At 67.3% G+C, this 111,985-nt stretch carries 101 protein-coding genes, 2 tRNA genes, 3 rRNA genes and 2 riboswitches (2 of these 108 cut by a window edge); of the genes, 38 read left to right on the plus strand and 68 right to left on the minus strand.

Going from position 1 to position 111,985, the window contains the following annotated elements; all coding sequences use genetic code 11:
* Both E5P3_RS26420 and ybeY read left to right on the plus strand, forming a co-directional pair.
* Positions 1 to 550: the 3' portion of a PhoH family protein gene (locus tag E5P3_RS26420; RefSeq protein ID WP_162588669.1), read on the plus strand. 398 nt of this gene lie to the left of the window's left edge; 550 of the gene's 948 nt are visible here — the last part of the coding sequence; the start codon falls outside the window, past its left edge; it ends in the stop codon at positions 548 to 550.
* Entirely contained in the window at positions 550 to 1,002 is a 453-nt protein-coding gene (ybeY, locus tag E5P3_RS26425) for an rRNA maturation RNase YbeY (RefSeq protein WP_162588670.1), read from the plus strand. Before E5P3_RS26420 ends, ybeY begins: the two co-directional genes overlap by 1 nt.
* On the opposite strand, the gene dtd is transcribed toward ybeY, so the two are convergent.
* Both dtd and E5P3_RS26435 read right to left on the minus strand, forming a co-directional pair.
* Positions 1,003 to 1,443, minus strand: a complete 441-nt coding sequence (gene dtd, locus E5P3_RS26430; protein WP_162588671.1) for a D-aminoacyl-tRNA deacylase — start codon at positions 1,441 to 1,443, stop codon at positions 1,003 to 1,005. It abuts the gene before it with no gap.
* Positions 1,440 to 2,348, minus strand: a complete 909-nt coding sequence (locus E5P3_RS26435) for a cation diffusion facilitator family transporter (protein WP_232073318.1) — start codon at positions 2,346 to 2,348, stop codon at positions 1,440 to 1,442. The genes dtd and E5P3_RS26435 overlap by 4 nt, the downstream gene beginning before the upstream one ends.
* Before the next feature lie 149 nt (positions 2,349 to 2,497).
* On the opposite strand from E5P3_RS26435, the gene E5P3_RS26440 reads away from it, so the two are divergent.
* Together E5P3_RS26440 and E5P3_RS26445 are read left to right on the plus strand one after the other, a co-directional pair.
* Positions 2,498 to 2,998 carry a FecR family protein gene (locus tag E5P3_RS26440; RefSeq protein ID WP_162588673.1) on the plus strand — a complete coding sequence of 167 codons (501 nt, stop codon included), beginning with the start codon at positions 2,498 to 2,500 and terminating at the stop codon, positions 2,996 to 2,998.
* On the plus strand, positions 2,998 to 3,606 hold the full coding sequence (locus E5P3_RS26445; protein ID WP_162588674.1) for an OmpA family protein: 609 nt from the start codon (positions 2,998 to 3,000) through the stop codon (positions 3,604 to 3,606). Before E5P3_RS26440 ends, E5P3_RS26445 begins: the two co-directional genes overlap by 1 nt.
* 12 nt (positions 3,607 to 3,618) lie before the next feature.
* Here the strand turns inward: E5P3_RS26445 and tyrS are convergent, their stop codons facing one another.
* Positions 3,619 to 4,851, minus strand: coding sequence for a tyrosine--tRNA ligase (gene tyrS, locus E5P3_RS26450; RefSeq protein WP_162588675.1), 1,233 nt, complete (start codon positions 4,849 to 4,851; stop codon positions 3,619 to 3,621).
* A gap of 158 nt (positions 4,852 to 5,009) precedes the next feature.
* Between tyrS and E5P3_RS26455 the strand changes: the two genes are divergently transcribed.
* Both E5P3_RS26455 and E5P3_RS26460 read left to right on the plus strand, forming a co-directional pair.
* Positions 5,010 to 6,359: a M23 family metallopeptidase gene (locus E5P3_RS26455; RefSeq protein WP_162588676.1), complete on the plus strand. Its 1,350-nt coding sequence runs from the start codon at positions 5,010 to 5,012 to the stop codon at positions 6,357 to 6,359.
* 19 nt (positions 6,360 to 6,378) lie between these two features.
* On the plus strand, positions 6,379 to 7,494 hold the full coding sequence (locus E5P3_RS26460) for an anhydro-N-acetylmuramic acid kinase (protein WP_162588677.1): 1,116 nt from the start codon (positions 6,379 to 6,381) through the stop codon (positions 7,492 to 7,494).
* A 72-nt stretch (positions 7,495 to 7,566) separates the two neighbouring features.
* Here the strand turns inward: E5P3_RS26460 and mdtD are convergent, their stop codons facing one another.
* From mdtD to rplM, 4 genes are all read right to left on the minus strand, one after another.
* A complete protein-coding gene (gene mdtD, locus E5P3_RS26465; RefSeq protein ID WP_162588678.1) occupies positions 7,567 to 8,985 on the minus strand; it encodes a multidrug transporter subunit MdtD in 1,419 nt (472 codons plus the stop codon).
* A gap of 62 nt (positions 8,986 to 9,047) precedes the next feature.
* Positions 9,048 to 9,413 (minus strand): iron-sulfur cluster insertion protein ErpA, encoded by a 366-nt coding sequence (gene erpA / locus E5P3_RS26470; protein ID WP_068683558.1) that lies wholly within the window; start codon positions 9,411 to 9,413, stop codon positions 9,048 to 9,050.
* Between the two features lie 131 nt (positions 9,414 to 9,544).
* Positions 9,545 to 9,937 (minus strand): 30S ribosomal protein S9, encoded by a 393-nt coding sequence (gene rpsI, locus E5P3_RS26475; protein ID WP_162588679.1) that lies wholly within the window; start codon positions 9,935 to 9,937, stop codon positions 9,545 to 9,547.
* Positions 9,938 to 9,949: 12 nt separating this feature from the next.
* Positions 9,950 to 10,381 (minus strand): 50S ribosomal protein L13, encoded by a 432-nt coding sequence (gene rplM, locus E5P3_RS26480; RefSeq protein ID WP_162588680.1) that lies wholly within the window; start codon positions 10,379 to 10,381, stop codon positions 9,950 to 9,952.
* A gap of 186 nt (positions 10,382 to 10,567) precedes the next feature.
* On the opposite strand from rplM, the gene E5P3_RS26485 reads away from it, so the two are divergent.
* Entirely contained in the window at positions 10,568 to 11,470 is a 903-nt protein-coding gene (locus E5P3_RS26485; protein WP_162588681.1) for a 23S rRNA (adenine(2030)-N(6))-methyltransferase RlmJ, read from the plus strand.
* A gap of 10 nt (positions 11,471 to 11,480) precedes the next feature.
* Here E5P3_RS26485 and E5P3_RS26490 read toward each other — a convergent pair whose 3' ends face one another.
* The 4 genes from E5P3_RS26490 to ahcY are packed head-to-tail and all read right to left on the minus strand — an operon-like array spanning position 11,481 to position 15,240.
* Positions 11,481 to 12,176, minus strand: a complete 696-nt coding sequence (locus tag E5P3_RS26490; RefSeq protein ID WP_162588682.1) for a septal ring lytic transglycosylase RlpA family protein — start codon at positions 12,174 to 12,176, stop codon at positions 11,481 to 11,483.
* Positions 12,173 to 13,006 carry a methylenetetrahydrofolate reductase [NAD(P)H] gene (metF, locus tag E5P3_RS26495; RefSeq protein WP_162588683.1) on the minus strand — a complete coding sequence of 278 codons (834 nt, stop codon included), beginning with the start codon at positions 13,004 to 13,006 and terminating at the stop codon, positions 12,173 to 12,175. The genes E5P3_RS26490 and metF overlap by 4 nt, the downstream gene beginning before the upstream one ends.
* Complete coding sequence (locus tag E5P3_RS26500; protein WP_162588684.1) at positions 12,984 to 13,781, minus strand: TlyA family RNA methyltransferase; 798 nt, start codon at positions 13,779 to 13,781, stop codon at positions 12,984 to 12,986. The genes metF and E5P3_RS26500 overlap by 23 nt, the downstream gene beginning before the upstream one ends.
* 19 nt (positions 13,782 to 13,800) lie before the next feature.
* A complete protein-coding gene (gene ahcY, locus E5P3_RS26505) occupies positions 13,801 to 15,240 on the minus strand; it encodes an adenosylhomocysteinase (protein ID WP_162588685.1) in 1,440 nt (479 codons plus the stop codon).
* A 65-nt stretch (positions 15,241 to 15,305) separates the two neighbouring features.
* Positions 15,306 to 15,374: riboswitch (S-adenosyl-L-homocysteine riboswitch) on the minus strand.
* Positions 15,375 to 15,474: 100 nt separating this feature from the next.
* On the opposite strand from ahcY, the gene E5P3_RS26510 reads away from it, so the two are divergent.
* Both E5P3_RS26510 and E5P3_RS26515 read left to right on the plus strand, forming a co-directional pair.
* On the plus strand, positions 15,475 to 17,103 hold the full coding sequence (locus E5P3_RS26510) for a peptide chain release factor 3 (protein ID WP_162588686.1): 1,629 nt from the start codon (positions 15,475 to 15,477) through the stop codon (positions 17,101 to 17,103).
* Between the two features lie 86 nt (positions 17,104 to 17,189).
* Positions 17,190 to 17,981 (plus strand): HAD-IIB family hydrolase, encoded by a 792-nt coding sequence (locus tag E5P3_RS26515; protein ID WP_162589880.1) that lies wholly within the window; start codon positions 17,190 to 17,192, stop codon positions 17,979 to 17,981.
* An 18-nt stretch (positions 17,982 to 17,999) separates the two neighbouring features.
* Here E5P3_RS26515 and E5P3_RS26520 read toward each other — a convergent pair whose 3' ends face one another.
* On the minus strand, positions 18,000 to 18,620 hold the full coding sequence (locus tag E5P3_RS26520; protein WP_232073319.1) for a DUF4399 domain-containing protein: 621 nt from the start codon (positions 18,618 to 18,620) through the stop codon (positions 18,000 to 18,002).
* Positions 18,621 to 18,704: 84 nt separating this feature from the next.
* Positions 18,705 to 19,142, minus strand: coding sequence for a thioredoxin TrxC (gene trxC / locus E5P3_RS26525; protein WP_174263102.1), 438 nt, complete (start codon positions 19,140 to 19,142; stop codon positions 18,705 to 18,707).
* A gap of 76 nt (positions 19,143 to 19,218) precedes the next feature.
* Between trxC and E5P3_RS26530 the strand changes: the two genes are divergently transcribed.
* Positions 19,219 to 20,064 (plus strand): GNAT family N-acetyltransferase, encoded by an 846-nt coding sequence (locus E5P3_RS26530; protein ID WP_162588687.1) that lies wholly within the window; start codon positions 19,219 to 19,221, stop codon positions 20,062 to 20,064.
* A 6-nt stretch (positions 20,065 to 20,070) separates the two neighbouring features.
* Here the strand turns inward: E5P3_RS26530 and E5P3_RS26535 are convergent, their stop codons facing one another.
* From E5P3_RS26535 to E5P3_RS26630, 20 genes are all read right to left on the minus strand, one after another.
* Positions 20,071 to 21,027, minus strand: coding sequence for a tripartite tricarboxylate transporter substrate binding protein (locus E5P3_RS26535; RefSeq protein WP_162588688.1), 957 nt, complete (start codon positions 21,025 to 21,027; stop codon positions 20,071 to 20,073).
* Between the two features lie 190 nt (positions 21,028 to 21,217).
* Positions 21,218 to 27,229: an excinuclease ABC subunit UvrA gene (gene uvrA / locus E5P3_RS26540; protein WP_162588689.1), complete on the minus strand. Its 6,012-nt coding sequence runs from the start codon at positions 27,227 to 27,229 to the stop codon at positions 21,218 to 21,220.
* A 392-nt stretch (positions 27,230 to 27,621) separates the two neighbouring features.
* Positions 27,622 to 27,768, minus strand: a complete 147-nt coding sequence (locus tag E5P3_RS26545; RefSeq protein WP_174263103.1) for a hypothetical protein — start codon at positions 27,766 to 27,768, stop codon at positions 27,622 to 27,624.
* Between the two features lie 116 nt (positions 27,769 to 27,884).
* Positions 27,885 to 29,579 carry an MFS transporter gene (locus E5P3_RS26550; RefSeq protein WP_162588690.1) on the minus strand — a complete coding sequence of 565 codons (1,695 nt, stop codon included), beginning with the start codon at positions 29,577 to 29,579 and terminating at the stop codon, positions 27,885 to 27,887.
* Positions 29,580 to 29,718: 139 nt separating this feature from the next.
* A complete protein-coding gene (locus E5P3_RS26555) occupies positions 29,719 to 30,363 on the minus strand; it encodes a 2-hydroxychromene-2-carboxylate isomerase (RefSeq protein ID WP_162588691.1) in 645 nt (214 codons plus the stop codon).
* A complete protein-coding gene (locus E5P3_RS26560) occupies positions 30,360 to 30,617 on the minus strand; it encodes a DUF1289 domain-containing protein (protein WP_162588692.1) in 258 nt (85 codons plus the stop codon). The genes E5P3_RS26555 and E5P3_RS26560 overlap by 4 nt, the downstream gene beginning before the upstream one ends.
* Positions 30,614 to 31,105 (minus strand): YbaK/EbsC family protein, encoded by a 492-nt coding sequence (locus tag E5P3_RS26565; protein ID WP_162589885.1) that lies wholly within the window; start codon positions 31,103 to 31,105, stop codon positions 30,614 to 30,616. Before E5P3_RS26565 ends, E5P3_RS26560 begins: the two co-directional genes overlap by 4 nt.
* A gap of 39 nt (positions 31,106 to 31,144) precedes the next feature.
* Positions 31,145 to 32,065, minus strand: a complete 921-nt coding sequence (locus tag E5P3_RS26570) for a hydroxymethylglutaryl-CoA lyase (protein WP_162588693.1) — start codon at positions 32,063 to 32,065, stop codon at positions 31,145 to 31,147.
* A gap of 23 nt (positions 32,066 to 32,088) precedes the next feature.
* Positions 32,089 to 33,018 (minus strand): 2-hydroxyacid dehydrogenase, encoded by a 930-nt coding sequence (locus E5P3_RS26575; protein ID WP_162588694.1) that lies wholly within the window; start codon positions 33,016 to 33,018, stop codon positions 32,089 to 32,091.
* A gap of 9 nt (positions 33,019 to 33,027) precedes the next feature.
* Entirely contained in the window at positions 33,028 to 35,028 is a 2,001-nt protein-coding gene (locus E5P3_RS26580) for an acetyl-CoA carboxylase biotin carboxylase subunit (RefSeq protein WP_162588695.1), read from the minus strand.
* A 33-nt stretch (positions 35,029 to 35,061) separates the two neighbouring features.
* Positions 35,062 to 36,063 (minus strand): biotin synthase BioB, encoded by a 1,002-nt coding sequence (bioB, locus tag E5P3_RS26585; RefSeq protein ID WP_162588696.1) that lies wholly within the window; start codon positions 36,061 to 36,063, stop codon positions 35,062 to 35,064.
* 24 nt (positions 36,064 to 36,087) lie between these two features.
* Entirely contained in the window at positions 36,088 to 36,780 is a 693-nt protein-coding gene (bioD, locus tag E5P3_RS26590; protein WP_162589886.1) for a dethiobiotin synthase, read from the minus strand.
* Positions 36,781 to 37,033: 253 nt separating this feature from the next.
* Positions 37,034 to 38,266 (minus strand): 8-amino-7-oxononanoate synthase, encoded by a 1,233-nt coding sequence (gene bioF / locus E5P3_RS26595; protein WP_162588697.1) that lies wholly within the window; start codon positions 38,264 to 38,266, stop codon positions 37,034 to 37,036.
* Positions 38,250 to 39,641: an adenosylmethionine--8-amino-7-oxononanoate transaminase gene (locus E5P3_RS26600; RefSeq protein ID WP_162588698.1), complete on the minus strand. Its 1,392-nt coding sequence runs from the start codon at positions 39,639 to 39,641 to the stop codon at positions 38,250 to 38,252. Before E5P3_RS26600 ends, bioF begins: the two co-directional genes overlap by 17 nt.
* Positions 39,642 to 39,828: 187 nt before the next feature.
* Positions 39,829 to 40,491, minus strand: coding sequence for a DUF4126 domain-containing protein (locus E5P3_RS26605; RefSeq protein WP_162588699.1), 663 nt, complete (start codon positions 40,489 to 40,491; stop codon positions 39,829 to 39,831).
* 13 nt (positions 40,492 to 40,504) lie between these two features.
* On the minus strand, positions 40,505 to 41,293 hold the full coding sequence (locus E5P3_RS26610; protein ID WP_162588700.1) for an enoyl-CoA hydratase/isomerase family protein: 789 nt from the start codon (positions 41,291 to 41,293) through the stop codon (positions 40,505 to 40,507).
* Positions 41,290 to 41,799, minus strand: a complete 510-nt coding sequence (locus tag E5P3_RS26615) for a DinB family protein (RefSeq protein ID WP_162588701.1) — start codon at positions 41,797 to 41,799, stop codon at positions 41,290 to 41,292. The genes E5P3_RS26610 and E5P3_RS26615 overlap by 4 nt, the downstream gene beginning before the upstream one ends.
* Positions 41,800 to 41,816: 17 nt before the next feature.
* Positions 41,817 to 43,430 carry a carboxyl transferase domain-containing protein gene (locus E5P3_RS26620; RefSeq protein WP_162588702.1) on the minus strand — a complete coding sequence of 538 codons (1,614 nt, stop codon included), beginning with the start codon at positions 43,428 to 43,430 and terminating at the stop codon, positions 41,817 to 41,819.
* A gap of 31 nt (positions 43,431 to 43,461) precedes the next feature.
* A complete protein-coding gene (locus E5P3_RS26625; protein WP_162588703.1) occupies positions 43,462 to 45,165 on the minus strand; it encodes an AMP-binding protein in 1,704 nt (567 codons plus the stop codon).
* 54 nt (positions 45,166 to 45,219) lie between these two features.
* Complete coding sequence (locus tag E5P3_RS26630; protein WP_162588704.1) at positions 45,220 to 46,392, minus strand: isovaleryl-CoA dehydrogenase; 1,173 nt, start codon at positions 46,390 to 46,392, stop codon at positions 45,220 to 45,222.
* Between the two features lie 176 nt (positions 46,393 to 46,568).
* Here E5P3_RS26630 and E5P3_RS26635 point away from each other — a divergent pair, with 176 nt between their 5' ends.
* Both E5P3_RS26635 and E5P3_RS26640 read left to right on the plus strand, forming a co-directional pair.
* Positions 46,569 to 47,591 (plus strand): AraC family transcriptional regulator, encoded by a 1,023-nt coding sequence (locus E5P3_RS26635; RefSeq protein ID WP_197894028.1) that lies wholly within the window; start codon positions 46,569 to 46,571, stop codon positions 47,589 to 47,591.
* A gap of 74 nt (positions 47,592 to 47,665) precedes the next feature.
* Entirely contained in the window at positions 47,666 to 47,863 is a 198-nt protein-coding gene (locus tag E5P3_RS26640) for a hypothetical protein (RefSeq protein WP_162588706.1), read from the plus strand.
* A gap of 33 nt (positions 47,864 to 47,896) precedes the next feature.
* Here the strand turns inward: E5P3_RS26640 and E5P3_RS26645 are convergent, their stop codons facing one another.
* The 5 genes from E5P3_RS26645 to E5P3_RS26665 form a co-directional block, all read right to left on the minus strand.
* The gene (locus E5P3_RS26645) at positions 47,897 to 48,589 is read right to left on the minus strand and encodes an HAD family hydrolase (RefSeq protein ID WP_162588707.1); all 693 of its coding nucleotides are present in this window, start codon (positions 48,587 to 48,589) and stop codon (positions 47,897 to 47,899) included.
* Between the two features lie 59 nt (positions 48,590 to 48,648).
* Positions 48,649 to 50,535 carry a phosphomethylpyrimidine synthase ThiC gene (gene thiC, locus E5P3_RS26650; protein ID WP_162588708.1) on the minus strand — a complete coding sequence of 629 codons (1,887 nt, stop codon included), beginning with the start codon at positions 50,533 to 50,535 and terminating at the stop codon, positions 48,649 to 48,651.
* A gap of 76 nt (positions 50,536 to 50,611) precedes the next feature.
* Positions 50,612 to 50,718, minus strand: a riboswitch (TPP riboswitch).
* A gap of 27 nt (positions 50,719 to 50,745) precedes the next feature.
* Positions 50,746 to 51,723, minus strand: coding sequence for a VTT domain-containing protein (locus E5P3_RS26655; protein WP_162588709.1), 978 nt, complete (start codon positions 51,721 to 51,723; stop codon positions 50,746 to 50,748).
* Positions 51,724 to 51,725: 2 nt separating this feature from the next.
* Positions 51,726 to 52,568, minus strand: coding sequence for a DUF3047 domain-containing protein (locus tag E5P3_RS26660; protein ID WP_162588710.1), 843 nt, complete (start codon positions 52,566 to 52,568; stop codon positions 51,726 to 51,728).
* Positions 52,569 to 52,772: 204 nt separating this feature from the next.
* Positions 52,773 to 53,225 (minus strand): YchJ family protein, encoded by a 453-nt coding sequence (locus E5P3_RS26665; protein WP_232073321.1) that lies wholly within the window; start codon positions 53,223 to 53,225, stop codon positions 52,773 to 52,775.
* A gap of 77 nt (positions 53,226 to 53,302) precedes the next feature.
* Between E5P3_RS26665 and E5P3_RS26670 the strand changes: the two genes are divergently transcribed.
* Positions 53,303 to 54,037 carry a helix-turn-helix transcriptional regulator gene (locus E5P3_RS26670; protein WP_162588712.1) on the plus strand — a complete coding sequence of 245 codons (735 nt, stop codon included), beginning with the start codon at positions 53,303 to 53,305 and terminating at the stop codon, positions 54,035 to 54,037.
* 685 nt (positions 54,038 to 54,722) lie between these two features.
* Here the strand turns inward: E5P3_RS26670 and iaaH are convergent.
* The 7 genes from iaaH to E5P3_RS26705 form a co-directional block, all read right to left on the minus strand.
* Positions 54,723 to 56,243, minus strand: a complete 1,521-nt coding sequence (iaaH, locus tag E5P3_RS26675; RefSeq protein ID WP_162588713.1) for an indoleacetamide hydrolase — start codon at positions 56,241 to 56,243, stop codon at positions 54,723 to 54,725.
* A gap of 88 nt (positions 56,244 to 56,331) precedes the next feature.
* Entirely contained in the window at positions 56,332 to 57,462 is a 1,131-nt protein-coding gene (locus E5P3_RS26680; protein ID WP_162588714.1) for an acyl-CoA dehydrogenase family protein, read from the minus strand.
* A 176-nt stretch (positions 57,463 to 57,638) separates the two neighbouring features.
* Entirely contained in the window at positions 57,639 to 58,157 is a 519-nt protein-coding gene (locus tag E5P3_RS26685) for a hypothetical protein (RefSeq protein WP_162588715.1), read from the minus strand.
* Between the two features lie 105 nt (positions 58,158 to 58,262).
* On the minus strand, positions 58,263 to 59,447 hold the full coding sequence (locus E5P3_RS26690) for an acetyl-CoA C-acyltransferase (RefSeq protein ID WP_162588716.1): 1,185 nt from the start codon (positions 59,445 to 59,447) through the stop codon (positions 58,263 to 58,265).
* Positions 59,448 to 59,504: 57 nt separating this feature from the next.
* Positions 59,505 to 61,316 carry a bifunctional isocitrate dehydrogenase kinase/phosphatase gene (gene aceK, locus E5P3_RS26695; RefSeq protein WP_162588717.1) on the minus strand — a complete coding sequence of 604 codons (1,812 nt, stop codon included), beginning with the start codon at positions 61,314 to 61,316 and terminating at the stop codon, positions 59,505 to 59,507.
* 4 nt (positions 61,317 to 61,320) lie between these two features.
* Positions 61,321 to 62,040, minus strand: coding sequence for a carbonate dehydratase (gene can / locus E5P3_RS26700; protein WP_162588718.1), 720 nt, complete (start codon positions 62,038 to 62,040; stop codon positions 61,321 to 61,323).
* A gap of 38 nt (positions 62,041 to 62,078) precedes the next feature.
* The gene (locus tag E5P3_RS26705) at positions 62,079 to 62,474 is read right to left on the minus strand and encodes a MerR family transcriptional regulator (protein ID WP_162588719.1); all 396 of its coding nucleotides are present in this window, start codon (positions 62,472 to 62,474) and stop codon (positions 62,079 to 62,081) included.
* A 102-nt stretch (positions 62,475 to 62,576) separates the two neighbouring features.
* On the opposite strand from E5P3_RS26705, the gene E5P3_RS26710 reads away from it, so the two are divergent.
* From E5P3_RS26710 to E5P3_RS26735, 6 genes are all read left to right on the plus strand, one after another.
* Positions 62,577 to 63,638, plus strand: coding sequence for an MBL fold metallo-hydrolase (locus E5P3_RS26710; RefSeq protein WP_162588720.1), 1,062 nt, complete (start codon positions 62,577 to 62,579; stop codon positions 63,636 to 63,638).
* A 58-nt stretch (positions 63,639 to 63,696) separates the two neighbouring features.
* On the plus strand, positions 63,697 to 65,079 hold the full coding sequence (locus E5P3_RS26715) for a leucine-rich repeat-containing protein kinase family protein (protein WP_162588721.1): 1,383 nt from the start codon (positions 63,697 to 63,699) through the stop codon (positions 65,077 to 65,079).
* 8 nt (positions 65,080 to 65,087) lie between these two features.
* A complete protein-coding gene (locus E5P3_RS26720; protein ID WP_162588722.1) occupies positions 65,088 to 65,981 on the plus strand; it encodes a pseudouridine synthase in 894 nt (297 codons plus the stop codon).
* Positions 65,982 to 66,067: 86 nt separating this feature from the next.
* Complete coding sequence (locus tag E5P3_RS26725) at positions 66,068 to 66,712, plus strand: response regulator (RefSeq protein WP_162588723.1); 645 nt, start codon at positions 66,068 to 66,070, stop codon at positions 66,710 to 66,712.
* Positions 66,705 to 68,525 carry an ATP-binding response regulator gene (locus E5P3_RS26730; RefSeq protein ID WP_162588724.1) on the plus strand — a complete coding sequence of 607 codons (1,821 nt, stop codon included), beginning with the start codon at positions 66,705 to 66,707 and terminating at the stop codon, positions 68,523 to 68,525. Before E5P3_RS26725 ends, E5P3_RS26730 begins: the two co-directional genes overlap by 8 nt.
* A gap of 56 nt (positions 68,526 to 68,581) precedes the next feature.
* Positions 68,582 to 69,352 (plus strand): SDR family oxidoreductase, encoded by a 771-nt coding sequence (locus E5P3_RS26735; RefSeq protein WP_162588725.1) that lies wholly within the window; start codon positions 68,582 to 68,584, stop codon positions 69,350 to 69,352.
* 9 nt (positions 69,353 to 69,361) lie between these two features.
* Here the strand turns inward: E5P3_RS26735 and E5P3_RS26740 are convergent, their stop codons facing one another.
* From E5P3_RS26740 to E5P3_RS26765, 6 genes are all read right to left on the minus strand, one after another.
* The gene (locus E5P3_RS26740) at positions 69,362 to 70,252 is read right to left on the minus strand and encodes a M48 family metallopeptidase (RefSeq protein ID WP_162588726.1); all 891 of its coding nucleotides are present in this window, start codon (positions 70,250 to 70,252) and stop codon (positions 69,362 to 69,364) included.
* An 11-nt stretch (positions 70,253 to 70,263) separates the two neighbouring features.
* Positions 70,264 to 71,019, minus strand: coding sequence for a lysophospholipid acyltransferase family protein (locus E5P3_RS26745; protein ID WP_162588727.1), 756 nt, complete (start codon positions 71,017 to 71,019; stop codon positions 70,264 to 70,266).
* Positions 71,019 to 71,594 (minus strand): D-glycero-beta-D-manno-heptose 1,7-bisphosphate 7-phosphatase, encoded by a 576-nt coding sequence (gene gmhB, locus E5P3_RS26750; protein WP_232073323.1) that lies wholly within the window; start codon positions 71,592 to 71,594, stop codon positions 71,019 to 71,021. Before gmhB ends, E5P3_RS26745 begins: the two co-directional genes overlap by 1 nt.
* Positions 71,595 to 71,605: 11 nt before the next feature.
* Entirely contained in the window at positions 71,606 to 73,759 is a 2,154-nt protein-coding gene (gene glyS, locus E5P3_RS26755; protein WP_162588728.1) for a glycine--tRNA ligase subunit beta, read from the minus strand.
* 3 nt (positions 73,760 to 73,762) lie between these two features.
* Entirely contained in the window at positions 73,763 to 74,668 is a 906-nt protein-coding gene (gene glyQ, locus E5P3_RS26760; RefSeq protein ID WP_162589888.1) for a glycine--tRNA ligase subunit alpha, read from the minus strand.
* Between the two features lie 126 nt (positions 74,669 to 74,794).
* Positions 74,795 to 75,865 carry a type II asparaginase gene (locus tag E5P3_RS26765; protein WP_162588729.1) on the minus strand — a complete coding sequence of 357 codons (1,071 nt, stop codon included), beginning with the start codon at positions 75,863 to 75,865 and terminating at the stop codon, positions 74,795 to 74,797.
* A 167-nt stretch (positions 75,866 to 76,032) separates the two neighbouring features.
* Here E5P3_RS26765 and E5P3_RS26770 point away from each other — a divergent pair, with 167 nt between their 5' ends.
* Positions 76,033 to 76,713, plus strand: a complete 681-nt coding sequence (locus E5P3_RS26770; RefSeq protein ID WP_332107394.1) for a TetR family transcriptional regulator C-terminal domain-containing protein — start codon at positions 76,033 to 76,035, stop codon at positions 76,711 to 76,713.
* 20 nt (positions 76,714 to 76,733) lie between these two features.
* Here E5P3_RS26770 and E5P3_RS26775 read toward each other — a convergent pair whose 3' ends face one another.
* The 6 genes from E5P3_RS26775 to E5P3_RS26800 are packed head-to-tail and all read right to left on the minus strand — an operon-like array spanning position 76,734 to position 81,105.
* Positions 76,734 to 77,927 (minus strand): MFS transporter, encoded by a 1,194-nt coding sequence (locus tag E5P3_RS26775; protein ID WP_162589890.1) that lies wholly within the window; start codon positions 77,925 to 77,927, stop codon positions 76,734 to 76,736.
* A gap of 38 nt (positions 77,928 to 77,965) precedes the next feature.
* Positions 77,966 to 78,679, minus strand: coding sequence for an arsenical resistance protein ArsH (gene arsH, locus E5P3_RS26780; RefSeq protein ID WP_162588730.1), 714 nt, complete (start codon positions 78,677 to 78,679; stop codon positions 77,966 to 77,968).
* Positions 78,669 to 79,727 carry an ACR3 family arsenite efflux transporter gene (gene arsB, locus E5P3_RS26785; RefSeq protein WP_162588731.1) on the minus strand — a complete coding sequence of 353 codons (1,059 nt, stop codon included), beginning with the start codon at positions 79,725 to 79,727 and terminating at the stop codon, positions 78,669 to 78,671. The genes arsH and arsB overlap by 11 nt, the downstream gene beginning before the upstream one ends.
* 8 nt (positions 79,728 to 79,735) lie before the next feature.
* Positions 79,736 to 80,230 carry an arsenate reductase ArsC gene (locus E5P3_RS26790; protein ID WP_162588732.1) on the minus strand — a complete coding sequence of 165 codons (495 nt, stop codon included), beginning with the start codon at positions 80,228 to 80,230 and terminating at the stop codon, positions 79,736 to 79,738.
* Between the two features lie 49 nt (positions 80,231 to 80,279).
* Complete coding sequence (locus E5P3_RS26795) at positions 80,280 to 80,765, minus strand: ArsI/CadI family heavy metal resistance metalloenzyme (RefSeq protein WP_162588733.1); 486 nt, start codon at positions 80,763 to 80,765, stop codon at positions 80,280 to 80,282.
* Between the two features lie 13 nt (positions 80,766 to 80,778).
* Positions 80,779 to 81,105 carry an ArsR/SmtB family transcription factor gene (locus E5P3_RS26800; protein WP_162588734.1) on the minus strand — a complete coding sequence of 109 codons (327 nt, stop codon included), beginning with the start codon at positions 81,103 to 81,105 and terminating at the stop codon, positions 80,779 to 80,781.
* A 138-nt stretch (positions 81,106 to 81,243) separates the two neighbouring features.
* On the opposite strand from E5P3_RS26800, the gene E5P3_RS26805 reads away from it, so the two are divergent.
* The 6 genes from E5P3_RS26805 to E5P3_RS26830 all read left to right on the plus strand — a co-directional run bounded on the left by E5P3_RS26805 (position 81,244) and on the right by E5P3_RS26830 (position 86,876).
* On the plus strand, positions 81,244 to 81,831 hold the full coding sequence (locus E5P3_RS26805; protein ID WP_162588735.1) for an NAD(P)H-dependent oxidoreductase: 588 nt from the start codon (positions 81,244 to 81,246) through the stop codon (positions 81,829 to 81,831).
* Positions 81,832 to 81,870: 39 nt separating this feature from the next.
* Positions 81,871 to 82,728, plus strand: a complete 858-nt coding sequence (locus tag E5P3_RS26810) for a creatininase family protein (RefSeq protein ID WP_162588736.1) — start codon at positions 81,871 to 81,873, stop codon at positions 82,726 to 82,728.
* 64 nt (positions 82,729 to 82,792) lie between these two features.
* On the plus strand, positions 82,793 to 83,788 hold the full coding sequence (locus E5P3_RS26815) for an ABC transporter substrate-binding protein (protein WP_162588737.1): 996 nt from the start codon (positions 82,793 to 82,795) through the stop codon (positions 83,786 to 83,788).
* 20 nt (positions 83,789 to 83,808) lie between these two features.
* Positions 83,809 to 84,642 (plus strand): ABC transporter ATP-binding protein, encoded by an 834-nt coding sequence (locus E5P3_RS26820; RefSeq protein WP_162588738.1) that lies wholly within the window; start codon positions 83,809 to 83,811, stop codon positions 84,640 to 84,642.
* A 58-nt stretch (positions 84,643 to 84,700) separates the two neighbouring features.
* Entirely contained in the window at positions 84,701 to 85,507 is an 807-nt protein-coding gene (locus E5P3_RS26825; RefSeq protein WP_162588739.1) for an ABC transporter permease, read from the plus strand.
* A gap of 10 nt (positions 85,508 to 85,517) precedes the next feature.
* The gene (locus tag E5P3_RS26830; protein WP_162588740.1) at positions 85,518 to 86,876 is read left to right on the plus strand and encodes an FAD-binding oxidoreductase; all 1,359 of its coding nucleotides are present in this window, start codon (positions 85,518 to 85,520) and stop codon (positions 86,874 to 86,876) included.
* On the opposite strand, the gene lnt is transcribed toward E5P3_RS26830, so the two are convergent.
* From lnt to E5P3_RS26850, 4 genes are all read right to left on the minus strand, one after another.
* Positions 86,836 to 88,410 carry an apolipoprotein N-acyltransferase gene (gene lnt, locus E5P3_RS26835; RefSeq protein ID WP_162588741.1) on the minus strand — a complete coding sequence of 525 codons (1,575 nt, stop codon included), beginning with the start codon at positions 88,408 to 88,410 and terminating at the stop codon, positions 86,836 to 86,838. The two genes, E5P3_RS26830 and lnt, sit on opposite strands and share 41 nt — an antisense overlap.
* Positions 88,407 to 89,285: an HlyC/CorC family transporter gene (locus E5P3_RS26840; RefSeq protein ID WP_162588742.1), complete on the minus strand. Its 879-nt coding sequence runs from the start codon at positions 89,283 to 89,285 to the stop codon at positions 88,407 to 88,409. Before E5P3_RS26840 ends, lnt begins: the two co-directional genes overlap by 4 nt.
* An 87-nt stretch (positions 89,286 to 89,372) precedes the next feature.
* Positions 89,373 to 90,098, minus strand: a complete 726-nt coding sequence (locus tag E5P3_RS26845) for a GNAT family N-acetyltransferase (RefSeq protein WP_162588743.1) — start codon at positions 90,096 to 90,098, stop codon at positions 89,373 to 89,375.
* Positions 90,099 to 90,206: 108 nt separating this feature from the next.
* Complete coding sequence (locus tag E5P3_RS26850; protein ID WP_068684561.1) at positions 90,207 to 90,680, minus strand: Lrp/AsnC family transcriptional regulator; 474 nt, start codon at positions 90,678 to 90,680, stop codon at positions 90,207 to 90,209.
* Positions 90,681 to 90,834: 154 nt separating this feature from the next.
* Between E5P3_RS26850 and hppD the strand changes: the two genes are divergently transcribed.
* From hppD to phhA, 3 genes are all read left to right on the plus strand, one after another.
* Entirely contained in the window at positions 90,835 to 91,962 is a 1,128-nt protein-coding gene (gene hppD, locus E5P3_RS26855; RefSeq protein ID WP_162588744.1) for a 4-hydroxyphenylpyruvate dioxygenase, read from the plus strand.
* Positions 91,963 to 92,058: 96 nt separating this feature from the next.
* Positions 92,059 to 92,793 (plus strand): transporter substrate-binding domain-containing protein, encoded by a 735-nt coding sequence (locus tag E5P3_RS26860; protein WP_232073327.1) that lies wholly within the window; start codon positions 92,059 to 92,061, stop codon positions 92,791 to 92,793.
* Positions 92,794 to 92,816: 23 nt separating this feature from the next.
* Positions 92,817 to 93,686: a phenylalanine 4-monooxygenase gene (phhA, locus tag E5P3_RS26865; protein ID WP_162588746.1), complete on the plus strand. Its 870-nt coding sequence runs from the start codon at positions 92,817 to 92,819 to the stop codon at positions 93,684 to 93,686.
* A gap of 13 nt (positions 93,687 to 93,699) precedes the next feature.
* Here phhA and E5P3_RS26870 read toward each other — a convergent pair whose 3' ends face one another.
* The gene (locus tag E5P3_RS26870) at positions 93,700 to 94,641 is read right to left on the minus strand and encodes an esterase/lipase family protein (RefSeq protein ID WP_332107395.1); all 942 of its coding nucleotides are present in this window, start codon (positions 94,639 to 94,641) and stop codon (positions 93,700 to 93,702) included.
* Positions 94,642 to 94,704: 63 nt separating this feature from the next.
* Here E5P3_RS26870 and E5P3_RS26875 point away from each other — a divergent pair, with 63 nt between their 5' ends.
* On the plus strand, positions 94,705 to 96,396 hold the full coding sequence (locus E5P3_RS26875) for an AMP-binding protein (protein WP_162588747.1): 1,692 nt from the start codon (positions 94,705 to 94,707) through the stop codon (positions 96,394 to 96,396).
* 160 nt (positions 96,397 to 96,556) lie between these two features.
* Here the strand turns inward: E5P3_RS26875 and rrf are convergent.
* The 5 genes from rrf to E5P3_RS26900 form a co-directional block, all read right to left on the minus strand.
* Positions 96,557 to 96,669, minus strand: a 5S ribosomal RNA gene (gene rrf, locus E5P3_RS26880).
* A 116-nt stretch (positions 96,670 to 96,785) separates the two neighbouring features.
* Positions 96,786 to 99,656 (minus strand): 23S ribosomal RNA (locus E5P3_RS26885).
* 312 nt (positions 99,657 to 99,968) lie between these two features.
* Positions 99,969 to 100,044 (minus strand) — tRNA-Ala (locus E5P3_RS26890).
* A gap of 28 nt (positions 100,045 to 100,072) precedes the next feature.
* A tRNA-Ile gene (locus tag E5P3_RS26895) sits at positions 100,073 to 100,149 on the minus strand.
* A gap of 73 nt (positions 100,150 to 100,222) precedes the next feature.
* Positions 100,223 to 101,757: ribosomal RNA gene (locus E5P3_RS26900) — 16S ribosomal RNA — on the minus strand.
* Together the 16S, 23S and 5S rRNA genes with 2 tRNA genes alongside form the textbook arrangement of a ribosomal RNA operon.
* 671 nt (positions 101,758 to 102,428) lie before the next feature.
* Between E5P3_RS26900 and E5P3_RS26905 the strand changes: the two genes are divergently transcribed.
* Positions 102,429 to 104,351, plus strand: coding sequence for an ATP-binding cassette domain-containing protein (locus tag E5P3_RS26905; RefSeq protein WP_162588748.1), 1,923 nt, complete (start codon positions 102,429 to 102,431; stop codon positions 104,349 to 104,351).
* A gap of 75 nt (positions 104,352 to 104,426) precedes the next feature.
* Positions 104,427 to 106,175 carry a phospholipase D family protein gene (locus tag E5P3_RS26910; protein WP_162588749.1) on the plus strand — a complete coding sequence of 583 codons (1,749 nt, stop codon included), beginning with the start codon at positions 104,427 to 104,429 and terminating at the stop codon, positions 106,173 to 106,175.
* A gap of 7 nt (positions 106,176 to 106,182) precedes the next feature.
* On the opposite strand, the gene E5P3_RS26915 is transcribed toward E5P3_RS26910, so the two are convergent.
* A complete protein-coding gene (locus E5P3_RS26915) occupies positions 106,183 to 107,610 on the minus strand; it encodes an aminotransferase-like domain-containing protein (RefSeq protein WP_162588750.1) in 1,428 nt (475 codons plus the stop codon).
* A 102-nt stretch (positions 107,611 to 107,712) separates the two neighbouring features.
* Between E5P3_RS26915 and E5P3_RS26920 the strand changes: the two genes are divergently transcribed.
* The 6 genes from E5P3_RS26920 to E5P3_RS26945 all read left to right on the plus strand — a co-directional run.
* Positions 107,713 to 108,312, plus strand: coding sequence for a LysE family translocator (locus E5P3_RS26920; RefSeq protein ID WP_162588751.1), 600 nt, complete (start codon positions 107,713 to 107,715; stop codon positions 108,310 to 108,312).
* Positions 108,309 to 109,250: a DMT family transporter gene (locus E5P3_RS26925; protein ID WP_162588752.1), complete on the plus strand. Its 942-nt coding sequence runs from the start codon at positions 108,309 to 108,311 to the stop codon at positions 109,248 to 109,250. Before E5P3_RS26920 ends, E5P3_RS26925 begins: the two co-directional genes overlap by 4 nt.
* Positions 109,247 to 110,461 carry an aminotransferase-like domain-containing protein gene (locus E5P3_RS26930; protein WP_162588753.1) on the plus strand — a complete coding sequence of 405 codons (1,215 nt, stop codon included), beginning with the start codon at positions 109,247 to 109,249 and terminating at the stop codon, positions 110,459 to 110,461. Before E5P3_RS26925 ends, E5P3_RS26930 begins: the two co-directional genes overlap by 4 nt.
* A 95-nt stretch (positions 110,462 to 110,556) precedes the next feature.
* The gene (locus E5P3_RS26935; protein WP_162588754.1) at positions 110,557 to 111,195 is read left to right on the plus strand and encodes a LysE family translocator; all 639 of its coding nucleotides are present in this window, start codon (positions 110,557 to 110,559) and stop codon (positions 111,193 to 111,195) included.
* Positions 111,196 to 111,197: 2 nt separating this feature from the next.
* Positions 111,198 to 111,839 (plus strand): glutathione S-transferase family protein, encoded by a 642-nt coding sequence (locus tag E5P3_RS26940; protein WP_162588755.1) that lies wholly within the window; start codon positions 111,198 to 111,200, stop codon positions 111,837 to 111,839.
* Between the two features lie 5 nt (positions 111,840 to 111,844).
* A protein-coding gene (locus E5P3_RS26945; protein WP_174263104.1) for a PhzF family phenazine biosynthesis protein crosses the window boundary here: on the plus strand, positions 111,845 to 111,985 show its 5' portion. 771 nt of this gene lie beyond the right edge of the window; only the first 141 of its 912 coding nucleotides appear in the window; the start codon lies at positions 111,845 to 111,847; its stop codon lies off the right edge, out of view.

A 111,985-nucleotide genomic window follows, 5' to 3' on the forward strand; every position in this document is an offset into this window, starting at 1 on the left:
GACCTACCTGGCCGTGGCCAGCGCGGTCGATGCGCTGGAACGCAGCGCAGTGCAGCGCATCGTGCTCACGCGCCCGGCCGTGGAGGCCGGCGAGCGGCTCGGCTTCCTGCCCGGCGACCTGACCCAGAAGGTCGACCCCTACCTGCGTCCGCTGTACGACGCGCTCTACGACCTGATGGGCTTCGATCGTGTGCAGAAGGCCTTCGAGCGCAACACGCTGGAGATCGCGCCGCTGGCCTTCATGCGCGGGCGCACGCTCAACAACGCCTTTGTGATCCTGGACGAGGCACAAAACACCACGCCCGAGCAAATGAAGATGTTTCTGACGCGTATCGGCTTCGGCGCCAAGGCGGTGGTCACCGGCGACGTGAGCCAGATCGACCTGCCGAAGGCGCAGCTGAGCGGGCTGATCGATGCCGAACGCGTGCTCAGGCGGGTCAACGGCATCGCCATCACGCATTTCACCAGTGCCGACGTGGTGCGGCATCCGCTGGTGGCCCGCATCATCGATGCCTACGACGGCGCGCGCAAACGCGCGGCCACGCGCTGATGGCGCTGGCCAGCTTGTCGCTGTCGCTGCAGTTCGCGCGCTTTCGCGAGGTGGCGCGCCACCGCAACGCGCTGCCGCGGCACCGGGTCGCGCGCTGGATCCGGCACGCGCTCGAGGCCGACGGCGAGATCACGGTGCGCATCGTCGATGCCGAGGAAGGCCAGCAGCTCAACCGCGAGTTCCGCGGCAAGGACTACGCGACCAACGTGCTGACCTTCGACTATGCGCAGCGCCCGGTCGTGATGGCCGACCTGGTGCTGTGCGCGCCGGTGGTCGCGCGCGAGGCGAAGGAACAGCGCAAGACCCTGGCCGCGCACTACGCCCACCTGCTGGTGCACGGCACGCTGCATGCCCAGGGCTGGGACCACGAGACCGGCGAGGCCGATGCCGAGGCCATGGAGGCGCGCGAGATCGAGATTCTCGCAGGCCTGGGGATCAGGAACCCCTATTGACTATGCAATCTGCAGCGGGATGGTGACCGGCCCGTCGTTCACCAGCCGCACCTGCATGTCCGCGCCGAATTCCCCGGTGGCGACCACGGGATGCGCCGCCCGCGCCCGGGCAACGAAGTACGCGTAGAGCCGCCGCCCCTCGTCGGGCGGGGCAGCCTGGGTGAAGCTGGGCCGGTTGCCGCCGCTGGCATCGGCCGCCAGCGTGAACTGGCTCACCACCAGCAGGCCGCCGCCGGTGTCCTGCACGCTGCGGTTCATCTTGCCGGCCTCGTCCGAAAAGATGCGCAGCTTGAGGATCTTCGCCAGCATCCGGTCCGCTTGCGCCTCGCCGTCGCCACGCTCGGCGCACAGCAGCACGAGCAGGCCGGGGCCGATGGCGCCGACGGTTTGCCCCGCGATGTCGACGCGCGCCTCGGCCACGCGCTGCAGCAGCGCTTTCACAGGGGCGTCTCCTCGATCTGCGTGGCACGCGCCTCCATGCCCAGCGGCAGCAGCTGGATGGTCGCGCGCAGCCCGGGCACTGCGTCCATCAGGGACTGCTCAAGCGCGTCGCGCAGGTCCGCGGCGCGCTGCAGCGGCCAGTCGCCGGGCACATGCATATGCAGGTCGGCGAAGCGGCGCTGGCCGGCCCGGCGCGTGGCGATATCGTCGAAGCGCAGCTGCCGACCCTCGGGCACGCTGGCAGCGAAATGCTCCAGCGCGGCATGCAGGAGGGCCTGCGACTCGGGGTCGAGCGCCTCGTCCATCAGGCCCTGCGAGGAGCGCCAGACCAGTCTCACGCCCTCGCGCGCGATGTTGAGCGCCACGCCGATCGCGAGCAGCGGGTCGAGCCACAGCCACCCTGTCAGCCCGACCGCGACGATGCCTACCAGCACCCCGGCCGAGGTCCATACATCGGCCATGAGGTGTTTCGCATCGGCCTCGAGCGCGACGGAGCGATGGGTGCGCGCGGCACGGAACAGCGCGAGGGCCAACGCAGCATTCAGCGCCGAGCTCAGCACCGACAGCGCCAGGCCCCAGCCCAGTTGCTGCAACGGCTCGGGCGAGAGCAGCCGCACGATCGCGGCCCACAGGATGGCCGCGGCCGCGGCAATGATCAGGACGCCCTCGAAACCGGAGGAGAAGTACTCGGCCTTGTGATGGCCATAGGGATGGTCCGCATCGGCGGGCCGCGCCGCGATCGTGACCATCGCGAGCGCGAACATCGCGCTGGCCAGGTTGACGAAGGACTCCATCGCGTCCGAGATGAGCCCCATGGAATTGGTCAGCCAGCCAGCCGCGCCCTTCAGCACGATGGTGGCCAGCGCGACCACGATCGAGATGCGCAGCAGCAGCTTCGGGCTCAACGCCCTGGGCGATGGGGAGGGAACCAGGAACGACAAGAAGCAATCAGACAGGCGCCGCAGCGGGAGGCCGATTATGGGGTTCAGCCCGTACGACTCGCGCGGTCGCGTACCATCCTCTGGCCGTTCAAGAACTTTTGTTGCAATACAAAATGAATAACAGATGCCTTGCCACGTTGCTGTGTGGCCTTCTCCTGTCCGGCGCCGGTGCGCTCGCACAGACCACACCCGCATCCCCCGCTGCGTCGGGCATGCCGCCCGCCGCAGCCGAGCACGCCGGCATCCTCAAGTCCGTGCGCGGCAAGGTCGTGCTGCTGAGCGCCGACGGCAGCGCACGGTCGGCGCAGGCCGGTGACCCCATCGCGCCCATCGACCGTCTTCAGACAGAGGCCGACTCGGCCGCCAGCCTGGTGCTGCGCGACGGCACGACGATGGTGGTGGGGCCTTCGTCACGGCTCGACCTCAAGCAGTTCCATTTCGATTCGACGACGCACGATGGCGGTCTGCTGGTGTCGCTGCTGCGCGGCTCGCTGCGCATGGTCACCGGATTGATCGGCAAGACGCAGCCCGATGCAGTGCGCGTGGAAACCCAGACCGCCACCATCGGCATCCGCGGCACCGACTTCATCGTGGAGGCGGACGCCGCGCAGTGATGGTTCAGCGCCGCCCCGCCGTTCTCGCGGCCGCACTGTCGGCCGCGCTGCTCGCAGCCTGCGCCGCGCCATCCACCACGCGCGTGGTGCTGCTGCCACAGGCGGACGGCACGTCCTCGGCCGTGGTCGTGCGTGCCAACAACGACGATGAACGGACGCTGTCCCAGCCCTACCAGCGCGCGACCGCCAAGGCCCGCGGCGCCCCGGCGATCGACCAGGTCGATCCGGCGCGGCTGCAGGCCCAGCACAGGGCGCTTTTCGAGATGCTCCCCGCTCCCGTGCAGAACTACACGGTGTACTTCGATATCGGTGATTCCGTCCTCACCGGCTCCTCGCAGATCGCGATGAACGAGGCCCTCAAGGCCGCGCTGGCACGCAGCGGCGGCGAGATCGTGGTGACGGGGCACACCGACACGATCGGTTCCTCGGCCCGCAACGACGAGCTGTCACGGCGCCGGGCCGAGCAGGTCCGGCAGCTGTTCCTGGCGCAAGGCTTCCCCGCGCAGCGGATCGAGGTGGTGGGTCGCGGCGAGCGCGACCTGGCCATCCCGACGGCGGACGAGGTCGAAGAGCCCCGCAACCGGCGGGTGACCATCGAGGTCCGCTAGGAGCCAAGGCCGTCAGTTGAGCGTCACGCGGGCGAACTTTCGCTTGCCGACCTGCACGACGTAGGTACCGGCGCCGAGCTTGAGCCCCTTGTCGCCGACCACGCCGGAGTCCACGCGCACGCCGCCGCCGTCGATCAGGCGGTTGCCCTCCGAAGTCGACGGCGCGAGGCCCGCCTGCTTGAGCAATTGCGCGATGCCCAGCGGGGCGCCCGACAACGAAACCTCCGGAATCTCGTCCGGCACGCCGCCCTTGCTGCGGTTGATGAAGTCCTGCTCCGCCGCCTCGGCCGCGCCCGCGCTGTGGAAGCGCGCGGTGATCTCCTTGGCCAGCGCGACCTTGGCGTCCTTCGGGTTGCGGCCGCCATCGACCTCGGCCTTCAGCGCCGCGATCTCGGCCAGCGAGCGGAAGGACAGCAGCGTGTACCAGCGCCACATGAGCTCGTCCGAGATCGACAGCACCTTGGCGAACATGGTGTTGGGGTCCTCGCTGATGCCGATGTAGTTGTTCTTGCTTTTCGACATCTTCTCGACGCCGTCCAGCCCCTCCAGCAGCGGCATGGTGAGGATGCACTGCGGCTCCTGGCCGTACTCCTGCTGCAGATGACGGCCTACCAGCAGGTTGAATTTCTGGTCGGTGCCGCCCAGTTCGAGGTCGGAGCGGAGCGCCACCGAGTCGTAGCCCTGCATCAGCGGGTAGAGGAATTCGTGCACCGAGATCGACTGCCCGGCCTTGAAGCGCTTGCTGAAGTCGTCGCGCTCCATCATCCGCGCCACCGTGTATTTGGCGGCCAGCTGGATCATGCCGCGCGCTCCCAGCGGATCGCTCCACTCGGAGTTGTAGCGAATCTCGGTCTTCGATGGGTCCAGCACCAGGCTGGCCTGGCGGTAGTAGGTCTGCGCGTTGGCCTCGATCTGCTCGCGCGAGAGCGGTGGTCGGGTGCTGTTGCGGCCTGACGGGTCGCCGATGGTCGTGGTGAAGTCGCCGATCAGAAAGATCACCGTATGGCCCAGATCCTGCAGCTGCCGCATCTTGTTGAGCACCACCGTGTGGCCGATATGGATGTCCGGGGCGGTCGGATCGAGGCCCAGCTTGATGCGCAATGGCTGGCCGGTGGCCTCCGAACGCTCGAGCTTCTTCACCCACTCGTCCTGCGGCAGAAGTTCATCGGTCCCACGAAGTGAAATTTCGAGGGCTTGTCCTACACCTTTGGACAGACTTGCGGATGTAACAAAACCCGGTTTCATGGCTAATTGCAGCAGCTTTCCGTATGTCCGAAGCTATACTGCCCGGACTTTTCAAGCGCCGGATTCTAAGCGGCGCTTTTTTCCGCACCGCCCTGCCGCCCCGTCCGATACGGCTTCTCGCAGGCGGATTTGCTGAACCTGAGCTGGAATTCGTAGTTTTGATCAACGGCATCCTGGCCGCCGAGGAAGCATTTGCTTCCCGGCTGGCGCACACTTTCCGGACATACCCTCGGCAGATCACGGCGGCCATCGCCGCCCTGCTTCTGTCCGCCGGCGGCGGAGCCTTCGCCGTCGCTTCGCTCGGTCCGGACGCGTCCGAACTGCCCGTCAAGCAGGTGTTCGAGGCGGTCAAGCCGCTCGCCTTCGAGAACCAGGTGGAGGCGCTCGACACGCATGGCTTCACCCTCTTCCGCACCGAGATCACCCGCTCGAGCGACACCGCCGAGGCGCTGCTGCGGCGCCTGGGCATCGCAGACGATGCCGCGGCGGCCTTCGTGCGCGGCAATCCGGAGGCGCGCATGGCGCTGCTCGGCCGCGCAGGCCGCACCGTCACGGCCGAAGCCAGCCAGGACAACACCCTGCAGAAGCTCAGCGCCCGCTGGATGCCCGATGGGGACGGCGCCTTCAAGCGCCTGGTGGTCGAGAAGGTCGGCGGCAGCTTCCGCGCCCGCACCGAGACCGAGGCCCTGACCCCGGGCACCCGGCTGGCCAGCGGCATCGTCCGCAGTTCGCTCTTCGCGGCGACCGACGATGCGCGCATCCCGGATTCGGTGGCCAGCCAGCTGGCCGATATCTTCTCCGGCGAGGTCGACTTCCGCTCGCTGCGCAAGGGCGACCGCTTCGCCGTCGTCTATGAGACCTTCGACGCCGATGGCCAGACGCTGCGCAGCGGCCGCGTGTTGTCGGCGGAGTTCGAGAACAACGGCAAGCTCCACCAGGCGCTGTGGTTCCAGGAACCCGGCCAGAAGGGCGCCTACTACCGGCCCAATGGCGATAGTCTGCGCCGCGCCTACTTGAACTTCCCGGTCGAGTTCACGCGTGTATCGAGCGGCTTCGCGATGCGCATGCACCCGATCCTCAACAGCTGGCGCCAGCACAACGGCGTCGACTACGCGGCCCCGGCCGGCACGGCGGTGCGCAGCGTAGGCGACGGCACCGTGGAGTTCGCGGGCACGCAGAACGGCTACGGCAACATCGTGATCGTGAACCACCGCAACAACCAGCAGACGGCCTACGCGCACCTCAGCCGCATCGACGTCAAGGCAGGTCAGACCCTGACCCAGGGGCAGACCGTGGGCGCCGTCGGCTCGACCGGCTGGGCGACCGGCCCGCACCTGCATTTCGAATTCCGCATCAACGGCGAGTATCACGATCCAACGACCATTGCCCAGCAGGAAGGCGGGGCGCCGATCTCGCCGGCCGCGCGACCGTCGTTCGACCGTTTGGCAGTAGCCGCCCGCACCGAACTGGCTGCGGCGTTTTCCGTCGTCCAAGCCAGCGCCGACTAGGCAATCGCCCCCTCCCGGCATGGCTGAAGAGCTCTTCATCGGCCTGATGTCCGGGACCTCGCTCGACGGCGTCGACGGCGTTTTGGCCGACTTCTCCGGCGAGCGCATCGCTGTGCGTGCCCACGCGACGGCAAGCTTCCCGGTTTCGCTGCGCGCCGAGCTGATGGCGCTCAACTCCCTTGGCGGCGACAACGAATTGCACCGCGCCGCCCTGGCCGGCAACGGGCTCGCGCGGGTCTATGCCGGGGTGGTCGAGCAGTTGCTCGCCGACACCGGCACCTCGCCCGCGGCCGTAACCGCCATCGGCGCGCATGGGCAGACCGTGCGGCACCGACCCGGAGAGTTCGACGATGTCGGCTATACCCTGCAGATCAACAACCCCTCGCTGGTTGCGGAGCTCACCGGCATCTGCGTGGTTGCCGATTTCCGCAGCCGCGACCTCGCGGCCGGCGGGCAGGGCGCGCCGTTGGTGCCCGGCTTCCACCGGGCGCTGTTCGCGCGCGACGAGCAGGCGGTGGCGGTGCTCAACATCGGCGGCATCTCCAATCTGAGTCTGCTGCCGGCAGGCAGTGGCACGGTTCTTGGATTCGACTGCGGCCCCGGCAATGCGCTGCTCGATCACTGGTGCCAAAGCCACATTGGCCAGCCCTTCGACAAAGGCGGCCGCTGGGCGGCCACCGGCCGCGTGCTGCCCGACCTGCTCTCGCGCTGTCTGGCGGATCCCTACTTCGCCAAGCCACCGCCCAAGAGCACCGGCCGCGACCTGTTCAATCCCACGTGGCTGGCCGCGCGCCTGGCGGGCGCAGCCGCCCAGCCGGCCGATGTACAGGCCACGCTGGCCGAGTTGACGGCCCTGGTCTGCGCCACCGAGCTGCAGCGCCATGGCGAAGACATTCGCCTGCTGATCATCTGCGGCGGCGGCGCGCTCAACGAGCACCTGATGGGCCGGCTGCGGGCGCTGCTACCCACGGTGCAGGTGCTCTCCTCCGCCGAGCGCGGCCTGCCGCCCCAGCAGGTCGAGGCGGCTGCCTTCGCATGGCTGGCGCGCAGCACGATGCGCCGGGAATCCGGCAACCTGGCGAGCGTGACGGGCGCACGCGGAGCCCGCGTGCTGGGCGCGATCTACCCAGCCTGAATCGACGCCCCGCGAGTCCACTGAATCATTGAAGCGGGCGGACAGCACCGACCGGTTCAATGTTTCAGTGGACTAATGTTGGCCCGAGACTTCAGGCTGCTCCGGTTGCACGGCTCTCGCGTGCGGCGGCAGGTGCCAGAAGATCAGGGCCGAGGCCACGGTGAGGAGCCCCATGCTCGCAAAAGTCGCCTGGAAGGCATGCAGCGTGGCCAGCGCGTCGATGCTGCCGAAGACCTCGGTATAGCCCGCCAATACTGCGCTGGCACCTGCCACACCCAGGCTCATCGCCAGCATCTGCACCATCGACAGCAGGCTGTTGCCGCTGCTGGCCATGCCCTCGTCGAGGTCGCGCAAGGTCACGGTGTTCATCGCGGTGAACTGCAGTGAATTGACCGCGCCGAAAGCCAGCAGCTGCAGGACGTGCATTGCCAACGGCTGCGATGGCGCGGCCAGGCCGAAGCTGGCCATCGTGAGCCCGACCAGCGCGGTATTGACCACCAGGACCCGGCGATAGCCGAAGCGGGTGATCAGCGGCGCGGCGGCCCGCTTCATGGCCATGCCGGCGAGCGCGATCGGCAGCATCATCAGCCCGGCTCTGAGCGGCGTATAGCCCATCGAGACCTGCAGCAGCAGCGGAATCAGGAAGGGCATGCAGCTGCTGCCCAGGCGCGAGAACAAGTTGCCGAGCAGGCCGATGCTGAGCGTCGGGATGCCGAAGAGCGACGGGGCGAAAAGCGGGTCCGGCCGACGAACGGCATGCAGCCAGTAGGCGGTAATGCTGGCGAAGCCGAACACCAGCAGCAGCAGCACGCCGGCCTGGCGCAGGCCCAGTCCTGAAACGCCATCGAGCGCCAGCGAGATCGCGACCATGCCGAAGGCCAGCATGGCGTAGCCCACGCCATCGAAAGGCCGCTGCTGCACGGCCCGGAGGTCCGGCATCAGCCTGAGCGTGGCCAGGCAGCCCGCCAGTCCCACCGGCACGTTGATCAGGAAGATCCAATGCCAGGAGGCGTACTGCACCAGCCAGCCGCCCAGCGTGGGCCCGAGCAGCGGCCCGATCAGCCCCGGAATGGCCACGAAGCTCATGGCCGCCAGGAACTCCGCGCGCGGCACCGTGCGCAGCAGCGCCAGCCGCCCCACCGGCAGCAGCAGCGCGCCGCCCAGCCCCTGCAGCACCCGCGCGGCCACCAGCGGGCCGATGCTGCGCGACAACGCGCAGGCCACCGAGCCGAGCACGAACAGCACGATGGCCGAGAAGAACACGCGCCGGGTCCCGAAGCGGTCGGCGATCCAGCCGGAGGCCGGGATCAGCATCGCCATCGTCAGCGAATAAGCCACGACGACCGACTGCATCCGCAGCGGACTCTCCCCCAGGCTGGCGGCCATGGCCGGCAGGGCGGTGTTGATGATGGTGGCGTCCAGCGTCTGCATGAAGAAGCCGACGGCGACCAGCCACAGCAGGCTCTTGCGCGTGGAAACGGAGGCGGTCATGGGGAGAACGACAGGCAGCAAAAAGCCGCCCGAAGGCGGCTCTTTGTTGCGGGGTCAAGCCATCAGGCCGAGAAGCTGGACCCGCAGCCGCAGGTGCTTGTCGCGTTAGGGTTCTTGATCACGAACTGGGCACCCTGCAGGTCTTCCTTGTAGTCGATCTCGGCGCCGACGAGGTACTGGTAGCTCATGGCATCGATCAGGAGGGACACACCGTTCTTGGTCATCGTCGTGTCGTCCTCGTTCACGATCTCGTCGAAGGTGAAGCCGTACTGGAAGCCTGAGCAGCCGCCGCCTTGGACGAAGACGCGCAACTTGAGATCGGGATTGCCTTCTTCGGCGATCAGGTCGGCCACCTTGGCGGCCGCGCTGTCCGTGAAGACGATCGGTTCGGGCATCTGGGTTTGAATGTTTTCGGCAACGGCGCTCATGGATAGAGAACTCCTGTAGAGGGGCCGAACGGAGCGGCCAACTCAAGAATGCTACTGCAATAACCAAAAAACCGCCCGAAGGCGGTTTTTTGGCAGTACGAGCGATAAGCCCAAGGCAATCGGCGAGCCGATCAGCGCTTCGAGAACTGCTTGCGACGGCGTGCGGAATGCAGGCCGACCTTCTTGCGCTCCACCTCGCGGGCGTCGCGGGTCACGAAGCCGGCTTGGCTCAACACCGGCTTGAGCGACGCGTCGTAGTCGATCAGCGCACGGGTGATGCCGTGGCGCGTCGCCCCGGCCTGCCCCGACTCGCCGCCGCCTGCCACGTTGACCATGATGTCGAAGGTCTCGACGTTGTCGGTCAGGAAAAGCGGTTGCTTGGCGATCATGATCGAGGTTTCGCGGCCGAAGAACGCAGTGATGTCCTTCCCGTTGACCGTGATCTTGCCGGAGCCTTTTTTCAGAAACACGCGGGCGACGCTGGATTTGCGACGGCCGGTGCCATTGTTCCATTCACCAATCATTCTCAAGGCTCCTTAGAGTTCCAGCACTTTGGGCTGTTGGGCGGTGTGCGGATGCTCTGCACCGCCGTACACCTTGAGTTTCTTGATCATCGCGTAGCCCAGCGGACCCTTGGGCAGCATGCCCTTGACGGCTTTTTCCAGGGCGCGGCCCGGATGCTTGGCTTGCATGTCGCGGAAGCTGGTGGCAGTAATGCCGCCAGGGTAACCCGAGTGGCGGTAGTACACCTTGTCAAGCGGCTTGGCGCCGGTGACGCGCAGCTGGGCTGCGTTGATGATGACGATGAAGTCACCGGTATCGACGTGAGGCGTGTAGATGGCCTTGTGTTTGCCGCGTAGACGGAGAGCAACTTCGCTGGCTACTCGTCCGAGGACCTTGTCGGTCGCGTCAATCACAAACCACTCGTGCGTCACGTCAGCGGGCTTGGCGCTGAACGTTTTGGTCATGAGTTTTCCTTGAAGGGAAAGTGGTTTGGGGGGCCCTTTTCCACGGTCGGTGTTCCTCTGACGGGAATCTCTTAGGTGGGGTCAAATGCTCCGCCGCGGGGCCGCAAAACGCTGCGAAGCCCGCGATTATACAAAGAATGGCCCGACGAGCGCAGCGGCGGACCCAGGGCAGTTACCATCCCCCCCATGTTCAGCTACCGCCACGCCTTCCATGCCGGCAACCACGCCGACGTGCTCAAGCACACGGTGCTGATCGCCGCGCTCGAGCACCTCCTCGAGAAGGACACCGCGCTCACGGTGGTCGACACCCACGCCGGCGCCGGGCTGTACCGCCTCGACGGCGACTACGCCGGTACCAGCGGGGAGGCCGCCGAAGGGGTGCTGCGGCTGCTCTCCGAAGCCGAGCCAAAGGCCGACGAGGCGCCGCTCGCTGACGCGCTGGCGCACTACCTCGCGGTGGTGCGGGACTTCAATCCCAAGGGCGGCGCGCGCGTCTATCCCGGCTCCCCCTTCATCGTTCAGCACCTGCTGCGCGAGCATGACAAGCTCAAGCTCTTCGAGCTGCACCCCACCGACGCGCGCACCCTGAGCGCCAACATCGCTCAGCTCGAGGCCGGTCGCCAGATCGCGGTGCTGCGCGACGACGGCTTCGGCAGCGCCACCAAGTTCCTGCCGCCACCGTCGCGCCGGGCGCTGGTGCTCTGCGACCCCAGCTACGAGATCAAGAGCGACTACGGGCGCGTGCTCGACTTCGTCGCCGAGGCGCTCAAGCGCTTCGCGACCGGCACCTACGCGATCTGGTATCCGATCATTCCGCGACCGGAGGCGCACGACCTGCCTCGCCGCCTCAAGACCCTGGCCACCAAGGCCGGCAAGCCCTGGCTGCACGCCACGTTGACCGTCAAGTCGAGCAAGATCCTGACCGACGCCTCCGGCGTCCAGCACCGGCCGGGGCTGCCCGCGAGCGGCATGTTCCTCGTCAACCCGCCCTTCACGCTGAAGGCCCAGCTCGAGCCTGCCCTGCCCCAGATGGCGCAACGCCTCGCACAGGACCGCCACGCCGCCTTCTCGCTCGACAGCGGCGGCTGAGCGGCGATCTTCAGCGTCGCAGGCGTGGCGGCACCTCGCGGACACGCCGCGGCGCCGGGTTCCTGGCAGGCTTCGCGGCCCTGGCTTCCGGGGGTGGCGCATCGATCGCGGCGGGATCGATCTCCGTGTCGCCGCAACGCGTGCTGTGCTTGTCGATGATCGACAACGCCACCTGCTTGATCCCCAGCCCCAGCATGTCCAGCGCATCCGCCGCTGCCCGGCTGAGGTCGATGATGCGGCCGGCCGAATAGGGCCCGCGGTCGTTGATGCGCACCAGCACCTCGCGGCCGTTGACCAGGCTGCGCACGCAGACGCGGGTGTTGAAGGGCAGCGTCCTGTGGGCGGCGGTCATGGCCGTCATGTCGAAGCGCTCGCCGTTGGCGGTCTTGCGCTGATGAAACTGGATGCCGTACCAGGAGGCGCCGCCGCGCTCGAAGATCTCGCGCGACCCTGCGTCCCCAGGCACGCCGTCGTCCTCGTCTGCGCCCGAAACCGCGAGGTCGTAGCGCACCGAAGGCACCTGCGAGCGCGGCGGTGCACCAGGCGGCAGCGCAGGCTGGCGGGCCAGCGGGCGCAGCCCGGTGCCGCTTTCGCCGGCCGAAGGCGTCGGCGCCGGCGGCGACGCGGGCTGCTGTGTGGTGCAGGCAGTCAGCGCAGCGGCCGCCAGTACCAGCGCGAGCCGCTTCGCGAGACAGGGGCCCCTCATCCTTCCCAACCCAGCCGCTCCAGCAACGCGAGCGTCGCCACCGACTGGTTCATGGTGTAGAAGTGGATGGCCGGCGCGCCGCCGCTCGCCAGGCGCGCGCAGAGCTCGGTCACCACGTCGAGGCCGAAGGCCTTGATCGAGGCGGTGTCGTCGCCGAAGCCCTGCAGCCGCAGCCGGATCCAGCGCGGGATCTCGGCGCCGCAGGCATCGGAGAAGCGCATCAGCTGGGTGGAGCTGGTGATCGGCATGATGCCCGGGACGATCGGGGTGTCGAGTCCGAGCCTGCGCGCCTCCTCGACAAACCGGAAGTACGCCTCCGGACTGAAGAAGTACTGCGTGATCGCGGCATCGGCCCCGGCGCGCACCTTGGCTGCGAAAGCCTGCAGGTCGGCCTCGGGCGAGCGCGCCTGCGGATGCACTTCGGGATAGCACGCGACCTCGATGTGGAAATCGCGGCCGGTCTCCTCGCGGATGAACCCGACCAGGTCGCTCGCATAGTGAAACTCGCCACCCATGCCGTAGCCGCTGGGCAGGTCGCCGCGCAGCGCCACCAGGCGCTTGACACCCATGGTCCTGAGCTCCTTCAGTTGCTCGCGCACGGTCGTGCGGGTGGCGCCGATGCAGGAGAAATGGCAGGCGGCATCGACCCCCTCGCCAAGGATCTCGCGCACCGTGCCGAAGGTGCCCTCGTGGGTCGACCCGCCCGCGCCATAGGTCACCGAGCAGAACTCGGGCCGGCGCGCATAGAGCTGCTGGCGTACGGCGCGCAGCTTGACCACGCCTTCGGGCGTCTTGGGCGGAAAGAATTCAAAGCTCAACGGAAGGCGCACGGCCGGCTCCTGGTGGGCCGCTCGCGAAAGCGGCATGGATGAAGAACTCGCGGTTGCCGTCGCCACCCGCGATGGGACTGTCGAACCAGCCCCGTACCTGCAGGCCGAGCTGCTCGCAGGCCGCGCGCAGGCGCTGCTCGACCACTGGATAGAGCGAGGCATCGCGCACGATGCCGCCCTTGCCGATCTGCGCCGGCTGCAATTCGAACTGAGGCTTGACCAGCATCAGGAGTTCGCCTGTCGCGGCGAGCAGAGGAACCAGGGCAGGCAGCACGAGCGTGAGCGAGATGAAGGACAGGTCGCCGACGATCAGGTCGAACTGCGGCTGCGGCGGCGACGCCGCGCCCCATGCCGAGGCATCGAGCACGCGTGCATTGACACCCTCGACGGCGGTGACGCGCGGATCGCCGCGCAGCCGCGGATGCAGCTGGCCATGTCCGACGTCGACACCCACCACGTGCACCGCACCTTGCTGCAGCAGGCAGTCGGTGAAGCCGCCGGTCGACTGGCCGACGTCCAGGCAACGCCTGCCGCGCACCTCGATGCCGGCCGCGGCCAGCGCGCCCTCGAGCTTGAGCCCGCCGCGCGAGACGTACCGCGCTTCGGCCGGATCGAGCAGTTCGAGCTCGGCATCCTTCGGCAGGTCCTCGCCGTTCTTGCCCACCGTGCGCCAGCGCGCACCGTCATGCCAGCGCAGGCCTCCCGCGATCAAGCGCACGGCCTGCGAGCGCGAAGCAGCCAGGCCGCGTTCGACGAGCAACTGATCGGCGCGCACGGCGTTGCGCGGCCCCCGCTCAATAGCGGTAGCTGTCCGGCTTGTAGGGGCCGTTCTTGTTCACGCCGATGTACGCGGCCTGCGCGTCCGTCAGCACCGTGAGCTCGGCCCTGAGCTTGGACAGCTGCAGGCGCGCGACCTTCTCGTCCAGGTGCTTGGGCAGCACGTAGACCTTGCCGACCTGATAGGCGTCGGGCTTGGTGAAGAGCTCGATCTGCGCGATCGTCTGGTTGGCGAAGGAGGAGCTCATCACGTAGCTCGGATGGCCCGTGCCGCAGCCCAGGTTCACCAGCCGGCCCTTGGCCAGCAGGATGATGCGCTTGCCGTCCGGGAAAATCACGTGGTCGACCTGCGGCTTGATCTCTTCCCACTCGTACTTCTCGAGCGAGGCGACCTCGATCTCGTTGTCGAAGTGGCCGATGTTGCAGACGATCGCCTGGTCCTTCATCGCGACCATGTGGGCGTGCGTGATGACGTCCTTGTTGCCGGTGGTGGTGACGAAGATGTCGGCCTTGTCGGCGGCATATTCCATGGTCACGACGCGGTAGCCTTCCATCGCGGCCTGCAGCGCGTTGATCGGGTCGATCTCGGTCACCCACACCTGGGCGCTGAGTGCGCGCAGGGCCTGGGCCGAGCCCTTGCCCACGTCTCCGTAGCCGGCCACCACCGCCACCTTGCCGGCGATCATCACGTCGGTGGCGCGCTTGATGCCGTCCACCAGCGACTCGCGGCAGCCGTAGAGATTGTCGAACTTGCTCTTGGTCACCGAGTCGTTCACGTTGATGGCGCGGAACAGCAGCGTGCCCTTGGCGGCCATTTCGTTGAGGCGGTGCACGCCGGTGGTGGTCTCCTCGGTCACGCCGATGATCTCGGCCGACTTGCGGGTGTACCAGGTGGGATCGACGGCCAGCTTGGCCTTGATCGCGGCATAGAGAATGCGCTCCTCGTCGCTGGTCGGGTTCGCCAGCACGCCCTGGTCCTTCTCGGCCTTCTGGCCCAGGTGCATCAGCAGCGTGGCGTCGCCGCCGTCGTCGAGGATCATGTTCGGGCCTTCGCCGGCCCCACCCTTGGGGCCGAAGTCGAAGATGCGATGGGTGTAGTCCCAGTAGTCCTCGAGCGACTCGCCCTTGATCGCGAACACCGGCGTGCCGGCGGCGGCGATCGCGGCGGCCGCGTGGTCCTGGGTCGAGAAGATGTTGCACGAGGCCCAGCGCACCGTGGCGCCCAGCGCCTGCAGGGTCTCGATCAGCACTGCGGTCTGGATCGTCATGTGCAGCGAGCCGGTGATGCGCGCGCCCTTCAGCGGCTGGCTCCTGGCGAATTCTTCGCGGATGGCCATCAGGCCGGGCATTTCGGTTTCGGCGATCTTGATTTCCTTGCGGCCCCAGGCGGCAAGGGACAGGTCGGCGATCGCCTGGTCGGCGGTGGACACCGGGGAAGCTTTGAGAACGGCGCTCATGTTGGCTCCAAACAAACTTGATTGAATGAGCCGCTGCGATCGGGGAAGAAACTCACCGCGAGAACAGCGGGTGAGCGTGGTTGCGAGTGGGTCCGAGCCTCACGCCTGCCGGCGCTGCAACGCTCCTCGGAAGCGGCGGATTTTACCTGAGCGGCGCCAGAATGCCACGGGCATCGATAATTGCGGGTTCGGCCGACGCCCGCGGTCCACCGCCTTCATTCGTTTCGCTTCTTCATGTCTTTCGCCTCCGAAACCCGACGCCGTCGCACCTTCGCGATCATCTCCCACCCCGACGCCGGCAAGACCACGCTGACCGAGAAGCTGCTGCTGTTCTCCGGCGCGATACAGATCGCCGGCTCGGTGAAGGCGCGCAAGGCCTCGCGCCATGCCACCTCCGACTGGATGGAGATCGAGAAGCAGCGCGGCATCTCCGTGGCCAGCTCGGTGATGCAGATGGTCTACCGCGAGCACGTGATCAACCTGCTGGATACGCCGGGCCACAAGGACTTCTCCGAGGACACCTACCGCGTGCTGACCGCGGTCGACTCGGCCCTCATGGTGATCGACGCGGCCAACGGCGTCGAAGCGCAGACCCGGCGCCTGATCGAGGTCTGCCGCCAGCGCGACACGCCCATCATCACCTTCGTCAACAAGATGGACCGCGAGGTGCGCGAGCCGCTCGACATCCTCGACGAGGTGGAGCGCGAACTCAGCATGCCCTGCGTGCCGATGACCTGGCCAGTTGGCCAGGGCAAGACCTTCCGCGGCATCATGAACCTGCGCACCCAGGCCATGACGGTGTTCGAGTCGGGCAGCGAGCGGCTGCCGCAGGACTTCGAGACCATTGCGCTGACCGAACGCGACACGCTGACCCGGCGCTTCGGTGCCGACTTCGAGAGCGCCATGGAAAGCATGGAGCTGGCCACCGGCGCCTCGCCCACCTGGGACAGAGAGGCCTTCCTGGCGGGCAAGCAGACGCCCGTGTTCTTCGGTTCCGGCGTGAACAACTTCGGCGTGATGGAAGTGCTCGACGCGCTGGTCGACCTGGCGCCCTCGCCGCGCTCGCGCACCAGCACCACCATGGTCAACCGCCAGCCGGTGGTGAAGGAGATCAAGCCCGACGACAAGGACTTCGCCGGCGTGGTGTTCAAGGTGCAGGCCAACATGGACGCCAACCACCGCGACCGCATCGCCTTCGTGCGCATGGCCTCGGGCAAGTACACGCCGGGCATGAAGCTCAAGGTGCAGCGCACCGGCAAGGAGCTGCGCCCGACCAGCGTGGTCACCTTCATGAGCCAGCGGCGCGAGGCGGTGGAGGAGGCCTATGCGGGCGACATCGTCGGCTTCACCACGCACGGCGGCGTGCAGCTGGGCGACACCATCACCGACGGCGCCTCGCTGCAGTTCACCGGCCTGCCCTTCTTCGCGCCCGAGCTCTTCATGACCGTGATCCTCAGGAACCCGCTGCGCACCAAGCAGCTGCAGCAGGGCCTGGCCCAGCTGGGCGAGGAAGGCGCGATCCAGGTGTTCCGGCCCGAGGTGGGCGGTCCGATGCTGCTGGGCGCGGTGGGACAGCTGCAGTTCGAAGTGGTGCAGCACCGCCTGAAGACCGAGTACGACGCCGACGTGCGGCTGGAAGGCTGCCAGTACACCGGCGCGCGCTGGATCACGGCCGACACGCCGGCCGAGCTGCGCGCCTTCACCGACGCCTACCCGGCACGCATGGCGCGCGATGCGGCCGACACACTGGCCTACCTGTGCACCTCGCCCTATGACGTGCGGCTGGCGCAGGAGCGCTTTCCGAAGATCCATTTCCATCCGCTGCGCGAGCATGCGGGCCTGGCCCTGCAGAGCGTGGGCTGACAATGCCCCCCACGCTCGGCACTGACGTGTCCTCGCTGCCCCCCGAGGGGGCGCAGCCGCCCTTGGGGCGGCCCGGCGGCCGGCTGATGCTGCCGCTCGAGGCCTGGCCCATCGAGACGCGCGCGCAGCTCGTCGGCGTGTTCACCGACATCGACGACACGCTGACCACCGAGGGCGCCGTGACGCCGGATGCGCTGGACGCCATGAGCGCGCTGCGGGCCGCCGGGCTGAACCTCGTAGCCGTGACCGGCCGCCCGGTCGGCTGGAGCGAGCCCTTCGCGAGCGTCTGGCCCGTCGATGCGATCGTCGCGGAGAACGGCGCCGTCGCGCTGGTGCGCACCGCAGCAGGCCGCATCGAAAAGTGCTACCAGCAGGATGCCGCGACCCGGGCGCGCAACTTCGAGCGCATGCAGGCCGTGCTCGTGCGCATCGAGCGCCAGATCCCCGGCGCGCGCCGCGCCGCCGATGCTGCCGGCCGGGAATGCGACATCGCCATCGACCACAGCGAATTCACCCGGCTCGACGACGCCACCATCGCGCAGGTGGCCGACCTGATGCGCAGCGAAGGCATGCACGCCACCGTGAGCAGCATCCACATCAACGGCTGGTACGGCGAGCACAACAAGCTGGAAGGCGCCCGCTGGATCGTGCGCGAGCTGTGGGCCCGCCCGCTGGACGAGGAGATGCAGCGCTGGGCCTACGTGGGCGACTCGACCAACGACGCGCTGATGTTCGAGCATTTCGCCCACAGTGTGGGCGTCGCCAACGTGCGACGCTTCGAGGCCTCGCTGGCCCACCTGCCGCGCTACGTGGCGCCCAGCGAGCGTGGAGCGGGCTTTGCCGAAGTCGCGGCCGCCATCCTCCAGGCACGCGGCTGAAGGCGCCCTGCCGCTTCTTCACGGCGCAATCGTGAAGCCGACCGGCCCGGCGCTGGGCATCGACCGGCCATCGGCGTTGTTCAGGAACTCGGCCCTTGCCGTGTAGCTGCCCTTGGGAGGACTGAGCCAGAGCTCGGTCTGCCCGCCGTCGAGTTCGATGACCTCGGGACGCTGTCCATGCCGCTGCAAGGTCAGGCGGAAGCGCCCGGTCTCCGGCAGCTTCGGCGCGGCATGCGAGACGTTGTAGCCGCTCGCGTGCAGTTGGATGCGCATCGGCACCTGCACCGTCGCGCGCTCGGCCGGGCTCAGGATTTCGATGCGCTGCGCGCCCAGCAGCGCGGCCGGCGCAACGCCCTTGTATTGCCGGCTCACCGTGAGCCTGAGCGGCTTGCTGTAGACGAAGAAGGGTATATGCCCCTGGTCGGCCAGCACCAGGCGCAGCGAGCAGCTGCCCGGCGGCAGATCGATCACCGTCTCCATCTGGCCCTTGCCGAAATGGATGTACTGGTCGGTGAAGGGCAGCGGCTTGCGGAAGTCGAGCGGCAGCGGCTGGTTGATCAGCAGATGGTGGTGCCCCGCGTGGCCGGCGCTCTGGCCGGCGGGCACGATGCCGCGCATGGACAGTCCGAAGCGCGCCACGAACGGCGACTCGAGCGTCGCGCCATCCCTGAGTCCGGCGCATGACGCATGCAACGCTCACGCGAGCGTCGGGGGGGCGAAGGCTCAGCCCAGCTGCGCCCGCGCCCAGCGCACGATATCGGCCGCGCCCATGGCCCCGGCCTGGCGGGCGATCTCGCGGCCGCCGCGGAACAGGGCGAGGGTCGGAATGCTGCGGATGTTGAAGCGCGCGGCCAGTGCCGGCACGGCCTCGGTGTCGACCTTGGCGAGCCGCACCTGCGGTTCGAGCTGGGCCGCCGCTTGCTCGAAGCCGGGCGCCATCTGCAGGCAAGGGCCGCACCAGGGTGCCCAGAAATCCACCAGGACGGGGATTTCGTTGCGGCCGATGTGACGCTCGAAGGCCGGCTGGTCCAGCGCCGTCGAGCGGCCGCCGAAGAGCGGGCGGTGGCAACTGCCGCAATCGGGCGCGCTGCCCAGCTGTGCCTGGCGCACGCGATTGGTGGTGTGGCAATGGGGGCAGACAACGTGCAGCGATTCGTTCATGGGGGACTCCGTCACGATCATCCCGGGGAGCTGGGGCCGGGTGCGGCGAATGCAAGCGGCCGCGACAATGCCGCGCATGGAATACACCATCCGCAGCATGAGCCGCGACGAGGTCGCGGTAGCAGTCGACTGGGCCGCGGACGAGGGTTGGAACCCCGGCCTGCACGACGCCGCCTGCTTCCATGCCGCCGACCCCGATGCCTTCCTGGTCGCCGAATGCGGCGGCGAGCCGGTGGGCTGCATTTCCGCAGTCTCCTATGCCGGCCGCTTCGGCTTCATCGGCCTGTACATCGTGCGGCCCGACTGGCGCGGGCGCGGCATCGGGCTTCGCCTCTGGACGGCGGGCATGAAGCGGCTGTCGGGCCACGTCGTGGGCCTCGATGGCGTGCCCGCGCAGCAGGACAACTATCGCAAGAGCGGCTTCGTGCCGGCATGGAACAACGTCCGCTTCGCCGGCACGGCCGGTGCCGCAGCGCCCGGCGCGCACGTGCCGATCGTGCCACTCGCAAGCGTTGACTTCGCCGCACTGTGCGCCGACGACCGTCGCGTCTTCCCGGCACCGCGCGACGCCTTCCTGCGCTGCTGGACTGCCATGCCCGACGCCATCGGCCTGGCCTGGCTCGAGGAAGGAAAGGTCGCCGGATGGGGCGTGATCCGGCGCTGCCGCGAGGGCCACAAGATCGCCCCGTTGGTGGCCGACACACCCGGGATCGCGAGCGCGATGTACGCCGCCCTGTGCGCCGCGGTGCCGGCCGGCGACACGGTGTACCTCGACGTGCCACTGCCCAACGCGGCCGCCGTCGCGCTGGCGCAGGCGCAGGGCTTGCGCAGCGTCTTCGAGACTGCGCGCATGTACGCGGGCCCGGCCCCAGCCTGCGAACTGCAGCGGGTTTACGGCATCACGAGCTTCGAGCTCGGCTAGCCACGCTCACTGCGGCTTGGCCAGCCCCAGCTTCTCGATGAGCGCCTTCTCGCGCATGAAGGTGGCCTGGGCGAACTTCGCGTAGTCGGCCGAACTCATGTAGTTGGGCAGCATGTCGTAGCGGCCCAGGGCGGCCACGTAGCTGGGCTCCTCCATCGCTTGCTTGAAGGCGTCGTGCAGCTTCTTCACCACCTCCGGCGGCGTGCCCTTGGGCGCGCCGATGCCGAAGGGCGAGCTTTGCACGATGTCGTAGCCCAGCTCCTTCAGCGTCGGTGCATCCGGGAACTTGGCCAGCCGCTTCTCGCCCCAGGTGTTGAGCACCCGCAGCTTGCCGGCCTCGACCTGCGGCGCAAAGCCGGTACTGTCGGCCGCGGCCATCAGCTGGCCGCTGAGCACCGCGAGCATCAGGTCGGCGCTGCCCTTGTAGGGCACGTGCTGCAGCTCGATGCCGGCCTGCTGCGCGACGAGCTCCGTGGTGAGGTGGGGGCTGGTCAGGTTGCCGGTCGAGCCGTAGGTCAGCTTGCCGGGGTTGGCCTTGGCATAGGCCACGAAATCCTTCCAGGTCTTGAAGGGACTGTCGGCCGGCACGACGATGCCGAAGGCGTAGCCGGTGACGTTGATCACGTAGCTGATGTCCTTCACCGGGTCCCAGGTGATCTTGGTGGTGTAGGGCAGGCGGAACACGCCCAGCGGGGTCTGCCCGACGGTATACCCGTCCGGCTGCGCGGTCTGGAGCGCCTGCGCAGGCAGCGTGCCGCCGGCACCGGGCTTGTTCTCGACCACGATCGGCTGGCCGAGGATCTTCGAGGCGTTGTCGGCCAGCTGGCGCATCGTGATGTCGGTCGGGCCGCCGGCGGGGAAGGCGACCAGGAGCTTGATCGGCTTGGCAGGAAAGCTCTGGGCGTGCGCAGCGGCGGCAGCCGCCAGGCCGAGGGCGGCGCACAGGAGGGAACGGCGAAACATGGGACAGCTCCAGGACAGAAAGGCCTGCCATTTGGCCGCGATGCCGGGCTCCGGGCAATCGGGGCTGACCCCCGGGCCTGTCGCCGGCGCGTCAAGCCGCCTGCTGCACGTCCGCGCGCTCGTAGAAACTGGCCTTCGTGCCGTTGCCGTGGTGGCAGTCGATGTCGAACACCTCCTGGAAAGTCCGCATTCAGGCTTCTCGCCGCATCGGCATCGGCGCGATCTGAACCGGCAACTGCACCACTTCGTGCCGCCCCGCGCCGCGCGCCAGCACCGGCGCCAGCGCCACGCCCGTGTGCGTGCGCAGCCGCACCACCTCCTCCGGCGGCGCCGCTGCCACCACCCGCCCACCGCCATCTCCGCCCTCGGGGCCGAGGTCGATCAGCCAGTCGGCCTCGGCGATCACATCGAGGTCGTGCTCGATCACCACCACGCTGTGGCCGCCGTTCACCAGCCGGTGCAGCACATGGATGAGCTTCTCGACGTCGGCCATGTGCAGGCCCACCGTCGGCTCGTCCAGCACATAGAGCGTGTGCGGAACCTTGTTGCCACGGCGCGTGACGTCGTCGCGCACCTTGCTGAGCTCGGTCACCAGCTTGATGCGCTGCGCCTCGCCGCCCGAGAGCGTGGGCGAGGGCTGGCCCAGGGTGAGATAGCCCAGCCCCACGTCCTTCAGCAGTTGCAGCGGATGGCTGATGTTGGGCATGGAGGCGAAGAACTCGACCGCCTCGTCCACCTCCATCTGCAGCACGTCGCCGATGCTCTTGCCGCGCCAGCTCACGGCCAGGGTCTCGGGATTGAAGCGCGCGCCATGACAGACCTCGCACGGTACCTTGACGTCTGGGAGGAAGCTCATCTCGATGGTGCGCACGCCCGCGCCCTCGCAACCCGGGCATCGGCCTTCGCCGGTGTTGAAGCTGAAGCGGCCCGGGCCGTAGCCGCGCGCCTTTGCCTCCAGCGTGTCGGCGAAGAGCTTGCGGATGGTGTCCCAGAAGCCGATGTAGGTGGCGGGGCAGCTGCGCGGCGTCTTGCCGATGGGCGTCTGGTCGACCTCGAGCACACGGTCGAGGGGCTCGTAGCCTTCGATCTTGGCGCAGCCGGACCAGGCGGGACGCTTGCCGGCGGCGTCCGCGTCGCGGCCGGCCTTGGTCATGCGCTGCACGACGATGGCATGCACGTTGGCGAGCAGCACGTCGCGCGCCAGGGTCGACTTGCCGGAGCCGCTGACGCCGGTGACGGCGACCAGGCGGTTGAGCGGCAGGGTCACGGTGACCTCCTGCAGGTTGTGCAGGTCCGCGCCACGCACGGTCAGCCAGCGCAAGGCCTCCTCCCCTTCCGCAGGAGCGAGAAAGACAGCGCGGCGCGGCTGCAGCGGGTGCTTGATGGCATCGCGCAGGTAACGCCCGGTCTGCGATTCGCCGGCTGCTTCCAGATCGGCGACGCTGCCTTCGGCCACCAGCCGCCCGCCGCGCTTGCCCGCGCTGGGCCCGATGTCGATGATGTGGTCGGCGCGGCGGATGGTGTCCTCGTCATGCTCCACCACCACCAGCGTGTTGCCCTTCTCGCCCAGCTTGTGCAGCGCGTCCAGCAGGATCTGGTTGTCGCGCGCATGCAGGCCGATGGTGGGCTCGTCCAGCACGTAGCACACGCCCTGCAGGTTGCTGCCCAGCTGTGCCGCGAGGCGGATGCGCTGGGCCTCGCCGCCCGAGAGCGTGGGGGCGCCTCGGTCGAGGGTGAGGTAGCCGAGGCCGACCTCCTCGAGGAATTCGAGGCGGCTCCTGATCTCGGGGACGAGGTCGCGTGCGATCTCGGCCTGCCTTCCGATCAGCGCGATATGGTCGAACCACCTGCGGATATCGGCCACGCTCATCCTTGCGAGTTGCGTGATGGCGATGCCGCCCTCGCCCCATCCCTCTCCCGCAGGCGGGAGAGGGAGCGAGGCGGCGTCCGTCAACCGGCCCGCGCCCAGGCTTGCCCTCTTCTCCCCTGCGGCATCCCCGCCGAACAACACCGCCCGGGCGGTCCGGTTCAGACGCGTCCCCTGGCAGGCCGGGCACGCCACCTCCCCCACGTCTTCCGCCTCGGGCTCCGCGAAGGTCTGCTCCCGACCGCGGTTGTCCGCCGCCATCGTCGAGTCGTCATAGACCTTGCGCTGCTCCTTCGTGAGCTTGACCCCCGTGCCCACGCAGTCCGGGCACCACCCATGCTTGCTGTTGTACGAGAACAGCCGCGGGTCCAGCTCGCCGTAGCTGGTGCTGCACACCGGGCACGCGCGCAGCGTGGAGAACACCTGAACGCGGCCGATGCCCGCGGTGGGCACGCCTGCCATCATGGCGCCGCGCAGGCCGGTGAGCTCGCTCAGCACATGCACCACGCCCTTGCCGTGCTCCAGCGCGCGCGCCAGCGCCTCGCGCAGCTCGGCCTCTTTCTCGGGCTCCACGTCGAGGCTGGCCACCGGCAGCTCGATGCTGTGTTCCTTGAAGCGGTCGATGCGCGGGAATCCGGTGGTGGGAAGGAACTCGCCGTCCACCCGCAAGTGTGTGAAGCCGCGCGGCCGCGCCCAGTCTGCCAGCTCGGTGTAGACGCCCTTGCGGTTGCTCACCAGCGGCGCCAGCAGGCCGATGTGCTGGCCGCGGAAGTTCTTCAGCAGCTGCGCCGCGATGCTGTCCGGCGTCTGCGGCTGCACCGCCGCGCCGTCATGGACGCAGTGCTGGATGCCCAGCTTGACGTAGAGCAGGCGCAGGAAGTGCCAGACCTCGGTGGTCGTGCCCACCGTGCTCTTGCGCCCGCCGCGCGACAGGCGCTGCTCGATCGCGACCGTGGGCGGGATCCCGTAGACCGCGTCCACCTCCGGCCGGCCTGCCGGCTGCACGATGCTGCGCGCGTAGGCATTGAGCGATTCCAGGTAACGCCGCTGCCCCTCGTTGAACAGGATGTCGAAGGCCAGCGTCGACTTGCCCGAGCCGCTGACGCCCGTCACCACGCTGAACTTGCCGCGCGGAATGTCGACCGACAGGTTCTTGAGGTTGTGCTCACGCGCGTGGACGATCTGGATCGCATCGCGGCCGGCCGCCTGCTGCTGCCGCGCGCGCGCCGCATACGCACGCGCGGCGCGCTCCGCCACCTTGTAGGCGCCGGGGCCGATGGCCAGCTCGTAGTCGACCAGCGCGGCACCGGTGAGCGAGGCGCTGTTCTCGCGCACCTGCTCGGGCGTGCCCACAGCCACCACCTGGCCGCCGCCCTCGCCGCCCTCCGGGCCGAGGTCGATCAGCCAGTCGCTGGCGCGGATCACGTCGAGGTTGTGCTCGATCACCACCAGCGAGTGGCCCGCGTCGAGCAGCTTGCGCAACGCGCGCATCAGGCGTGCGATGTCGTCGAAGTGCAGGCCGGTGGTGGGCTCGTCGAACAGGAACAGCGTGCCCTTGCGCGCCAGCGGCTGCTTGCTTGCGCTGCCGCTCTTGGCCGCCTCGGCCAGGAAGCCCGCGAGCTTGAGGCGCTGGGCCTCGCCGCCCGAGAGCGTGGGCACCGGCTGGCCCAGCTTCACGTAGTCCAGGCCCACGTCGACGATGGGCTGCAGCACGCGCAGCACCTCGCGGTCGCCCGCAAAGAGTGCCGTGGCCTCGGCCACCGTGAGCTCGAGGATGTCGGCCACGTTGTGGCTGCGCCCGCCGCGCTCGATCTTCACCTCGAGAATCTCGGGCCGGTAGCGCTTGCCGTCGCAGTCGGGGCAGCGCAGGTAGACGTCGGAGAGGAACTGCATCTCCACGTGCTCGAAGCCCGAGCCGCCGCAGGTCGGGCAGCGGCCGTCGCCGCTGTTGAAGCTGAACTTCGAGGCCGTGTAGCCGCGCTGCCGCGCCAGCGCCGCGGTCGCGAAGATCTCGCGGATCGCGTCCCACGCGCCCACGTAGCTCGCGGGATTGGACCGCGCCGTCTTGCCGATGGGCGACTGGTCGACGAAGACCACTTCGCTCAGCTGCTCGGCGCCGAGCAGCCGGTCGTGCGCGCCGGGCGTCTCGGTCGCCTTGCCGAAGTGGCGCATCAGCGCGGGCGCCAGCACGTCCTGGATCAGCGTCGACTTGCCCGAGCCGCTGACGCCGGTCACGCAGACCAGCCGCGCCAGCGGGAACTCGACCGTGATGTTGCGCAGGTTGTGCTCGCGCACGCCTTCGAGGATGAGGCGCGGCGTGTTGTCGCTCACCATGCGCCTGAAGCTCATGCCGATCTGCTTGCGCCCGCCCAGGTACTCGCCGGTCAGCGTATCGGCATGGCGCAGCTCGGCGGGGCCGCCGTCGAAGACGATGCGTCCGCCGCGCACGCCGGGGCCCGGGCCCATGTCGATCACCCGGTCGGCGGCGAGCATCACCGCCGGGTCGTGCTCCACCACCACCAGCGTGTTGCCGGCGTCGCGCAGGCGCAGCATGGCTTCGGTGATGCGGTTCATGTCGCGCGGGTGCAGGCCGATGCTGGGCTCGTCGAGCACGAACAGCGTGTTGACCAGCGACGTGCCCAAGGCGGTCGTGAGGTTGATGCGCTGCACCTCGCCGCCGCTCAGGGTGCGGCTCTGGCGGTCGAGGGTCAGGTAGCCGATGCCGACGTCGTGCAGGTAGCGCAGGCGGGTGGTGATTTCCTCGAAGAGCAGCTTGAGGGCCTGGGTCTCGCCCTCGCCCCGGCCCTCGCCCGCAAGCGGGAGAGGGAGCGAATCTCCTGTACCCGGCTGTTGCCTATCAAAAAACTGCCTCAACCGCTCGATCGGCAGCAGCATCAGGTCGTGCAGGCACAGCCCCGGCAGCGCCTCCAGTTGCTCGCGGGACCACTTCACCCCGACCGGCATGACGCGCTTCGAAGGCGCCAGCACCGCATCCGCGTCGGCCTTGCTCCCGATGCGCCACAGCAGGCTCTCGAGCTTGAGCCGCGCGCCCCCGCAGGCCGGGCACGGCGTGTAGCTGCGGTACTTGGACAAGAGCACGCGGATGTGCATCTTGTAGGCCTTGCTCTCCAGGTAGCCGAAGAAGCGGCGCACGCCGTACCACTGCTGGTTCCACTTGCCGTTCCAGTGCGGCGAGCCCTCGATCACCCAGGCCTGCTGCTCGGGCGTGAGCTTGTTCCAGGGCGTGTCGCGCGGGATGCCGGCCGCCTCGGCGTGACGCATCAGGTCGTCCTGCGCTTCCTTCCAGGCGGGTGTCTGGATGGTCTTGATGGCGCCGGCGCGCAGCGTCAGCTTGTCGTTGGGGATCACCAGGCCCAGGTCGACCCCGATCACGCGCCCGAAGCCGCGGCAGGTCTCGCAGGCGCCCACGGCCGAGTTGAAGGAGAACATCGAGGGAATCGGATCCGCATAGCGGATATCCGTGTCCGGGCAATGCAGCCCCGTCGAGAACTTCCACACCTCGCCGGATGAAGCTCCGGCGCTCTCCACTGAGTGTGGTTCGCTCGCCCCCGAGGGAGCTGCCCCGCCTTGCGGCGGCCCGGCAGCGGGACGGCCGCCTTCGTCCGCCGGCAGCGCATGCGCCGTGAGCCGCCCGCTGCCGCGCTTGAGCGCCACCTCGATCGCCTCGATCACCCGCGCGCGTTCGGCGTTCGCCATTCGGAAGCGGTCCGCCACCACGTCCAGCACCTTTCGCGGGCCAGTCGGCGTGGCGATCTCGCGCTCACCCTGAACGCGGGTGAAGCCGCTGGCCGACAGCCACTGCGCGATCTCGTCGGCGCTGGTCCCGGCCGGGAGTTCCACCGGGAAGGTCAGCACCACGCGCGGATTGCCGGCGGCAGCCGCCCTGGCCACCAGCTCGGCATAGATGGAGTCGGGCGAATCGTGCCGCACCGGCAGCGCCGTCTCGCGGTCGAAGAGCTGTGCGGCGCGCGCGTACAGCAGCTTCAGGTGGTCGTTCAGCTCGGTCATCGTGCCGACGGTCGAGCGCGAAGAGCGCACGGGGTTGGTCTGGTCGATGGCGATGGCGGGCGGTACCCCTTCCACCTTGTCGACCGCCGGCTTGTCCATGCGATCGAGGAACTGCCGCGCGTAGGCCGAGAAGGTCTCGACGTAGCGCCGCTGGCCCTCGGCATAGAGCGTGTCGAACACGAGGCTCGACTTGCCCGAGCCGCTCGGGCCGGTGACCACCGTCATCTCGCCGGTGCGGATGTCGAGGTCGAGATTCTGGAGATTGTGCTGACGCGCACCGCGTATCCTGATGGAGCCCTGTGTCATGAATGCCTTGGGGTGGGGCAGACATTCTAGAAACCAGCGCGCGACAACGTGCAAAGCTCCACATGGCCGGCGTTGCGGCAGGGGTTTACACGGAGAAAGCCGGCCGGTGTGACTCATCGGATGGCATTTCTGAGATGCTCCGCATGGATGACGCTTCGACGTCAAGCGCGCCGCCGAGAACGCCCGCGTGCTGATCCCTAAGCGTTTTCTGGCCAGGATGGGCGCATGGAACAGAAAACGCTGCGACCTTCGGCACCCGCGACCGGCAGCGATCCCCTCGGCGGGGCCCGGCTGGCGTGCGAGTACGGTCTCGAGCTCGTCCAGCCGCCTTTAGTGCGCAGCGAGAGGGGGCCTCGCAGGCCGGCGGTACACCACCCCGACCATTTCTAGCGCTACTTCGGGGCCGCGGCAGGCTCCGGCGCGTGCGTGACGTCCCCGCCGTGCTTCTCGCCCGACATGTCGACCTTGTCCCCCGCCTGCATGATCACGAAGAGCGAGATGGCCGCGAAGATGACGAAGCCGATGGCCAATTTCCACATGGTCTGAATCTCCTGGATGTTCAACGAAAAAGCCTCGCGCCATGGACACGGCACGAGGCCTCTTTGTTGAACAAAGGGCCGAGGCCCTTTGCTCGGGTCAGGCTCGGCTGGCAAGCCTAGTCGTTCGCGTAGATGTCGACATCCTTGGTCTCGCGGATGAACAGCGTGCCGACCACCAGCGTCATGCCAGCGATGATGATCGGGTACCAGAGGCCGTTGTACATGTTGCCGGTCGAGGCCACGATCGCGAAGGCGGTGGTCGGCAGCAGGCCGCCGAACCAGCCGTTGCCGATGTGGTACGGCAGGCTCATCGAGGTGTAGCGGATGCGCGTCGGGAACAGCTCGACCAGCATGGCGGCGATCGGGCCGTACACCATGGTGACCAGGAGCACCAGGTAGAACAGCAGCAGCACCACCATCACCTTGTTCATCTTGGCCGGGTCGGCCTTGGCCGGGTAGCCCGCGGCCTTCAGGTCGTCGGCGACGCCCTTCTTGAAGGCGGCGATCTCCTTGCTCGTGGCCTCGTCGAACTTGTGGTTGACCACGTTGCCGATCGGCGCCTCGACCGTCTTGTCGCCGATCTTGACCACGGCCTTGGAGCCGGGCGGGCCTTCGACGTTGTCGTAGCTCACCGAGTTCTGCACCAGGTAGCGCTTGGCGATGTCGCAGGAGCTCTTGAAGTCGATCTCGCGCGCCACCGGGTTGCCCTGGAAAGAGCAGGACTTGGGATCGGCCGTCACCGTCACGCCGGCAGTGGCCTGGGCCTTCGCGAGGTCGGGGTTGGCGAACTCGGTCAGCATCTTGAAGACCGGGAAGTAGGTCACCACGGCCAGCAGGCAGCCGGCCATGATGATCGGCTTGCGGCCGATCTTGTCCGACAGCGTCCCGAAGACCACGAAGAAGGGCGTGCCAAGCAGCAGCGCCGCTGCGATCATCAAATTGGCGGTGGTCGCATCAACCCTGAGCTGCTGCGTGAGGAAGAAAAGCGCATAGAACTGGCCCGAATACCAGACTACGGCCTGACCGGCAGTAAGACCGACCAGCGCCAGGATCACGATCTTCAGGTTCTTCCACTCGCCGAAGGATTCGGACAGCGGCGCCTTGGAGGTCTTGCCCTCGGCCTTCATCTTCTGGAAGGCCGGCGACTCGGAGAGCGACAGGCGAATCCACACCGAGATCGCCAGCAGCGCGATAGATACCAGGAAGGGCACGCGCCAACCCCAGGCACCGAAGGCCTCCTCGCCAAGCCAGGTCCGCACACCGAGGATGACCAGCAGGCTCAGGAACAGGCCCAGCGTGGCGGTGGTCTGGATCCACGAGGTATAGGCGCCGCGCTTGCCGTGCGGCGAATGCTCGGCCACATAGGTGGCGGCACCGCCGTACTCGCCGCCGAGCGCCAGGCCCTGCAGCATGCGCAGCGCGATCAGGATCACGGGCGCCGCGACGCCGATGGTCGCGTAGCTGGGCAACAGGCCGACGATGAAGGTCGACAGGCCCATGATCAGGATCGTGACGAGGAAGGTGTACTTGCGTCCGATCATGTCGCCCAGGCGGCCGAACACGATGGCGCCGAAAGGCCGCACCAGGAAGCCGGCGGCGAAAGCCAGCAGCGCGAAGATGAAGGCCGCGCCCGCATCCAGGCCGCTGAAGAACTGCTTGGCGATGATCGCCGCGAGCGAACCGTAGAGATAGAAGTCGTACCACTCGAACACGGTGCCGAGCGAGGAGGCGAAGATGACCTTCTTCTCCTCCGCGGACATGGGTCGGGGTACAGGCGTCGGCCTTCCCCGCGAATCAAGTGTGGCTGCCATTTCGTCGTCTCCTGTTATTCCCACGGCGTGGGGCGTGACGAATTCTTGGCGGGACGACTGACCCAGGGCTTTCGCCAAACTGAATCGATGCTGACGATTTAAGGTGAAACCCGCAGGGCGCGTTTCAGGCTGTAGAAATTCAGCGATTGCTGCTGCGCAGCAGCGCGGGACGCCCCGCGGCGCCTTCCCAGTCCGCGCCATCGAACCAGGCGTTCCCGCGCAGATAGTCGCGCAGCATGGCCAGGCCATCGAAGCCCCAGAACTGGCGGCCGTCGACTTCGCAGGTGGGCACGCCGAACACGCCGCGCGCGATGGCCTCGTCAGTGTTGGCCTTGAGCTGCGCCTTGACCTCCTCACCGCCTGCATCGCGCTTCAGCCGCAGCCGCGCCGCGAGCGCGGCCAGCCGCGCGGCATCGCCGGCCTCGCCGCCGCCTTGCCAGACATCGCGAAAGATCGTCTCGGCCACGTGGCGGTTGATGTCGCCGTCCGTCGTGGCGGCGAGCGCGAGCCGCAGATGCGGCAGCGGGTTGTAGGGATGCGAGGCCGGCATCTCGATCGCGATGCCGTTCGCCTGGCCGAGCCACAGCACGTGGCGGTAGGTCCAGGCCCGCTTCGCCGGAATCTCGGCAGGCCCGAGCTGGCCGTGGTGCTTGAGCAGCGCGCCCAGCAACACCGGCCGATAGGCCACGCTGTAGCTCAGCCCTTCGAGCGCCTGCGGCAGATGCTCGAAGGCCAGGTAGGCGTAGGGCGAGATGAAGTCGAGATGAAAAGTGATGTGCTTCATGGCCGGTCTTCTCCCGCGGAGCTCAGGAAGCCCGCATCCGCGCGCAGCTCGATGGCCCGCCACACGCTGCGCTTGGTCGCGTCGTCCATGCCGCTCCATGCGGCGATCTCGTCGATGGTGCGCAGGCAGCCCTCGCAGAAGCCGCTGGCCGGGTCCATGCGGCAGACGGAGATGCAGGGCGAAGGCACTTCGCGTGCCGTGTCGCGCGCGGCAACGGCGCGGTCGGCCAGGGGATGGAGCGCATCGCCGTTCACACCACGTCCGAGACTGGCGCGCCGGTCAGGGCCTCGAGCTCCTGCGGCCGCAGTTGCACCACCGCATGCGGGTGCCCCGCCGCCGCCCAGACCTCGTCGAATCGAAACAACTGACGGTCGATCAGCATCACCGGCGCCGTGGCATGCGCGAAGGGCGAGACGCCGCCGATCGAGAAGCCGGTCGCCCGCTTGACGAAGTCGGCATCGGCGCGGCCCAGCTTGCCACCCACCAGCGCCTCGACCTTGTTCTCGTCGACCCGCTTGTCGCCCGAAGTCACGACCAGCACCGCCGCCTCGTCGCTCTTGCGGCGAAACACGATGCTCTTGGCAATCTGCGCCACCGAGATGCCCAGCGCATCGGCCGCCTGCTGCGCGGTGCGGCAGGCGTCGTCGAGCATCCGTGGGACATGGGGATGGCCGCGCTCCTGCAGCAGCCGCGCCACACGCTGCACGCCTTCGGGGAGCGATGTCAGTTCAGCGCCGCACATGATTTCCTCCAAGTCTTCTTGCATCCGCCTTCATCGGCGTCACGCGGACCGCTTCGTGCGGATCGCCTTCGACACCCGCGAGTTCGGCTCGCGGCCGAGGGCCTCGTTGATGTAGACGCCGGCGTCGATCAACTGGTCGAGGTCGATGCCGGTCTCGATGCCCATGCCGTGCAGCATGTAGACCACGTCCTCGGTCGCGACATTGCCGGTCGCGCCCTTGGCGAAGGGACAGCCGCCCAGGCCGCCGACCGAAGTGTCGAACTGCCACACGCCCAGCTCCAGGCTGGCAAGCGTGTTGGAGAGTGCCTGGCCGTAGGTGTCGTGGTAGTGGCCGGAGATGTCGTCGATGCCGTAGTGCTCGAGCGTGGCCTCGATCGCGCGCCGCACCTTCAGCGGCGTACCCACGCCGATGGTGTCGGCCACGCCGACGTGCTGCACGCCGATGTCCTTCATCAGCTTCGCCAGCATGCCCACGCGCTCGGGCGCGATCTCGCCTTCGTAGGGACAGCCGACAGCGCAGGACATGGCGCCGCGCACATGGATGCCCTTCTCGCGCGCCGCCTCCACCACCGGGCGGAAGCGCTCGATGCTCTCGGCGATCGAGCAGTTGATGTTCTTCTGGCTGAAAGCCTCGCTGGCGGCGCCGAAGACCACGATCTCGTCGGGCCATTCCTCGCGCGGCGCCGCGATCGCCGCCTCGAAGCCCTTCATGTTGGGCGTGAGCACCGAATAGCGCACGCCGGGCCGGCGGCGGATGCCCTGCATGACCTGCGCGTTGTCTGCCATCTGCGGCACCCACTTGGGGCTGACGAAGCTGGTGACCTCGATCTCCTTCAGTCCGGCCTCCTGCAGGCGATGGACCAGGCCGATCTTGACCTCGGCGGGCACGGCCTGCTTTTCGTTCTGCAGGCCGTCGCGCGGGCCGACGTCGACGAGCTTGACTTGGTTGGGGAGCTTCATGGGTTGGGCCTTGTTCAATGCTTTCAGTATCCCCGCTCGCGCTCGACCACGCCAGCCACGGGCTCACCGCGCTCGATCGCCATGATCTTGCCGGCGATCTGGGCGATGGTGGCGCCGCGCATCGTTCGCGCCGAGCCGTGCGGCGTCACCGTGATCTTCGGGTGGCGCCAGAAAGGATGGTCCGCGGGCAGCGGCTCGACCTCGAACACGTCGAGCGTGGCGCCGGCGAGGTGGCCGCTGTCCAGCAGCGGGACCAGGTCGGCCTCGACCAGGTGCGCGCCGCGCGCGACGTTGATCAGGTAGCCGCCCGGCTTGCCGCCGTTCAGGCGTGACAGTGTCTCGCGATTGAGGATGCCGCGCGTGGTCTCGGTCAGCGGCAGCAGGTTGACCAGCACGCGGCTGGCGCCGAGAAAGGCACCGAACTCCGCCTCGCCCGCAAAGCAGTGCAGGCCCTCGATCGCCTTGGGCGAGCGGCTCCAGCCGTTGACCGGGAACTCGAACTGCGCGACCGCTCTCGCCACGCGCTCGCCCAGCACGCCCAGACCCATCACCCCGACCGGAAAGTCCTCGCGCTCGCGCGGCTTGCGAAAGGCCCAGCGGGCCGCGCGCGCCTCGGCATCGTAGAAATCGAACTCGCGGAAATGGCGGATCAACGCGTGGCAGACGTACTCGGCCATCTGCACCGACATGCCGGCGTCGTCGAGGCGCACCACCATCGTCTGGGGCGGCAGTCGCAGCTTGAGCAGCGCATCGACGCCGGCACCGATGTTGAAGATGCCGCGAAGCCGGGACTGCTCATCGATGAAGGACTGCGGCGGTGCCCAGACCACGGCGTGGTCGGCCTGCGGCGCGCCCGGTTGCCAGTTCTGGACGTCGGCGCCGGGCAGCGCGGCGCGCAGGCCCTCGATCCACGCGTCGGGGCGGTTGTCGGTCAGGCAGACGGCGATTCGCATACCCTGAGCTTATGCGGCGATGCGCAGCAGCTCTGCGCCTTCGGCCACCTGGTCGCCGGGCAGATAGAGCAGTTCCTCGACCGTGCCATCGGCCGGCGCCGCGATGGTGTGCTCCATCTTCATCGCCTCCATCACTGCCAGCGCCTGGCCGCGGATGACCTTGTCGCCGGCCTTGACGGCGAAGGACACCACCTTCCCCGGCATCGGTGCGGTGAGGCGGCCCGCGTCGGCGTGCGTGTCGCCGGCGTGGGCCATGCGGTCGAGCGTCACGATGCGGGTTGCGCCCTCGGGCGCGAAGACATGGGTCGTGGCGCCCTCCTCGTAGACGTCGAGCGTGCGCCGCAGGCCGTTGAACTGCAGTTCGATCTCCCCCGTGGGCAACTGGCCGACCGAGACTGGGCCCTCGATGCCGCCGACCCGCAGCGAAAGGCTGCCGTCGCGCCGGTATGTCAAGAGCGCCGTCTGCGCGTCGCCACGAAATTCGAAGTCGAAGTGGCGTTGGTACTCGCCGAAGCCGCGCCAGCCGTCGCGGCGCGCGAAAGGCTCCGAGGGCGCGGCCTGGGACCGCTCCGCCAGCAGCGTGCGCACGACGGCAGCCGCAGCCGCCAAGGGCAGGCCCAGCGGCTCCTGATCAAAAAGCACGGCGCGCTCGCGCTCGATGAGCGCGGTGTCCAGCTTCGCGTGGGCGAATGAATCGGTGCGCAGCACGGCGCGCAGGAACTGCACATTGGTCGCCACGCCCACGATGTGAGTCTGCGCCAGCGCCGCGTCCAGCCGCGCCAGCGCCTCCTCGCGGGTTGCGCCGTGCACGATCAGCTTGGCGATCATCGAGTCGTAGAAGGGCGAGATCGCGTCGCCTTCGCGAACGCCATCGTCGATGCGCACGCGGCTGCGCTGGAACGAGGTGTGCTGCTGCGGCTTGCGGTAGACGCGCAGCGTGCCGGTGGCGGGCAGAAAGTTGTTGTCGGGGTTCTCGGCGCAGATGCGCGCCTCGATGGCATGGCCGTTGATCTGCAGCTGGTCCTGCTTCAGGGGGAGCGGCTCGCCGGAGGCCACACGCAGTTGCCACTCGACCAGGTCCAGCCCCGTGATCGCCTCCGTCACCGGATGCTCGACCTGCAGGCGGGTGTTCATCTCCATGAAGAAGAAGTTCATGCTGCCATCGCTGCGCTGCTCCACGATGAACTCCACCGTGCCCGCGCCCACGTACTTCACCGCACGCGCCGCGGCGACTGCAGCTTCGCCCATCTCGCGGCGCATGGCCTCGGTCATGCCCGGCGCCGGCGCTTCCTCCAGCACCTTCTGGTGGCGCCGCTGCACCGAGCAATCGCGCTCGAACAGGTAGACATAGTTGCCCTGCGTATCGCCGAAGACCTGGATCTCGATGTGGCGCGGCCGCTGCACGTACTTCTCGACCAGCACCGCGTCGTCGCCGAAGCTGTTGATGGCCTCGCGCTGGCAGGAGGCGAGCGCGGCGGCGAAGTCGGCGTGCTTCTCGACCACCCGCATGCCCTTGCCGCCGCCGCCGGCGCTGGCCTTGATCAGCACGGGGTAGCCGATGCGCTCGGCTTCGCGTGCCAGCAGCGCCGGGTCCTGGTCCTTGCCGTGGTAGCCGGGCACCAGCGGCACGCCGGCCTTCTCCATCAGCTGCTTGGACTCGGCCTTCAGGCCCATGGCCTGGATGGCGGAAGGCGGCGGGCCGATGAAGACCAGGCCGGCCTCGGCGCAGGCGCGGGCGAAGTCCTCGTTCTCGCTCAGGAAGCCGTAGCCCGGGTGCACCGCCTGCGCGCCGGTGGCCTTGGCGGCCTCCAGGATCTTTTCCCACCGCAGGTAGCTGTCCTTCGGCGCGCTTCCGCCCAGGTGCACCGACTCGTCGCAGGCGCGCACGTGGTTGGCATGCGCGTCGGCGTCGGAGTAGACGGCGACCGTGCGGATGGCCATGCGGCGCGCGGTGGCGGCGACGCGGCAAGCAATCTCTCCGCGGTTGGCGATCAGGATCTTCTGGAACATGAGGAGGGCTTCCTTGTGGGTAGGGGCGGTGATTCAGGCGTCGCTGCGCATGCCCAGCCGCGCCAGCAGCGCGCGGTCCTTCGCGGCTTGCGGGTTGGCGGTGGTCAGCAGGCGATCGCCATAGAAGATCGAATTGGCGCCGGCGAGGAAGCACAGCGACTGCAGCGCCTCGTCCATCTGCTCGCGCCCGGCCGACAGGCGCACCATGCTCTTGGGCATGGTGATGCGGGCGACGGCGATGGTGCGCACGAACTCGAAGGGATCGAGCGGCTCGGTGCCGGCGAGCGGCGTGCCCTCGACCTGCACCAGGTTGTTGATGGGCACCGACTCGGGGCAGGGGTCGAGGTTGGCCAGCTGCGCGATCAAGCCGGCACGCTCCAGGCGCGATTCGCCCATGCCGACGATGCCGCCGCAGCACACATGCAGGCCGGCATCGCGCACATGGCCGAGGGTGTCGATGCGGTCCTGGTAGGTGCGGGTCGTGATGATCTTGTCGTAGAACTCGGGGGCGCTGTCGAGGTTGTGGTTGTAGTAGTCGAGGCCCGCGTCCGCGAGCCGCTGCGCCTGTTCGGCTTCGAGCATGCCGAGGGTCACGCAGGTCTCCAGGCCGAGCGCCTTGACGCCGCGCACCATCTCGATCACGGGCTCCAGGTGCCGTTCCTTCGGGCTGCGCCAGGCCGCGCCCATGCAGAAGCGGGTGGCGCCATGCTCCTTCGCGGCTTGGGCGGCGGCCAGCACCTCGTCGAGCGCCATCAGCTTGCTCGCCTTCAGGCTGGTGTCGTGGTGCGCGCTCTGCGGGCAGTAGCCGCAGTCCTCCTCGCAGCCGCCGGTCTTGATCGACAGCAGGGTCGAGAGCTGCACGGCGTTGGCGTCGAAGTGGGCGCGATGCACTTGCTGCGCGCGGAACAACAGGTCGTTGAAGGGCAGTTCGAAGAGGGCCGCGACGCTGTCGACGCTCCACGCTGCGTCGGCGGGGAGGGCGTGCTGTCGCGAGGCGGTGGCCTTGCGGTCGATGAAGCTGATGTTGTGTTCCATGGAAGAAGAGTTCCTGTTTCCGGTTCAGGCGGCCAGCGCCGCGGTGCTGCGCAGCGCGCGCAGGTCGAGATGGGCGGCGGCGCGGGCCGCCTCGGGCGAGGCCAGGTGCGGCACCACGCCGAGCAGCGGCGCGTCGAGGCGCGCACGCAGTGTTTCGATGTTGGCCTCAAGCGCCAGCATCTTCGGATCAACGGCACTGCCGACCCAGCCGGCGAGCATGAGGCCGCGCGCCCGGATCGCCTCGGCGGTGAGCAGCGCGTGGTTCAGGCAGCCGAGCCGCAGCCCCACCACGAGCACCACCGGCAGCCCCAGCGACACGGCAAGGTCGGCGCTGTCGAAGTCGTCGGCCAGCGGCACGCGGAAGCCGCCCACGCCCTCGACGATCACGGCATCGGACTGCCCTGCGAGTTGCGCGTATGCCGACAGCAGGGGCTGCAGCTCGATGCGCACGCCCTCGTCCTGCGCTGCCAGATGCGGCGATATCGGCGCGCGCAGCAGGTAGGGGCAACGTAGCGGCAGCGGGGCATCGACGTTGCCGGCAGCCTTCAACTGCTCGACGTCTTCGTTGCGCCAAGTGCCATCGATGAAGTCCAGGCCCGCCGCCACCGGCTTCATGCCGACCGCGCGCTGGCCCGATGCAGCCAAGGACGACAGCATGGCGCTGCTGACCAGCGTCTTGCCGACGCCGGTGTCGGTGCCGGTGACGAAGCAATGCACCTTCACCGGAGAACCTCCGCGCCACGCGCTGCGGCGCTCGCCTTGGGAGGCTCCCTCTCGGGGAGATGCGGACCGTGCGGACTTGCTTCCTTTCCCTTCGGGGGAAGGTTCGGGTGGATGCACTCGTTCGCTTGTTTTGGCGGTGTGCGTGTTGTGAGGCAGGAGCCGGGGCGAAATCCCGGCTCCTGCCTTACACCAACTGCAAGGCAAAAATCAGGCGACCGCGTCTTCAGCAAGCCCCACACGGGATGCTTCATGCCGCCTCCTTCCACGGCTGCGCCAGCAGCCGCCCCAGCGCATCGACCAGCCGCGCGACATCGTCCTCGCTATGGCTCGCCGACAGCGCGATGCGCAGGCGCGCCGTGCCGGCCGGCACCGTCGGCGGACGGATCGCGCCGACGCGCAGGCCGAAAGCGTCGAGCTGCGCCGACAACTGCATCGCGCGCGCGTTGTCCCCCACGATCAACGGCTGGATCGCGGTCGGCGACTCGGCGAGCCACGCGCCGCCGCCGGCGGGCAGCACGCGCTGCAGGCCTGCGCGCAGTTGCGCGATGCGTGCGCGCAACTGCGCGCGGCGCTGGTTCCCCTCCTCGCCTTCGATCAGGTCCAGGCTGGCGAGCAGGGCATGGGCGATGGCGGGCGGCGCGGCGGTGGTGAAGATGTAGGGCCGCGCGCGTTGCACCAGGTAGTCGATCACGGTGCGGTGCGCGGCCACGAAGGCGCCCGACACGCCGGCGGCCTTGCCGAGCGTGCCGATGAGGACGATCCGCTCGGAGCGCAGGTCCATCTCTTCCAGCACGCCGCGGCCCCGCGCGCCCAGGACGCCGAAGCCATGCGCATCGTCCAGCACCAGCCAGGCATCGTGGCGCTCGGCCAGCGCCAGCAGCTCGGCGACCGGCGCGATATTGCCGTCCATGCTGAACACGGCATCGCTCACGATCAGCTTGACCGGCGCATCGCAGGCCGCGAGCTGCGCATCGAGCGCCTGCACGTCGCAGTGCGGGTAGCGCTCGACACGGGCCTTGGCCAGGCGCGCGCCGTCGATCAGCGAGGCATGGTTGAGCGTCTCGGAGAAGATCACCGCCTCGGCACCGCCGAGCGCCGACAGCACCGCGAGGTTGGCCATGTAGCCGGTGCAGAAGAACAGGCTGTGCGCCTCCGGGATGTGCGGCGCCATCCAGCCGGCCAGCCGCTCCTCGAGCTGCGCATGCGCGCGTGAGTGGCCGAGGATCAGGTGCGAGCCGCCGCTGCCGGCGCCGTAGCGCACGGCGCCCTCGGCCAGCGCCGCGGCGAGCGCCGGATGCGCGGCCAGGCCGAGGTAGTCGTTGCTGCCGAAAGCCAGCAGGGTGCGCGGCGCGGCGGCGCCGGCCAGCGTGAGCCGCTGCTCTGGCGCGCAGGGCGTCTCGGCGATCAGCCGCCGGCGGCGCAGGGTTTGCGCGTCCAGCGTGGCGATCTCGTGCTGGAGGCGGTCAAGCAAGCGCGACATCGCGGGCCTCCTTGGCAGCATGCGGCGCGGCGACCGCGTCCAGGGTGGCCACGGTGCCCTCGACCAGGCGATCGATCTCGTGGTCGCCGATCGCATACGGCGGCATCAGGTAGACGGTGCAGCCGATGGGGCGCATCAGCAGGCCCTGGTCGCGCGCAGCGAGATGGAAGCGCTCGGCAAAACGCTCGCCGGGCTCGCGCACGTCGAACGCGGTAATCATGCCGCGCTGGCGCAGGTGGTCGACCGGCCGCACCCCCAAGCCCTCGTGCAGACGCTGCAGGATGCGCGCGGCCCCCGCACGGTTGCGGTTCAGAACGTCTTCGTGTGCGAACAGGTCGAGCGTGGCCAGCGCCGCGCGGCAGGCCAGCGCATTGCCGGTGTATGAATGCGAATGCAGGAAGCTGCGTGCCACGTCGTCGTCCATGAAGCCCTGGTAGATGGCCTCGCGCGTCATCACCAGCGCCAGCGGCAGGTAGCCGCCGCTGATGCCCTTGGACAGGCACAGGAAGTCGGGCCAGATGCCGGCCTGCTCGCAGGCGAAGAAGCTGCCGCTTCGGCCGCAACCTACGGCGATCTCGTCGGCGATCAGGTGCACGCCGTATCGGTCGCACAGGGCGCGCACCCGGCGCAGGTACTCGGGGTCGTGCATCGCCATGCCGGCGGCGCATTGCACAAGCGGCTCGACGATCACGGCTGCGATGGTGTCGTGCTGCTCGGCCAGCAGCGCGCCCAGCGCATCGGCAGCGCGCCGCGCGACGGCGACGGCGTCCTCGCCCGGCTGCGCGCCGCGCGCGTCGGGTGAAGGCACGAGGTGCGCATCGCCCAGCAGCGGCGCATAGGCATCACGGAACACGGCCACATCGGTCACATGCAGCGCGCCCAATGTCTCGCCGTGGTAGCCCTGGCGCAACGCCACGAAGCGCCGCTTGCCGACGCGCCCTGCATTGCGCCAGGCATGGAAGCTCATCTTCAGCGCGATCTCCACGGCCGAGGCGCCGTCGGAAGCGTAGAAGCAGTGGCCCAGCGCACCGCCGGTCAGCGCGGACAGGCGCTCCGCCAGCTCGACCGCGGGTGCGTGCGTGCAGCCGGCGAGCATGACGTGCGGCAGCGTGTCGAGCTGCTGCTTGAGCGCGGCATTGATGGCCGGGTGCGCATGGCCGAACAGGTTGACCCACCAGGAGCTGGTGGCGTCCAGGTAGCGGCGGCCGTCGTGGTCGACCAGCCAGACGCCTTCGCCGCGCGCGATCGGCAGCGGCGGCACGGCCTCGAGACGGATGCTCTGGGTACAGGGGTGCCACACATGGCGCCGGCTGCGCTGCTGCCAGTCGGCGTTGCGCGATGCGGCGGGTGTGGGCGGAGAAGCAGGACTCAGCACAGGTACGTTCCTCGTTCGTTGGGGCAGCTACGGCCGCGCATCGTAGGCAGGCCGGCGCGCCGCCGCAATGCGGCGGTTGCCTGCGAGATGCATGCCACTTGCGCGACGTTCGCTGCTGTACGAATCATCCTTGCCTCAACGTCGCGCAACGGACCGACTACGGGCCGCCCGCGCTGTTACAAAAAACTCAAACCGGGCCGTCTTCGCGCTTGTTCAGGTGGAAGGCGGGCCTCACGCCCGGATCCGGCCGGCCGCTGAAGATGCGTGCCATGCGGCCGATGAGCGCGCGCAGGAAGCGCCAGCTCTTGCGGATCAGCCAGACGGACAGCGCCAGCAGCACAACGAAGAGCAGCAGGAACACGAGTGGATGCGCCACCGCCAACCACAGCCCCGCCGGCACCACGCTGTCCTCGACCAGCGAGGCACCCACATTGCTGAAGGGCTCGGGCGAGGTGTTGATGGCGGCACGCGTGGTGGCCTTGGCCGCATGCGCGGTGGCGGCGAAGCTTCCGCCCAGCAAGGCAGCGACGATCGCCATGATCGCGTGGTCGGCGCCGAAGACGCTGGCCGCCAGCGCGGCGCCCGCGGGTATGCGGATCACCGTGTGCACCATGTCCCACAGCGAGTCGAGTCCGGGGATCTTGTCGGCGAAGAACTCGATGAAGACCATGAAGCCGCTGGCTGCGATCACCACCGGATGCGCGAGCAGCTGAAGCCCACCCGGCAGGGGCACCCAGCCCAGGTAGCCGGCGAGGCCGGTCAGCAGCACGACCAGGTACAGGCGCAGGCCGCTGGCCCAGCCGATGGCAGCGGACAGGGCGAGCAGTTGGGGCAGGTCGAGGGAGTCCATGACGCCGGATGTCTCAGCCGGGAATCCAGGAGGGCTTGCGCTTCTGGAGGAAGGCCTGCACGCCTTCGCGGCCCTCCTCGCTGGCGCGGATGTCGGCGATGCCCTGCACGGTCTTCGCGATCAAGGCATCGTCGATCTCCCGGCCCGCCACGTCGGCGATCAGTTGCTTGCAGGCGCGCACCGCCGCCGGACTGGCACTGGTGAAGGCCTTCACGATCTCGGCCACCTTGGCATCGAGCGCATCGGCCGTCACCACCTCGTGCACGAAGCCGATGCGATGCGCCTCGGTCGCGCTGAAGCGCTCGGCCGTGAGGAACCAGCGCTGCGCGGCACGCGTGCCCATGGCCCGCAGCACATAAGGGCTGATGGTGGCGGGAATCAGGCCGATCTTGACTTCACTCAGGCAATACCAGGCGGTGTCCACGCTCACCGCCACATCGCAGGCTGCCACCAGCCCCATGCCGCCGGCATAGACATCGCCCTGCACGCGCGCGATCACCGGCTTAGGGCTCTCGTCGATGGTGCGCAACATCACGGCCAGGCCGCCCGCATCGGCAAGGTTCTGCTCGTGCGTGAACTCGGCCGCGCGGCGCATCCAGTTGAGGTTGGCACCGGCGCAGAAAGCCGGGCCGTTGGCACCCAGCACGATGACACGCACCTCGTTTGCCGCGCAGGCCTGCGAGAAAGCCTCGTCCAGCTCGCGGATGACAACCTCGTCGAAGGCATTGCGCAGCTCGGGCCGGTTGAGCCAGATGCGCGCGACGGGGCCTTCGAAGGCCAGCTCCAGCGTGGTGAATTTCATTGCTTTGCCTCCTGCTGCAGCAAATAGACCCAGTCGAGCTCGGGGCCGGGCTGGACCATGCCCGTCAGCGCGGCCGTGAGCTGGCCGCGATGGTGGGTCGCATGATTGAACACATGGCCGAGCGCGGGTGCGAAGGGAATGCGCACCTGCTCGCCGTTGTTGCGGGTGTAGGCCATCTCGCCGTCGTAGCGCTCGGGCGCGAGCGTGGCGAGCCAGGGGCTCCAGCGCGTCACGGCCTGCGCCAGCGCTTCGCACAACTCGGCGCGATCGGCATGCAGCTCGGTGTCCAGCGGCACGCGCGGCGAGCGGCCCTCGGCGAAGCGGGAGTACCAGATGTCGTCGGTCACCAGCAGGTGGTTGACCGTGCCATGCACCGAGCGAAAGTAGAGCCCGCAGTCGCGGCGCCAGCCGGCGTCCGGCAGGGTCTTCAGGTTGGATTCCAGCAGCTTGTGCGTGGCCCACACGTGGTAGCGCGCCAGGCTCGCGAAGTAGTTCGGCAGCGACATGCTCTTCTCCTTGGCCGTCACATGCGGAAGATGCCGAAGCGCGGTTCGGGCACGGGCGCATGGCGCGCCGCGGCCAGGCCCAGCGCGAGCACGCGGCGCGTGTCGGCCGGGTCGATGATGCCGTCGTCCCACAGCCGCGCGGTGGCGTAATAGGGGTGGCCCTGCAGCTCGTATTGGTCGCGGATCGGCTTCTTGAAAGCCTCTTCCTCGTCGGCGCTCCAGGCGCCGCCCTTGCCCTCGATGCCGTCGCGCTTGACGGTGGCCAGCACGCTCGCGGCCTGCTCGCCGCCCATCACGCTGATGCGCGCGTTGGGCCACATCCAGAGGAAGCGCGGCGAGTAGGCGCGGCCGCACATGCCGTAGTTGCCCGCGCCGAAGCTGCCGCCGATGATGATCGTGAACTTGGGCACGTTGGCGGTGGCGACCGCCGTCACCATCTTGGCGCCGTGGCGCGCGATGCCTTCGTTCTCGTACTTGCGCCCGACCATGAAGCCGGTGATGTTCTGCAGGAACACCAGCGGGATCTTGCGCTGGCAGCACAGCTCGATGAAGTGCGCGCCCTTCTGGGCCGACTCGGAGAACAGGATGCCGTTGTTGGCCACGATGCCCACCGGCATGCCCTCGATCTCGGCGAATCCGCACACCAGCGTCGCGCCGAAGCGGGACTTGAACTCGTGGAACTCGCTGCCGTCGACAATGCGGGCGATGATCTCGCGCACGTCGAAGGGCTTGCGGGTGTCGGTGGGTATCACGCCGTAGAGTTCTTCGGGCGAGAAGGCCGGCGAGCGCACCTCCTTGGGCTCATCGGCCGCAACCTGGCTGTTCCTCGCGTTCAGGTTGGCGATGGCGGTTCGCGCCAGCGCCAGCGCATGCAGGTCGTTCTGCGCGAGGTGATCGGCCACGCCCGACAAGCGGGTGTGCACGTCGCCCCCGCCCAGGTCCTCGGCCGTCACCACCTCCCCGGTGGCGGCCTTCACCAGTGGCGGGCCTCCGAGGAAGATGGTGCCCTGCTCCTTGACGATGATCGACTCGTCGCTCATCGCCGGCACATAGGCGCCGCCGGCCGTGCACGAGCCCATCACCACCGCGATCTGCGCGATGCCCTGGGCGCTCATGTTGGCCTGGTTGTAGAAGATGCGGCCGAAATGGTCACGGTCGGGGAAGACCTCGTCCTGGTTCGGCAGGTTGGCGCCGCCCGAATCCACCAGGTAGATGCAGGGCAGGCGGTTCTGCTCGGCGATCTCCTGCGCGCGCAGGTGCTTCTTGACGGTCATCGGGTAGTAGGTGCCGCCCTTCACCGTGGCGTCGTTGCACACGATCATGCAGTCCACGCCGCTCACGCGGCCGATGCCGGCGATCAGGCCCGCGCCGGGCGCCGCGCCGTGGTACATCGCGTGGGCCGCAAGCGGCGCGATCTCGAGGAACGGCGTGCCAGGGTCCAGCAGCTGCGCCACGCGCTCGCGCGGCAGCAGCTTGCCCCGCGCGGTGTGCTTGCTGCGCGCGGCCTCGCCGCCGCCGGCCTCGACCTTGGCGAACTGCGCATGCAGGTCCTCGACCAGGGTGCGCATGGCCGCGGCGTTGGCCTGGAACTCGGCGGAGCGGGCGTTGAGTTTGGTTTCTAGTTGGGTCATGTTCAGCGGGGTTCGAATGCAGGGTCCGTATTCATGCGGTCTTCTCCTCTCCAAGTCCCAGCTGCGCCTTCATCGCCTCGCGGATCTTGAACTTCTGGATCTTGCCGGTCACGGTCATCGGGAACTCCTTGACGAACTCGATGTATTTCGGGACCTTGTAGTGCGCGATCTGGCCCTTGCAGAACTCGCGCACCTCGTCGGCCGAGAGCGTCTGGCCGGGCTTGGGGATGATCCATGCGCACAGCTCCTCGCCGTACTTCCTGTCTGGAAGGCCGACCACCTGCACGTCCTGGATCTTCGGATGGCGGTAGAGGAACTCCTCGATCTCGCGCGGGTAGATGTTCTCGCCGCCGCGGATCACCAGGTCCTTGATGCGGCCGACGATGTTGACGTAGCCCTCGGCATCCATGGTGGCGAGGTCGCCGGTGTGCATCCAGCCCTCGGCGTCGATGGCCTCGCGGGTCTTTTCCTCGTCCTCCCAGTAACCGTGCATCACCGAGTAGCCGCGGGTGCAGAGCTCGCCAGAGACACCTGGCGCAACGATCGCGCCGGCCTCGGGGTCGACGATCTTGACCTCGAGGTGCGGCTGCACCTTGCCGACGGTGGAAACGCGCTTGTCCAGCGGCGTGTCGGTGGAGCTCTGGCAGCTCACCGGGCTGGTCTCGGTCATGCCGTAGGCGATGGTGATCTCGCGCAGGTGCATCTGGTCGACCACCCGCTTCATCACCTCGGTGGGACAGGGCGAGCCGGCCATGATGCCGGTGCGCAGCGTCGAGAAGTCGAATTCCTTGAAGCGCGGATGGTCCAGCTCGGCAATGAACATGGTGGGCACGCCGTGCAGCCCGGTGCAGCGCTCGGCCTGCACCGTCTGCATCACGGTCAGCGGATCGAAGCCGTCGTTGGGGTACACGATGGTCGCGCCGTGTGTGAGGCAGGCCAGGTTGCCCAGCACCATGCCGAAGCAGTGGTAGAGCGGCACCGGGATGCAGAGGCGGTCTTCGGGCGTGAGTTTCATGCACTCGCCGATGAAGAAGCCGTTGTTGAGGATGTTGCGATGGGTCAGCGTCGCGCCCTTCGGAAAGCCGGTGGTGCCGCTGGTGAACTGGATGTTGATCGGGTCGGTGGCCTTCAGGGTCTTCGCGATCTCGGGTATGCGCGGGTCATCGGCCCGCCCCTTGTCGAGCAGGGCCGAGAAGCGCATCAGCCCCGGCAGCTCCTCGCCCTCGCCGGCCCGGTCGATCCAGGCCACGGTGCGCAATTGCGGCAGGCGCGCCGCCTGCAGTGCGCCGGGCTGCGCGCTCGCGAGCTCGGGCGCCAATTCGCGCAGCATGCCGACGTAGTCACTGGTCTTGAAGCGCTGCATCGTGACCAGCGCCTTGCAGCCCACCTTGTTGAGCGCGTACTCGAGCTCGGACGTGCGATAGGCCGGGTTGATGTTGACCAGGATGAGCCCGGCCTTGGCGGTGGCGAGCTGCATCAGCACCCAGGCCACGTTGTTGTGCGACCAGATGCCGACGCGGTCGCCGGGCGCCAGCCCCAGCTGCAGCAGCGCGCTGGCCAGGCGGTCGGCTTCGCGCTGCAATTCGAGGTAGCTCAGGCGCCGCTGCTCGTGCGCGCTGACCAGCGCATCGCGATCGCCCTGGCGACGGACCATGTCGTCGAAGAAGTCGCCGATGGTCTGCTCGATCAGCGGGACATCGGTGGGGCCACGGTCGAGGCTCTCAGTCAAGGCCATATCGTCTCCTGTCTTGCTCCATCTTCCGCTGGGAGAGGGAACGAAGTCCACTCACTACGCCGTCTCGGCGAAAAGCTCGCGTCCAATCAGCATGCGCCGGATCTCGCTCGTCCCCGCGCCGATCTCGTACAGCTTGGCATCGCGCCATAGCCGCTCGACCGGGAAGTCCTTGGTGTAGCCCACGCCGCCCAGCGCCTGGATGGCCTCGCCGGCCATCCAGGTCGCCTTCTCGGCAGAGTAGAGGATGGCGCCGGCCGCGTCCTTGCGGAAGGTGCGCGCATGGTCCTTGCGGTCGCAGGCCTTGCCGACCGCGTAGACGTAGGCGCGGGTGGCCTGCCAGGTGGAATACATGTCGGCCAGCTTGCCTTGCATCAGCTGGAACTCGCCGATGCTCTGGCCGAACTGCTTGCGTTCGTGGATGAAGGGGAGCACCGCATCCATGCACGCTGCCATGATGCCCAGCGGGCCACCGGAGAGCACCGCGCGCTCGTAGTCGAGGCCGCTCATCAGCACCTTGGCGCCCTGCCCCTCGCCGCCCAGCACGTTTTCCTCGGGCACCTCGCAGTTGTCGAAGAACAGGGGGAAGGTGTTGGAGCCGCGCATGCCCAGCTTGTCGAGCTTGGTGCCGGCCGAGAAGCCCTTGAAGCCCTTCTCGACGATGAAGGCCGTCATGCCGCGCGCGCCCATCTCGGGCTCGGTCTTGGCGTAGATGACGAGCGTGTCGGCATCGCCGCCGTTGGTGATCCACATCTTGCCGCCATTGAGCACGTAGCGGTCGCCCTCCTTCTCGGCGCGCAGCTTCATGCTGACCACGTCGGAGCCGGCATTGGGCTCGCTCATCGCCAGTGCGCCCACATGCTCGCCGCTGACCAGCTTGGGCAGGTACTTCTTCTTCTGCGCCTCGCTGCCGTTGCGGTGGATCTGGTTGACGCAGAGGTTGGAATGCGCGCCGTAGGAGAGGCCGACCGAGGCCGAGGCGCGCGACACCTCCTCCATGGCGACGATGTGGGCGAGATAGCCCAGCTCGGTGCCGCCGTACTCCTCCTTCACCGTCATGCCGTGCAGGCCGAGCTCGCCAAGCTTCTTCCAGAGGTCGTGGGGAAAGAGGTTCTCGCGGTCGATCTCGGCGGCGCGCGGGGCGATCTCGTGGGCGGCGAAGTCGGAGATCGCGTCGCGCAGCGAATCGATGGTCTCGCCGAGATCGAAATTGAGGCCGGGATCATGCATGGGTGTCTCCTTGGATGCGGGTTCGTTCGCGCGCCGAAGAAATCCCGCGCGGGCAGTCGCAGCTTACGCCGGCTGCCGTTGCATTTGGCGTCACAATGGTTGCATATCGCGCCATCGAAATCTCGTCTCTCGTGACCGCTTCTCCCCTCAAACCGGCCGGCCGCGCGGCCACGCCCATGGCCTTCGTCCGAGCGATCGTGCGGGGCTACGACCGGTATGGCAAGGATCCCTCCGAAGCGCTGGCACAGGCACAGATTGCGCCGCGCGACCTGCAATTGCAGGAGGGCCGCGTGACCGCGGCCCAGTTCGAGATGCTGTCGGGCCACGCGATGCAGGAGCTGGACGACGAGGCCCTGGGCTGGTTCAGCCGCCGCCTGCCCTGGGGCACCTACGGCATGCTGTGCCGCGCCTCCCTGAGCTCGCCCGACCTCGGCGTGGCCATCAAGCGCTGGTGCCGCCATCACCGCCTGCTGACCTCGGACATCGCCCTCGAGCTCCAGGTGGCCGGCGGCTTGGCCACGGTGTCGATCCGCGAGAACGCGGACCTGGGCGAGCTGCGCGAGTTCTGCCTGGTCTCCAACCTGCGCTTCCTGCACGGCTACGCCTCCTGGATCATCGATTCGCGGGTGTCGCTGCGCGCAGCCCGCTTCCCTTTCGAGGCCCCGCCGCACCGCGATGCCTATCCGCTGATGTTCGGCGGCGAGCTGCAGTTCGGAGCCGAGGCTGCCAGCTACAGCTTCGACGAGCGCTACCTCGCGCTGCCGCTGCGCCGCGACGAGCAGGCGCTGCGGACCATGCTGCGGCGCGCCCTGCCGCTGACGGTGCTGCAGTATCGCCGCGACCGTCTGCTGGGTCAGCGGGTGCGCGAACTGCTGCTGCGCAACCACGGGCGGCAGGCGGCCACGGCCGAGACGCTGGCGGCGATCCTGAACGTCTCGGCGCGCACCCTGCACCGCCAGTTGCTGGAGGAAGGCGTGTCGCTGCAACAGCTCAAGGACGCGGTACGCCACGAGCAGGCGGCCGAGCAGTTGCGCCGCACCGAACGCCCGATCAAGAACATCGCGCTGTCCGTCGGTTTTCGCAATGAGAAAAGCTTCTCGCGCGCCTTCCGCGCCTGGGCCGGCGTCACGCCCGGCGCATTCCGGCGCGCCGGAGCAGCCACTGCGCCAGGAAGCTTGCCTGGCCGCGACAATCTGTGACAAAGTTCGCCGCTGCACCGGACGCCGCTCGCCAAGCGGGTTCCGGCCCCGCTTTCTCGCCATAGGATCGAGGCATGCACATCCCCGACACCGACACTTCCGAATACGCGGCGCTGATCGAGTTCGCAGCCACCTCCGGTCGGTCGCGCATCCATCCCGACGTCGAGAAGAACGCCGACCAGCTCATCGCCCGTTTCTGGTCTGCCCGCGCCCAGGCCATGACCGAGGCGCTGGCCGCGATGGCCAAGGCCGCGACCCCGCGCCGCGGCTGAGCCGCCTCATCATCGCCGGGATCGGACCGTCCTTCAGGCCATCACCGCGGGCCAGGCGGCCAGCAGCGCGGGCAACTGCGCCATGTCGCTGAACACATGCGCCACGCCGACCGCGCGCAGCGCCTCGGGGCCGCTGTGGCCCAGGTCGGAGGGGCTGTAGCCGAACACGGTGGCGCCGGCTGCCACGCCGGCGGTGGCACCGGTCACCGTGTCCTCCACCACCGCGCAGCGCGCAGGGTCCACCTCCAGGGCCGCGGCCGCCGCCAGGTAGACGTCGGGCGCGGGCTTGGAGCGCGGCGTCTCGTGGCCGCTGAAGATGCGGCCCTCGAAGACATCGAGCAGGCCGATCTTTTCCAGCTGCAGCCGGACCTTGTGCCGGTCCGCACCCGAGGCGCAGGCGATGCGGCCGGCGGTGCTCGCGTGCAGGCTGCGCACGGCAGCGGGCGCGCCGACGATCTCGACCAGATCGCGATCGAGTGCATCGTTGCGCCGTGCCCGGAACTCGGCCAGCCAGTCGGGCGTGATGGTGAAGCCGGTCATGGCCTCGATCAGCGCGGCCTCGTCCTTGACGGCCTTGCCGGTGAAGATGCGCATCGCCTCCGCCACCGTGAGCTGCCAGCCGAGCTCGCCGAGCATCTCGGCGAGCACGCGGTTGGTGATGGGTTCGGAGTCGACGAGCACGCCGTCGCAGTCGAAGAGGACGGCGTGGAAGGGGATGGAGGACATGAGGGCGATGGTAAGGCCCTCGCAACCCTCGCCTTCTGCGTTCGGTTGGCTGTCCTGCCTTATGCCGCGGGCTTGATGGGGATGTACATCTCCCCGCCGGCCGCCTTGAATTCGGCAGACTTGCCGGCCATGCCGTCGACCACCGCCTCCTGCTCCGCCAGCCCGCGCGCGGCCGCGTACTCGCGCACCTCCTGCGTGATCTTCATCGAGCAGAACTTGGGCCCGCACATGGAGCAGAAGTGCGCCACCTTGCTGGAGTCCTTGGGCAGGGTCTCGTCGTGGAATTCTCGGGCGGTGTCGGGGTCGAGCCCGAGGTTGAACTGGTCCTGCCAGCGGAATTCGAAGCGTGCCTTGGACAGCGCGTCGTCGCGCGCCCGCGCGCCGGGGTGCCCCTTGGCCACATCGGCTGCATGGGCCGCGATCTTGTAGGCGATGATCCCCTGCTTCACGTCCTCGCGGTCCGGCAGGCCCAGGTGCTCCTTGGGCGTGACGTAGCACAGCATTGCCGTGCCGGCCCAGCCGATCATGGCGGCGCCGATCGCGCTGGCGATGTGATCGTAGCCCGGCGCGATGTCGATGGTCAGCGGGCCCAGCGTATAGAACGGCGCCTCGTGGCAATGCTTGAGCTGCTCGTCCATGTTGGCCTGGATCATGTGCATGGGCACGTGGCCGGGGCCTTCGATCATGGTCTGGACGTCGTGCTTCCAGGCGATCTGCGTGAGCTCGCCCAGCGTGCGCAGCTCGGCAAACTGGGCCTCGTCGTTGGCGTCGGCGGCGCAGCCGGGGCGCAGGCCGTCACCGAGCGAGAAGCTCACGTCATAGGCCTTCATGATCTCGCAGATGTCCTCGAAGCGGGTGTAGAGGAAGCTCTCCTGGTGATGCGCGATGCACCACTTGGCCATGATCGAGCCGCCGCGCGAGACGATGCCGGTGCGGCGATCGGCCGTGAGATGGATGAAGGGCAGGCGCAGCCCCGCGTGGATGGTGAAGTAGTCCACGCCCTGCTCGGCCTGCTCGATCAGGGTGTCACGGTAGATCTCCCAGGTGAGGTCCTCGGCCACGCCGCCAACCTTCTCGAGCGCCTGGTAGATCGGCACCGTGCCGATGGGCACCGGGCTGTTGCGCACGATCCAGTCGCGGGTGGTGTGGATGTTGCGGCCGGTGGAAAGGTCCATCACGTTATCGGCGCCCCAGCGGATCGCCCACACCAGTTTCTCCACCTCCTCCTCGATGCTGGAGGTGACGGCGGAGTTGCCGATGTTGGCGTTGATCTTGACCAGGAAGTTGCGCCCGATCGCCATCGGCTCGACCTCGGGATGGTTGATGTTGGCCGGGATGATGGCGCGACCGCGCGCGACCTCGTCGCGCACGAACTCGGGCGTGATGAGCTTCGGGATCTGCGCGCCCATCGGGTTGCCGGCAAGGCGCTTCTCGCGCGCGGCGTCGGCGAGGTATTCGGCCATCCATTCGCGCTTGCCGTTCTCGCGCAGGGCCACGTACTCCATCTCGGGCGTGACGATGCCGCGGCGCGCGTAGTGCATCTGGCTCACGTTGCGGCCGGGCAGCGCGCGGCGGGGCTGGCGCTGCAGCCCCGAGGCGGCGCCGCGCAACTCGGCGAGCTTCTGGGCATCGCGGTCGGCGTGGGTGGCGCCGTCGTCGAGCATCTGGCGGCTGCGGCCACTGTAGGCCTCGGTGTCATTGCGCTCGGCGATCCAGGCGCCGCGTACGCTGGGCAGGCCACGGCGCACGTCGATGTCGGCGGCCGGGTCGGAGTAAGGCCCCGAGGTGTCGTAGAGCGAGACCGTCTCGCCGTTGGTCAGGAGCACGTCGCGCACGGGCACGCGCACATCGGGGCGGCGCGGGCTCGCGATCGCGCTCTTGGTCGAGGCGGGGAAAGGCTCGCGCGTGAGCGTGAGCAGCGAGGCGAACTTGTCGGGGGCATTCATGCGGGGCACTCCTTCAGGTTGGATGGGTGCTCCGCAATCGCTCCGGGTCGGCGCGGCGGAAATGAGGGTTCCGTGGCCGGGGAGTCGCAGCTCTTCTTACGCTGGTATGAACCAGTTCAAGTTCGCGGGTTCGGCCGCTTGGCCATCTCAGCACGCATCGCGCGTACACCCCGGAGCGGGGCCGATTCTAGGCCCGTACTTGAGGAGCGATCAAGCGGGATGTGCGGCGACGTCCGGTGCGTCGGCGTCGAGCGGGGCCGGCTCCGAGGCCAGCGCCTCGGCAGCGGCCCAGGCGGCGATGCCGCCGGCGAGCACGCGCACGCGCGGCAGGCCGGCCTTCGCCAGCAGCCGCGCGGCAGCGATGGCGGTCTCGTCGTTCGGGCAGTCGCAGAACACCACCAGCTCGCGCGCGGCCTGGAGTTCGGCCAGGCGATCCGTCAGCTCGCCGTACGTGATGCCGACGGCACCAGGCACGGCCCGGTCATCGATCCGGCGCGATTCGGCCGAACGCAGGTCGACCACCATGAGGCGCGCGCCGACGGCGAAGGCCTCGCGCAGCGCACCGACCTCGATGTGCGCGATGTCCTCGATCTGCCGCGCGATGCGGCGCGCGCGATATCGCCAGGCGACGAAGGCGGCCAGCAGTACCGTGCCCACCAGCGTCGCCGTGAGGCCGACGCTGGACATCACCGCCAGCACGTCCTGGATCGCGGCATGGAACAGGCCGCCGATTGCCAGGAAGCCCAAGGACCAGATCAGCGCCGCGAGCGTCTCGTAGGCCATGAAGCGCGCGTTCGACATGCCCAGCGCCCCGGCCATCGGCGGCGCCACCACCGAGACGCCCGGCACGAACTTGGCCGCGATCAGCGACAGCCCGCCCCAGCGGCCAAGAATGGACTCGCTGCGCCGGACACAGGTGTCGGCCGACAGCGAGACGCGGCACAGGAAGCGCATCACCCGGTAGCCCCAGCGGCGCCCGGCCAGGAACCAGGCGCCGTCGCCGAGGATGTTGCCCAGCACGGCGGCAAGCATCACGGCAACGAAGGACAGCTGCCCGTCGACGGCGAGCCCGCCGGCGACCACGAGAAAAGGCGCGGCCGGTACCGGCGCGCCCAGGCGGGTCGCCAGCGTGGCGAGGAAGACCACGGCCGCGCCCTGCGCCGAAAGAAGAGCGACGAGATCGTTCATCGCTATTCCGCCGTGCCGGCGCGCGCCGGCGGGAGCTGGACCCCGGCGCTGCGGGTCGTAGCGATGCTGCGCAGGTCGATGTCGGAGAAGTACGCCAGCCCGTGGCCCCGGGTGTTGTCTGCGTCGGCCGAGACCGCGACAGCGACAACGTCGGGCAGCGTGTCGCCGGCCTCGTCGCCAAAGGCGCGCTTGTAGTCGGCCAGCAGGTTGCGGCGCTCGCTCACGAATGCCTCAGGATTGGACGCAGCGCCCGACTCCAGCACCACCATGCGCATGCGCTGGGTAAAGGCGTTGACCAGGGCGGTACCCTTGGCTTCCTTCTTGTCCCAGACGTAGCACAGCGCCTCGCTGGGCACGTCTTCGCCGGTGGTGCGGCGCGCCAGCGCCAGGCGGGTGCGCTCGCCGAAGGACAACCGGTCTACGGGCAAGTCGAAGAAGACGCAGAGCTTGGCGGCACCGTCGTCGCCAGCGCGGGTGCGCAGGTTGGCGCCCTCCACGAAGGTGTCGACGCGCCACCGCCAGGCCAGCGTGGTGGAGGGATTGAGCGACACGCGGGTGGCATGCACGAGGTTGCCGTAGGACTGGTCGGCCTCGACCTTGAGCACCTTCTGCGCGCCCTCCTGGACCACCTCGAAGCGGGTCGGCGCCTTGTTGGGCAGGCTGGTGAAGCGCCAGGGCTGGGGCGCCTGCGCGTTGCGCGCGGCGGAGAAGGGGGTGACCACAGCCTCTTCGGCATGTACGGCCGGCGCGGCGAGCCAAAGGGCGACAGCGGCAATCGGCGCAGCCATGATCGCGCCGATCCAGCGGGATGCGGTCGGGATGATCGTGCTGTACTTCGTCGCCATGGTGTCCTCGGGGTGTCGGTGTGTGCTGTTGGGTGTGCTGTCTGAGCGTAAGGAGGAGTGTGGGGGCCGGAGCGCCCCGGATAAAGTAGCCAAAAGGAATCGGACTGTCGCCGAATCGCGCACAATGCGCGGCCTTGCTATCGAATCCGTAGCAAGGAATGCCGACTGCATCGGACAGTCCGGTATTTCAAGCGCAGGAACGATTCAGCGCATCACCCCGTCGATGTAGTACCAACGGAGGAGGCCGCCTTCGTCTTTCTCGCGCACGAAGCGGCTGCGCTCCGCCAGCCGTGTGGCCGCGCCCGATCGGTCGCGCTGGCGGGCCACGAACTCGACCTCGGCATGGCCGGCATCGCGCTCGGCATGGGCACGCACCTCCAGGCCCAGCCATTTGACGCCGGGCCCGAAGTCGAGGCGATCCGGGCGGTGCGAAGGATGCCAGGTCGCCAGCAGGTAGTCGGCCCGTTCGCGCACGAAGGCGGTGTAGCGCGAGCGCATCAGGGATTCGGCGTCGGGCGCCGGCGCCTGCGCGAAGTGGTCGAGGTAGCGGCCGCAGCATTGGGCGTAGGGCAGGACGGCGCCGCGACGGTCGCGGCGGCCGCAGGGGCAGGGATCGGGCTCGGGTCTGGGCATGCGTGGCGTGGCGGGTGCGGGCATTGTGCAACCCCTGAATCGCCCCGATGGCGCGTTGCTTGCTCGCGCTCTAGGCTCTGGCAAGGACGAGGAGAACGGCCATGTACCTCAAGGCTTCGGAACAGCGGGCGCTGCGCGGCATCTTCGCGTTGCTGGCGGAGGACCAAGGCGAGCGCGAGATCCGCGAGCGCCTGGGCTGGGCGCTGCTGGACTTGCTGCAGGCGGACCAGTTCGCCTCCTTCGTGTGGGATGCGGACAGCGGCACTTTCGGGAAGCGTGTGGCGCTCAACATGGCGCCGAGCAACCTCGACCGCTATGCGCAATGGCACCAGCACCACGATCCCATCACCTTCGTGCTGCAGTCGCGCCGCCGCGCCACCCGCGTGACCGAGGTGATGCCGCAGCGCGCGCTGATGCGCACCGCCTTCTTCAACGACTTCCTGTCGCGCGACGGCTTGCACTGGGGCATGAACCTGCATGCCTTCGACGGCGAGCGCGCGCTCGGGGACCTGCGGATCTGGCGGCGGCGCGGGCGCGGCGACTTCGGCACGCATGAAACGGCGCTGCTGGATCTGGTGGAACCGGCCTTTGTCGGGGCCTTGCAGCGTGCGCAGCGAATGGCCTCACCCGCCGCCGCGCGCGTGTCCGCCTGGGCCAGCCTGAGTGTGCGCGAGCAGCAGGTTGCGCGGGCGGTGTGCGAAGGTCTGACAGACAAGGAAATAGCGCGGCGCGCGGGTGTCGGCGTGCCGACGGTGCGCACTTATCTGCGTCGCGTCTTCGACAAGCTGGGCATCGAGCGACGCTCGGCGCTGGCGAGGTGGGTGCCGGGGCACTGAAGCAGAGAAGTGCGCTGACGGCCTTGCACCCTGACCGTCAGGGCTCGCAGGTATTGCCGTTTGGCAAGGTGGTCGAACTTCCCGAGCTCGCTGCGTTGTACTCCATGTATCTCTTGGCGCGCTCGCGCGTGTTTGCCGTCATTGCTTCGATCTTTCCGCTCAGTTGGGAAAAGACGACGTAGGGGTTAAACATGTCGCCGCCACAATTGGTAGCCGTCGAGTTCATTGCTATGCTGAATAAAGGTCTCGGCGATGTCTTGCAGGGCAGTATTGCCGTTGCCCTTGCCGGTCTGGTTATAAAAGTTCTCGTAGCGAAGGGGCATGTCGTTGTGAGTCGGCCCGACCAGTCTCGTGCAGCACCGCAAACCTCCGGCGCGGCGGACGAGAAAGTCGTCGGGCCAGGCCAGACACCCCGGTCGACGTCCCCCATGTCGTACTCCAGCGCATAGCCGAAGGGCTCCCACGTATAGGGTGGCTCGGCGGCGTGGCTCTGGCCCACGCAGGCCAACAACCACACCATGACCCCTGCACGCCACGAAGCTCGCGCCCACGCGAGCAGGCCGGCCCATCCCTGGATTCCATTGCTCATCTTGTTGTGCTCCTGTCTCGAAGCTAGCAGCGAGACTGCAGGCGCTGCAACGATTAACACTTTTTCTGCCGGCGCCCCAGCGCCACCACGAAGCGTTTACTTCGGCGGCGGCAAACGCCCCAGCACCCCCTCGACCGCGAGCCCCACCGCCAGCAGCCTGCGGTCGCTGCCCGCCGGCCCATCGAGCTCCAGCCCCACGGGCAAACCACTTGCAGTACCCAGCCCGGCGGGCAGTTGCAGCCCCGGGATGCCGGCGTTGCTGCCGGGGTCGGTGTTCTGGATCAGGAGACCGAAGTTCTCCACGCTGCTGGATTCGGGCGTGGCGGCCAACGCCACGCGCGGCACGGTCGGGAAGACCAGCGCGTCGAGCCGGTGTTTCCTGAAGGTATCGCGGTAGAGCTTCTGCAGGGCCGGCCGCGCCTTGCGCATCGCGTTGTCGTAGGCCGGCTTGGCGTCGACCACGCCCTGCGCCGCCGGCAGCTTGCGCGGCAGCACCAGTCCTTCGAAGGTGCCCTTGACGTCGGGACTGACGATGCCCGCGGCCACCTGGCCGATGTCCACGCCGGCACGGTACTTCGCCAGGTAGCTCGCGAGGTCGTCATGGATCTCGTAGAGCGCGACAGGAAAGCTGACGGCGCCGTTGAGCTCGGCCAGCCCGGGCATTTCGACATCGACGAGCGTGACGCCCGCGTCGCGCAACCGGGCCAGCGCCGCATCGGTGGCGGCGCGGGTGTCCTCGTCGAGGTTGGCGTAGAACGCCTGCGCGACGCCCAGCCGCACCCGCTTGAGGTCCGCGGGCACCACCGGCGTGCCGCCGGCGATGACGCGGTCGAGCAGCGCCAGGTCGGCCACCGAAAGCGCCATCGGCCCGGCCGTGTCGCGCGTGTGCGAGATCGGCACGATGCCCTGCTGCGAATAGCGTCCCACGGTGGGGCGCAGCGAGGCGCAGCCGTTGAAGGCGCAGGGGATGCGCACCGAGCCTCCGGTGTCGGTGCCGAGCGCGGCCGGCGCCATGCGCGCGCCCAGCGCTGCGCCATTGCCCGAGGAAGAACCGCCGGCGACGCGCGTCGCATCGTAGGCATTGCGCACGCCCACGTCGGGCCCGGTCTGGAAGGCCGGGTTGTAGCCGCTCACGCCGAAGGCCAGCTCGTGCATGTGGGTCTTGCCCAGCACCACGGCGCCAGCTGCGCGCAGCTTCGAGACCACCGGCGCGTCGGCGCTGGCGATGAAGCCCTTGAGCGCGGGCGTGCCGGCGCTGGCCGGCAGGCCCTGGACCTGGATGTTGTCCTTGATCGCCACCGGCAGCCCGCCCAGCGGCTTGCAGGGGCCGCCGCGGCGGCGCGCCGCATCGGCGGCCCTCGCGGCCTTGAGGGCGCCCGCCTCGTCCAGCGTGATGAAGGCATTGAGTTGCGGCTTGGCCTTGGCCTGCGCGAGGTAAGCCGTCACCAGCTGCTCGCTGGTCAGCGAGCCGGCGCACAGGCGCTGCACGGCTTCGCTGGCGGTCAGCGTGGCGATATCCGGCGGCGCAGCCTGCGCGCCCGCGGATGAAGCGAAGGCGGCCGCGCACAGCAAGAGCGCGGCGGCGCGTACGGACGATACCCGGCGATCGATGAACATGGCGGACGCCTCCGTGAAACGAAGGCCCCATGGTGCCGCGCCGCCACGCGCATGTCTGTCATCCGTATCGATGACAGCCGCCGCAGCTTCAGGCCAGCGCTCGCTGGATCAGCAGCTTCTGGATGTCCGACGTGCCTTCGTAGATCTGGCACACGCGCACGTCGCGGTAGATCCGCTCTAGCGGAAAGTCGTTGACGTAGCCATAGCCGCCCAGCGTCTGGATGGCCGCGCTGCAGACGCGCTCGGCCATTTCACTGGCGAACAGCTTGGCCATCGCGGCTTCCTTCAGGCAGGGCAGGCCCGCATCGCGCAGGCTGGCCGCATGCCAGATCAGCTGGCGCGCCGCCTCGAGCTGGGTCGCGCAGTCGGCGAGGCGAAAGCCCACCGCCTGCTGCTCGAAGATCGGGCTGCCGAAGGCCTGGCGCTCCTTGGCATAGGCCAGGGCCACCTCGAAGGCGCTGCGCGCCATGCCCACGCTCTGCGCCGCGATGCCGATGCGCCCGCCCTCCAGCGCGCCGAGCGCGATCTTGTAGCCCTCGCCTTCCTGTCCGATCAGGTTCTCGGCCGGGACGCGGCAGGCGTCGAAATTGATCTGCGCGGTGTCGCTCGAATGCTGGCCAAGCTTGTCCTCCAGGCGCGCCACCGTGTAGCCGGGCGCATCGGTGGGCACGATGAAGGCGCTCATGCCGCGCTTGCCCGCGCCCTTGTCGGTGACCGCGATGACGATCGCGACCTGGCCGTTCTTGCCGCTGGTGATGAACTGCTTGACGCCGTCGATCACCCAGCCGTCCGCGTCCTTGCGCGCGGTGGTGCGCAGCGACGAGGCATCGCTGCCGGCCTGCGGCTCGGTCAGGCAGAAGGCGCCCAGCATCTGCCCCTGCGCGAGCGGCTGCAGCCACTTCTTCTTCTGCGCCGCGTTGCCGTAGCGCATGAGGATGGCATTGACCGGGCAGTTGGTGACGCTGATGGCGGTGCTGGTGCCGCCGTCGCCGGCCGCAATCTCTTCGAGCACGAGGGCGAGCGTCAGGTAGTCGAGGCCGGCGCCGCCATCCTCTTCGGGCACGCAGATGCCGTAGGCGCCCAGCGCCGCCAGGCCGGCGTGGGCTTCCTTCGGGAAGAGGTGCTCGCGGTCCCAGCGCGGCGCGTTGGGCCAGAGCTCGGCCTGGGCGAAGGCGCGCACTGCGTCGCGGATCGCTTCCTGGTCAGGGGTCAGCAGCATGGCGGCTCCTGGATGACGGTGACTTCGGGGCCCGGGTGCATGAAGGAGGTATCCGGGAGTTGGGGAACCCGCCATTCTAGGGAGCGCTCGCCCCGCCGGCCCGTGTGCGCGGCGGGCCAAGAAATGTCACCGCGCGCCGGGACACGGCCAAAAAGTGTCAATGCGCGCGCGGCGCGTCAGGCGGCCAGCAGGGCCGCGGCGGCTCGTGCGATGGCCCGCGCGTTCAGCTGCGCGGAGGTGCGCAGCACGCCTTGCCAGTAGCGCTCGACGGCCTCGAGGCCGCCGGCCTTCTCCTGCTGCTCGAAGGGGATGTGGAGCGACCAGTCGCTGAGACCCAGGAAATGAGCGCGAAAGACCTCGCCATGGAACTCGGCGGTCTCTTCCGCAGTGACGTCGCGCGTGACCAGGGGGCCCCGTTCGAACTGCAGGCTCAGGGCGTCGAGGTAGCCGCAAGCCATGGCGAGCCGGATCTGCGTGAGCTCACCGGCCTGCAGGTGCTGCACCGTCTCCAGGCGCAGGCCCGGTACCGTGCCGAGCCGCGGCTCGGCGAGCGGTCTGCCTTCGACATCGCCAGCGGCCCAGCACGCGTAGTAGTAGCCGTGATCGGCCAGGTAGGTATAGACCGAGCCCACCCGCCCTTGGCCAAGCAGCAGGCGGAGCTTCCTGAACTGGGCCTGCGAGATCGGTGAGGGCATTGAGGGCTCCGGCATCGGCAAGGGTTGCGCATCGAGCGAAGGCGCCCTGGGCCGATGGTCGGCGCCTTCACGGTGCTGCAACTGCAGTTATCGTGCCTGCCGGCTTCAGACCAGTTCGAGCGCGACCGCCGTGCCCTCGCCCCCGCCGATGCACAGGGTGGCGACGCCGCGCTTCTTGCCCTTTTGCTGGAGCGCATGGATCAGCGTGACCATGATGCGCGCGCCGCTGGCGCCGATCGGATGGCCCAGCGCGCAGGCGCCGCCATGCACGTTGACCACCGCGTGAGAGACGTCGAGCTCGTGCATCAACGCCATCGGCACCACCGCGAAGGCCTCGTTGACCTCCCACAGGTCGACGTCCTTCACGCCCCAGCCGGTCTTCTTGAAGAGCTTGGCCACGGCACCCACCGGCGCGGTCGAGAACCACTCGGGCTGCTGCGCATGGGTGGCGTGGCCGAGGATGCGCGCGATGGGCTTGGCGCCCAGCTTCTTCGCCGTGCTCTCGGTCATCATCACCAGCGCCGCGGCACCGTCGTTGATCGAGGAGCTGGAGGCGGCGGTGATGGTGCCGCCTTCCTTCTTGAAGGCCGGCTTGAGCGTGGGGATCTTGTCGAGCTTGACCTTGCCCGGGCCCTCGTCGATCTCGACCAGGGTGTCGCCGCCGCGGCCCTTGACCAGCACCGGCGCGATCTCGGCCTTGAAGGCACCCGAGGTGGTGGCGGCCTTGGCGCGCTCCACGCTGGCGATCGCGAAGGCATCCTGCTGCTCGCGCGTGAACTTGTACTTGGCCGCGCAGTCCTCGCCGAAGGTGCCCATCGAACGGCCGGGCTGGTAGGCGTCTTCCAGCCCGTCGAGCATCATGTGGTCGAAGATGCGGTCGTGGCCCATGCGGTAGCCGCCGCGGCCCTTGAGCATCAGGTAGGGCGCGTTGGTCATGCTCTCCATGCCGCCGGCCACCATCACCTCGTGCGTGCCGGCGAGCAGCAGGTCGTGCGCGAGCATCGCGGCCTTCATGGCCGAGCCGCACATCTTGCTGAGGGTGACGGCCCCGGCGCTGTCGGGCAGGCCGCCCTTGTAGGCCGCCTGGCGCGCCGGCGCCTGGCCCTGGCCGGCCATCAGGCAGTTGCCGAACAGCACCTCGCCGACCGTGTCGGGCGCGATGCCTGCGCGCTCGATGGCCGCCTTGATGGCCACGCCGCCCAGGTCGTGTGCGGCAAGGGAAGAAAAGTCGCCCTGGAAGCCACCCATGGGGGTGCGCGCGGCGCCGACGATCACGATTGATTCAGACATGAATTGCTCCTTGTGAAGTTGAAGAGGGAAGCGGGCTCCTAAACGCCCGATTTCGTTTCAGAAGTAAGGCGCATGGCCGTCGTGCTGGAAGCGCTGCGACTCGTCGTAGGGAAAGACGTCCAGCATCTGGCCGGCCTGGATGCGCTCCTTGTGGCTCTGCCAGAAGGCGGCGTCGAGCAGGTCGGCATGGTGGGCCATGAAGGCGTCGCGCACCGCCTCGTTGCCGAGCAGGAAGGGCCCGAAGGTCTCCGGGAAAACGTCCTTCGGGCCGACCGAGTACCAGACCTCGCCGCTCATCTCGTCCTCTTCGGTGCGAGCTTGCGGCACACGGCGGAAATTGCACTCGGTGAGGTACTCGATCTCGTCGTAGTCGTAGAACACCACCTTGCCGCCGCGCGTGACGCCGAAGTTCTTCCACAGCATGTCGCCGGGGAAGATGTTGGCCGCGACCATGTCCTTGATGGCATTGCCGTACTCGACGACCGCGTGCTCCAGCTGCTTGCCCGCCCGGTGTGCGTGCTCGGGATGCTCGAGCTGGTCGAAGGCCTCCTGCAGGTAGATGTTGAGCGGGATCATGCGGCGCTCGATGTAGACATGCTTGAGCACCACCTCCATCTCCCCGTTGCCGTCGCGGTCGCCGATCTCGAGCTGGCTGGGCGCGAACTGCCTGATCTCCTCGATCAGCTCGGGCTCGAAGCGGTCCAGCGGGAAGCCGACGTCGCTGTACTCCAGCGTGTCTGCCATGCGGCCCACGCGGTCGTGCTGCTTCACCAGCATGTACTTGCCCTTGATCTGCTCGCGCGTGGTGTCCTTCTGCGGCGGGTAGAAGTCCTTGATGACCTTGAACACGTAGGGAAAGGAGGGCAGGTCGAACACCAGCATCACCATGCCCTTGATGCCGGGCGCGATGCGGAACCGGTCGGTCGAGTAGTTCAGGTGGTAGAGGAAGTCGCGGTAGAAGAGCGTCTTGCCCTGCTTGGCGAGCCCGAGGGCGTTGTAGATCTCGGCGCGCGGCTTGCGCGGCATCAGCGAGCGCAGGAACTGCACATAGGCCGATGGCACCTCCATGTCGACCATGAAGTAGGCCCGCGCGAAGCTGAAGAGCATCTGCAGGTCTTCCTCGCCGAAGAGCGCGGCGTCGATGTAGAACTTGCCGGCGCGGTCATGCAGGATGGGCAGTGCGAAGGGCAGCTCGATGAAGCCGTTCATGATCTTGCCCACCACGTAGGCGCCCTTGTTGCGGTAGAACAGGCCCGACAACACCTGCAGCTGGAAGTTCGCGCGCAGCTTGACCTGGTGGAAGCGCCCGAGGATGGCGGCAGCCACGCGCTCGGCATCGCGCTGGATATCGGCAAAGCGGCCCTGCAGCGCGTAGTCCTCGAGCAGACGGCGCACCGTGTCGGGCAGCGTGTGCTGCTCTGGGTAGTAGGCGCGGTAGGTGGGCGCGCCGCGCGGCTCGATGTACTCGGTACTGATGGCCGGCCGCACGAAGATGAAGTCGTTCTGGAAGTAGGCGCGGTGCAGGATCTTGGTGGTGACCGAGTTGAAGAAGGTCTCGGCCAGCTCGGGCTGGTGGTGGTCGACCAGGAGGCCGATGAAATGCAGCTTGACCTGGTGCCAGACGTCCATGGGCTGCTCGCCGGCCTTGAACTCCTTCTCGAGCCGGGCCACCGCCTCGCTCACGCGCAGGTCGTAGAACTCGATGCGCTCGCGCTGCGCCCGCTGCTGGCCGGGCCAGTCGGCGGTCTCGAAGCGGTGCTTGGCGCGCGCCGACTCGGCGCGGAACAGCCGATAGTGGCGGTCGAAACCGTCGCGCATCGCCTTGGCGATGTCGTAGGCGAGCGGGGAATCGAGGCGCTGGGGAAACATGAGTTCACGGCTCGGCTTGCGCCGGATCGACGTTGGCTTGCGGCTCCTCGGCCCGCTTGCTCCACTTGTAGCGGATGCGCTGGACGGCCGCCTTGTACAAAGCCTCGATGGGCTTGACCCCGTCGAGCGTCATGCCGAGATCCTGCAGCAGCCCGTCGTGCACGCCGAAAGCCCAACCGTGAATGGACACGGATTGCTTACGGCTCCACGCATCCTCCATGACGGTGCTGACCGCGACGTTGACCACCTGCTCCGTCACATTGAGTTCGCACAGCGCGTCGGCGCGAAGTTCTTCGGGCAGGGAACTGAGCAGCACGCGATGGCGGTCTCGCACGTCCTGGATGTGGCGGATCCAGTTGTCGGCCAGCCCGATGCGCGCGCCTTCGAGCGCCGCCTGGACGCCCCCGCAACCGTAGTGACCCACCACCATGATGTGCTGGACCTTGAGCCGCTCGACGGCGAACTGGATCGCCGACAGCGCGTTCAGGTCGGAATGCACCACGATGTTGGCGACGTTGCGATGCACGAACACCTCGCCAGGCTCCAGCCCGGTGATCTGGTTGGCGGGCACCCGACTGTCGGAGCAGCCGATCCACATGTACTTGGGCGTCTGCTGCTTCACCAGGCTGGTGAAGAAGCCGGGACGATCCCGCTCCATGCGCGCTGCCCACGTGCGGTTGTGGGCGAAGAGATCCTCCAGGTTGTCGGGCGTGTCGTTTTCCATGGGGTCGTGCATAGTGAATGAGGGATGATGATGAGGCCTCAGCGGGCCTTCGGCTTGGACGCGCGGGTCAGGGCTGCGCGGGCCTGCTTCTCCTGCGCGCGGATCTCGGCGAGGTTGGTCTGCATCTCCTCCAACTGCGCCTCGAGCTGGGCGCGGTGGCTGCCGAGCACGCCGAGGAAGCGCTGCAGTTGCGGCACGGTGTCGCGCGGGCTGTCGTACATGTCGAGGATTTCCTTCACCTCGTTGAGCTTCAGGCCCAGACGCTTGGCGCGCAGCGTGAGTGTCAGCCGCGTGCGGTCGCGCGCGGTGTAGACGCGCTGCTGCCCCGCGCGCTCGGGGGCTAGCAGGCCCATGTCCTCGTAGAAGCGGATCGCCCGCGTGGTGAGGTCGAATTCCCTGGCGAGTTCGCCGATGGTGAAGGTCTGCGAGGACATCGGTTGGTCGGTTGGTCAATTGCGCGGGCGACAGCAGCTTTGGCCCTGACTACCTACAATGATGGGTCTTCCCCATGACGTTTACGTTAACGTCAATCCTACATGAACTTGCTCGAACGCGAACTCCATTACCCCCACGGCGACACGCTGCCCGCGCCGGGCCGGACCCTCGAAGTGGCGCCAGGCGTGCGCTGGCTGCGCATGGCACTGCCCTTCGCGCTCGACCACATCAACCTCTGGTTGCTGCGCGACAGCATCGACGGCGCAGAGGGCTGGACGGTAGTGGACTGCTGCATCTCGCACGAGGCCTCGCGCGCGCAATGGGAGCAGGTCTTCGCGAACGAGCTCGAGGGCCTGCCGATCCTGCGCGTGATCGTGACGCACATGCACCCCGACCACATCGGCCTGGCCGACTGGCTCTGCCGGCGCTGGAATGCGCCGTTGTGGATCAGCTCGACCGACTACCACGTCGCGCGCGTGCTCACCAGCACCGGCGACACGCTGGCCGGCGGGAATGCGGCGGCGGACTTCTTCGTCTCGCACGGCATGGCCGATGCCGAGGCGCTGGCGGTCATCCGCGGTCGCACCAGCTACTACGCCGACATGGTGCCATCGGTGCCGGCGAGTTTCGTGCGCATGCTCGACGGCGACACGGTCCGCATCGGCGGGCGCGCCTGGCGCTGCATCGGCGGCTACGGGCACGCGCCGGAGCACATCTCCCTGTACTGCGAGGAGCTCAATGCGCTGCTGGGCGGCGACATGATGCTGCCGCGCATCTCCACCAACGTGAGCGTGCACGCGGGGGAGCCCGACGCCAACCCCCTGCGCCTGTTCCTCGACAGCATCGACCGCTTCAACGCGCTGCCGGCCGACACGCTGGGCCTGCCCTCGCACGGCAAGCCGTTCACCGGCATCCACCAGCGCGTGAAGCAGCTTCAGGACCACCACCGCGACCGCCTCGCCGAGCTGCTGGAGGCCTGCACGACCCGGCCGCTCACCGGCGCCGAAGGGCTGCCGGTCCTGTTCAAGCGCGCACTCGACGTGCACCAGACCACCTTCGCCCTGGGCGAGACCGTGGCGCACCTGCACCTGCTGTGGTTCGAGGGGCAGCTGCAGCGTCGCCAGGGCGAGGACGGCGTCTGGCGCTTCGGCGTGTTCGGATGAGAGACCGCGCCGCTCCCAAGTCGAATAGCACCGCGGCGCGTAGCGCGGAGGCTACCTGATGGCCGCTTGGCCGCCCGGAGGCGGTCGCATCGCAGCCGAAGGCGCAGCTGCTTCAACAACCACGCTGGACCAGCTGCGCAGCGGGCAGCTGGCGGGAGCGCAACGGCTCGCGCTGCGCTGCGGTCTGACCGAGTTCCCGCGCGAGATCTTCGCGCTGGCCGACACGCTGGAGGAGCTCGACCTCTCGGGCAATGCACTGTCGGCGCTGCCCGAGGACTTCGGCCGGCTGCACCGGTTGCGCGTGCTCTTCTGCTCGAACAACCGCTTCACCGAACTGCCCGCTGCGCTGGGCCGGTGCACCAGCCTCGACATGATCGGCTTCAAGGCCAACCGCATCCGTACAGTGCCGGCCGAGGCGCTGCCGCCCGCGCTGCGCTGGCTGATCCTGACCGACAACGAGATCGACGCGCTGCCGCCCGCCATCGGCCGCTGCACCCGGCTGCAGAAGCTGATGCTGGCCGGCAATCGCCTCCAGGCCCTGCCGGCCGAACTGGCGGCCTGCCGCGCGCTGGAGCTGCTGCGCATCTCAGCCAACCGTCTCGAGACCCTGCCGGACTGGCTGCCCGCCCTGCCCCGGCTCGCCTGGCTGGCCTTCGCGGGCAACCCCTTCGACGACCGGGCCGAGACGGCCGCGGTGGAGGCGGCGGCCATCCTGGCGGTCGATTGGCGGCGCCTGTCGCTGCGCGACAAGTTGGGCGAAGGCGCATCCGGCGTGATTCACCGCGCCGACTGGGCACACCAAGACGGCAGCGTTCGGCCGGTGGCCGTGAAGCTGTTCAAGGGCGAAGTCACCAGCGACGGCTGGCCGCACAGCGAGATGGCCGCCTGCATCGCCTCCGGCGCGCATCCGAACCTGATCGCGGTCGAAGGCCGGGTTCAGCACCACCCCGAAGGCACAGCCGGCCTGGTGCTGGCGCTGGTCGACCCGCGCTTTCGCAACCTGGCAGGGCCGCCGAGCCTGGATTCCTGCACCCGCGACATCTATGCCGCTGACGCCGGCTGGCCGGTGGCGACCGCCCTGCAGCTGGCCCGCGGCATCGCCTCGGCCGCCGCGCAGCTGCACGCGCGCGGCATCGTGCATGGCGACCTCTATGCCCACAACATCCTGTGGGACAGCGAGGGCAACGGGCTGCTGGGCGACTTCGGTGCCGCCTCCTTCCTGCCGCCGGACAACGCGGTTCAGGCCCTGGCGCTGCAGCGCGTCGAGGCGCGCGCCTTCGGCCTGCTGCTCGGGGAGCTGCGCTCGCGCTGCCGCCTGGTGGACGATGCGGAACGCGCAGTGCTGGAACGATGGACCGAGCTCGAAAGGCGCTGCACACAGCCGGAGGCCGCCGCGCGCCCGCGGCTGGCCGAGATCGCCTCGGCCCTGGCCGCCGCCTGAGGCCCGCCATGCCCGCCGTGCCGCTGCCCACCCGCGACGGCGTCGGCGCGAGCCGCGTCGCGCTGCCGCCCGGCCCCTGGCCCACCATCGCCGAATTCCTGGTCGAGCGCTTCGCGGCCATTCCGCGCGCCGCGTGGGAAGCGCGCATGCGCGCGGGCGACGTGGTGGACGAGCACGGCGTCCCCGTCACGCCGAGCCGGCCGTACCAGCCGCGGCTGCACGTCTTCTACTACCGCTCGCTCGACAACGAGCGGCCCGTGCCCTTCGAAGAGACGGTGCTGTTCCGGGACGAGCACCTCCTCGCAGTGGACAAGCCGCACTTCCTGACCGTGGCGCCAGTGGGCAAGTACGTGCAGCAGAGCCTGCTGGTGCGCCTGCAGCGCAAGCTGGGACTGGACCAGCTCGCGCCCCTGCACCGGATCGACCGCGAGACCGCCGGGCTGGTGCTGTTCTCGGTGCAGCCGGCCACACGCCATGCCTACCACGCGCTGTTCGCCGCGCGCGCCATCACCAAGGGCTACGAGGCCATCGTGCCGTGGCAGGGCACGCCGGCCCTGCCGGCCGTGCGCCGCAGCCGCCTGGTCGACGACACGCATTTCATGCGCATGCGCGAGGTGGAGGGCGAGCCCAACGCCGAGACCCGCTTCCAGCTGCTGGAGGCCCGCGACGGCTGGGCCCGCCTGCTTCTGTCGCCGCTGACCGGCCGCCGCCATCAGCTGCGCGTGCACTGTGCCGCGCTGGGCCTGCCGATCCGCCACGACACCCTCTACCCCACGCTGCTGCCCGAGGGCGCCGACGATTTCGAGCGGCCGCTGCAGTTGCTGGCCAGGTCGCTGGCGTTTCGAGACCCGCTCGACGGACGGCCGCGCGCCTTCGAAAGCCTTCGCTCGCTCGCCCTGTAACCGAGGCTCGCGGCTCCCGACAAACCCGCTTCGACCAAAGTCGAAGGCTGCTCAAACCGGGCCTGTTCTGATGAATACTCCCGTCGATGAACGTACTGATGATCGACGACCACGTGATGTTCCTGCAGGGCATGAAGAACCTGCTGAGCGTCCTGGTGCCCGAACTGCGCGTGGAGACCGCGGGCGAGATGAGCAATGCCATCAGGCTGGTGGAGCTGGCCGAGTTCGATCTCGTACTGCTGGACTGGCACCTGGCCGACTGCAGCGGCGAGGAATCGATCCGCCGGCTGCGCGATGCCGGCTGCATGGCGCGCATCGTGGTGCTGTCGGGCGACACCAACGCCACCATGATCCGCAACACGGTGGACCTGGGCGCGGCCGGCTTCATCCCCAAGAAGTACAGCTCGGAGATGATGGTCGCGGCCCTCCAGCAGGTGCTGGCCGGCCGCATCTTCCTGCCGCTGGAAACCCTCAACGCAGCCCCGCCGCCGGCGGTGGAAAGCGCCACTGCGGCCGGCCATGACCCGCGGCTCGCCGGCCTCACCCCGCGCCAGATGGACGTCTACCGCGCGGCCGCGCGCGGCCTGCCCAACAAGCTGATCGCGCGCCAGCTCGACATCGCCGAATCCACTGTCAAGGCCCACCTCACCGCGGTCTACACCGCGCTGGGCGTGCGCAACAGGACCGAGGCCGCCTACCAGGCCTCGCGCGAGGGCGTGCGCATTGACTGAAGCCATCTCGGCCCCGATGCCGCTGGCCGCGGCCTCGCGCGAGGCCCGGATCGGGCAGCGCATCCTGGAGCGCCGGCTGCAGCTGATCCTCGCGTACTCGCGGCGGCTGCCGCTCAACTACCTGGGCTACATCCTGGTCGCCTTCATCGTCTGGCGCCAGGGCGTGGAACTCTGGCCGTGGGTCTGGCTGGTGCTGACCGGCGCGGTCATGGTGTATCGCTGGCGAATGGGCCTGGCGGTGGAACGCGCCGAGCCGGACACCCAGCTGCAATACCTGCCGCGGCTGCTGCGCGGCTTCGACTACAACGGCGTGTCGACCGCGAGCATCGTCCCCTTCGCCTTCTACGCGCCGGGCGACTTCGCGCCGATGGCGGTGGCCGCGGTGCTGATGGCCGGCTGCACCATCGGCGCCGCCTCGGTGGCGGGCTCGCAGCGCGCCTTCGTCGGCTTTTGCACCCTCACCTTCTGTTTTCTTGCCGGCGGCTGGGCCTGGCGCGGCGGCGCCATCGGCTACATGTTCGCGGCCGGCATCCTGCTCGTCTATTTCATGCTGCTGGCCACCGTGAAGGACCAGGGCCGCATGCTGCACAAGCTCATGAGCGTGCTCGACGACAACGCCGTGCTGTCGGAGGCCGTGCGCCAGGAGCGCGACCGCGCCACCGCCGCCAGCGAGGCCAAGACCCGCTTCTTCGCGGCCGCCAGCCACGACCTGCGCCAGCCCCTGCACGCGCTGTCCATCAACGCGACCACGCTGGACATCCTGGCGCGCCGCTCGCCGGACCCACTGCTCAAGGAGGTCAGCCGCGGCATCGGCAGCGCGCTGCGCCAGAGCAGCGGCCTGCTCGACGGCCTGCTGGATATCTCGCGCCTGGACGCCCACACCATCGAGGCCAGGTTCGCGCCGCACGACATCGGCGCCGTGCTGCGCGCCTCGCGCGACGAGTACGCGGCACTGGCGGCGCAGCAGGGACTGTTCCTGAAGGTGACGGTGCCGGAGACGCCGCTGTGGGGGCTGACGGACGCCGACCAGCTGATCCGCATCGTCGGCAACCTGGTGAACAACGCGATCAAGTTCACCAGCCGCGGCGGGGTGGCGCTGTCGGCCGAAGCCGCCTCCGATGGCCGGGTGCTGGTGCGGGTGAGCGATACCGGCCCCGGCATCCCGGCGAACGAACGCGAGCGGGTGTTCGAGGAGTTCTACCAGATCGGCAATCCCTCGCGCGACCGCAGCCAGGGCCTGGGCCTCGGGCTGGCGATCGTGCGGCGAACGGCCGAGCTGCTGAAGATCGAGATCGGCCTGGACAGCGAACCCGGCCGCGGCACCACCTTCACCCTGCAACTCGCCTCGGCCGCGCCGATGGACGAGAGCCATCCCGAAGCCCCGACCGCGCAGGCGCGCGCCTTCGACGGCACGCGTCTGGCGGTGCTGCTGGTGGACGACGAGGCCGAGGTGCTGTCGGCGATGTGCACCTACCTGCACCAGCTGGGTTGGTCGGTCAAGGGCGTGTCCACCGGCGCCAAGGCGCAGCAGGCGTTGGCCGAGGGCTTCGAGCCCGACGTGATGGTGGTGGACTACCGCCTGCGCGACGAAACCGGCCTGGATGTGATCGCGCGGGTGCGCCAGCAGCGGCCGGCGCTGCCGGCAGTGATCGTGACCGGCGAGACCGCGCCCTCGCGCTTCCGCGAGTTCTCCACCGTGGCGGCGCGCATCCTGCACAAGCCGCTGGACGGCGACAAGCTCGCGCGCACGCTGCAGGAGGTGGTCCTGGCGTTGGACGAGGACGAAGCGCCGGAGCCGGTGGCGCCAAGGTGACGCCCGGCGGTGCCCGCGCGCACTAAGCTTGGTCCGTACTCCTGGAGACACAGCGCATGGACACCACCCGACTCTTCTCTCTTGCCGGCCGCACGGCCCTCGTCACCGGCGGCTCGCGCGGCATCGGCCGCATGATCGCCGAAGGCTTCCTGGCCCAGGGCGCGCGCGTATATATCTCGGCGCGCAAGGCAGAGGCCTGCGACCGGACGGCGCAGGAGCTCTCCGTTTTCGGCCCCTGCATCTCGCTGCCGGCCGACGTCTCGACCGTCGAAGGCGCCCACGCGCTGGTCCAGGCCTACGCCGGCCACGAGAGCACGCTGGACATCCTGGTCAACAACGCCGGTGCCGCCTGGGGCGCGCCCTACGAGGAGTTCCCCGAAAGCGGCTGGGACAAGGTGGTGGACCTCAACCTCAAGACGCCGTTTTTCCTGACCCAGGCGCTGACGCCGATGCTCAGGAAGGCGGCCACCGATCACCTGGCGAAGGTGATCAACATTGCCTCGATCGATGGCATCTCCGTCAACCCGCAGGAAACGTACTCTTACGCGGCGAGCAAGGCCGGCCTGATCCAGCTGACGCGCCGCATGGCACTGCGCCTGGCGCAGGAGCGCATCGTCGTCAGCGCGATCGCGCCGGGCGCCTTCGCCTCCAGCATGAACAAGGACGCGCGCGACCATGGCGAGGAGATCAAGGGCCGCATTCCGGCCGGGCGCATCGGCGAGCCGGAGGACATGGCAGCGGCCGCGATCTACCTGGCCTCGCGGGCGGGCGATTATGTGGTGGGTTCGACGCTGGTGGTCGATGGGGGCGTCACGCACGCGCGATAGCCGTGAGCGTTACCACTTCGGAACCGGCTGCTCCTTGAGTTGCCGGCGCAAATCGTCGTAGTTCGGCACCACCGTTTCCACCGTCTCCCAGAAACGCGCGCTGTGGTCCATCACGCGCAGGTGGGCCAGTTCGTGGGCGACCACGTAGTCGATCACGGGCAGCCGGAAGTGCACCAGCCGCCAGTGCAGGCGGATCGCGCCGTCGACGCGGGCACTGCCCCAGCGCGTCGAGGCGTTCGACAGCGTCAGCTTGTTCCAGGACACGCCGAGGCGCGGCGCGAAGTGGTCCAGGCGCTCGGTGAATATGCGCCGCGCCTGGCGCATTAGCCAGGCCTGCGCGGCATCCTGGATCTGGGCCGGGCCGGCGTTTTTCGCGAGCGCCAGCCGCAGGATGCGCGCCTCCGCGCCGACACCCGCATCGAGCATCGCGCCCACGCCCTCGAAGCCGTGGTGCGGGTCGAGGCGCACCAGCACAGGCTCGCCCAGGAACGGAAAGCTCACGCCGTCCCGCCACTCGATGCGCGTCGCCTCCAGCTTCGCATGGCGCTGCTGCGTCTCGGCCAGCTTGCGCAGGATCCAGTCGGCCTTCTCCTTCACCGCCGCATCGACGTCGCGCAGCGCAACCCAGCGCGGCGCGCGCACCGTCAAGCCCTCGGCGCCGACGATGAAGCCGATGGTGCGGCGCTTGCCGCGTGTGAACTCGTAGGCCACGCGGGCATTGCCCAGCGTGAGCTCGCGCGTGGCGCGCGGATGGACGAAGCTGGCCGGGCTCATCGCCTGGGCCAAGGGGATCGCGGGAGGCGCGGCGCTGTCCAACGGCGCGGGTGGAGCCGGCGCCGGGGTCGGCGGCGGCACGGGCTCATCGAACAGGTCGAGCGTGAATTGCAGCAGGCCGCGCATGATGCCTGTCCTCAGGCCGACACCGTCTCCACCGAGATGTAGGCCTCGGGGTCGAGCCGGCGCATCTCGCCCTCGATCCAGGCCTCCACCTCGCGCATCAGCTCGTCGGGCTTGCGCCCGACGCTGGAGATGGCCGGGCCAATGGAGACATCCACCACGCCGGGGCGCTTGATGAAGGCCTTGCGCGGCCAGACCTTGGCCGATGTCACCGCGATGGGAATCACCGGCACCCCGGTTTCGCAGGCCAGCCGCGTGCCACCAGTCTTGTAGATGCCCTGCTGCCCGCGCGGGATGCGGGTGCCTTCGGGGAACATGATGATCCAGATGCCCTGGGCCAGCAGCGCACGGCCCTGCGCGACCACCTTGTTGAAGGCCTGGGTGCGCTGGCTGCGGTCGATGTGGATCATGTCCAGCCGCGCCATGGCCCAGCCGAAGAAGGGCACGTAGATCAGCTCCTTCTTGAACACGTAGGCCAGCGGATGCGGCATCAAGGTCGGCATCAGGAAGGTCTCGAAGGTCGACTGGTGCTTCACCAACAGGACGCAGCCGGCAAGCTTGTCCTGGGGCAGGTTCTCCATGCCGCTGACGCGCGTTTCAATGCCGAGCAGCACACGGGCGCCGCCGATGGCCCAGCCGAGCCAGCGCACCGCCATCCAGTACAGCGGGATGCCGCGCTTCCATAGGGAACTGACCACCATGATCATCCCCCATGGCACCACGGTGACGAGCATCCACAGGGCATGGACGATGGATCGGAGGAGGGACATCAGACGGCCAGGTTGAGTGCTTTGCGCTCTTCGCGCTCCAGCAGGAAGTCGACGAAGGCCGCCAGGTCTTCGTGCACGCGTGTCTTCGGCGGGTATTCGGGCGGCAGCGGCACGCCGCGGCAGACCGCGCCCATGCCGGTCAGCAGCAGGTGCGGCTCGCAGCCCGCGGCCGCGCCGGCCAGCATGTCGCGCAGGCTGTCGCCGGCGGTCGGCACGTTGGCGAGATCCACGCCATAGCGCTCGGCGATCTGCAGGAACAGGCCCGGCTTGGGCTTGCGGCATTCGCAGTTCTCGTCGGGGCTGTGCGGGCAATAGAACACCGCGTCCACGCGCCCGCCCACGGCCGCCAGCATCTTGTGCATCTTGGCGTGCATGGCGTTGAGCGAGGCCACGTCGAACAGCCCGCGGCCGAGGCCGGACTGGTTGGAGGCGATCACCACATGCCATCCCGCATGGTTGAGCCGCGCCACCGCCTCCAGCGCACCGGGCAACGGCGTCCACTCGATGTCGCTCTTGACGAAGTCCTCGCGGTGCACGTTGAGCGTGCCGTTGCGGTCGAGGATGACGATTTTCATGGGGCCCCCGATCACGCCGCAAGCCGCTCCAGCTGCGCCACCTGGTTCATGGCCCGGTGCAGCAGCATCAGCAGCCCCAGACGGTTCAGCCGCAGGTCGGACTGCTCGGCGTTGACCATCACGTCGTCGAAGAAGGCGTCGACCGGCCCGCGCAGCGCAGCCAGGGTCTGCAGCGAGGCGGTGTAGTCACCGGCATCGAACTGCGCATTGGCCGTGGGCAAGACCTTCTGCATGGCGGCGTGCAGCGCCTTCTCGGCCGGCTCCTTCAGCAGCAGCTCGCTCACATGCGCATCGGCCTCGGGCGATTTCTTGAGGATGTTGCCGATGCGCTTGTTGGCCGCGGCCAGCGCCGGCGCCTCGGGCAGGGCTGCGAAGGCGCGCACGGCCGCCAGCAGCTTGGGCACCTCGCCCAGGCGCTGCGGCGCGGGCGCCAGCACCGCATCGACCTCCTGGGCGCTGGCGCCCTGCTCGCGCAGGCTACCGGCCAAGCGGTCGTAGATGAAGGCTTCGAGCGCCTCGGTCGGGTCGGCCAGCGGATGGTCGCCGGCCTTGGGCGCGTTGAAGGCGGCATAGGCCTGGCCGATCAGGTCACGCAGGCCCAGCGGCAGGTGACGCTCGGTCAGCATGCGGATCACGCCCAGCGCGTGGCGGCGCAGCGCGAAGGGGTCGCGGTCGCCGGTCGGCAGGTTGCCGATGCCGAACATGCCCACCAGGGTCTCGAGCTTGTCGGCCAGGGCGGCCACGATGCCGACCGGGCCACGCGGCAACGCGTCGCCTGCGAAGCGGGGCTTGTAGTGGTCCTCGATCGCATCGGCCACGGCGTGCTCGAGGCCGTCGTGCAGCGCGTAGTAGCGGCCCATGATGCCCTGCAGCTCGGGGAACTCGCCGACCATGTCGGTGACCAGGTCGGCCTTGGCGAGCTGCGACGCCTGCACCGCGCGCGGCGCCAGCGCAGGGTCGCTCGAAGCCGTGCCCAGCTGCTCGCCGATGGCGTGCGCAATGCGCATCACGCGCTCGACGCGTTCGCCCTGCGTGCCGAGCTTGTTGTGATAGACCACCTTGCCCAGCGACTCGACGCGCGAAGCGAGTGACTTCTTGCGGTCCTGGTCGAAGAAGAACTTGGCATCGGCCAGGCGCGGGCGCACCACGCGCTCGTTGCCCCCGACCACGGCGCTGGCGTCGGCTGGGCGGATGTTGCTGACCACCAGGAACTTGTTGGTGAGGCGCCCGGCGGCATCGAGCAGCGGAAAGTATTTCTGGTTCGCCTTCATCGTGAGGATGAGGCATTCCTGCGGCACGCCGAGGAACTCGCGTTCGAATTCGCAGACCAGCACGTTGGGGCGCTCGACCAGTGCCGTGACCTCGTCGAGCAGCGCATCGTCGTCGATCGGCTGCGTGCCGGCGCCGGCCGACAGCGCGGCCTCGGCCAGCTGACGCGCGATCTCGAAGCGGCGCGCCTCGAAGCCGGCAATTACCGCGCCCTCTTCCTCCAGCTGCACCGCATAGCTGTTGGCGTCGCGCAGCACGATCGGGTCGCGCCGGGCCTCGAAGCGGTGGCCATGGGTTTCGCGTCCGGCCTGGAGGCCCAGCGCTTCGACCGGCACCACGGTATCGCCATGCAGCGCGACCAGCCCATGCGCCGGACGCACGAAGCTGACGCTGGTCCACCCGGGCAGCGCGCAGCCGGCTTCGAGCTGGTAGCTCATGACCTTGGGGATCGGCAGCTTCGCGATGGCTTCGGCCAGCGCCTTCTGCAGGCCTTCGGCCAGCGTCGCGCCCTTGGCGCTGCTGTCGAAGAACAGGGCCTCGGCCTTGCCATCCATCGCGCGGCGCAGGCCTGGCACGGCGGCGGCATCGGCGCCCAGCGCGGCCAGCTTCTTGAGCAGCGCCGGCGTTGGCTGGCCGGCAGCATCGAGCCCCACGGCCACGGGCATGAGCTTCTGCGAGATCGCGCGGTCGGCGGCCTGCGCGCCCACGTTGGTGAGGTGTGCCGCCAAGCGCCGCGGAGAGGCATAGGCCGTCAGTACCGAGCTCGCGTCGGCCAGCCCCTGGGCCCTCAGCTGGTCGCGCAGCACGCCGGCAAAGGCATCGCCCAGCTTCTTGAGCGCCTTCGGTGGCAGTTCCTCGACGAACAGTTCGACGAGCAGGTTGTTCTTGGTGCTCATCTCTCAGGCCGCCTTCTTCGTCATCTCGGCCACCCATTCGCGCGGCGCCAACGGGAAGCCGAGGCGCTCCCGGCTTTCGTAGTAGCTCTGCGCCACGCTGCGCGCGAGGTTGCGGATGCGGCCGATGTAGGCCGCACGCTCGGTCACGCTGATGGCGCCGCGCGCATCCAGCAGGTTGAAGCTGTGGGCCGCCTTGAGCACCTGTTCGTAGGCCGGCAGCGCGAGCTTCTGCTCCATCAGATGCTTCGCTTGCTTCTCGTGAGCAGCGAAGGCAGTGAACAGGAAGTCCGCGTCGCTGTGCTCGAAGTTGTAGGTCGACTGCTCCACCTCGTTCTGCTTGTAGACGTCGCCGTAGCTCAAACCCTCGGTCCAGCTCAGGTTGTAGACGTTGTCCACGCCCTGGAGATACATCGCGAGGCGCTCGAGGCCGTAGGTGATCTCGCCCGTGATGGGCCGGCAGTCGATGCCGCCGACCTGCTGGAAGTAGGTGAACTGCGTCACCTCCATGCCGTTGAGCCAGACCTCCCAGCCCAGGCCCCACGCGCCGAGCGTGGGGTTCTCCCAGTCGTCCTCGACGAAGCGGATGTCGTTCTTCTTCAGATCGAATCCCAGCGCTTCGAGCGAGCCCAGATAGAGCTCGAGGATGTTGGCCGGCGCCGGCTTCAGCACGACCTGGTACTGGTAATAGTGCTGCAGGCGGTTCGGGTTCTCGCCGTAGCGGCCGTCCTTGGGCCGCCGGCTGGGCTGCACGTACGCGGCCTTCCAGGGCTCCGGGCCGAGCGCGCGCAGGAAGGTCGCGGTGTGCGAGGTGCCGGCCCCCACCTCCATGTCGTAGGGTTGCAGCAGCGCGCAGCCCTGGGCATCCCAGTAGGACTGCAGCTTGAGAATGATTTGTTGGAAGGTGAGCATCTTGGGGTGGTGGCTGTTCGAGTCCTCGAACAGCGAACCGGGCATTTTAAGAGCGCCTGGATGGACAACGGCCGCAGGGCTTGCGCCGCTGCGGCCGTCGAGGTGAAGCGGGAAGCCCCCCGGGGTTCAATACTCCCAGAAGATCCTTTGCATTTCCTTCGGGTCGTTGGTCTTGGTCAATGCCACCATCGCGAGAATGCGCGCCTTCTGCGGCTTCAGGTCATGCGCCGCCACCCAGTCGTACTTGTCGTCGGGCTGCTCGGCATTGCGCAGCACGAAGCCATCGGGCACGCGGGAGCTGCGGATGATCTGCACACCGTCGCCGCGCAGCTTCTGCAGCACGGGCACGATGCGGTCGGCCACCGAGCCGTTGCCGGTGCCGGCATGGACCAACGCCTTCACGCCGCTCTTGGCGAGCGCATCGATCGCGGTGGCGGGCACGCTGCCGTAGCCGTAGACGATGTCGACCGCGGGCAGCGCCGTGATCTCGTCGATGTTGAATTCCGACTGGGTGGTGTGGCGCTTCACCGGCGCGCGGAACCAGTAGCTCTTGCCCTCGACGATCATGCCCAGCGGGCCCCACTGGCTCTTGAAGGCCTCGGTCTTGATGTTGACCATCTTGCTGACGTCGCGGCCGCTCTGGATCTCGTCGTTCATGGTCACCAGCACGCCCTTGCCGGACGCGTCCTTGCTGGCGGCGACGTTGACGGCGTCGTACAGGTTGAGCGCGCCGTCGGCCGACAGCGCGGTGCCCGGGCGCATCGAGCCGACCACCACGATGGGCTTGGAGGTGCGCACCACCAGGTTGAGGAAGTAGGCGGTCTCCTCCAGCGTGTCGGTGCCGTGGGTGATCACGATGCCGTCGACGTCGGCCTGCTTGGCGAGGGCCGAGACGCGCTTGGCCAGCACCATCAGGTTGTCATTGGTGAAGCTCTCCGAGGCGATCTGGAACACCTGCTCGCCGCGCACGTTGGCGACCTTGGAGATCTCGGGCAGGCCGGCGATCAGCTTGTCGACCGGCACCTTGGCGGCGGCATAGGTGGCGCTGTTGGCGGCCGAGGCGCCGGCGCCGGCGATGGTGCCGCCGGTCGCGAGGATCACGACATTGGGCAGGGCCTGCTGGGCATGGGCGATGGCGGCGGCGGCCGTCAACGCCGCAGCGGCCGCGAAGGCACGGAAGCGGGGGGCGAAGAACATGGGGGCTCCTGTTGGCGTGAACAATTCACGAAGCGCAGGGGACGATACCGGAAGCCCGCACCACCGTCACACGCCTGAAATGCTTCCTGCGCATGGGGCAATGCCGGCGGCCGAGACGGTTCGGACGAAGCGCTACCATCGCCCAGGCGGCAGCGCCGTCCTCCCCAATGAGCAGTCCCACCCTCCCCACCGCGGCCGCGCTGGCGCAGCAAATGCCGGCGCCGGAAGGCCCGCTGTCGCGCGCACGGCCGGGCCGCGAGCGCATCCTGGCCGCGATCCGCAGCGCGGCCATCGCCGAGTTCAGCCTGCACGGGCTCAAGGGCAGTTCCACCCAGGCGATCGCGGCGCGTGCCGGCCTCACCAAGCCGCAGCTGCACTACTACATCGCCGGCAAGGAAGAGCTCTACGAGGAGCTGCTGATGCAGGTGCTGCACGACTGGAAGGTGGTGTTCGCCTTCGAGGAGCACGCCAGCGCGCCGGGGCCGGTGCTCGAGGACTACATCCGCAAGAAGCTGGACCATGCCTTCGACAACCCCGAGATCTCGCGCATCTTCACCCGCGAGGTGCTGGACGGGGGCCGCAACCTGGCACGCTACTGGCCGAACGCGCGCGCCTGGACGCAAAAGAAGGTGGACATCATCAACGGCTGGATCGCGCGCGGCCTGATGCGGCCGCTGGACGCGCGCCTGCTGCTGATGCATATCTGGGCCATGACCCAGAGCTACGCCGACTACGCCCTGCAGACGCGGGTGATGCTGGGCCTGCCGCCCGATGCGCCGATCGAGCGCGAGCCGATCGCGCGCGAGCTGGTCGCCTTCGTGCTGGGCGGCTGCGGGATCGATCGCTGATCCGCCCCAAGCTGCGCGACTCAGCGACTGGCGACGGCATCCTCCACCGGCCTTGAATCCGCCGATTGCCGCGCCGGTGGCAGCTTCATGGCCAGCAAGGCTGCGCAAGCCGACAAGCCGAGGCCGGTGGAGAGCCAGAGCGCGCCGGCACCCCAGCGCTCCAGCGCCAGGCCGAACAGGAAGGGCGCACCGGCCTGCACGATCCGCGCAGGCACCATCAGGAGGCCCTGGCGCTGGCCATACCCCTGGGGCCCGAAGATCAGCAAGGGCAGCGTGCCGATGGCGATGGTCAGGATCCCATTGCCCAGGCCATGCAGCACGGCGAAGGCCGCCGCTGCCTGCATCCCGAACAGCCCCAGGCACAGTGCACCCAGCGGGTGCGCCAGGGTGGCCAGGCGCGCCGACAGCAAGGGGTGTGCGCGCTTGAGGAAGCCGAATTCGATCAACCGGCCCGCCACCTGTGCCGGCCCCACCAGCGCCGCGATCGACACCGCCACCGCGAGCGTCGCGCCGCCGGCCAGCAGCAGCCGCGGCAGATGGGCGGCCATCGCGGTACTGACGAACCAGGTGACGGCGAACACGTAGGCCATGATCCAGCCCGCCCGGCGCTGCTGCGCCGGCGTGAGGACGGCCGCCCGGCCCTGCCCGGCCTTGCCGTCCTCCGCCTGCATGGCGTGCGCCGCCGGCGGCCGTGGCAGCAGCGCGTTCAGCGGAAGGCCGAGGACCAGGTGCAGTCCGGCCCAGGCCAGGCATGCGCCACGCCATCCCGCGACGTCCTCGAGCCAAGCCGACAGGGGCCAGCCCACCGTGCTCGCGAAGCCCGCCAGCAGCGTGATGCCGGTGATCGCGCCACGCGCATCGCGTCCGTGCAGGCGCACTGCCGTCGCGAACGCGGCCTCGTACAGCCCGCTGCCCATCCCAACCCCGAGCAGGAGCCAGGCAGCGAAGACATGGACGGCATGGGTCGCCACCGCAAGCCCGGCAAGGCCCGCGGCGAACACCAGGTTGCTCGCGACCAGGACCGGCCGGCCGCCGAAGCGGTCGATCGCGCGCCCCGCCCAGGGGCCGGTCGCCGCGGACACGATGAGCGCCAGGGAGAAGGCCCCGAAGATCGTGGAAGGAGAGACGCCGAGCTCGGCCCCCATGGGCCCGGCGAGGACCGCGGGAAGGTAGTAGGAGGAAGCCCAGGCGAGCGTCTGCGCCACGCCGAGCATCAAGGTGGTGGTGCGGCGGCCGGGCAAGGCTTTACCGGTCAGTGGCTGCGCTGGTTGACGCGCTTCGACAGCGCCGCGGCATTCTCCCGGCGTTCGCTGTAGCGGTCGACCAAGTAGCCGGCGCAATCGCGCGTGAGCAGGGTGAACTTCACCAGTTCCTCCATCACATCGACCACGCGCTCGTAATAGGGCGACGGTTTCATGCGCCCATCTTCGCCGAATTCGAGAAAGGCCTTTGCGACCGAGGACTGGTTGGGGATCGTGATCATGCGCATCCAGCGGCCCAGCACGCGCAGCTGGTTGACCGCATTGAAGGACTGGGAGCCGCCGGACACCTCCATCACCGCGAGCGTCTTGCCCTGCGTTGGCCGGACCGCGCCGACCGACAGCGGGATCCAGTCGATCTGCGCCTTCATGATCCCGGTCATCGCTCCGTGGCGCTCGGGCGAGGTCCAGACCATGCCCTCGGCCCATTGCGCCAGGTCGCGCAGCTCGCGAACTTTCGGATGGTCTTCCGGCGCGTCGTCGGGCAGCGGCAGCCCGCGGGGATCGAAGATCCGGGTCTCCGCTCCCATGGCGCGCAGCAGGCGCGCGGCTTCTTCGGTCAGGAGCCGGCTATAGGAACGCTCCCGCGCGGAGCCGTAGAGCAGCAGGATGCGAGGCGCATGCGCGGAACGCTGCGGCGCAAGCAGCTGATCCAGGTCGGGCCTGTCGAACAGGGCCGGGTCGATATTCGGAAGCTCAGGACTCATACCAGCCCCTCGACGCATTCACCACCTTCACCACCGCCAGCATGATCGGCACCTCGATCAGTACGCCCACCACGGTGGCCAATGCAGCGCCGGAATGGAAACCGAACAGGCTGATGGCCGCCGCCACGGCCAGCTCGAAGAAGTTCGAGGCGCCGATCAGCGCCGAGGGGCAGGCCACGTTGTGCTTCTCGCCGAGCTTGCGGTTCAGCCAATAGGCCAGCCCCGAGTTGACGATGACCTGGATCAGGATCGGCACGGCCAGCATCGCGATCACGAGCGGCTGCCGGAGGATGGCCTCGCCCTGGAACGCGAAGAGCAGGACCAACGTCAGCAGCAGCGCCGCGATGGACCAGGGGCCGATGCGATGCAGGGCGCGCTCGAAGGCCGCCGGGCCTGCGCGCAGGAGCCGCCGGCGCAACAGCTGCGAGAAGATCACCGGCAGCACGATGTACAGCCCCACCGAGGTGATCAAGGTGTCCCATGGCACGGTGATGGCGGACAGGCCCAGCAGCAGCCCCACGATCGGCGCGAAGGCGAATACCATGATGGCATCGTTCAAGGCCACCTGGGACAGGGTGAAGACCGGGTCGCCGCCGGTCAACCGGCTCCAGACGAAGACCATGGCCGTGCACGGGGCCGCGGCCAGCAGGATCAGGCCGGCGACGTAGCTGTCCAGTTGCTCGGCCGGCAGGTAGCCGGCGAAGACCTGGCGCACGAACAGCCACGCCAGGAAGGCCATCGAGAAAGGCTTGACGGCCCAGTTGACGAAGAGCGTGACGCCGATGCCGCGCCAATGCTGCTTCACCTGCCCCAGCGCCGCGAAGTCGACGCGCAGCAGCATCGGGATGATCATCACCCAGATCAGCACGCCCACCGGGATGTTCACGCGCGCGACTTCCAGCCGGCCGACAGCCTGGAAGCCGGCGGGGAACAACTGGCCGAGCACGATGCCTGCGACGATGCACAGGAACACCCACAGGGTCAGATAGCGCTCGAAGACGCTCATGGAGGCCGCGCCCCGGGGCGGCGTTTGGATCACTGCGCTCATGGTGACCTTCAGCGCTTGCCGATCTCGCGCACCTCGTGCTGGATGGCCATGTGCTCCAGCTTGCCGAGGGGCACGGACAGCATGAACTCGATGCGCCGCTTCAGCGTCACGGCGGCGTCCATGAAAGCCCGCTTTTTCTCTTCGTCGCTACCTTCCACCGCAGCCGGATCGGGCAGGCCCCAATGGGCGGTGACCGGTTGGCCGGGCCAGACTGGGCAGACTTCGCCTGCCGCCTGGTCGCAGACAGTGATGACGAAGTCCATTCTTGGTGCGCCGTCCTTGGCGAATTCGTCCCAGCTCTTGCTGCGGTAGTCTGCGTCCGGGACGTGAAGGGTGTGCAAGGTCGCCAGGGCAAGCGGGTGCACCGCGCCCTTCGGATAGCTGCCGGCAGAGAAGGCCCTGAACCTCGAGCCGCCGAGGTGGTTGGTCAGGCCTTCCGCAATGATCGAGCGGGCAGAGTTGCCCGTGCAGATGAAAAGTACGTTGTGGATCGTGTCGGTCATGGGTGGGATCGTCGAAGTGAGGGGATCGGATGGGGCGCGATACGTGCCGTCAGCAGCAGGAAGAGGCGCTCTTGACGGGCACGGCGAGCGGCTTTCCCCTCGGCGCCGCGCCGGTGCAGCAAGCGCCGCCGCCCTCTTGCGCGGAGGCTGCAGGGCGGGCTTCGCCATAGCCTTCCGCGCGTTCCAGCGTCCGGTAATGCTCCCAGGCGATGCCCTGCGGATCGGTCACCCAATGCTTTTCGCTGCGGGCGTAGCAGCACACCGTTGCGCCTTCGTTCAGGATCGCGCGGTCGGTCGACTCGGCGCGTGCCTTCAGCTCGGCCAGCTCGCCTTCGTCCTCGGCCTGGAAGCCCAGATGGTCCACGCCGTGGCCCTGCCCGTGAGTGGAAATGGCGAAATTGAGGCGAGGGTCGTCGAGCATCCACTTGGCGTAGTCGGCCTCGAGGCGGACCGGCTCCGCAGCAAACAGCCTGGTATAGAAGCCGACGCTCTGGGCCAGGTCATCGACGTGCAGGTGAACATGGAAGCGCTTCATGGGGTTTCTCCTTTCAGCAGTTGTTGCAGGCGGCCGCGCCCTCGGGAAGACAGGCCTCCCCCTGGCAGCAGTTCTCGGTGAGGTAGCCCAGCAGGGCGGTCATGCGATCGAAGGCGGCGCGGTAGATCAGGTTGCGGCCCTGGCGCTCCTGCGACACCAGGCCAGCGTGGACGAGTTCCTTGAGGTGGAAGGAGAGGCTGGTTGCGGGCACGTCCAGCGCCTCGACCAGTGCGCCGGGCGTGAGGCCCTCGGGGCCGGCGACCACCAAGCTGCGGAACACCCGCAGCCGAACCGGCTGGGCCAGCGCAGCGAGGGCTCGGACAACATCAGTTTCTTCCATTATTCAATCATATTTGAATTATTGGATTCAATGCAACAGGTTAATGGGGCTCCGCTTCAGGCCCCGTTGCGGTGCATACCGCTGGCACGTCGCTTGCGTAACCTGACCACCTGCTCTGATTAAGCGGTCAAACATCCAATGCGCGTACTCGTCGTCTACTGTCATCCGGTCGAAACCAGTTTCCATGCCGCCCTGCACCAGGAGGTGCTGCGCAACCTGAAGGCGGCGGGGCACGAGGTGGACGACTGCGACCTGTACGCCGAGGGCTTCGACCCGGTCCTCTCGCGCGAGGAGCGCCTGGGCTACCACGAGGTGCCGAACAACCAGTTGCCGCTCATGCCTTACATCGAGCGCCTGCGCCGGGCCGAGGCGATCGTGTTCTGCTTCCCGACGTGGTGCTTCGGCCTGCCCGCGATGCTCAAGGGCTACTTCGACCGCCTCTTCATGCCCGGGGTGGCCTTCGACCTGAGCGACCCCGCCAACGTCAAGCCGATGCTGACTCACATCCGGCGCATCTCGGCCGTCGTGACCTACGGCCGGCCGCGCTGGGTCGCCTGGTACATGGGCGACCCGCCGCGAAAGATCGTGACACGCTACATGCGGCGGCTCACCGGCCCGCAGGCGCGCGTGGACTACCACGCCCACTACCACATGAACGTGGCGACCGAGCCCCAGCTCAAGCGCTTCCTGCAGCGCGTGGGCCAGGCGATGGCGCGCTTCGCCTGAGCCCCGCTCTCTCACCACCTCCGACCACGAGTCCCCCCAATGCTGCACGGCTACATCCCGCCCCACCGCTTCCTGCCCTACCTGAGCTGGACCGAGATCGACGCGCTGCCCGACCGCGAGAACACCGTGATCGTGCTGCCCTGCGGCGCGATCGAGCAGCACGGTCCGCACCTGCCGTGCTCGGTCGACAGCGTGATTGCCTCCGGTGTGATGGGCAAGGCGCTCGAGCGGCTGCCGCCCGAGGTGCGTGCCTTCGCGCTGCCGACGATCACTTACGGCAAGTCGGAGGAGCACCTGCACTTCCCCGGCACCATGACGCTGACCGGCACCACGCTGCTCGCGACCGTGACCGAGATCGGCGAGTCGGTCTATCGCGCGGGCTTTCGCAAGCTGCTCTTCGCCAACGGTCACGGCGGCCAGCCGCAGGTGCTGGAAATGGCGGCGCGCGAGCTGCGGCTGCGTCATGGCGACTTCATCATCGTGCCGCATGGCGTCTCGCGCCTGCCCAACGCGTCGAGCCGGCAGATCAGCGAGCAGGAGAGAAAGCTCTCGATGCACGCCGGCCATTCCGAGACCGCGCTGATGCTGGCGCTGGCGCCCGACACCGTGCACATGGACCGCGCGGCGGCCAACTACCCGCCGCCCTTCCCGATCAAGCTGCTGTCGGCCGACGGCCGTCCGGCCTGCGCCTGGACCGCGCGCGACTTCGGGCCCAGCGGGGTGATCGGCGACCCCACCAGCGCCACGCGCGAACAGGGCGAGGAGATCCTCGACACGCTGGCCGCCAGCTGGGTGCAGGCGTTGACCGAGCTGCACGCGCTGCGCTGGGTGGTGCGCGAGGAAGCGACCTGGGAGCGCGGCCACCAGCATGGATTCGTCCAGTCCGCAGCGGCCTGAGGCGCGCTCCTTGCAACCGCCATTTCTTCTTCAACCTTTCCTTCCCGCTCAAGAGGTCTTCACCATGCGCGATCTTTCCGCCTCCCGCCTCGGCCGCCTGGCCGCTACCGCCGTCCTCGCCTGCGCTACCGCCGCGACGGCGCAGGCGCAGGACAAGTTCACCTACATGACGAACTGGTACGCGCAGGCCGAGCACGGCGGCTTCTACCAGGCGGTGGCCCAGGGGATCTACAAGAAGTACGGGCTGGACGTGACAATCAAGATGGGTGGACCGCAGGTCAACATCACGCAGATGATGGCTGCCGGCCAGGCCGACTGCATCATGGGTTCGAGCGACATCCAGATGATGCAGGTGCGCGAAGGCGGCGTGCCGGTGGTCAACGTGGCGGCCTTCTTCCAGAAGGACCCGCAGGTGCTCATCGCGCACGACGACGTCAAGAAGTTCGAGGACCTCAAGGGCAAGACCATCCTGATCGGCTCGCAGGCCAACCGGGGCTACTGGCCGTGGCTGAAGGCCAAGTTCGGTCTCACCGACGAGCAGACCCGCCCCTACACGTTCAACATCCAGCCTTTCGTGGCCGACAAGAACACGGCCCAGCAGGGCTACCTGACCTCCGAGCCGTATGCGATCCAGAAGGCCGGCGTGAAGAGCACGGTGCTGATGTTCAGTGACCACGGCTTCCCGGCCTATGCGACCACCGTGTCCTGCATGGACAAGACAGTGAAGGAGCGCAGCAAGCAGGTGGCGGCCTTCGTCAAGGCCTCGGCCGAGGGCTGGAAGAGCTACCTTGCCGACCCGGCGCCGGCCAACGCGCTGATCAAGAAGGACAACCCCAACATGACCGACGACCAGCTGGCCTACAGCGTGGGCAAGCTCAAGGAGATGGGCATGGTCACGGGCGGCGACGCGGCGACGATGGGCATCGGCGTGATCACCGATGCGCGCGCCAAGGCGAGCTACGACTTCCTGGTGGCGGCCAAGCTGCTCGACCCGGGCAAGGTGGAGATCGCGAAGACCTACACCACCGAGTTCGTCAAGGACACCAAGGTCCTGCCCTGAGAGACCACGAGGCCGCACGCATGAACCGGATCGAACCCGCCGTGCTCGCGCCGCCGGCCGCGCCCGCCGCGCCGGCGGTGGAGCTGCTGTCGGCGGAGAAGACCTACCCCAACGGCACACGCGCCCTGCTGCCGGTGGACCTCGCGATCGCCGAGGGCGAGTTCGTCACTCTCCTCGGCCCCTCGGGCTGCGGCAAGAGCACGCTGCTCAAGATGGTGGCGGGGCTGCTGGAGCCCAGCGACGGGCGCCTGCTGCTGTGGCGCCGGCCGGTGGCCGAGCTGCACAGTCGCGCCCACAAGATGGCCTTCGTCTTCCAGTCGCCCACGCTGATGCCATGGGCCAGCGTGCGCAGCAACGTGCGGCTGCCGCTGGACCTGGCTGGCATGCCGCGCAAGGAAGCCGACGCGCGCGTGAGCGAGGCGCTGGAACTGGTGGGCCTGCACAAGTTCGCGACCGCACTGCCGCGCGCCCTCTCGGGCGGCATGCAGATGCGCGTGTCGATCGCGCGCGGACTCGTGACCCAACCCGACCTGCTGCTGATGGACGAGCCCTTCGGCGCGCTGGACGAAATCACGCGCCACAAGCTCGACGCGGAGCTGCTCGACCTTTGGCGCAAGAAGAAGCTCACCGTGATCTTCGTGACGCACTCGATCCACGAGGCGGTGTTCCTCTCCAGCCGCGTGGTCATGATGGCTGCGCGGCCCGGCCGGGTGGTGGAGGAGCTCCAGATCGACGAGCCCTATCCCCGCAGCGCGGACTTCATGGTGTCGCCGCAGTTCAGCCGATATGCGAAGCAGCTGCAGGATAGCCTGCTGCGCGCCAGCAATGGCACATACGACGAGGCCGCGCCATGAGTCGCACGGGCGCTCCCAAGGCGTATGGCACCGCAGCGCGCAACGAGGAGGTCGCCCTATGACCCGGCGACTGCCTCTGCTGCAGCAGCCGCGCGCGCAGCGCGTGCTCTATCCGCTGCTGGTCGGCGTGGCGCTGCTGGCACTCTGGCAGGGCCTGGTGACGGCGATGGAGCTGCCGCCCTACCTGGTGCCCTCGCCTTGGTTGATGACGAAGACGCTCATCGCGGATTGGGTGCCGCTTGGCACGGCCTTGCTGGTCACGCTGAAGATCACGCTGCTGTCCTTCGTGCTGGCCACGGTCGCAGGTGTGCTGATCTCCTTCCTGTTCGTGCAGAGCAAGCGGATCGAGACCGCGCTCTTTCCCTACGCGGTATTGCTGCAGGTGACGCCCATCGTCGCGGTGGCGCCACTGATCATCATCTGGGTCAAGAATCCCACGGCCGCGATGGTGGTCTGCGCGGCGCTGGTCGCGCTGTTCCCGATCATCAGCAACACCACGCTCGGGCTGCGCAGCATCGAGCCCGATCTGCAGAGCTATTTCAAGCTCAACCGCGCGACGCGCTGGCAGCAGCTGGTGCGGCTGCGCATCCCCAGCGCGCTGCCCTATTTCTTCGGGGGCCTGCGCATCTCGAGCGGCCTGGCGCTGATCGGCGCGGTCGTGGCCGAGTTCGTCGCCGGCACGGGCGGCAGCGGCGCGGGGCTGGCCTACCAGATCCTGCAGTCTGGCTTCCAGCTCAACATCCCGCGCATGTTCGCGGCCCTGCTGCTGATCTCGCTGACAGGCGTCGCGCTCTTCGTGCTGATGGCCTGGCTCACCAAGCTCGCGCTGGGCTCCTGGCATGCGAGCGAACTCTCACAGGACTGACTTTCCTTCCATGAACGCCCCCGCTTCCGCCATCGAGCAGTTGCATCTGGAACTGCCCGAACTCGACTGGATCACCGACGAGAGCCGCATCGCGCGGCTGTCGCAGGACTTCTCGTGGTTCAGCCCGGTGCTCCAGCGCCAGCTGAAGGACAAGCGCGCCGACGCGGTGGTGCGCCCGCGCACCGAGGACGAGGTCCGCGCCTTGGTGGGCGCCTGCGTGCGCCGCAACGTCCCGATCACCATTCGCGGCAGCGGCACAGGCAACTATGGCCAGACCACCCCGCTCGCCGGCGGCGTGGTGCTCGACATGACAGGCTACAACGCAATGCAATGGGTGCGCCCTGGCTTGGCGCGCGCGCACGCCGGCATCCGGCTCGGCGAGCTCGAGAAGCACACCCGGCCCACCGGGCAGGAGCTGCGCTGCGTCCCCTCCACCTACCGCAGCGCGACACTGGGCGGTCTGTTCGGCGGGGGCTTCGGCGGCGTGGGCTCGATCAACTACGGGCCGCTGGGTGCTGCCGGCAACGTGCTGGGGGTGCGGGCCATGACGATCGAGGCCGAGCCGCAGGTCTTCGAGCTGCGCGGCGCCGAAGCGCTGCGGATGCACCACCTGTGGGGCACCAACGGGCTGGTGCTCGAACTTGAAGTGGGGCTGGCTCCCGCGCATCCCTGGCTCGAGAGCCTGGTGGTCTTCGAGGACTTCGACGCGGCGCTCGCCTTCGCCGACGTGCTCGCGCATGCCCCGGGCATGGTGAAGCGCGAGATCGCCTTCTTCGCAAGCCCGGTGCCGGATCACCTGGCGCAGTTGGCCGAGCACCTGCCGCAAGGCTGCCATGCGGTGCTGTCGCTGGTTGCCGAATCCGGCGAGGACCCGCTGCTGGAGCTGATCGCCGCACACGGCGGCCGCATGAGCTACCGCAAGACGGCCGAGGAGGTACACAAGAGCAACCGCACGCTGATGGAATTCACCTGGAACCACACGACGCTGCATGCGCTCAAGGTCGACAGGAACCTGACCTATCTGCAGAGCGGCTTCACGCCGGGGCAGCACGTGCGGCAGGTTGCCGAGATGGAGAAGCTCTTTGCGGGCGAGGTCATGATGCACCTGGAGTTCCTGCGCACCGCAGCGGGCCTGATGACCTGCAGCGGCCTGCAGCTCGTGCGTTTCACGACGGAGGAGCGGCTGGACGAGATCATCCGCCTGCACCGCGAACACGGCGTGCACATCAACAACCCGCACGTCAACATCGTCGAGGACGGCAAGGCTGGCGGTCCGCTGCCGCAGGAAGTGATCGAGCTCAAGAAGCGCTTCGACCCGCTGGGCCTGCTCAACCCGGGGAAGCTGCGCGACTGGCCCGTCGCCGCCTGAGGAAGGGCGCGGCGGCGATGATCGCGATCGCCAGGCCCCATATCGGCCACAGCCCGAAGCGCGAGACCCACCACGCATAGGGCGTGAGCCCTGCGCGACCTTCGACCGGCGCGACCAGCACGCCGCGCGTGAGCCGCGGCAGCGAGTGCGTGACGCGGCCGCGATGATCGATCACCGCGGTGGCGCCCGTGTTGGTGGCACGCACCATCGGCCGCTGGAATTCGAGCGCGCGCATGCGCGAGATGGACAGGTGCTGGTCGATCGCCACCGTGTCGCCGAACCATGCGATGTTGCTCACGTTGAGCAGGATGGTGGGGGCCCTTGCCTCGTCGCGGAAGTTGGCGCCGATCTCGTCGCCGAACAGGTCTTCGTAGCAGATGTTGGGCGCGATGCGCTGGCCCAGCCAATCCAGCGGCGGCTGCGCGAGGCCGCCGCTCTGGAAATCGCCCAGGGGGATGCTCATCATGTCGGTGAACCAGCGGAACAGACGGGGCACGAATTCTCCGAAGGGCACGAGGTGGTGCTTGTCGTAGCGGAAAGGCGTGCTGCGCCCGGGGCCGAAGCCCAGCACCGTGTTGGTGTAGACGCGGCCATTGCCCAGCGGGAGGCCGACGATCGCGGTCTGCGTGCCGTTCGCGTAGCGCGCCGCGATGGCGTCGAGGTAGCCGGGAGGCAGTTGTGAAGGCAGCAGGGGCAGTGCGGTTTCGGGCGTGATCACCAGCGGCGCGGTGGCGCGCTGCAGTTGCTCGCCGTACCACTGCAGCGCGGTGGCGATGCCGCCACTGGGGATGAACTTCTCGTCCTGGGGGATATTGCCTTGCAGCAGCGCCACGTCGATGCGACCGCGCGAGAGTGCCGCCTCGTCGGGTGTGCCGCGCAGGGCGGCGAACAGCGCGGGCGCGGCCAGGAGGATCAGGGCCACGCCGAGTTCGCTCATCCGCGTGCCGGCTCGGGCGGCGCGCAACGCAGTTGCAGCGAGCGCCGCGATCGCAGCCGCGACGGCGCCCACGCCATACGCGCCCACCCAGGGTGCGTATGCCGCGAGCGGACCATCGACGTGGGCGTAACCGCCCGCCCCCCACGGAAAGCCGGTGAACAAGCTGTTGCGCAGCAGCTCGGCCAGGGTCCACGCGGCGGCGAACAGGAGTACGGCGCCCGCCCGATGGACAGGCGCGAGCGCGACGTAGAAGGCCGCGGCAACGGCGTAGTACAGGGACAGGGCCGCAGATAGCGCCAGCACGGCCATGGCGGCCAGCGGCGCGGCGAGCCCGCCGTAGATGTGCATCGAGACGAAGAGCCACCAGAAGGTGCCGCACAGCCAGGCGGTCGAGAACACCCAGCCGTAGAGCCCCGCACTGCGCCATGAGGGCCGCGGCGCGGTGCGATCGCGCAGCGCATCGAGCTGCCAGACCAGCGCGGCCAGTGATAGCAGTTGCAGCCACCACAAGGGCTGCCCGCTCCAGGGAGCCGCGATCGACGCGGCCTGCGCGAGCCCCGCGAGGCCGAGGCCCAGCGCGCGCACCAGCGTTTTCAATCGCCCGCGTCGTCGCCGCGCGCCGGCGAGACCTTGAACCAGCGCACGGCGCCGCCCTTCGTGTGGAGCACGACGAAGTCGAAGGCACCCAGCGCATAGTGCTCGCCGCGCTTGGGCACATGGCCCATCTCGTGAGCGATCAGGCCACCGATGGTGTCGAAGTCCTCGCTCAGCACCTCCTCGTCGAAGACGATGCCGAAGGCCTCGGCCACGCGTTCGATCGGCGTGTCGCCCGAGACGCGGTAGGTGCGGTCGGCCAGGCCGAAGATGTCGCCCTCTTCCTCGGCAATGTCGAATTCGTCCTCGATTTCGCCGACGATCTGCTCCAGCACGTCCTCGATGGTGATGAGGCCGGCCACGCGGCCGAACTCGTCGATCACGATCGCCAGATGGTTGCGGTTGCCGCGGAATTCACGCAGCAGATCGTTCAGACCCTTGCTCTCGGGCACGAAGGTGGCAGGACGCAGCAGCGCGCGGATGTTGAGCCCTGGTGCGCGCTGGAGCTTGAGCAGGTCCTTCGCGAGCAGGATGCCGATGATGTTTTCCTTCTCGCCCTCGTAGACCGGAAAGCGCGAGTGGGCCGTGTCGATCACCAGATTGAGCAGCGACTCGTAGGGCGCATCGATGTTGACCAGGTCCATGCGCGGCGCGGCCACCATCACGTCGCCGGCGGTCATGTCGGCCATGCGCAGCACGCCTTCGAGCATGACGCGCGACTCGGCGCCGATCACGTCGTTGTCTTCGGCGTCGGCGAGGGTTTCGATCAGCTCGTCGCGCGAGTCTGGGCCGGGGTGAATGAACTCGGCGAGTTTCTGCAGGAAACTGCGCTTGTCCTCGCGTTCAACGGGCGCGCGGTCGGGGTGAGGGTCAGCCACTGCGGGAGGGCGGAGTTGTGGAATCGCAAGGATACCGGAACGGGCCCGCCCCGCGGAGCTCCGCCGATCGCCTGTGGCAACGGTCGTTCAAGGCGAGGACTGCTCGCGCGCGGCGCGCACGCCGCTGCGGATCTCCTGCAGGGTGGCCAGCAAGGCCCAGAACTGCTTGGCACGCGTCTTGAGCTGGAAATCGACCTCGGCGTAGTGCTCGAGCGCGATCTCGCTCATGCGGCTGTCGAAGGTCGCATTGGGCAACTGCAGGTGGGCTTCGGATTCGGAGCCGCTGCGCACCACGGTGGCGCCGGCATTGCGCGCGATCTTGAGCATGGCCGTGTTCTCGCTCAGCGCGTGGATGAATAGCATGCCCACCCCCTCGTTGCGCGCGATCACTGCTGCGCGCTCGAACAGGCGGGCGCCATAACCGCGGCCGCGGGCGTGCTCGGCGACGGAGACGCCGAATTCAGCGCAATCCTTGAGCTGATCGTCCGGCGCAAAGGCGAGGTGCGCCATCGCGATCAGGTCGAGACGGCGGTTGTAGATACCGAAGAGCTCGTCACGATCAAAATCGAGGCCGTCGACGTAGCGCTGGATCTGCTCATCGGAGGCGGAGTAGCCGAACCGCAGGTAGCGGTCATGGGGCTTGAGTGCGAGCAGGTGCTGCGCGATGCGATCACGCTCGCGTGGTCCGATCGAGCGGATCGGCACCATCACGGGCGCGGGGGCAGCGGCGCGCGGCTGGGCTTCAACCATCGGCGCTTTCAGGAAGGAGCCGAGGCCGAGCGAGGCTTTGAGAAGTGCCTTGGCGGTATGCATGGCTCCAATATAGGGGTTTTCCCTTAACCAACAAGCTCGCAAGGACGAAAAGGTAATTCGTAAGATTACAAAACAGAAGCGAGAGACGAGCAATGTCCTTCCCTGTTGCTATATCGGCACAGCGGTGGTGGCTTTCACCCGATCCAGCACAAAGCTGGTCTTGCAGTCTTCCACGCTGGGATGCTTGAGCAGCGTGTCCATGATGAAACGGCTGTAGTGCGCCATGTCGGCGACAACGACACGCAACAAGTAGTCCATTTCCCCCGTCAACGCGGCGCATTCCACCACTTCCGGCCATGTCTGGACGCTGGCACGGAACAGGTCCATCGGGTTGCGCTTGTGGGTCTCGGTGTGCTTCTCGAGACGGACGTTGAGATATGCCGTGAGACCGAGGCCCACCGCCTCAGGCTTGACCAGCGCAACATAGCGGTCGATGACGCCGCTCTCCTCCAGGCGCCGGACCCGCCGCAGCACCGCGCTTGGCGAGAGGCTGACCTTCTCGGCCAGTTGGTCATAAGTGGCCCGGCCATCGCTTTGCAGCGTGCGCAAAATCAGTCGATCCAGCTTGTCAAGTGCGTCCATTTCTTCATTTTCACAGTTTTCCTGCGTCTTGGCTCAGGCTTGGGCCTGATAACGCTGAAATCATGAGGGCGTGCGCTTTTACAGTTCAACACCAGCCTGCGCCACCGCAACGCACACTCAATAACCCTTCCTGATTTCTTACTGGAGACGCCCAATGAGCACCGCCGACGCCCCCGCCTTCACCCCGTGGGAGAATCCCATGGGCACCGACGGCTTCGAGTTCATCGAATACGCCGCGCCCGATCCGGCCGCGATGGGCCAAGTCTTCGAGCGAATGGGTTTCAAGGCCGTGGCGAAGCATCGCCACAAGAACGTGCTGCTGTATCGCCAGGGCACGATCAACTTCATCGTGAACGCGGAGCCGGACTCCTTCGCGCAGCGCTTCGCGCGCCAGCACGGACCCAGCGTCTGCGCCATCGCATTCCGCGTGCAGGACGCCAAGGCCGCCTACGAGCGAGCCATTTCGCTCGGGGCCTGGGGGTTCGCCGACAAGGCGGGGCCCGGCGAACTGAACATCCCTGCGATCAAGGGCATCGGCGACAGCCTGATCTATCTCGTCGACCGCTGGCGCGGCAAGAACGGCGCGGAGCCGGGCGACATCGGCAACATCGGCTTCTACGACGTCGACTTCGAAGCCCTGCCCGGCCTGACGGCGCAGCAGGCCCTCGCGCCGGAAGGGAACGGCCTGACCTACATCGACCACCTGACCCACAACGTGCACCGCGGCCGTATGAACGAGTGGGCCGATTTCTACGAGCGCCTGTTCAACTTCCGCGAGATCAAGTACTTCGACATCGAAGGGCAGGTGACGGGCGTGAAGAGCAAGGCGATGACCAGCCCCTGCGGCAAGATCCGCATCCCGATCAACGAGGAAGGCAAGGAGCAGCCCGGCCAGATCCAGGAGTACCTGGATCTCTATCGCGGGGAAGGCATTCAGCACATCGCGATGGGCTCGGACGACCTGTACAAGACAGTCGATGCGCTGCGCGCCAGCGGCGTCAAGCTGCTTGACACCATCGACACCTACTACGAACTGGTGGACAAGCGCATCCCGGGTCACGGTGAAAGCCTGGAGGAACTGCACAAGCGCAAGATCCTGATCGACGGCAAGAAGGACGCGCTGCTGCTGCAGATCTTCAGCGAGAACCAGTTGGGCCCGATCTTCTTCGAGTTCATCCAGCGCAAAGGGGACGACGGCTTCGGCAACGGCAACTTCAAGGCGCTGTTCGAGAGCATCGAGCTGGACCAGATACGTCGGGGCGTGTTGAGCGCTGCACAATAGTTGCGCCATCACACACAGGAGCAAGGAATGCGCCCCAGCTTTTGGATTCGCTGTTCATCGATCGCGGCTGCGGTCTTCATTCTCGGTGGTTGCGCGATGAATGCGCAGCAACCGCAGACCTTGGCCGCGTCGCACCTCGATGCAGTGCAGAAGGCAGGCGTGCTGCGTATCTGCACGCCGGGCGACTACAAGCCATTCAGCTTCCAGAAGGCCGATGCGAGCTATGAGGGGATCGATGTCGACCTGATGACGAGCTTCGGCAGCAGCCTCAACGCGAAGCCGGAGTGGGTCAAGACGACCTGGGCCAACCTGCTGCCGGACCTAGCCGCCGGCAAGTGCGACCTCGCCGTGGGCGGGGTCTCGGTGACCACCGAGCGACAAAAACGCGCCTTCTTCAGCGCGCCCTACATGGTCAACGGCAAGACGCCGATCGCGCGCTGCGCCGATGTCGCCAAGTACCAGAGCGTCGCCGCCATCGACAAGCCTGAGGTGCGGGTGATCTTCAACCCCGGCGGCAGCAACGAGCGCTTCGCGCGCGCCAACTTCAAGCGAGCCCGGCTCACGATGCATGGCGAGAACGTGACGATCTTCGACGAGATCCTCGCGAACCGCGCAGATGTCTTCGTGACCGAGGCGGCCGAGGCGATCACGCAGCAGAAGCTCAAGCCAGGCCTGTGCGCCATCAATCCCGACAAGCCGCTGCAGTACGGCGAGATGGCCTGGATGCTGCCGCGCGATGACATGGCATTCAAGGCCTATGTCGATCAATGGCTGCACCTGGCACGAGCGGGCGGCGAGTTCCAGCGCGTCATGGACCGCTGGCTCAGGTAACCATCCATCTTTCGGAGCTTTTCATGGAGACGCCTTCAGGTGCGGTCATGCCCGCGGTCTACGGTCAATCGGATCGTCCGCCGCGCGGCGACTATTCGCGGGGCGGCACCGTGCTCGCCGACTACACCTGCCCGCAGGACTGGGCCAGCTATACGCCGGCCGACCACGACACCTACCGGCGCCTCTACGAACGGCAGGCTGCGCAATTGCCGGGACTGGCCTGCGACGCGTTCATCGAATCGCTGCCCCTGCTCGGTATAAAGGACCGTATCCCGCGCTTCGACGAGATCAACGAGCGCCTCTACAAGGCGACCCGCTGGGAGATCGTCGCAGTGCCCGGGCTGATTCCGGAGCTGCCCTTCTTCACGCTGCTGGCAAATCGCAAGTTTCCGGTCACCGACTGGATCCGCAAGCCGGCGGAGTTCGACTACATCGTCGAGCCCGACGTGTTCCACGATCTGTTCGGCCATGTCCCAATGCTCTTCGACCCGAGCTTCGCCGACTACGTGCAGCGCTACGGGCAGGGAGGCATCAAGGCGCACGACCTGGATGCCGGCGAGAAGCTCGCACGGCTCTACTGGTACACGGTCGAGTTCGGTCTTATCCGCCAGCCGGAGGGTCTGCGCGCCTATGGCGCGGGCATCCTGAGCTCGGTCGGCGAACTGAAGCACGCGGTGCGCAGCACGGAGCCGCTGCGCTTGCCGCTCGATCTGCTGCGAGCCATGCGTACGCGCTACAAGATCGACACCTACCAGCGCAACTACTTCGTGATCGACAGCTTCACGCAGCTCTTCGACCTCACGGCTCCGGACTTCACGCCGCTCTACCAGGCGCTCGCCGGGCAGCCCGACATCGAGGCCGGTGCGCTGCTGCCGGGCGAATCCTCTGGCTGAGCGCGACGGCTCTTCACTCGTCGAGCAATGCGAGGGTCTGCTGCCGCAGGCTTGAGACAAACGCCATTTCCACATGCCCGCGCCCCGGCACGAGCCGGTTGTCGGCGCCGGGAAGCGTGGCCGAAGAGGTCGGGAACACGATGTTGTCGCAGTTCGAATACCAGCAGGTGAACGGCACCTCACGTGCGCTGCTGCAAGCGCTTTCCATTTGCTGCAGCCATTCGCCATCGAGTCGCATCTGGCGTCCGTTCACGGTACGGCCGAAGCGTGCCAGCCAGGTGCCGCGGTGCGGCGTGCCGATCGTGACGATACGATGCACGCGCGCCACATCGGCGCTGCGCAGCCATGCTCTGGCGGCGAGACCACCCATGCTGTGGCAGATCAGGACCGGCGAGCGTCCGGTGGCTGCAGTTACGCGTGAGATCGCCTCGTCGAGTGTCGTCGCGTAGTGGTCAATCGAGCCGAAGACTGGCTCGAGATCGACAGCGATGAAGGCATGGCCGCTCGCACGCAGCTCTCGGAGCCAGGGATTCCAGAAGCCCCGGTTGCACAGGAAGCCATGAAGCAGCACGACGCCACGGCGGCCGCTCCTCTCGGGCACATAGTCGGGCTCTGCATGGAAGCGGAACGGCTGTTGCCAGCAGAACACCCTCAGCGCCGTCCGGCTTTCGGCAGCCCAAGCCCGCGCGCACTGCACCGCAGTGGCGCGTCCTAACGGGTCTCGTCTGCTGACGTGATAGCTCGCAATGAACTCCAGCGCCAGGAAGCCCGCGTGGGCCAGGCTCAAGGTCAGAAGACCGCCCACGGCCACGCCGCGCGCGTGCGGCCACCAGCCGCCAACCCACCCGGCAGCGGCCAGCAGCCAAGCCAACACGATGCATTGCTGAAGACGCGCGACCATGCCGCCGACTATCGCATGCGCGACAAGTCTGGCGCGGTAGATCCGGCGCGACACTGGGACAAGCCCGCTGGCGGCACGGCAAAGCTCCCTTCGACAATCCGCGGCAAAGGAGTTCGCATGCAATCAGCCGTTTTGAAAAGCTATCCGCCGGGCGTGCCACACGAGGTGCATCCCGAGCAGTACCGGTCGCTGGCCCACATGTTCGAGGAGTCGTTCGAGCACTTCGCAACGCGACCGTTCTCGGTGTGTATGGAGAAGTGGATGAGCTATGCTGAGCTCGACGAGTTGTCCAGAGCGCTGGGGGCCTGGCTCCAGGCGCGCGGGCTGGAGGCGGGGGCACGCGTGGCCATCATGCTGCCCAACGTGCCGCAGTTCGCGGTCACCATGGCAGGGGTGCTGCGTGCAGGCTACACCTGCGTCAATGTCAATCCTCTATATACCGCGCGCGAGCTCGAGCACCAGCTGAAGGATTCCGGTGCGACGGCGATTGTCATTCTCGAAAACTTTGCGGCGACACTCGAACAGGTGATCGAGCACACGCCGATCAAGCATGTGGTCGTCGCTTCGATGGGTGACCTGCTCGGCGGGCTTTACGGCACCTGGATCACGGTGGCAGTGCGACATCTCGCGAAGATGGTGCCGCCGTACAAGCTCCCGCTCGACAAGGGCCGGACCGTGGCGCCCTTTCCAAGGGTGATCCTTGAAGGCAAGGAACTCAAGCTCGCGCCCGACACGAGCACGCTCGACTCGATCGCGTTCCTGCAGTACACGGGAGGCACCACAGGGCTGTCGAAGGGTGCCGTGCTGACGCACCGCAACATCATTGCGGCCACGCTGCAGGCCGAAGCCTGGTTCAAGCCGGCGCTCGAGCGCGCAGGCGACTCGTCCAAAGTCAACAGCATCGCAGCGCTGCCGCTGTATCACATCTTCGCACTGACGCTGTGCCTGCTCGCGATCCGCCAGGGATCGCATCTCACGCTGATCCCCAATCCGCGCGACATTGACAAGTTCATCGCTGTGCTTAAGAAGAGGCCCTTCCACATGCTGCCGGCGGTCAATACGCTGTTCAATGCATTGTTGCTGCATCCGGAATTCAAGACCGTCGACTTCTCTGCTCTGGTGGTCTCCCAGGCCGGGGGCATGGCCGCATCCGAGGGTACGGCCCGCAAGTGGTTCGAGACCACAGGCTGTCCAATGATCGAGGGCTGGGGCATGAGCGAGACCTGCGCGATCGGAACGAACAATCCAGTGTCCAACACAGCGTTCACCGGCACCATCGGCCTGCCGCTTCCAGGGATCGAAGTCGCTATCAAGGATGACGAGGGCCGCTCGCTGCGCGTCGACGAGGCCGGCGAGCTCTGCATCAAGGGGCCCAACGTGATGATCGGCTATTACAACCAGCCCGCGGAGACCGCGGCGGCGTTCACGGCCGACGGCTTCATGCGCACCGGCGACATCGCGGTCATGCAGGAGGACGGCTACAGCCGGATCGTCGACCGCAAGAAGGACATGATTCTCGTGAGCGGCTTCAACGTGTTTCCGAACGAGCTGGAGAACGTTATCTCGCTGTGCCCTGGCGTGGTGGAGTGCGCGGCGATTGGCGTGCCAGACGAGAAGCAAGGCGAGGCGATCAAGGTCTTCGTGGTCCGCAAGGACCCCACGCTGACCGAGGATGCAGTGACGCGCTACTGCAACGACCAGTTGACCGGGTACAAGCGGCCCAAGCACATCGAGTTCCGAGATAGCCTGCCGAAGACAAACGTCGGCAAGATCCTTCGGCGCCAGCTCCGTACGGACACGAGGGCTTGAGCCCCGCCTGCCGGGACTAAGCAGAATGGGCTGGCCCGTTGAGGCCGCGCGAGTGCGTGAAGTATGTCGATGCTGGAGTGGTGTGGGAAGGGTGGTAGAGGGGCGCGTATATAAGCAAAAAGCCCAACCATTGCTGGCTGGGCTTTTTGTGGCTGTAAGAGCCTGACGATGACCTACTTTCACACGGGAACCCGCACTATCATCGGCGCTGAGGCGTTTCACTGTCCTGTTCGGGATGGGAAGGAGTGGGACCACCTCGCTATGGTCATCAGGCATAAAGGGGTGCTGTCTTGGTGTTGAGGACAAGACGGCGAATTCATAGAGTTAAATCAGTTGTTATTTGACTGCGTCACTTGGCATAACACCTTGATCTGGGAGATCAAAGTTATAGGGTCAAGCCGCACGAGCAATTAGTATCGGTTAGCTTAACGCATTACTGCGCTTCCACACCCGACCTATCAACGTCCTGGTCTAGAACGACTCTTCAGGGGGCTCGAGGCCCCGGCAGATCTCATCTTGAAACGAGTTTCCCGCTTAGATGCTTTCAGCGGTTATCTCTTCCACACTTAGCTACTCGGCAATGCCACTGGCGTGACAACCGATACACCAGAGGTGTGTCCACTCCGGTCCTCTCGTACTAGGAGCAGGCTTCCTCAAATCTGCAGCGCCCACGGAAGATAGGGACCAAACTGTCTCACGACGTTTTAAACCCAGCTCACGTACCTCTTTAAATGGCGAACAGCCATACCCTTGGGACCGGCTACAGCCCCAGGATGAGATGAGCCGACATCGAGGTGCCAAACACCGCCGTCGATATGAACTCTTGGGCGGTATCAGCCTGTTATCCCCAGAGTACCTTTTATCCGTTGAGCGATGGCCCTTCCATACAGAACCACCGGATCACTATGTCCTGCTTTCGCATCTGCTCGACTTGTCAGTCTCGCAGTTAAGCACGCTTATGCCATTGCACTATCGTCACGATGTCCGACCGTAACTAGCGTACCTTCGAACTCCTCCGTTACGCTTTGGGAGGAGACCGCCCCAGTCAAACTGCCTACCATGCACTGTCCCCGATCCAGATGATGGACCTAGGTTAGAACCTCAAACACACCAGGGTGGTATTTCAACGTTGGCTCCATGCGATCTAGCGACCGCACTTCAAAGCCTCCCACCTATCCTACACAGATCTGTTCAAAGTCCAATACAAAGCTACAGTAAAGGTTCATGGGGTCTTTCCGTCTTTCCGCGGGGAGATTGCATCATCACAAACATTTCAACTTCGCTGAGTCTCAGGAGGAGACAGTGTGGCCATCGTTACGCCATTCGTGCAGGTCGGAACTTACCCGACAAGGAATTTCGCTACCTTAGGACCGTTATAGTTACGGCCGCCGTTTACTGGGACTTCAATCAAGAGCTTGCACCCCATCATTTAATCTTCCAGCACCGGGCAGGCGTCACACCCTATACGTCCACTTTCGTGTTTGCAGAGTGCTGTGTTTTTAATAAACAGTCGCAGCCACCGATTTTTTGCAACCCATTCATGCTCCGTTGTTCACTTCACACTAATAGGGCACACCTTCTTCCGAAGTTACGGTGTCAATTTGCCGAGTTCCTTCTCCTGAGTTCTCTCAAGCGCCTTAGAATACTCATCTCGCGCACCAGTGTCGGTTTGCGGTACGGTCGTGTGCAGCTGAAGCTTAGTGGCTTTTCCTGGAACCTCGTTCAGTCACTTCACCAGCAAGCTGGCTCGATCGTTGGCCTCGGTATATGTGCGCCGGATTTGCCTAACGCACGCCTACTTCCAACTAAACCGGGATATCCAACACCCGGATGACCTATTAAGATCCGTCCCCACATCGCACTACACATCGGTACAGGAATATTGACCTGTTTCCCATCAGCTACGCATCTCTGCCTCGCCTTAGGGGCCGACTCACTCTACGCCGATGAACGTTGCGTAGAAAACCTTGCGCTTACGGCGAGGGGGCTTTTCACCCCCTTTAACGCTACTCATGTCAGCATTCGCACTTCTGATACCTCCAGCACGCTTTACAACGCACCTTCACAGGCTTACAGAACGCTCTCCTACCACGCACAGTAAACTGTGCATCCGCAGCTTCGGTAACTGGCTTAGCCCCGTTACATCTTCCGCGCAGGACGACTCGATCAGTGAGCTATTACGCTTTCTTTAAATGATGGCTGCTTCTAAGCCAACATCCTGACTGTTTTAGCCTTCCCACTTCGTTTCCCACTTAGCCAATTTTAGGGACCTTAGCTGGCGGTCTGGGTTGTTTCCCTCTTGAGTCCGGACGTTAGCACCCGGTGCTCTGTCTCCCAAGCTGTACTCGTCGGTATTCGGAGTTTGCCTTGGTTTGGTAAGTCGCCATGACCCCCTAGCCAAAACAGTGCTCTACCCCCGACGGTAATACTTGAGGCACTACCTAAATAGTTTTCGGAGAGAACCAGCTATTTCCAAGTTTGTTTAGCCTTTCACCCCTATCCACAGCTCATCCGCTAGTTTTGCAACACTAGTCGGTTCGGACCTCCAGTACCTGTTACGGCACCTTCATCCTGGCCATGGATAGATCACTTGGTTTCGGGTCTACACCCAGCGACTAGACGCCCTATTCGGACTCGATTTCTCTACGGCTTCCCTATTCGGTTAACCTTGCCACTGAATGTAAGTCGCTGACCCATTATACAAAAGGTACGCCGTCACCCTTGCGGGCTCCGACTTTTTGTAAGCATGCGGTTTCAGGATCTATTTCACTCCCCTCCCGGGGTTCTTTTCGCCTTTCCCTCACGGTACTAGTTCACTATCGGTCGATGATGAGTATTTAGCCTTGGAGGATGGTCCCCCCATCTTCAGACAGGATTTCTCGTGTCCCGCCCTACTTTTCGTCAGCTCAGTACCACACAAGTCTTTTCACGTACGGGGCTATCACCCACTATGGCCGGCCTTTCCAAGCCGCTCCGTTAAGTCTTGTGCTATCACTAACAGGCTCTTCCGATTTCGCTCGCCACTACTTTCGGAATCTCGGTTGATGTCTTTTCCTCGAGCTACTGAGATGTTTCAGTTCACCCGGTTCGCCTCGTTATCCTATGTATTCAGATAACGATACCTTTCGGTGGGTTTCCCCATTCGGAAATCTCCGGATCAAAGCTAATTTGCCAGCTCCCCGAAGCTTATCGCAGGCTATCACGTCCTTCGTCGCCTATCATCGCCAAGGCATCCACCACATGCTCTTATTCACTTGACCCTATAACTTTGACGTTTCTTCACAGAAACCAAAGCCCATCAAGGAATATGCCAGGTCTTTCACCTGACGCGTTATGCCGTCTTCATTCGAATTGCTTCGAAGTGAAGTTCATTTGACGCAATCAAAATTCTTGTTGCTGATGGCACGGTCCGCACCAAACCTTTACGAATGTGCAGTTTCCATCAGCAACGCTGATTCGACTCTATGAATTTTTAAAGAACAGCCGATTGACCGAACAATCTCGATCAACAACAAAGAGGCCTCGCGCTCTCGCACAAAGCCGCTTTGGTGTTGAAGGATCTACCAGGATGATGGTGGAGGATGACGGGATCGAACCGACGACCCCCTGCTTGCAAAGCAGGTGCTCTCCCAGCTGAGCTAATCCCCCGATGTCCTCTCACTTGGATATCAGAAGATGGTGGGTCTAGTTGGGCTCGAACCAACGACCCCCGCCTTATCAAGACGGTGCTCTAACCAGCTGAGCTACAGACCCATGGTCGAAACGAATCGACCTCTTCCAACAACCGATAAGTGTGGGCGTTCAATTTGAACGGCATTGTTTCCAGAAAGGAGGTGATCCAGCCGCACCTTCCGATACGGCTACCTTGTTACGACTTCACCCCAGTCACGAACCCTGCCGTGGTAATCGCCCTCCTTGCGGTTAGGCTAACTACTTCTGGCAGAACCCGCTCCCATGGTGTGACGGGCGGTGTGTACAAGACCCGGGAACGTATTCACCGTGACATTCTGATCCACGATTACTAGCGATTCCGACTTCACGCAGTCGAGTTGCAGACTGCGATCCGGACTACGACTGGCTTTATGGGATTAGCTCCCCCTCGCGGGTTGGCAACCCTTTGTACCAGCCATTGTATGACGTGTGTAGCCCCACCTATAAGGGCCATGAGGACTTGACGTCATCCCCACCTTCCTCCGGTTTGTCACCGGCAGTCTCATTAGAGTGCCCAACTAAATGTAGCAACTAATGACAAGGGTTGCGCTCGTTGCGGGACTTAACCCAACATCTCACGACACGAGCTGACGACAGCCATGCAGCACCTGTGTTACGGTTCTCTTTCGAGCACTAAGCCATCTCTGGCAAATTCCGTACATGTCAAAGGTGGGTAAGGTTTTTCGCGTTGCATCGAATTAAACCACATCATCCACCGCTTGTGCGGGTCCCCGTCAATTCCTTTGAGTTTCAACCTTGCGGCCGTACTCCCCAGGCGGTCAACTTCACGCGTTAGCTTCGTTACTGAGTCAGTGAAGACCCAACAACCAGTTGACATCGTTTAGGGCGTGGACTACCAGGGTATCTAATCCTGTTTGCTCCCCACGCTTTCGTGCATGAGCGTCAGTGCAGGCCCAGGGGATTGCCTTCGCCATCGGTGTTCCTCCGCATATCTACGCATTTCACTGCTACACGCGGAATTCCATCCCCCTCTGCCGCACTCCAGCAATGCAGTCACAGATGCAGTTCCCAGGTTGAGCCCGGGGATTTCACAACTGTCTTACATCACCGCCTGCGCACGCTTTACGCCCAGTAATTCCGATTAACGCTTGCACCCTACGTATTACCGCGGCTGCTGGCACGTAGTTAGCCGGTGCTTATTCTTACGGTACCGTCATGAGCCCTCTTTATTAGAGAAAGCCTTTTCGTTCCGTACAAAAGCAGTTTACAACCCGAAGGCCTTCATCCTGCACGCGGCATGGCTGGATCAGGCTTGCGCCCATTGTCCAAAATTCCCCACTGCTGCCTCCCGTAGGAGTCTGGGCCGTGTCTCAGTCCCAGTGTGGCTGGTCGTCCTCTCAGACCAGCTACAGATCGCAGGCTTGGTGAGCCTTTACCTCACCAACTACCTAATCTGCCATCGGCCGCTCCATTCGCGCAAGGCCTTGCGGTCCCCTGCTTTCATCCGTAGATCTCATGCGGTATTAGCACAGCTTTCGCTGCGTTATCCCCCACGATTGGGCACGTTCCGATGTATTACTCACCCGTTCGCCACTCGCCACCAGGATTGCTCCCGTGCTGCCGTTCGACTTGCATGTGTAAGGCATGCCGCCAGCGTTCAATCTGAGCCAGGATCAAACTCTATAGTTCGATCTTGAATTTAACGTCTCTCGCGAGACAAACTCATAAAAACGGAATTGAAGTGAACTTCACTTCTATTCTCATGAGCATTTAAAGCCTGAAAGGCTTCGTTCCGAAGAACTTGGCCATTCGCCTCAAACGCCCACGCTTATCGGCTGTATGTTTTTAATGATCCCCACAAGTCAGGCAACTCTCTCGCCCTCCTTGCCCACTTCGCTGCGATCAGCGAAGCCTTAGATTATCACACGATTTTTGAAGAACCGCCAAACTTTTTGAAGTTTTTTTAAGAACCCATCAACCACTCGGTCAACACAGCCCCAACCAAAACCCCTCTTCCCGCCCAAACCAGCCATCAAAGCCCATCAGGCTTCAGCGACCAGAACATCCTCAGCGGAGCCTTCGATTATGACACGGATTTGAATAACCCGCCACTTCGAGGCCTGACTTCCTTCGACTCTCCTCGCGCCTCGCTTAAAAGCCCAAAGTGCACGTCGATTCAGAAGAGCCTGCGAGTATATGCCAAAGTTTGCCCCTCGCAAGAGCTGCGATGGGGCCTGAAGGATCGTGCGACCCGCCCTCACCCCAGCCGATGCGCGTACCCCAGCGGCTCTTCGTGCCGAGCACCCTGCCCGTCAAGGACTATGCCGAGTCCATCATGCGGCTCCGATAATCGGCGCCACATGGCACTCATCACACTCCTCGACGCGCAACTCGCCTTCGGACACGTCCCGCTGCTCGACCACGCGGACTTCGCGCTGCTCGAGTTCGAGCGCATCGGCCTGATCGGCCGCAACGGCGCCGGCAAGTCCTCGCTCTTGAAGATCCTGGGCAGTCTCGAAAAGCCCGACGACGGCACGCTCCAAGCTCAGCAGGGTCTGCGCGTCGCGTATGTGGCGCAGGATCCCCAGCTCGCGCTGGACGCCAACGTATTCACGGCCGCCAGCGCCGGACTGGCGAAGGCCATCGCGCTCCGCGAGCAATATCTCTCCGGGGCTCCGGGCCTGGACCTCAATGCGTTGCAATCGCAGATCGAAGCCTTCGACGCCTGGAACTGGGAGCAGCGCGTTGAAGAGACCCTGCACCGGCTGCATCTCGATGGCGCCGCGCTAGTAGGCGCGCTCTCGGGCGGGACCCGCAAGCGCGTGGCCCTTGCGCAGGCGCTGGTCGCCGCGCCCAACGTGCTGCTGCTGGACGAGCCGACCAACCACCTCGACCTGGACTCGATCGAATGGCTCGAACAGTTGCTGATCGACTTCAAAGGCAGCGTCGTCACCATCACGCACGACCGCAGCTTCCTGAACCGCGTCGCCACCCGCATCGTGGAGCTCGACCGCGGCAAGCTCAATTCGTATCCTGGCAACTTCGAGCAATACCTGGCGCAAAAGGAAGCGCAGCTCGCCCAGGAAGCCGTCATCATTGCCAAGGCGGACAAGCTGCTGGCCCAAGAAGAGATTTGGATCCGCAAGGGCGTCGAGGCCCGCCGCACTCGCAGTCAAAGTCGCATCAACCGACTCGAGGCACTGCGCGCCCGGCGCAGCGCCCGGCGCGGGGCGCTCGGCAGCGTCAGTATGGATGTGGCCTCCGGCCAGACCAGCGGAAAGATCGTGGCGGAGATGGCGGGCGTGACGAAGGCCTTCGCCGACAAGACCGTCGTCCGGAACTTCAGCGGGACTATCCTGCGCGGCGACAAGGTCGGCCTGGTGGGGCCGAACGGCGCGGGCAAGACCACACTGCTGAAGCTCATCCTCGGCGAGATCGAGCCCGACAGCGGCAAGATCCGCCGCGGCACCAACCTGCAGGTCGCCTACTTCGATCAGATGCGCGCCGCGCTGCAGCTCGATGCCACGCTGGAGGATTTCATCAGCCCCGGCAGCGAGTGGATCGAGATCGGCAGCCAGCGCAAGCATGTCAAGAGCTACCTCGCGGATTTCCTGTTCTCGCCAGCGCGCGCGCAATCGCCGGTGCGCTCGCTGAGCGGAGGCGAACGCAATCGCCTGCTGCTCGCCCGCCTGTTCGCGCGCCCAGCCAATGTGCTGGTGCTCGACGAACCCACCAACGACCTCGACATCGACACGCTCGAACTACTCGAAGACCTGCTGCAGAACTACGACGGCACCGTCTTCCTCGTGAGCCACGACCGGACCTTCCTCGACAACGTGGTGACGAGCACCATCGCCTTCGAAGGCGATGGCCTCTGGCGCGAATACGAAGGCAGCGTGGAAGACTGGCTGATCCAGTCGAAGCGCGCTCGCGAGATCGCTGCCGAAAGGGCCCAGGCTTCGCCCGCGCCCGCGCCCGCGCCCGCGCCCGCGCCCAGCCCTGCGGTGGCCTCCCCCGCGGCGGAAGCGGCCGCGCGCGCGGGCACGCGCAGAAAGCTCAGCTACAAGGAGCAGCGCGAATTCGAGGCCCTGCCCGCACGGATCGCCGAGCTAGAAGAAGAGCAGAAGCGCATCACCGACGTACTCGAGCTGGAGGGTGGCGCCATCTACGCCAGCGAGGCCTCGCGCGCCGCCGAGCTCGCCCAGCGCCACGCACAGATCGACGAGGAATTGCTGGCCGCAATGGAGCGTTGGGAGGCGCTGGATTCGGCGCGCCAAGGCTAGCCGGCGGCGCCTTCGTCCGACGTGCGGCGGGCCGCGGCTGCGCTATATAGAGGCAGCAAACTTCGATCAGGCAGCATGACTTCATTCCAGGCCTTCCACCCCTGCGCGCGCGTATGGCGGAGCTGCGCCGCGGCCCTGTGTTCGACCTTCCTCTTGCTCTCGGCGTGCGCCGAGCTGCCCCAGAACGTGCACAGGCCGGTGTCAACCGCGCTCGCATCGCCCGCCGGCACGCCGCTCGCGGCCCTGGTCCAGGAGCGCCGCCAGGCCGTGTCGGCGCGCAACGAGTCCGGCTTCATGCTGCTCGACGGACCACCGGCCGCCTATGGGAGCCGCCTCGCGCTGGCCGAGGGTGCGAGGAAAACGCTCGACCTTCAGTACTACGCGATCCATGCCGACGCCAGCACCGAACGCTTGCTCACCGCAGTGCGCGAGGCGGCCGCCCGCGGCGTGCGCGTGCGCATCCTGCTGGACGACTTCCACAGCACCGGCCGCAATGCATCGGTGATGCGCCTGGCTTTCGTGCCCAACATCGAGATGCGGATGTTCAATCCGGTGCCCGGCTCGCGCGGTTCGAGCCTGGCCCGGATGTTCAATGCCATCGAGGATGCCTCGCGCATCCAGCAGCGCATGCACAACAAGCTCTTCATCGCCGACAACGTGCTCGGCGTGACGGGCGGACGCAATCTGGGCGACGCCTATTTCGGCAACGCCCAGGCGGGCAACTTCGTGGACATGGACGTGTTGGCGGCCGGGCCCATCGTGCAGGACCTGTCGCGCAGCTTCGATGCCTACTGGAACAACGAGCGCGCCTATCCCGTTCAGTCGCTGGTGACGCGCGAGGAACTCGATGCGCTGCGCAACGAGGCGCGCGGCGAGCGAGACAAGGATGTGAACACCGGCGCACCGCGGCCGCCCGATGGCGAGCCGCGGCCGCGCGGCGCAGCGCCGACGGGCGAGCAACAGAACCGCGCATGGGACGAGCAGCCGATGGACTTGCGTACGGCCAGCCTCGTCTGGGCGCCGGCCGCGGTGCTGGTCGACAAGCCGGCCAAGATCCCCGCGGACAGGCCAGGCGCTGGTGCTGACACACGCAAGGCGCCCAGCCTCGTGGTGTCCCAACAGGGCCAGCGCAGGACGGCCGCAGCGCCGCGCGGGTCGCTCGACGGGGCCGTCGATGCGGCCGCCAATGGCGACACGGTGGTCGAAGGACTTCTGCAGATGATCGGCCAAGCCCAGCGCGACCTCCTCATCATCTCGCCCTACTTCGTGCCTGGCCCGGACATGAAGCAGGCGTTCGCCTCAGCGCTTGCGCGCGGCGTCAAGATCCGCGTGCTGACCAATTCGCTCGCCTCCAACGACGCCCCCGTGGCCCATGTCGGCTATGCCAGGCATCGCGAAGACCTGCTGGCAATGGGCATCGGCCTGTACGAGCTGCGCAGCGAACAGGCGGGGCTGGGCAGCGCCTTTGGTTCCACCGGAGGGAGCACGGGCGAATCGCGCTCGATGCTGCATTCCAAGGTGCTGGTGATGGACGGCCGACTGCTGGTGGTCGGGTCGATGAACCTCGATCTGCGCTCGCAATTGCAGAACACCGAAATCGCGCTGCTCATTCGCAGCGACGAGCTCAGCCGCGTCGCCGCAGGACAGATCGAGACCGCCATGCACAAGGGGGCTTGGCGGGTCGACCGGAGCGACGGGCGCCTTGTATGGCGCGCACCGCAGGACAGCGGCCTCAAGGACAGCACGACTGAGCCGGACGCAAGTGTCGGACTGCGCTTGCTCCTCAAGCTGTTCGGCCCCTTCGCGCCAGACAGGCTGCTCTAAGACGCCCTCAAAGCTGCGCCCGAACGCGGGCGAACACCTTCCAGAAGGCGGCGTCCTGCGCGGTCGCAAAGTTGATGCGCATCAGGGTGCTCGGCGGCCGCCGCGCGTGGAATAGCGACCCCGGCGCCAGCAGGTACCCCTCATCGAGCATGCGCTGGGTCAGCTCATCGGTGTCGACGCCGGTGTCGACCCAGCCGAAGAGCCCAGCCGGCTCGGCAGCCAACGCACAACCGGCCGCCAGCGCCAGCTTCACCGTGCGCCCGCGAGCGCCATCCAGGCGCAGACGCACGCGCTCGGCATGGCGGCGCAGCTGGCCCTGGTCGATGCACCAGGCGAGCGCCCGCTCGAACAGCGATGGCGTGGTGAGCGTGGTCAGCAGCTTGGTCTCGAGCATGCGGCCGACCAGCTGTGGCGAAGCGGCCAGGAAACCGATACGCCAGTTGGGCGCGAGAATCTTCGCGAAGCCGCTCACGTAGACGGTGCGCTGCAGTCCATCGAGCGCGCACAGGCGGGTGGCGTGCTCCGGCGCCAGGTGGCTGTAGGTGTCGTCCTCGACGATGTGGAAGCCATGCTGGTTGGCCAGCTGAAGCACCCGGTGCGCGCTGCCCGGCGTCAGGCTGTAGCCGGTCGGGTTGTGCAGCACGCTCACGCTGACGAAAAGCTTGGGCTTGTGGCCGTCGCCGGCGTTGCAGTAGCGCTCCATCACCTCGAGATCCGGCCCGTCGGCCTTGCGCGGCACCGGCAGGATGCGCATGCCCAACGCCTCGAGCCGGGCGAACTCCAGCGCCCAGCCAGGCTCTTCGACCATCACCGGATCACCAGGCCGCAGCAGCGTGCGGCTCACGATATCGAGCGCATGCGTGGCGCCGACCGTGGTCACGATCTGCTCTGCGCCGGCGGGTACGTTGATGCTGGCAAGCTTGGTCGCGAGGCTGCGCCGCAGGCCGCCATCGCCTGCGGGTTCGCCGTATTGCAACGAGAAGTCCTGCAGCGCCCTTGTGCTGGTCACGCGCCGCACGGCGGCAGCAGTAAAGGGCGAGTCCAGCCATTCCGAGGGGAATACGCCCATCCCTGGCTGCGGCTTGTCGCTGGGACGGTGGAACATGCCGCGGATCAGCGTGCTCGCGTCTGCGGGAACCGGCTGCGACACGGCCGGCTCGGCCAGCGGGCCCAGGGTCGATGGCGCCGGTCCCGCCTGGGCAGCAATCGAATCGCGCACATAGAAGCCTCGCTGACGGCGGGCTTCGACCAAGCCCTGCGCGAGCAGCTGGTCATAGGCCGCGACCACCGTGTGCGGGCTCACGCCCTGCTGCCGTGCGCATTCGCGCACCGAGGGCAGCCGCGCCCCGGGCGCCAGCAAGCGGGTGCGGATGCGCTCGGCGAAGCGGCTGGCCAACTGCTCCGTCAACGACTGGGTGGAGGTTCGTGTCAGCATGCGTATGCCCGCGCTGTGTCGATGATCGAACCGATACAGGCCGGACTCATGTTTGGTTTTCTGTACCGGTACTGTAATGGTCATCAGTTTAGAGTGTGTGCCATGAACTGGCAAGAATTCACCGCGCTGCTGGTGCTGGCCACGGCGATGAGCTTCTCGCCCGGACCCAACACCACGCTTTCGACCGCGCTGGCGGCCAACGGCGGCCTGTCGCGCGCCATGCGCTTCGTGGTCGCCGTGCCCGTGGGCTGGACCCTGCTGCTGGGCCTGTGCGCGGCCGGCATCGGCGCGCTGGTGGTGGCTGCGCCGTCGTTGCGCTGGGCCATCAAGGCGCTGGGCATCGCTTACCTGCTGTGGCTGGCCTGGAAGCTCAGCGGCAGCGCCACGATGGGGCAGGCCGACGGCAAGCAGTTGCGGGTCGGCTTCTGGCAGGGCGTGATGCTGCAGTTCGTCAACATCAAGGCCTGGCTGCTGGCACTGACGCTGGTGGCGACCTGGATCGCCGGCCAGCCCGACGCGCTGCGGCGCTTCGCCATCGTGGCGCCGGTGATGCTGGTCTACGCCTTCACAAGCAACTTCACCTACGCGCTCGCGGGCTCGCTGCTGCGCAACTGGCTGGCGCACGGGCGACGGCTGCTGTGGTTCAACCGCGCCATGGCCGCTGTCCTGGTGCTCACAGCCTGGTGGATGGTCAGCGTATGAAGATCAAGGACGAAACCCTCGGCATGTGGCTGGGCGTGGTCGGCGTGGCCTTCTTCGCAGTCACGTTGCCGATGACGCGACTGGCCACGGGCACGCAAGAGGCGCCGCAGCTCTCGCCCTGGTTCCTGACACTGGGCCGGGCGGCGCTGGCGGGTTTGCTGTCGGTGATCTTCCTGCTTGCGACCCGCTCGCCGCTGCCGCAACGCCACCAATGGAAGCCACTCGGCATGGCCATGCTGGGCAACGCGATCGGATTCCCGCTGCTGCTCGCCTATGCATTGCGCATCGTCAGCGCCAGCCATGCTGCGGTGGTGACGGCCTTGCTGCCGCTGGTGACCGCGGCTTGCGCGGCCTGGGTGCTGCACCAGCGCGCTCGGCTCGGCTTCTGGCTTTGCGCGCTGGCGGGCAGCGCGCTGGTGATCGTGTTCTCGATGCTGCGAGCCGGCGAGCAGCAGTTCGGCTTCGCCTGGGGCGACCTGCTGCTGGTGGGTGCCGTCTTCGCCGCCTCGCTGGGCTACATCTACGGCGCACAGATCACGCCGGCACTCGGTGCGGAGCGCGTGATCTGCTGGGTCTGCGTGATGGCGCTGCCGGTCACGCTGCCCGGCGCGCTTTGGCTGTGGCCGCAGCACCCGGTCGCGACCTCGTCGTGGCTGGGCTTCGTCTACGTCGGCGTCTTCTCGATGTGGGTGGGCTTCTTCGCCTGGTACCGCGGCCTCGCCATGGGCGGCGCACTGCGCGTGAGCCAGGCCCAGCTGCTGCAGCCCTTCCTCTCGATCCTCGCCGCCGTGCCTCTGCTGGGCGAGCCCATCGATTTCGTCACGCTCGGCTTCGCGGCGGCGGTGGTGGCCACCGTGGTCGCCGGCAAGAAGCTCTCGCAGGCGCGCCCCGCCGCTGCATCATCACAACAACTGGCACATCCGAAGGAAACAACATGAACTGGAAACTCGCCGCCCGCGCAGAAAAGATGAACCCCTCGGTGATCCGCGAGATCCTCAAGGTCACCGAGCGTCCCGGCATCATCAGCTTGGCGGGCGGCCTGCCCTCGCCCAAGACCTTCCCGATCAGCGCCTTCGCCGAAGCCTGCGCCGAGGTGCTGCACAAGGACGGCCAGGCCGCGCTGCAATACGCGGCCAGCGAGGGCTATGGCCCGCTGCGCGAAGCAGTTGCGGCGATGCTGCCCTGGCCGGTCGACCCGGCCCAGGTGCTGATCACCACCGGCTCGCAGCAGGGCCTGGACCTGATCGCCAAGATACTGCTCGACCCCGGCAGCCGCGTGCTGGTGGAGACGCCCACCTACCTGGGCGCGCTGCAGGCCTTCTCGCCGATGGAGCCGGAGGCCGTCAGCGTTGCCAGCGACGACGAGGGCGTACGGGTCGACGACCTCAAGGCCAAGGCAAAGGACGCGCGCTTCGTCTACCTGCTGCCCAATTTCCAGAATCCCACCGGCCGCACGATGAGCGAGGCGCGCCGCGCAGCAGTCTCCGCCGCCGCGGCGGAGGCCGGCCTGCCGATCGTCGAGGACAACCCCTACGGCGACCTCTGGTTCGACGAGGCGCCGCCGCTGCCGCTCACCGCCCGCAACCCCGAGGGCGGCATCTACCTCGGCTCCTTCTCCAAGGTGCTGGCGCCGGGCCTGCGGCTGGGCTTCCTGGTGGCGCCCAAGGCCATCTTTCCCAAGCTGCTGCAGGCCAAGCAGGCAGCCGACCTGCACAGCCCCAGCTTCAACCAGCGCATGGTGGCGGAGGTGATGAAGGACGGCTTCCTCGGCCGCCATGTGCCGACCATCCGTGCGCTCTACAAGCGCCAGCGCGATGCGATGCTGTCCGCGCTCGAGCGCGAGATGCAGGGCCTGGGCGTGAGCTTCAACAAGCCGGCCGGCGGCATGTTCCTTTGGCTGCGCCTGCCCGAGGGCATGGACGCCGTGGCGCTGCTGCCCAAGGCGGTGGAGCGCGGCGTGGCCTTCGTGCCGGGGATGCCCTTCTACGCCGGCGCCGGCGATGCACGCACGCTGCGCCTGTCCTTCGTGACCGCCAGCGTCGAGGAGATCGACACGGCGATCACCGCGCTGGCCGATGCGGTGCGCGAGCAGCTGGCGCACCAGGCCGCGGCCGAAGTCCAGCGCCAGCTGGCAGGCATCACTGCGTAGCGCCACCGAAGCGGGCCGGCCATGCACATCGCGATCCTCGTCTTGCAGGCCCTGCGCCACATCGGCACCTGTCTGCCGCACGAGAGGACCACGGGATGATCGAGCTCGGCACGCTCTCGCTGTTCCTCGTGGCGGTGCTGTCGCTGTTCCTTTCGCCCGGGCCCAACATGGCCTTCGTGCTCTCGCACGGCATCGCGCTCGGGCCGCGGGCCGGCTTCGCGGCAGGCCTGGGCATCGCCGCGGCGGACCTCGTCCATACCCTTTGCGCCGCAACCGGCGTCACTGCGCTGGTGGCCGCGTGGCCGCCCTCCTTCGATCTGTTGCGCTATGCGGGGGCGCTCTACCTGTTGTGGCTCGCCTGGCAGGCGCTGCGATCGGGCGGCGCGTCCGTGCCGGCGCACGCCGAGCGCTCCGGTTTCGCGCGCGTGGTGCGCCGCGCTTGGCTCAACAACCTGGTAAATCCGAAGGCGCTGCTCTTCTTCGTGGTGTTCCTGCCGCAGTTCGTCGATCCGGCGCGCGGCGGCGTGCCGGCGCAGCTGGCCGTGCTCGGCGTTACGCTGAGCCTGGCCGGCCTCGGGTTCAATACCGCGCTGGGCGCTTGCAGCGGCATGATCGGCCGCTCGCTGCAGCGTCGCCGCGACGCCGCCGGCTTCCAGCGCGGCCTGCTGGCCACGGTGATGATCTGCCTCGCGCTTCGTCTTCTGCTCATCGACCGCCCTTCGAAGGGATTTTGAACATGCTCAATATCTGGGGGCGCATCAGCTCCATCAACGTGCGCAAGGTGGTGTGGTGCGCGCAGGAACTCGGCCTCGACTTCCAACGCACCGAGGCTGGCGGCAAGTTCGGCATCGTGCAGACGCCGGACTACCTCGCGCTCAACCCGAATGCCCTGGTGCCGGCCATCGACGACGGCGAAGGCGAGGCGCGCGTCACGCTCTGGGAATCGAACGTGATCGTGCGCTACCTCTGCGCCAGGCATTCGCCGGGCAAGCTCTACCCCGAGCCGCTGGCCGCACGCTTCGACGCCGAGCGCTGGATGGATTGGCAGCAGACCACGCTCAACCCGGTCAGCGCCGGCGCCTTCAGGCAATGGATCCGCACGCCCGCGGACCAGCGCGACCCGGCCGTGATCGCCCACTCGGTGCGCGCGACCGAGCCGCTGTTCGCGCTGCTCGACGCGCATCTCGCCACCCGTCCCTTCATGCTCGGCGAGCACTTCACGATGGCCGACATCCCGGTCGGCTGCGAAGCGCATCGCTGGTTCGGCCTGCCGCAGACCGAATACACGCGGCCCAGCTGGCCCCATGTCGAGCGCTGGTTCGCGGACCTGCGCACCCGGGCCGGCGCGCGCGGCGTGCTCGATCTCACCCTGGAATGAACGCCATGCAAACCCGCCCCTTCAAGCAAGTCGACGTCTTCACGGCGAAGCCCTACGCCGGCAACCCGCTCGCGGTGGTGCTCGACGGCACCGGCCTGGACGATGCGGAAATGCAGGACTTCGCCCGCTGGACGAACCTGTCGGAA

It is taken from the genome of Variovorax sp. RA8, from assembly GCF_901827175.1.
In the GTDB taxonomy this organism is placed as follows: domain Bacteria; phylum Pseudomonadota; class Gammaproteobacteria; order Burkholderiales; family Burkholderiaceae_C; genus Variovorax.

Bases quoted from the DNA above. Each gene is read 5' to 3' on its own strand.
- ybeY (WP_162588670.1), top strand. From the start codon at position 550: ATGGCGCTGGCCAGCTTGTCGCTGTCGCTGCAGTTCGCGCGCTTTCGC.
- E5P3_RS26440 (WP_162588673.1), top strand. From the start codon at position 2,498: ATGAATAACAGATGCCTTGCCACGTTGCTGTGTGGCCTTCTCCTGTCC.
- E5P3_RS26445 (WP_162588674.1), top strand. From the start codon at position 2,998: ATGGTTCAGCGCCGCCCCGCCGTTCTCGCGGCCGCACTGTCGGCCGCG.
- tyrS (WP_162588675.1), bottom strand. From the start codon at position 4,851: ATGAAACCGGGTTTTGTTACATCCGCAAGTCTGTCCAAAGGTGTAGGA.
- E5P3_RS26460 (WP_162588677.1), top strand. From the start codon at position 6,379: ATGGCTGAAGAGCTCTTCATCGGCCTGATGTCCGGGACCTCGCTCGAC.
- mdtD (WP_162588678.1), bottom strand. From the start codon at position 8,985: ATGACCGCCTCCGTTTCCACGCGCAAGAGCCTGCTGTGGCTGGTCGCC.
- erpA (WP_068683558.1), bottom strand. From the start codon at position 9,413: ATGAGCGCCGTTGCCGAAAACATTCAAACCCAGATGCCCGAACCGATC.
- rpsI (WP_162588679.1), bottom strand. From the start codon at position 9,937: ATGATTGGTGAATGGAACAATGGCACCGGCCGTCGCAAATCCAGCGTC.
- rplM (WP_162588680.1), bottom strand. From the start codon at position 10,381: ATGACCAAAACGTTCAGCGCCAAGCCCGCTGACGTGACGCACGAGTGG.
- E5P3_RS26485 (WP_162588681.1), top strand. From the start codon at position 10,568: ATGTTCAGCTACCGCCACGCCTTCCATGCCGGCAACCACGCCGACGTG.
- E5P3_RS26490 (WP_162588682.1), bottom strand. From the start codon at position 12,176: ATGAGGGGCCCCTGTCTCGCGAAGCGGCTCGCGCTGGTACTGGCGGCC.
- ahcY (WP_162588685.1), bottom strand. From the start codon at position 15,240: ATGAGCGCCGTTCTCAAAGCTTCCCCGGTGTCCACCGCCGACCAGGCG.
- E5P3_RS26510 (WP_162588686.1), top strand. From the start codon at position 15,475: ATGTCTTTCGCCTCCGAAACCCGACGCCGTCGCACCTTCGCGATCATC.
- E5P3_RS26515 (WP_162589880.1), top strand. From the start codon at position 17,190: ATGCTGCCGCTCGAGGCCTGGCCCATCGAGACGCGCGCGCAGCTCGTC.
- trxC (WP_174263102.1), bottom strand. From the start codon at position 19,142: ATGAACGAATCGCTGCACGTTGTCTGCCCCCATTGCCACACCACCAAT.
- E5P3_RS26530 (WP_162588687.1), top strand. From the start codon at position 19,219: ATGGAATACACCATCCGCAGCATGAGCCGCGACGAGGTCGCGGTAGCA.
- E5P3_RS26535 (WP_162588688.1), bottom strand. From the start codon at position 21,027: ATGTTTCGCCGTTCCCTCCTGTGCGCCGCCCTCGGCCTGGCGGCTGCC.
- uvrA (WP_162588689.1), bottom strand. From the start codon at position 27,229: ATGACACAGGGCTCCATCAGGATACGCGGTGCGCGTCAGCACAATCTC.
- E5P3_RS26545 (WP_174263103.1), bottom strand. From the start codon at position 27,768: ATGTGGAAATTGGCCATCGGCTTCGTCATCTTCGCGGCCATCTCGCTC.
- E5P3_RS26550 (WP_162588690.1), bottom strand. From the start codon at position 29,579: ATGGCAGCCACACTTGATTCGCGGGGAAGGCCGACGCCTGTACCCCGA.
- E5P3_RS26555 (WP_162588691.1), bottom strand. From the start codon at position 30,363: ATGAAGCACATCACTTTTCATCTCGACTTCATCTCGCCCTACGCCTAC.
- E5P3_RS26565 (WP_162589885.1), bottom strand. From the start codon at position 31,105: ATGTGCGGCGCTGAACTGACATCGCTCCCCGAAGGCGTGCAGCGTGTG.
- E5P3_RS26570 (WP_162588693.1), bottom strand. From the start codon at position 32,065: ATGAAGCTCCCCAACCAAGTCAAGCTCGTCGACGTCGGCCCGCGCGAC.
- E5P3_RS26575 (WP_162588694.1), bottom strand. From the start codon at position 33,018: ATGCGAATCGCCGTCTGCCTGACCGACAACCGCCCCGACGCGTGGATC.
- E5P3_RS26580 (WP_162588695.1), bottom strand. From the start codon at position 35,028: ATGTTCCAGAAGATCCTGATCGCCAACCGCGGAGAGATTGCTTGCCGC.
- bioB (WP_162588696.1), bottom strand. From the start codon at position 36,063: ATGGAACACAACATCAGCTTCATCGACCGCAAGGCCACCGCCTCGCGA.
- bioF (WP_162588697.1), bottom strand. From the start codon at position 38,266: ATGTCGCGCTTGCTTGACCGCCTCCAGCACGAGATCGCCACGCTGGAC.
- E5P3_RS26605 (WP_162588699.1), bottom strand. From the start codon at position 40,491: ATGGACTCCCTCGACCTGCCCCAACTGCTCGCCCTGTCCGCTGCCATC.
- E5P3_RS26610 (WP_162588700.1), bottom strand. From the start codon at position 41,293: ATGAAATTCACCACGCTGGAGCTGGCCTTCGAAGGCCCCGTCGCGCGC.
- E5P3_RS26615 (WP_162588701.1), bottom strand. From the start codon at position 41,799: ATGTCGCTGCCGAACTACTTCGCGAGCCTGGCGCGCTACCACGTGTGG.
- E5P3_RS26620 (WP_162588702.1), bottom strand. From the start codon at position 43,430: ATGACCCAACTAGAAACCAAACTCAACGCCCGCTCCGCCGAGTTCCAG.
- E5P3_RS26625 (WP_162588703.1), bottom strand. From the start codon at position 45,165: ATGGCCTTGACTGAGAGCCTCGACCGTGGCCCCACCGATGTCCCGCTG.
- E5P3_RS26630 (WP_162588704.1), bottom strand. From the start codon at position 46,392: ATGCATGATCCCGGCCTCAATTTCGATCTCGGCGAGACCATCGATTCG.
- E5P3_RS26635 (WP_197894028.1), top strand. From the start codon at position 46,569: ATGGCCTTCGTCCGAGCGATCGTGCGGGGCTACGACCGGTATGGCAAG.
- E5P3_RS26640 (WP_162588706.1), top strand. From the start codon at position 47,666: ATGCACATCCCCGACACCGACACTTCCGAATACGCGGCGCTGATCGAG.
- E5P3_RS26645 (WP_162588707.1), bottom strand. From the start codon at position 48,589: ATGTCCTCCATCCCCTTCCACGCCGTCCTCTTCGACTGCGACGGCGTG.
- thiC (WP_162588708.1), bottom strand. From the start codon at position 50,535: ATGAATGCCCCCGACAAGTTCGCCTCGCTGCTCACGCTCACGCGCGAG.
- E5P3_RS26655 (WP_162588709.1), bottom strand. From the start codon at position 51,723: ATGAACGATCTCGTCGCTCTTCTTTCGGCGCAGGGCGCGGCCGTGGTC.
- E5P3_RS26660 (WP_162588710.1), bottom strand. From the start codon at position 52,568: ATGGCGACGAAGTACAGCACGATCATCCCGACCGCATCCCGCTGGATC.
- E5P3_RS26665 (WP_232073321.1), bottom strand. From the start codon at position 53,225: ATGCCCGCACCCGCCACGCCACGCATGCCCAGACCCGAGCCCGATCCC.
- E5P3_RS26670 (WP_162588712.1), top strand. From the start codon at position 53,303: ATGTACCTCAAGGCTTCGGAACAGCGGGCGCTGCGCGGCATCTTCGCG.
- iaaH (WP_162588713.1), bottom strand. From the start codon at position 56,243: ATGTTCATCGATCGCCGGGTATCGTCCGTACGCGCCGCCGCGCTCTTG.
- E5P3_RS26680 (WP_162588714.1), bottom strand. From the start codon at position 57,462: ATGCTGCTGACCCCTGACCAGGAAGCGATCCGCGACGCAGTGCGCGCC.
- E5P3_RS26685 (WP_162588715.1), bottom strand. From the start codon at position 58,157: ATGCCCTCACCGATCTCGCAGGCCCAGTTCAGGAAGCTCCGCCTGCTG.
- E5P3_RS26690 (WP_162588716.1), bottom strand. From the start codon at position 59,447: ATGTCTGAATCAATCGTGATCGTCGGCGCCGCGCGCACCCCCATGGGT.
- aceK (WP_162588717.1), bottom strand. From the start codon at position 61,316: ATGTTTCCCCAGCGCCTCGATTCCCCGCTCGCCTACGACATCGCCAAG.
- can (WP_162588718.1), bottom strand. From the start codon at position 62,040: ATGGAAAACGACACGCCCGACAACCTGGAGGATCTCTTCGCCCACAAC.
- E5P3_RS26705 (WP_162588719.1), bottom strand. From the start codon at position 62,474: ATGTCCTCGCAGACCTTCACCATCGGCGAACTCGCCAGGGAATTCGAC.
- E5P3_RS26710 (WP_162588720.1), top strand. From the start codon at position 62,577: ATGAACTTGCTCGAACGCGAACTCCATTACCCCCACGGCGACACGCTG.
- E5P3_RS26715 (WP_162588721.1), top strand. From the start codon at position 63,697: ATGGCCGCTTGGCCGCCCGGAGGCGGTCGCATCGCAGCCGAAGGCGCA.
- E5P3_RS26720 (WP_162588722.1), top strand. From the start codon at position 65,088: ATGCCCGCCGTGCCGCTGCCCACCCGCGACGGCGTCGGCGCGAGCCGC.
- E5P3_RS26725 (WP_162588723.1), top strand. From the start codon at position 66,068: ATGAACGTACTGATGATCGACGACCACGTGATGTTCCTGCAGGGCATG.
- E5P3_RS26735 (WP_162588725.1), top strand. From the start codon at position 68,582: ATGGACACCACCCGACTCTTCTCTCTTGCCGGCCGCACGGCCCTCGTC.
- E5P3_RS26740 (WP_162588726.1), bottom strand. From the start codon at position 70,252: ATGCGCGGCCTGCTGCAATTCACGCTCGACCTGTTCGATGAGCCCGTG.
- E5P3_RS26745 (WP_162588727.1), bottom strand. From the start codon at position 71,019: ATGTCCCTCCTCCGATCCATCGTCCATGCCCTGTGGATGCTCGTCACC.
- gmhB (WP_232073323.1), bottom strand. From the start codon at position 71,594: ATGAAAATCGTCATCCTCGACCGCAACGGCACGCTCAACGTGCACCGC.
- glyS (WP_162588728.1), bottom strand. From the start codon at position 73,759: ATGAGCACCAAGAACAACCTGCTCGTCGAACTGTTCGTCGAGGAACTG.
- glyQ (WP_162589888.1), bottom strand. From the start codon at position 74,668: ATGCTCACCTTCCAACAAATCATTCTCAAGCTGCAGTCCTACTGGGAT.
- E5P3_RS26765 (WP_162588729.1), bottom strand. From the start codon at position 75,865: ATGTTCTTCGCCCCCCGCTTCCGTGCCTTCGCGGCCGCTGCGGCGTTG.
- E5P3_RS26770 (WP_332107394.1), top strand. From the start codon at position 76,033: ATGAGCAGTCCCACCCTCCCCACCGCGGCCGCGCTGGCGCAGCAAATG.
- E5P3_RS26775 (WP_162589890.1), bottom strand. From the start codon at position 77,927: ATGCTCGGCGTGGCGCAGACGCTCGCCTGGGCTTCCTCCTACTACCTT.
- arsH (WP_162588730.1), bottom strand. From the start codon at position 78,679: ATGAGTCCTGAGCTTCCGAATATCGACCCGGCCCTGTTCGACAGGCCC.
- arsB (WP_162588731.1), bottom strand. From the start codon at position 79,727: ATGAGCGCAGTGATCCAAACGCCGCCCCGGGGCGCGGCCTCCATGAGC.
- E5P3_RS26790 (WP_162588732.1), bottom strand. From the start codon at position 80,230: ATGACCGACACGATCCACAACGTACTTTTCATCTGCACGGGCAACTCT.
- E5P3_RS26795 (WP_162588733.1), bottom strand. From the start codon at position 80,765: ATGAAGCGCTTCCATGTTCACCTGCACGTCGATGACCTGGCCCAGAGC.
- E5P3_RS26800 (WP_162588734.1), bottom strand. From the start codon at position 81,105: ATGGAAGAAACTGATGTTGTCCGAGCCCTCGCTGCGCTGGCCCAGCCG.
- E5P3_RS26805 (WP_162588735.1), top strand. From the start codon at position 81,244: ATGCGCGTACTCGTCGTCTACTGTCATCCGGTCGAAACCAGTTTCCAT.
- E5P3_RS26810 (WP_162588736.1), top strand. From the start codon at position 81,871: ATGCTGCACGGCTACATCCCGCCCCACCGCTTCCTGCCCTACCTGAGC.
- E5P3_RS26815 (WP_162588737.1), top strand. From the start codon at position 82,793: ATGCGCGATCTTTCCGCCTCCCGCCTCGGCCGCCTGGCCGCTACCGCC.
- E5P3_RS26820 (WP_162588738.1), top strand. From the start codon at position 83,809: ATGAACCGGATCGAACCCGCCGTGCTCGCGCCGCCGGCCGCGCCCGCC.
- E5P3_RS26825 (WP_162588739.1), top strand. From the start codon at position 84,701: ATGACCCGGCGACTGCCTCTGCTGCAGCAGCCGCGCGCGCAGCGCGTG.
- E5P3_RS26830 (WP_162588740.1), top strand. From the start codon at position 85,518: ATGAACGCCCCCGCTTCCGCCATCGAGCAGTTGCATCTGGAACTGCCC.
- E5P3_RS26845 (WP_162588743.1), bottom strand. From the start codon at position 90,098: ATGCATACCGCCAAGGCACTTCTCAAAGCCTCGCTCGGCCTCGGCTCC.
- E5P3_RS26850 (WP_068684561.1), bottom strand. From the start codon at position 90,680: ATGGACGCACTTGACAAGCTGGATCGACTGATTTTGCGCACGCTGCAA.
- hppD (WP_162588744.1), top strand. From the start codon at position 90,835: ATGAGCACCGCCGACGCCCCCGCCTTCACCCCGTGGGAGAATCCCATG.
- E5P3_RS26860 (WP_232073327.1), top strand. From the start codon at position 92,059: ATGAATGCGCAGCAACCGCAGACCTTGGCCGCGTCGCACCTCGATGCA.
- phhA (WP_162588746.1), top strand. From the start codon at position 92,817: ATGGAGACGCCTTCAGGTGCGGTCATGCCCGCGGTCTACGGTCAATCG.
- E5P3_RS26875 (WP_162588747.1), top strand. From the start codon at position 94,705: ATGCAATCAGCCGTTTTGAAAAGCTATCCGCCGGGCGTGCCACACGAG.
- E5P3_RS26905 (WP_162588748.1), top strand. From the start codon at position 102,429: ATGGCACTCATCACACTCCTCGACGCGCAACTCGCCTTCGGACACGTC.
- E5P3_RS26910 (WP_162588749.1), top strand. From the start codon at position 104,427: ATGACTTCATTCCAGGCCTTCCACCCCTGCGCGCGCGTATGGCGGAGC.
- E5P3_RS26915 (WP_162588750.1), bottom strand. From the start codon at position 107,610: ATGCTGACACGAACCTCCACCCAGTCGTTGACGGAGCAGTTGGCCAGC.
- E5P3_RS26920 (WP_162588751.1), top strand. From the start codon at position 107,713: ATGAACTGGCAAGAATTCACCGCGCTGCTGGTGCTGGCCACGGCGATG.
- E5P3_RS26925 (WP_162588752.1), top strand. From the start codon at position 108,309: ATGAAGATCAAGGACGAAACCCTCGGCATGTGGCTGGGCGTGGTCGGC.
- E5P3_RS26930 (WP_162588753.1), top strand. From the start codon at position 109,247: ATGAACTGGAAACTCGCCGCCCGCGCAGAAAAGATGAACCCCTCGGTG.
- E5P3_RS26935 (WP_162588754.1), top strand. From the start codon at position 110,557: ATGATCGAGCTCGGCACGCTCTCGCTGTTCCTCGTGGCGGTGCTGTCG.
- E5P3_RS26940 (WP_162588755.1), top strand. From the start codon at position 111,198: ATGCTCAATATCTGGGGGCGCATCAGCTCCATCAACGTGCGCAAGGTG.